Source organism: Vibrio sp. 1078-1, assembly GCF_033340475.1.
The window spans coordinates 115,343-230,685 of the sequence record NZ_JAWOWM010000003.1; the positions used below are offsets into that span (position 1 = coordinate 115,343).

General features: G+C 44.2%; 87 protein-coding genes and 1 pseudogene (2 of these 88 running past the window's edge). 25 read left to right on the forward strand and 63 right to left on the reverse strand.

What is annotated here, in order from left to right; all coding sequences use genetic code 11:
- The 3 genes from R7190_RS07600 to R7190_RS07610 all read left to right on the forward strand — a co-directional run.
- Nucleotides 1-756, forward strand: partial view of an acetyl/propionyl/methylcrotonyl-CoA carboxylase subunit alpha gene (locus R7190_RS07600; RefSeq protein WP_186585392.1) — the final stretch only. Its footprint begins 1,293 nt before the window's first position; the window shows 756 of its 2,049 coding nt (coding positions 1,294-2,049); its start codon lies beyond the left edge, outside the window; the stop codon is at nt 754-756.
- Nucleotides 737-1,639, forward strand: a complete 903-nt coding sequence (locus R7190_RS07605) for a hydroxymethylglutaryl-CoA lyase (RefSeq protein ID WP_017633678.1) — start codon at nt 737-739, stop codon at nt 1,637-1,639. Before R7190_RS07600 ends, R7190_RS07605 begins: the two co-directional genes overlap by 20 nt.
- Before the next feature lie 173 nt (nt 1,640-1,812).
- Nucleotides 1,813-2,133 carry a DUF1840 domain-containing protein gene (locus R7190_RS07610; protein WP_005373256.1) on the forward strand — a complete coding sequence of 107 codons (321 nt, stop codon included), beginning with the start codon at nt 1,813-1,815 and terminating at the stop codon, nt 2,131-2,133.
- A gap of 98 nt (nt 2,134-2,231) precedes the next feature.
- Here R7190_RS07610 and R7190_RS07615 read toward each other — a convergent pair whose 3' ends face one another.
- Nucleotides 2,232-3,098: a mechanosensitive ion channel family protein gene (locus R7190_RS07615; protein ID WP_017633679.1), complete on the reverse strand. Its 867-nt coding sequence runs from the start codon at nt 3,096-3,098 to the stop codon at nt 2,232-2,234.
- Between the two features lie 333 nt (nt 3,099-3,431).
- On the opposite strand from R7190_RS07615, the gene R7190_RS07620 reads away from it, so the two are divergent.
- Nucleotides 3,432-3,980, forward strand: a complete 549-nt coding sequence (locus R7190_RS07620; protein WP_025767897.1) for a sugar O-acetyltransferase — start codon at nt 3,432-3,434, stop codon at nt 3,978-3,980.
- Between the two features lie 9 nt (nt 3,981-3,989).
- Here the strand turns inward: R7190_RS07620 and R7190_RS07625 are convergent, their stop codons facing one another.
- Entirely contained in the window at nt 3,990-5,405 is a 1,416-nt protein-coding gene (locus R7190_RS07625; RefSeq protein ID WP_176311490.1) for a PLP-dependent aminotransferase family protein, read from the reverse strand.
- Between the two features lie 154 nt (nt 5,406-5,559).
- Between R7190_RS07625 and R7190_RS07630 the strand changes: the two genes are divergently transcribed.
- From R7190_RS07630 to R7190_RS07640, 3 genes are read left to right on the forward strand one after another with little or no spacing between them, the layout of a single operon-like run.
- A complete protein-coding gene (locus tag R7190_RS07630; RefSeq protein WP_086047473.1) occupies nt 5,560-6,924 on the forward strand; it encodes a cytochrome ubiquinol oxidase subunit I in 1,365 nt (454 codons plus the stop codon).
- A gap of 28 nt (nt 6,925-6,952) precedes the next feature.
- Entirely contained in the window at nt 6,953-7,960 is a 1,008-nt protein-coding gene (cydB, locus tag R7190_RS07635) for a cytochrome d ubiquinol oxidase subunit II (protein ID WP_047101326.1), read from the forward strand.
- A gap of 20 nt (nt 7,961-7,980) precedes the next feature.
- Nucleotides 7,981-8,109: a DUF2474 domain-containing protein gene (locus R7190_RS07640; RefSeq protein WP_005373267.1), complete on the forward strand. Its 129-nt coding sequence runs from the start codon at nt 7,981-7,983 to the stop codon at nt 8,107-8,109.
- A gap of 69 nt (nt 8,110-8,178) precedes the next feature.
- Here the strand turns inward: R7190_RS07640 and R7190_RS07645 are convergent, their stop codons facing one another.
- Entirely contained in the window at nt 8,179-8,934 is a 756-nt protein-coding gene (locus R7190_RS07645; RefSeq protein WP_186585396.1) for a PhzF family phenazine biosynthesis protein, read from the reverse strand.
- A 178-nt stretch (nt 8,935-9,112) separates the two neighbouring features.
- Entirely contained in the window at nt 9,113-9,994 is an 882-nt protein-coding gene (locus R7190_RS07650) for a LysR family transcriptional regulator (protein WP_017820348.1), read from the reverse strand.
- A 97-nt stretch (nt 9,995-10,091) separates the two neighbouring features.
- On the opposite strand from R7190_RS07650, the gene budA reads away from it, so the two are divergent.
- The 3 genes from budA to R7190_RS07665 are packed head-to-tail and all read left to right on the forward strand — an operon-like array spanning nt 10,092 to nt 13,365.
- Entirely contained in the window at nt 10,092-10,877 is a 786-nt protein-coding gene (gene budA, locus R7190_RS07655; protein ID WP_017820349.1) for an acetolactate decarboxylase, read from the forward strand.
- Between the two features lie 29 nt (nt 10,878-10,906).
- On the forward strand, nt 10,907-12,610 hold the full coding sequence (alsS, locus tag R7190_RS07660; protein ID WP_186585397.1) for an acetolactate synthase AlsS: 1,704 nt from the start codon (nt 10,907-10,909) through the stop codon (nt 12,608-12,610).
- A complete protein-coding gene (locus R7190_RS07665) occupies nt 12,607-13,365 on the forward strand; it encodes an SDR family NAD(P)-dependent oxidoreductase (RefSeq protein WP_033906433.1) in 759 nt (252 codons plus the stop codon). The genes alsS and R7190_RS07665 overlap by 4 nt, the downstream gene beginning before the upstream one ends.
- A gap of 288 nt (nt 13,366-13,653) precedes the next feature.
- On the opposite strand, the gene R7190_RS07670 is transcribed toward R7190_RS07665, so the two are convergent.
- The 9 genes from R7190_RS07670 to R7190_RS07710 form a co-directional block, all read right to left on the reverse strand.
- Entirely contained in the window at nt 13,654-14,250 is a 597-nt protein-coding gene (locus R7190_RS07670) for a methyltransferase domain-containing protein (RefSeq protein ID WP_186585398.1), read from the reverse strand.
- 136 nt (nt 14,251-14,386) lie between these two features.
- Nucleotides 14,387-15,589, reverse strand: a complete 1,203-nt coding sequence (locus R7190_RS07675; RefSeq protein ID WP_033906431.1) for a phenylacetate--CoA ligase family protein — start codon at nt 15,587-15,589, stop codon at nt 14,387-14,389.
- A gap of 9 nt (nt 15,590-15,598) precedes the next feature.
- Nucleotides 15,599-16,420, reverse strand: coding sequence for an ABC transporter ATP-binding protein (locus R7190_RS07680; protein WP_017633695.1), 822 nt, complete (start codon nt 16,418-16,420; stop codon nt 15,599-15,601).
- A gap of 80 nt (nt 16,421-16,500) precedes the next feature.
- Nucleotides 16,501-17,745: an ABC transporter substrate-binding protein gene (locus tag R7190_RS07685; RefSeq protein ID WP_005373285.1), complete on the reverse strand. Its 1,245-nt coding sequence runs from the start codon at nt 17,743-17,745 to the stop codon at nt 16,501-16,503.
- 45 nt (nt 17,746-17,790) lie between these two features.
- Nucleotides 17,791-18,858, reverse strand: a complete 1,068-nt coding sequence (locus tag R7190_RS07690; RefSeq protein WP_005382737.1) for a branched-chain amino acid ABC transporter permease — start codon at nt 18,856-18,858, stop codon at nt 17,791-17,793.
- 11 nt (nt 18,859-18,869) lie between these two features.
- Complete coding sequence (locus R7190_RS07695; RefSeq protein WP_005373295.1) at nt 18,870-19,763, reverse strand: branched-chain amino acid ABC transporter permease; 894 nt, start codon at nt 19,761-19,763, stop codon at nt 18,870-18,872.
- Nucleotides 19,763-21,715, reverse strand: a complete 1,953-nt coding sequence (locus R7190_RS07700) for a long-chain fatty acid--CoA ligase (RefSeq protein ID WP_054576076.1) — start codon at nt 21,713-21,715, stop codon at nt 19,763-19,765. The genes R7190_RS07695 and R7190_RS07700 overlap by 1 nt, the downstream gene beginning before the upstream one ends.
- Entirely contained in the window at nt 21,715-22,515 is an 801-nt protein-coding gene (locus R7190_RS07705) for an ABC transporter ATP-binding protein (RefSeq protein WP_005373297.1), read from the reverse strand. Before R7190_RS07705 ends, R7190_RS07700 begins: the two co-directional genes overlap by 1 nt.
- A 242-nt stretch (nt 22,516-22,757) precedes the next feature.
- Nucleotides 22,758-24,395 carry an electron transfer flavoprotein-ubiquinone oxidoreductase gene (locus R7190_RS07710; protein WP_186585399.1) on the reverse strand — a complete coding sequence of 546 codons (1,638 nt, stop codon included), beginning with the start codon at nt 24,393-24,395 and terminating at the stop codon, nt 22,758-22,760.
- A 155-nt stretch (nt 24,396-24,550) separates the two neighbouring features.
- Here R7190_RS07710 and R7190_RS07715 point away from each other — a divergent pair, with 155 nt between their 5' ends.
- The 3 genes from R7190_RS07715 (at nt 24,551) to R7190_RS07725 (ending at nt 28,344) form a co-directional block, all read left to right on the forward strand.
- Nucleotides 24,551-25,303 (forward strand): electron transfer flavoprotein subunit beta/FixA family protein, encoded by a 753-nt coding sequence (locus R7190_RS07715; RefSeq protein WP_186585400.1) that lies wholly within the window; start codon nt 24,551-24,553, stop codon nt 25,301-25,303.
- Nucleotides 25,300-26,226: an electron transfer flavoprotein subunit alpha/FixB family protein gene (locus R7190_RS07720; protein WP_186585401.1), complete on the forward strand. Its 927-nt coding sequence runs from the start codon at nt 25,300-25,302 to the stop codon at nt 26,224-26,226. Before R7190_RS07715 ends, R7190_RS07720 begins: the two co-directional genes overlap by 4 nt.
- An 87-nt stretch (nt 26,227-26,313) precedes the next feature.
- Entirely contained in the window at nt 26,314-28,344 is a 2,031-nt protein-coding gene (locus R7190_RS07725; protein ID WP_186585402.1) for an acetoacetate--CoA ligase, read from the forward strand.
- Nucleotides 28,345-28,521: 177 nt separating this feature from the next.
- Here the strand turns inward: R7190_RS07725 and R7190_RS07730 are convergent, their stop codons facing one another.
- Nucleotides 28,522-30,072: an alpha-glucoside-specific PTS transporter subunit IIBC gene (locus R7190_RS07730; protein ID WP_017633701.1), complete on the reverse strand. Its 1,551-nt coding sequence runs from the start codon at nt 30,070-30,072 to the stop codon at nt 28,522-28,524.
- A gap of 55 nt (nt 30,073-30,127) precedes the next feature.
- A complete protein-coding gene (locus tag R7190_RS07735; protein ID WP_005373308.1) occupies nt 30,128-31,456 on the reverse strand; it encodes a 6-phospho-alpha-glucosidase in 1,329 nt (442 codons plus the stop codon).
- 180 nt (nt 31,457-31,636) lie between these two features.
- On the opposite strand from R7190_RS07735, the gene R7190_RS07740 reads away from it, so the two are divergent.
- Nucleotides 31,637-32,344 (forward strand): GntR family transcriptional regulator, encoded by a 708-nt coding sequence (locus R7190_RS07740; protein WP_054730587.1) that lies wholly within the window; start codon nt 31,637-31,639, stop codon nt 32,342-32,344.
- A gap of 19 nt (nt 32,345-32,363) precedes the next feature.
- Here the strand turns inward: R7190_RS07740 and mnhG are convergent, their stop codons facing one another.
- From mnhG to R7190_RS07785, 9 genes are all read right to left on the reverse strand, one after another.
- A complete protein-coding gene (mnhG, locus tag R7190_RS07745; protein WP_005373314.1) occupies nt 32,364-32,657 on the reverse strand; it encodes a monovalent cation/H(+) antiporter subunit G in 294 nt (97 codons plus the stop codon).
- Complete coding sequence (locus R7190_RS07750; RefSeq protein WP_005373317.1) at nt 32,657-32,935, reverse strand: cation:proton antiporter; 279 nt, start codon at nt 32,933-32,935, stop codon at nt 32,657-32,659. Before R7190_RS07750 ends, mnhG begins: the two co-directional genes overlap by 1 nt.
- The gene (locus R7190_RS07755) at nt 32,928-33,404 is read right to left on the reverse strand and encodes a Na+/H+ antiporter subunit E (RefSeq protein WP_005373320.1); all 477 of its coding nucleotides are present in this window, start codon (nt 33,402-33,404) and stop codon (nt 32,928-32,930) included. Before R7190_RS07755 ends, R7190_RS07750 begins: the two co-directional genes overlap by 8 nt.
- Nucleotides 33,401-34,897: a Na+/H+ antiporter subunit D gene (locus R7190_RS07760; protein WP_186585403.1), complete on the reverse strand. Its 1,497-nt coding sequence runs from the start codon at nt 34,895-34,897 to the stop codon at nt 33,401-33,403. Before R7190_RS07760 ends, R7190_RS07755 begins: the two co-directional genes overlap by 4 nt.
- Nucleotides 34,894-35,247 carry a Na+/H+ antiporter subunit C gene (locus R7190_RS07765; RefSeq protein WP_017633704.1) on the reverse strand — a complete coding sequence of 118 codons (354 nt, stop codon included), beginning with the start codon at nt 35,245-35,247 and terminating at the stop codon, nt 34,894-34,896. Before R7190_RS07765 ends, R7190_RS07760 begins: the two co-directional genes overlap by 4 nt.
- Nucleotides 35,247-37,916, reverse strand: coding sequence for a hydrogen gas-evolving membrane-bound hydrogenase subunit E (gene mbhE / locus R7190_RS07770; protein ID WP_186585404.1), 2,670 nt, complete (start codon nt 37,914-37,916; stop codon nt 35,247-35,249). Before mbhE ends, R7190_RS07765 begins: the two co-directional genes overlap by 1 nt.
- Before the next feature lie 164 nt (nt 37,917-38,080).
- Nucleotides 38,081-38,272, reverse strand: a complete 192-nt coding sequence (locus tag R7190_RS07775; RefSeq protein WP_005373328.1) for a hypothetical protein — start codon at nt 38,270-38,272, stop codon at nt 38,081-38,083.
- Nucleotides 38,273-38,381: 109 nt separating this feature from the next.
- Complete coding sequence (locus R7190_RS07780; protein WP_054574676.1) at nt 38,382-39,317, reverse strand: universal stress protein; 936 nt, start codon at nt 39,315-39,317, stop codon at nt 38,382-38,384.
- 394 nt (nt 39,318-39,711) lie between these two features.
- A complete protein-coding gene (locus R7190_RS07785; RefSeq protein WP_186585406.1) occupies nt 39,712-40,431 on the reverse strand; it encodes an SDR family oxidoreductase in 720 nt (239 codons plus the stop codon).
- A 135-nt stretch (nt 40,432-40,566) separates the two neighbouring features.
- Between R7190_RS07785 and R7190_RS07790 the strand changes: the two genes are divergently transcribed.
- Entirely contained in the window at nt 40,567-41,475 is a 909-nt protein-coding gene (locus tag R7190_RS07790; protein ID WP_005373334.1) for a LysR family transcriptional regulator, read from the forward strand.
- Between the two features lie 90 nt (nt 41,476-41,565).
- Here the strand turns inward: R7190_RS07790 and R7190_RS07795 are convergent, their stop codons facing one another.
- Nucleotides 41,566-42,339: an AraC family transcriptional regulator gene (locus R7190_RS07795; protein ID WP_186585408.1), complete on the reverse strand. Its 774-nt coding sequence runs from the start codon at nt 42,337-42,339 to the stop codon at nt 41,566-41,568.
- A gap of 99 nt (nt 42,340-42,438) precedes the next feature.
- Here R7190_RS07795 and R7190_RS07800 point away from each other — a divergent pair, with 99 nt between their 5' ends.
- The gene (locus R7190_RS07800; protein WP_053307573.1) at nt 42,439-43,575 is read left to right on the forward strand and encodes a multidrug effflux MFS transporter; all 1,137 of its coding nucleotides are present in this window, start codon (nt 42,439-42,441) and stop codon (nt 43,573-43,575) included.
- 114 nt (nt 43,576-43,689) lie between these two features.
- Here the strand turns inward: R7190_RS07800 and R7190_RS07805 are convergent, their stop codons facing one another.
- The 10 genes and pseudogenes from R7190_RS07805 to R7190_RS07850 all read right to left on the reverse strand — a co-directional run bounded on the left by R7190_RS07805 (nt 43,690) and on the right by R7190_RS07850 (nt 53,995).
- Nucleotides 43,690-44,100: a hypothetical protein gene (locus tag R7190_RS07805; RefSeq protein WP_104980545.1), complete on the reverse strand. Its 411-nt coding sequence runs from the start codon at nt 44,098-44,100 to the stop codon at nt 43,690-43,692.
- A gap of 203 nt (nt 44,101-44,303) precedes the next feature.
- On the reverse strand, nt 44,304-44,792 hold the full coding sequence (locus R7190_RS07810; protein WP_258489478.1) for a hypothetical protein: 489 nt from the start codon (nt 44,790-44,792) through the stop codon (nt 44,304-44,306).
- Between the two features lie 405 nt (nt 44,793-45,197).
- Complete coding sequence (locus tag R7190_RS07815) at nt 45,198-45,599, reverse strand: hypothetical protein (RefSeq protein ID WP_104980543.1); 402 nt, start codon at nt 45,597-45,599, stop codon at nt 45,198-45,200.
- A complete protein-coding gene (locus R7190_RS07820; protein WP_104980542.1) occupies nt 45,599-47,656 on the reverse strand; it encodes a vgrG protein in 2,058 nt (685 codons plus the stop codon). Before R7190_RS07820 ends, R7190_RS07815 begins: the two co-directional genes overlap by 1 nt.
- A gap of 902 nt (nt 47,657-48,558) precedes the next feature.
- Nucleotides 48,559-49,126, reverse strand: a pseudogene (locus tag R7190_RS31350) (DUF4150 domain-containing protein); the annotation flags it as partial.
- Nucleotides 49,127-49,274: 148 nt separating this feature from the next.
- Entirely contained in the window at nt 49,275-50,066 is a 792-nt protein-coding gene (icmH, locus tag R7190_RS07830) for a type IVB secretion system protein IcmH/DotU (protein ID WP_025767903.1), read from the reverse strand.
- Nucleotides 50,063-51,388, reverse strand: a complete 1,326-nt coding sequence (gene tssK, locus R7190_RS07835; RefSeq protein WP_005373357.1) for a type VI secretion system baseplate subunit TssK — start codon at nt 51,386-51,388, stop codon at nt 50,063-50,065. Before tssK ends, icmH begins: the two co-directional genes overlap by 4 nt.
- A gap of 11 nt (nt 51,389-51,399) precedes the next feature.
- The gene (gene tssJ, locus R7190_RS07840; protein WP_005386118.1) at nt 51,400-51,900 is read right to left on the reverse strand and encodes a type VI secretion system lipoprotein TssJ; all 501 of its coding nucleotides are present in this window, start codon (nt 51,898-51,900) and stop codon (nt 51,400-51,402) included.
- Nucleotides 51,893-53,386 (reverse strand): type VI secretion system-associated FHA domain protein, encoded by a 1,494-nt coding sequence (locus tag R7190_RS07845; protein WP_047101282.1) that lies wholly within the window; start codon nt 53,384-53,386, stop codon nt 51,893-51,895. Before R7190_RS07845 ends, tssJ begins: the two co-directional genes overlap by 8 nt.
- 9 nt (nt 53,387-53,395) lie before the next feature.
- Complete coding sequence (locus tag R7190_RS07850; protein WP_017633753.1) at nt 53,396-53,995, reverse strand: hypothetical protein; 600 nt, start codon at nt 53,993-53,995, stop codon at nt 53,396-53,398.
- 503 nt (nt 53,996-54,498) lie between these two features.
- Between R7190_RS07850 and R7190_RS07855 the strand changes: the two genes are divergently transcribed.
- The 3 genes from R7190_RS07855 to R7190_RS07865 are packed head-to-tail and all read left to right on the forward strand — an operon-like array spanning nt 54,499 to nt 59,713.
- The gene (locus R7190_RS07855; protein WP_186585412.1) at nt 54,499-55,812 is read left to right on the forward strand and encodes a type VI secretion system ImpA family N-terminal domain-containing protein; all 1,314 of its coding nucleotides are present in this window, start codon (nt 54,499-54,501) and stop codon (nt 55,810-55,812) included.
- 27 nt (nt 55,813-55,839) lie between these two features.
- On the forward strand, nt 55,840-59,229 hold the full coding sequence (gene tssM / locus R7190_RS07860; RefSeq protein WP_186585414.1) for a type VI secretion system membrane subunit TssM: 3,390 nt from the start codon (nt 55,840-55,842) through the stop codon (nt 59,227-59,229).
- Nucleotides 59,230-59,260: 31 nt separating this feature from the next.
- Nucleotides 59,261-59,713: an Lrp/AsnC family transcriptional regulator gene (locus R7190_RS07865; protein ID WP_005373369.1), complete on the forward strand. Its 453-nt coding sequence runs from the start codon at nt 59,261-59,263 to the stop codon at nt 59,711-59,713.
- A 54-nt stretch (nt 59,714-59,767) separates the two neighbouring features.
- Here the strand turns inward: R7190_RS07865 and tssG are convergent, their stop codons facing one another.
- The 13 genes from tssG to R7190_RS07930 form a co-directional block, all read right to left on the reverse strand.
- On the reverse strand, nt 59,768-60,766 hold the full coding sequence (gene tssG / locus R7190_RS07870; protein ID WP_005373373.1) for a type VI secretion system baseplate subunit TssG: 999 nt from the start codon (nt 60,764-60,766) through the stop codon (nt 59,768-59,770).
- The gene (gene tssF / locus R7190_RS07875; RefSeq protein ID WP_186585416.1) at nt 60,763-62,511 is read right to left on the reverse strand and encodes a type VI secretion system baseplate subunit TssF; all 1,749 of its coding nucleotides are present in this window, start codon (nt 62,509-62,511) and stop codon (nt 60,763-60,765) included. The genes tssG and tssF overlap by 4 nt, the downstream gene beginning before the upstream one ends.
- 10 nt (nt 62,512-62,521) lie before the next feature.
- A complete protein-coding gene (tssE, locus tag R7190_RS07880; protein ID WP_033906409.1) occupies nt 62,522-62,932 on the reverse strand; it encodes a type VI secretion system baseplate subunit TssE in 411 nt (136 codons plus the stop codon).
- Between the two features lie 61 nt (nt 62,933-62,993).
- Nucleotides 62,994-64,469, reverse strand: a complete 1,476-nt coding sequence (tssC, locus tag R7190_RS07885; protein WP_005373378.1) for a type VI secretion system contractile sheath large subunit — start codon at nt 64,467-64,469, stop codon at nt 62,994-62,996.
- Nucleotides 64,470-64,477: 8 nt separating this feature from the next.
- Nucleotides 64,478-64,984: a type VI secretion system contractile sheath small subunit gene (tssB, locus tag R7190_RS07890; protein ID WP_005373381.1), complete on the reverse strand. Its 507-nt coding sequence runs from the start codon at nt 64,982-64,984 to the stop codon at nt 64,478-64,480.
- A gap of 26 nt (nt 64,985-65,010) precedes the next feature.
- Complete coding sequence (tssA, locus tag R7190_RS07895) at nt 65,011-66,585, reverse strand: type VI secretion system protein TssA (RefSeq protein WP_104980537.1); 1,575 nt, start codon at nt 66,583-66,585, stop codon at nt 65,011-65,013.
- On the reverse strand, nt 66,572-68,572 hold the full coding sequence (locus R7190_RS07900; protein WP_104980535.1) for a serine/threonine protein kinase: 2,001 nt from the start codon (nt 68,570-68,572) through the stop codon (nt 66,572-66,574). Before R7190_RS07900 ends, tssA begins: the two co-directional genes overlap by 14 nt.
- Before the next feature lie 237 nt (nt 68,573-68,809).
- Entirely contained in the window at nt 68,810-69,754 is a 945-nt protein-coding gene (locus R7190_RS07905) for a hypothetical protein (RefSeq protein ID WP_005386097.1), read from the reverse strand.
- Nucleotides 69,747-70,739 carry a DUF2169 domain-containing protein gene (locus R7190_RS07910; protein WP_085569124.1) on the reverse strand — a complete coding sequence of 331 codons (993 nt, stop codon included), beginning with the start codon at nt 70,737-70,739 and terminating at the stop codon, nt 69,747-69,749. The genes R7190_RS07905 and R7190_RS07910 overlap by 8 nt, the downstream gene beginning before the upstream one ends.
- Nucleotides 70,720-72,039, reverse strand: coding sequence for a hypothetical protein (locus R7190_RS07915; RefSeq protein ID WP_104980534.1), 1,320 nt, complete (start codon nt 72,037-72,039; stop codon nt 70,720-70,722). Before R7190_RS07915 ends, R7190_RS07910 begins: the two co-directional genes overlap by 20 nt.
- A 111-nt stretch (nt 72,040-72,150) precedes the next feature.
- Nucleotides 72,151-72,633, reverse strand: coding sequence for a hypothetical protein (locus tag R7190_RS07920; protein ID WP_025767908.1), 483 nt, complete (start codon nt 72,631-72,633; stop codon nt 72,151-72,153).
- Nucleotides 72,634-72,635: 2 nt separating this feature from the next.
- Nucleotides 72,636-74,714 carry a type VI secretion system tip protein VgrG gene (tssI, locus tag R7190_RS07925; RefSeq protein WP_042523523.1) on the reverse strand — a complete coding sequence of 693 codons (2,079 nt, stop codon included), beginning with the start codon at nt 74,712-74,714 and terminating at the stop codon, nt 72,636-72,638.
- Between the two features lie 72 nt (nt 74,715-74,786).
- The gene (locus tag R7190_RS07930; RefSeq protein WP_005373415.1) at nt 74,787-75,305 is read right to left on the reverse strand and encodes an Hcp family type VI secretion system effector; all 519 of its coding nucleotides are present in this window, start codon (nt 75,303-75,305) and stop codon (nt 74,787-74,789) included.
- A gap of 456 nt (nt 75,306-75,761) precedes the next feature.
- Here R7190_RS07930 and tssH point away from each other — a divergent pair, with 456 nt between their 5' ends.
- Both tssH and R7190_RS07940 read left to right on the forward strand, forming a co-directional pair.
- A complete protein-coding gene (tssH, locus tag R7190_RS07935; RefSeq protein WP_186585418.1) occupies nt 75,762-78,440 on the forward strand; it encodes a type VI secretion system ATPase TssH in 2,679 nt (892 codons plus the stop codon).
- Nucleotides 78,427-80,058 (forward strand): sigma-54-dependent Fis family transcriptional regulator, encoded by a 1,632-nt coding sequence (locus tag R7190_RS07940; protein ID WP_186585420.1) that lies wholly within the window; start codon nt 78,427-78,429, stop codon nt 80,056-80,058. The genes tssH and R7190_RS07940 overlap by 14 nt, the downstream gene beginning before the upstream one ends.
- A gap of 79 nt (nt 80,059-80,137) precedes the next feature.
- On the opposite strand, the gene R7190_RS07945 is transcribed toward R7190_RS07940, so the two are convergent.
- The 4 genes from R7190_RS07945 to R7190_RS07960 form a co-directional block, all read right to left on the reverse strand.
- Nucleotides 80,138-84,883, reverse strand: coding sequence for an OmpA family protein (locus R7190_RS07945; RefSeq protein ID WP_186585422.1), 4,746 nt, complete (start codon nt 84,881-84,883; stop codon nt 80,138-80,140).
- Nucleotides 84,880-86,007, reverse strand: a complete 1,128-nt coding sequence (locus R7190_RS07950; protein ID WP_186585424.1) for a Tricorn protease domain-containing protein — start codon at nt 86,005-86,007, stop codon at nt 84,880-84,882. The genes R7190_RS07945 and R7190_RS07950 overlap by 4 nt, the downstream gene beginning before the upstream one ends.
- 72 nt (nt 86,008-86,079) lie before the next feature.
- A complete protein-coding gene (locus tag R7190_RS07955) occupies nt 86,080-87,831 on the reverse strand; it encodes a hypothetical protein (RefSeq protein ID WP_186585605.1) in 1,752 nt (583 codons plus the stop codon).
- 767 nt (nt 87,832-88,598) lie between these two features.
- Nucleotides 88,599-98,561, reverse strand: a complete 9,963-nt coding sequence (locus R7190_RS07960; protein ID WP_318137536.1) for a tandem large repeat — start codon at nt 98,559-98,561, stop codon at nt 88,599-88,601.
- A gap of 253 nt (nt 98,562-98,814) precedes the next feature.
- Between R7190_RS07960 and R7190_RS07965 the strand changes: the two genes are divergently transcribed.
- Entirely contained in the window at nt 98,815-99,789 is a 975-nt protein-coding gene (locus R7190_RS07965; protein WP_054865523.1) for a M23 family metallopeptidase, read from the forward strand.
- Nucleotides 99,790-99,942: 153 nt separating this feature from the next.
- Here the strand turns inward: R7190_RS07965 and R7190_RS07970 are convergent, their stop codons facing one another.
- The 5 genes from R7190_RS07970 to R7190_RS07990 are packed head-to-tail and all read right to left on the reverse strand — an operon-like array spanning nt 99,943 to nt 104,494.
- Nucleotides 99,943-100,803 carry a (2Fe-2S)-binding protein gene (locus tag R7190_RS07970; RefSeq protein ID WP_186585426.1) on the reverse strand — a complete coding sequence of 287 codons (861 nt, stop codon included), beginning with the start codon at nt 100,801-100,803 and terminating at the stop codon, nt 99,943-99,945.
- Nucleotides 100,803-101,606, reverse strand: coding sequence for an ABC transporter ATP-binding protein (locus tag R7190_RS07975; protein WP_186585428.1), 804 nt, complete (start codon nt 101,604-101,606; stop codon nt 100,803-100,805). Before R7190_RS07975 ends, R7190_RS07970 begins: the two co-directional genes overlap by 1 nt.
- Nucleotides 101,606-102,568 carry a FecCD family ABC transporter permease gene (locus R7190_RS07980; RefSeq protein ID WP_186585430.1) on the reverse strand — a complete coding sequence of 321 codons (963 nt, stop codon included), beginning with the start codon at nt 102,566-102,568 and terminating at the stop codon, nt 101,606-101,608. The genes R7190_RS07975 and R7190_RS07980 overlap by 1 nt, the downstream gene beginning before the upstream one ends.
- Nucleotides 102,568-103,551, reverse strand: a complete 984-nt coding sequence (locus tag R7190_RS07985; RefSeq protein WP_186585432.1) for a FecCD family ABC transporter permease — start codon at nt 103,549-103,551, stop codon at nt 102,568-102,570. Before R7190_RS07985 ends, R7190_RS07980 begins: the two co-directional genes overlap by 1 nt.
- Nucleotides 103,535-104,494 (reverse strand): ABC transporter substrate-binding protein, encoded by a 960-nt coding sequence (locus R7190_RS07990; protein ID WP_047101249.1) that lies wholly within the window; start codon nt 104,492-104,494, stop codon nt 103,535-103,537. The genes R7190_RS07985 and R7190_RS07990 overlap by 17 nt, the downstream gene beginning before the upstream one ends.
- Nucleotides 104,495-104,636: 142 nt before the next feature.
- On the opposite strand from R7190_RS07990, the gene R7190_RS07995 reads away from it, so the two are divergent.
- Nucleotides 104,637-106,781, forward strand: coding sequence for a TonB-dependent receptor (locus tag R7190_RS07995; protein ID WP_186585434.1), 2,145 nt, complete (start codon nt 104,637-104,639; stop codon nt 106,779-106,781).
- Between the two features lie 618 nt (nt 106,782-107,399).
- Here R7190_RS07995 and R7190_RS08000 read toward each other — a convergent pair.
- From R7190_RS08000 to R7190_RS08020, 5 genes are all read right to left on the reverse strand, one after another.
- Nucleotides 107,400-108,443 carry a GMP reductase gene (locus R7190_RS08000; protein WP_005373458.1) on the reverse strand — a complete coding sequence of 348 codons (1,044 nt, stop codon included), beginning with the start codon at nt 108,441-108,443 and terminating at the stop codon, nt 107,400-107,402.
- A gap of 436 nt (nt 108,444-108,879) precedes the next feature.
- Complete coding sequence (locus R7190_RS08005; protein WP_186585436.1) at nt 108,880-110,421, reverse strand: NAD(P)H-hydrate dehydratase; 1,542 nt, start codon at nt 110,419-110,421, stop codon at nt 108,880-108,882.
- An 86-nt stretch (nt 110,422-110,507) separates the two neighbouring features.
- Nucleotides 110,508-110,945 carry a PAS domain-containing protein gene (locus R7190_RS08010; protein ID WP_005373463.1) on the reverse strand — a complete coding sequence of 146 codons (438 nt, stop codon included), beginning with the start codon at nt 110,943-110,945 and terminating at the stop codon, nt 110,508-110,510.
- Nucleotides 110,945-111,949, reverse strand: coding sequence for a response regulator (locus R7190_RS08015; RefSeq protein WP_005373466.1), 1,005 nt, complete (start codon nt 111,947-111,949; stop codon nt 110,945-110,947). The genes R7190_RS08010 and R7190_RS08015 overlap by 1 nt, the downstream gene beginning before the upstream one ends.
- 367 nt (nt 111,950-112,316) lie before the next feature.
- On the reverse strand, nt 112,317-113,225 hold the full coding sequence (locus tag R7190_RS08020; protein WP_005387688.1) for an aldo/keto reductase: 909 nt from the start codon (nt 113,223-113,225) through the stop codon (nt 112,317-112,319).
- A gap of 95 nt (nt 113,226-113,320) precedes the next feature.
- Between R7190_RS08020 and R7190_RS08025 the strand changes: the two genes are divergently transcribed.
- Complete coding sequence (locus R7190_RS08025) at nt 113,321-113,734, forward strand: helix-turn-helix domain-containing protein (RefSeq protein ID WP_005387686.1); 414 nt, start codon at nt 113,321-113,323, stop codon at nt 113,732-113,734.
- Here the strand turns inward: R7190_RS08025 and R7190_RS08030 are convergent.
- Complete coding sequence (locus R7190_RS08030; RefSeq protein WP_250157666.1) at nt 113,715-114,329, reverse strand: hypothetical protein; 615 nt, start codon at nt 114,327-114,329, stop codon at nt 113,715-113,717. The two genes, R7190_RS08025 and R7190_RS08030, sit on opposite strands and share 20 nt — an antisense overlap.
- A 472-nt stretch (nt 114,330-114,801) precedes the next feature.
- On the opposite strand from R7190_RS08030, the gene clcA reads away from it, so the two are divergent.
- A protein-coding gene (gene clcA / locus R7190_RS08035) for a H(+)/Cl(-) exchange transporter ClcA (protein ID WP_186585438.1) crosses the window boundary here: on the forward strand, nt 114,802-115,343 show its beginning. The gene runs 862 nt beyond the window's last position; the window shows 542 of its 1,404 coding nt (coding positions 1-542); it begins with the start codon at nt 114,802-114,804; its stop codon lies beyond the right edge, outside the window.

Consider the following 115,343-nt stretch of genomic DNA (forward strand, 5'->3'; position numbering starts at 1 on the left):
ATTTCGCAGCCAGCCTTTGCCGAGATTGAGCTCGATACAGGTTTCCTCGTCACACATCAACAAGGCATAAATGAGCAGCAAGACGTGTCGGATTCAATCTGGCTTACATTGGCGGCGGTTGCTCGCTGGAATGATCTCATTTCAAAATCAGACAGCTCAACGTTACCCGCGCCAACCAAACGAGGTTTTAGACTGTCGGTTGACAACGTTTACCGATTTAACTTCACGGATGCCAATGCCAACCATCAGGTACGTTTGCAACAATCATCGCAAGATACAGGATCTCACTTCACTGTCCGATGTGGTGAGGAGCTGCATCAGGTCATCCTGCTTGAAAGTGACAACCAGTTTATCGTCGATATTGATAATGTGCGTTACACCTTTAATGCACTTAGCGATGAACAAAGAACAACACTATTTTATCTTGGTCAGCAGCGCACGTTCGCTCATCAACCTAACTTTGACTCTGCAAAAGATGTAGATGATGAACTAAGTCCAACCGCACCACTCAACGGCATAATTTCAGCAGTTATGGTGGCTAAAGGTGACGAAGTGGCGGCGGGCGATCCGCTTTTGGTACTCGAAGCAATGAAAATGGAATACACCATCACGGCTCCGGTAGCAGCAAAAGTCGACGAATTGTTTTATCAGCACGGGGACCAAGTACAGCACGGTTCCATCCTGCTGAATTTGTCTTTGATATCGGATAACGTCAGTGAAGATAAGGAGCGCGAGTATGCTACCAGCGAAAGTTAATATCGTCGAAGTCGGCGCTCGTGATGGTTTACAAAATGAAACGTCAGTGACGCTGGTTGATAAAATCCGTTTGATTAACCAACTAAGCAGCAGTGGCTTAAAGCATATTGAGGCGGGATCTTTCGTCTCTCCAAGGTGGGTGCCTCAAATGGCCGATTCCGATCAGGTGTTTGCTGGTATCTCAAAAAAGCCTGACGTGGTTTATAGCGCGCTCACACCAAATCTCGCAGGGTTAGAACGTGCGCTGGAAAGCGGTGTAAAGCGAATTGCGGTGTTTGGCTCCGCTTCAGAAACGTTCAGCCAGAAGAACATCAACTGCAGCATTGCGGAGAGCCTTGCCCGTTTTGAACCCGTTATCGAATTGGCGAACCAGCACAACATACCTGTGCGCGGGTACTTGTCTTGTACCATGGTGTGTCCATATGAGGGAGTAATCAAGCCAGAGCAAACTACCAAGGTCGCCAATACGTTGTTTGATATGGGATGTTATGAGATTTCGCTCGGTGATACTGTCGGTAAAGCAACACCTAATCGCGTTATCGCCATGCTGGATTCGTTGTTAACGCTACTGCCAAAAGACGCGCTCGCAGTACATTTTCATGACACTTATGGACAAGCATTAGCCAATATCTACCAAGCCTTGTTAATGGGCATCAACACCATTGATAGCGCAGTAGCGGGGCTCGGCGGCTGCCCTTACGCGAAAGGAGCCAGTGGCAATGTTGCAACGGAAGATGTACTTTATCTGTGTGAGCAACTTGGGATTGAAACGGGCGTTGACCTTAGCGTCATCAATGAAGCGGGTTGGCAAATTTGCCGTGCGTTAGGAAAGTCTCCTGCTTCTAGGGTCGCATTAGCTCTGGGCGATCCGTATAGCTTGTAAATCATCAACAACCAATCAGGTAATGTATTTCAACGGGCATGCAGACGTACGTGCCCGTTTTTTGTTGTTACTCATAAAAACCTTAACGCTCAACGGTCTTCATCACATTAATTAGTATCTGATTTCAGCTACAATTTAGTTTCAAACCGAACATATAAAACAGGATCAGGTAAATGCTCATAACATTTCGTTGTCGAAGCCACTCAAACGTCACAATGTTTGGTGATATTGCATTAGATATGCTCAAAATGATGGGTCACAGCGGCACGGTGCCGGGATCAATTTCCGCTCAAGATGTTCCTGACGCGCTATCAAGATTAACTTCTGCTCTATCTGCGAAAAATGCAGCTGAAGAAAACCTCCCTACTGATGTAGACGAAGAGGAAGAACAAGCAGAGCCCGCGGTAAGCCTAGGACGCAGAGCGTTTCCACTGATTGAGTTGCTAAAATCAGCAATCAAAGAAGAATGCGAAGTCATGTGGGACAACCAATAACGCCTTCAAACTTGTTTCTAGCGAGGTGAATCCGTGTTGTGACCGCCTCGCTATGGTTACTCGACACCAAGATAAGAACACCAATACCGCTTATCGCCCTATCCGTTTCTCTCCCTAGACAACTTGATTTCCCCATCAATGTGCACATCTCGTTGTGGAAACGCGATTTCAATGCCGTGCTTTTCGAAAGCTTCGTAGATTTCAAAACGCATGGCACTTGCGACCGAGCGAATACCGCCCTCAACCGTTGAGTTAATCCAAAAATAAGATTCGAAGATCAAAGCATTGTCACCAAAGTCTTGAAAAAACACATCTGGCGCTGGCGAACTCAGAACTTGCGCTTGCTGCGAAGTCACTTCCGCCATTAAGGCAGCAACCTGTTTGACATCGCTCCCATACGCGACACCGACGACGACAGAGCCACGAACTAATCTGTCGCATAACGTCCAGTTGATCACCACGTTCTCAATCAACTGACTGTTGGGTATGAGCATATGAACACCATCGGTTCGCCTGATTCTCGTTGAGCGTGTATTTATTTGCTCGACAGTGCCTTTGGCGCCCTCAACCTCTAAAAAGTCCCCAATTCGGATTGGCTTTTCACCAATCAAAATCCAGCCACTTATGAAGTTGTTAATGATGTTTTGCGCACCAAAACCGAAGCCGATAGCGATGGCACCAGACAGAAAGGCGAACGCGGTGATTGGCACATTGATCATCGAAAGTGTGGTCATAAAAATAATGGCTAGAGCGATGACAAATAATATCCGTTTAACCAAATGAATCACGTTAGGATCTTTCCCCGATGAGGACATTCTTGACGTAACGGTTTTGATTAAAATTTTGGACAACCATAAAGCGACAATCACCCATGTCGGCACCATCAATATCGCCCACAACGTGATAGGTTGTTCGTTAAAGGTAAACAGTGTTGTTTCTAAAAATGAAATGACCCGTTCGAACATAAAGTGCTCACTCTTGATTCATCGTTGCCAGCAAGCCAGAGCGCATAAGTCATAAATTTTTGGATCAATCGATAGCGCAGCGGCTCAATTAAGTTCTTCTTATTAACTATATTGTAATCTACGTAAAACGCTTCGAGTGGTTTCCCACTTTGGCTTCAACCGATTAAGCCATTTAGGGAATACGTCTTTGTGAACTAAACGAGCCAATCAACCAACTGGATACGCAAGGCAAATCAGTGATAACTTTCTGATTTTTAAGCATCAAATTTTCACTTCGAATCACTCTCACCTATTATGCACCTTATTGCAAATAACATTGATGGAATGATTGTTATGTCAGAACTGACTCGGATGCGCTCTGGAGAAACCTATAATTGTCTGGATGAAGAACTAAAGCTAATGCGCGCCAAAACTGCGCAGCTTGTCTTCCAATTTAACCACGAGCCAAACCCAGATATCCGTAGACAACTATTGGCGGAAATGGGCGTCCAATTAAAAAACAGCGCCTGTATAGAGCCACCGCTACAACTTACCTACGGTTGTCACTTGTCCATCGGAGAAAACACCTACATCAACTGGGATGCCATTATTCTGGACAATGGGCAGGTTGAGGTTGGCGCGAACGTCATGATTGGGCCTAGAGTGCAAATTTACACAGCCGCTCATTCACTCGATACACAAAGACGCTTAGCCGGAGATGAGATCGCCAAACCGGTAACAATTGGCAATAACGTTTGGATTGGTGGGGGCGCAATCATACTGCCGGGCGTGACCATTGGCGATGAGGCCGTCGTCGGCGCTGGCTCTGTCGTAACCAAAGACGTTGCGCCGGGCGATCGAGTTGTTGGAAATCCGGCGCGCTCCATTAAACCAAAAAACTGAAGAAAGTCGCTATTTCGCCAAATGCTCGCGAATAATATTAGCGAGCAGATTGAGAGCATGAACATATTTGTCATTGAGCTCAAAAGAAGCGTTAAGACGAATACAGTGATCGTATTGTTCTGTCAGGCTGAACATCTTTCCCGGTGCGATGCTGATATTACCTTTTAGCGCTTCTCGATATATCTGCAAGGCATCAATATGCTTGGGAAGCTCTAACCAAATAAAGTACCCACCGCTTTGGCTTAACACTTTGACTGCTTCAGGTAACAGCTCACTAAGCAGAACCGTCATCTTACTTTTACGTTCAAACAGCTTTTTCCGTAACTGCTTCAAATGAGATTCATAATTGCGGCTTGTTAAATAGTGTACCAATGTCATTTGCACTGGTGCACTCGTCGCTAATGTACTCATTAACTGTAACTTTTGTACCTCTAGCGCCCGCTTTCCCGCCGCAACCCAACCAATACGTAGCCCTGCGATTAATGATTTTGAAAACGAGGAGCACAACATGGTATTGCCCGTGTCATCAAACATTCTTAGTGGATAAACCGAGTCATTCCCTGCATGCAGTTCGCTGTACACGTCATCTTCAATCACTGGCACGTTATATCGCTGTGTCAGTTCAATCAGCTTTTGTTTTTTCTCGTTGGAAAGCGTAAAACCCAGAGGATTCTGGAAGTTCGACATCAGCCAGCACGCTTTCACATCGTGTGTTTGCAGCGCTCGTTCCAATGAGTCTAGGTCAATGCCCGTGACTGGGTCTGTTCTTACTGAGAGCGCTTTCAAACCTAACCGCTCTAAGGATTGCAATGCACCATAAAATGCAGGCGACTCCACAACCACCCAATCTCCCGGTCTTGTGCTGGCTTGCAAACTGAGCGTTAACGCCTCCAGCGCGCCTGCCGTAATGACAATTTCATCGGGTGAAATTTCAATGCCTTTCGCAGCATAACGCTTCGCGATGATGGTGCGTAATTGTTCGTTTCCCGGCGGTAAGTTATCAAAGGTGGTGGAAATCGGCATATTGCGAGCGGCTGCGCTCATCGCCCGATTCACGTGATAGCGTGGATACAAACTTGGGTCTGGATAGGCAAAGCCAAAATTGATCATGGATGGATTTTTACTCGCCTGCAGAACATCAAAGATAAACTCATTGATGTCTACCTGCTCTGTCCACGAAACCGCGGCTGGCGCTTGGGGTTCATTTGAACTCTTAATATTGGGAGCGACTCGATAACCAGAGCGCGGCTGTGACGTTACCCAGCCTTGAGATTCCAGAATTTGATAGGCATGCAACACCGTCATCAAGCTTAAACCCGAGTGTTCAGATTGGCGACGCAGAGAAGGCAGCTTGTCACCCGGATGCCATATCCCCGATTTTATCTGCCTTTTAAGCTGTTCCACTAACTCTTGATACTTCGCCAAACGCAAATCCCCTTCCCTAAAGCCGAATTCAAAATAATAACACTTCAATATTTAATCTGTTATAGGTTTATAGTCACTGTCTGTACCTACTTCCCTCATTCCGCTCCTCTTAAAATAGCTCTCTCATAAAACTTAAAAGATCAAAGGAAGTTTAATGTTTGGCCTCGACGCATTTATGCTTGCACGGATACAGTTCGCCTTTACGGTATCCTTTCATATTATTTTCCCCGCTATCACCATAGGTTTGGCCACCTATCTCGCCGTGCTGGAAGGCTTATGGCTAAAAACACGCAATCCCGATTACCAAAAGCTCTATCATTTCTGGTCGAAAATTTTTGCGGTTAACTTTGGGATGGGCGTTGTATCTGGCCTTGTCATGGCCTATCAATTCGGCACCAACTGGAGTGGTTTCTCCGACTTCGCTGGTTCTATCACTGGCCCATTACTGACTTATGAAGTGTTAACGGCATTCTTTCTCGAAGCCGGATTTCTTGGCGTAATGCTGTTTGGTTGGCGTCGCGTCGGCGAAAAGCTGCACTTTTTTGCAACCTCGATGGTGGCGTTAGGAACGATCATTTCGACGTTCTGGATTCTCGCCTCCAACAGTTGGATGCAAACGCCACAAGGCTATGAAATTGTCGACGGACGTGTGGTGCCAACCGACTGGTTTGCTATCGTTTTCAATCCTTCATTTCCTTATCGTTTGGCGCACATGAGCGTCGCGGCTTTCGTCAGTTCAGCACTCTTTGTAGGCGCGTCAGCCGCTTGGCATTTATTGAGAGGCAATCAATCGACTGCGGTAAAAACCATGTTTTCGATGTCGCTCGGGATCTTAGTGTTCCTTGCGCCACTCCAAACCGTGATTGGCGATGTGCACGGGCTAAACACTCTGGAACACCAGCCCGCCAAAATCGCTGCCATCGAAGGACATTGGGATAACAGTGATGGCAAACCAACCCCATTGATATTGTTCGGCATGCCAAACATGGAACAAGAACGCACAGACTATGCCTTAGAAATTCCTGTTTTAGGAAGTTTGATCCTACGCCACAGTTTAACTGAGCCAATCCCGGCACTGAAAGACTTCCCGAAAGAGGAACGACCGAACTCACCTATCGTCTTTTGGTCATTTCGAATCATGGTCGGGCTAGGACTTCTGATGATTTTACAGAGCTTCTACAGCATATGGTTACGAAAAAAGAACACGCTTTATACCTCGCGTTGGTTCCTCAAGTTTTCATTATTTATGGGGCCATCTGGTCTTATCGCAATACTCGCTGGCTGGTTTACGACAGAGGTTGGTCGGCAACCTTGGGTCGTTTATGGCGTACAAAAAACGCGTGATGCGGTTTCTGCACACGGAGACCTACAAATGAGCATCAGCCTGCTGTGTTTCCTTGTTGTGTACAGCTTGGTGTTTGGTTTTGGGTATTACTACATGATCCACCAAATCAAGAAAGGCCCCGATGCAATCGAACACGATGAGCACGACATGACGACCGTTTCAGGCCGCATCTAGAATTTGTCACAAAGTTAAGGTAGAGAATATGCATTTTGATTTATCCGTGATTTGGTTCGCGATCATCGTTTTTGCCACTTTGATGTACATCATCATGGATGGCTTCGATTTGGGTATTGGAATACTGATGCCCTTCATCAAGGATGAAAAACAAAAAGACGTCATGGTCAACAGTGTCGCGCCAGTTTGGGACGGCAACGAAACTTGGATTGTGCTTGGAGGCGCATCTCTATTTGGCGCTTTTCCGATGGCTTACGCGGTAATTATTGAAGCGCTAACCATCCCTTTAACGTTGATGTTGATTGCTTTGATCTTTCGTGGCGTCGCGTTTGAGTTTCGCTTTAAAGCATTGGAAAATCACTTAAAGTTCTGGGATCGCTCTTTTATGGTCGGCTCGATTTTAACCACGTTTTTCCAAGGCATCGTTGTTGGCGCGGTAATTCAAGGCTTTGCGGTGGAAAACCGCGTCTTCGTAGGTAGCCAACTCGACTGGCTCAGCCCTTTTCCCATCTTTTGTGGTTTGGGTTTAGTCGCAACGTACGCGCTGCTTGGTAGCACATGGCTCATCATGAAGACGGAAGGTGAACTGCAAAACACGATGCACCGCTTCACTAACAAAACACTACTGGCGATGATCTCCGCATTAGTCATTGTGAGCGCTTGGACTCCACTTGCTTACCCTGCCATTGCGGAAAGATGGTTTTCTCTGCCTAATTTGTTCTACTTACTGCCCGTACCTGTCATTACTGGGCTGGTATGTTTGAAGATTGCCGACTCCGTTAAAAAGCGTAAAGAGCGCAGCCCTTTCGTGATGGCGTTAGTGATCGTGATTCTCGGGTTCGCTGGGCTTGGCATCAGTATCTGGCCAAATATCATTCCTCCTAGCATATCAATATGGGAAGCAGCGGCTCCTGCAAGCAGTCAGCGCTTTATGCTCGTTGGAGCAGTGATCATCATCCCGATTATTCTGGCTTACACCTTTTGGAGTTACTACGTCTTCTCCGGAAAAGTAAAAGAAGGCGAAGCGTACCATTAACGAGTTGATAAGGAGTGAGTATGAAAATCAAAAATTGGTGCCGCCAATGGGCTTGGATGGTTGGAATATGGGTCGTTAGCGTCGCTGCATTAGGGTTAGTGTCTATGTTATTTCGCGTCATGATGACCGCTGCAGGGTTAAAATCTTAGCTCGGCACGTTTAAGTCAATAAAAAATGGATGCCTCTAGATCTTGTGTAAGAGCTAGAGGCGTTTGCATTCAAGTCCGACTTTTCACGTGTGCAGACAATACGATCGTAGATTCTAAACCGCGAGCCACTTCAAAATAACCACCAGCACGAGATAGCTGACGAGCCGTCAATTTTTCTTTGCCTAGCTTTTCAAACCAATAAGGCGCCAATGAGCACTGAGCCGAACCTGTGGCAAGATCTTCTGAAATACCGATTTTAGGTGCAAAGTAACGCAGCACATAGCCACTATCAGAACTTTGAGCCGTCACGATGACAGCATGAAACTCATCAATTTTAATCAGCTCATCAAAGTTAGGTTGATAGCGAACAACATCATCTTCTGATTCGAGAACAACAACCAAATCACGCGTTGTAAAAGCATCTACGGGGTGATTGGAAAAGCCTGAAATACCCAAGGGGATGGCATGAGGCTTGGCTAGCCAACTTGGCATCACTATCCGATACATTCCATCCAGTCCAGTAACGGTAACATGACCATACTGACTTTGTAGAATGACCTCGTTCTTATGATAGTTGGAAATGATTGCAGCGCCTGCGCCCAAACTTCCGTGTCCGCATAGGTTGATCTCTCCTTCTAGGCTAAACCAGCGAATGTGGTAGTCACTGCCAGACTGAACCACAAATGATGTGACAGGTTGAGCGACCTGATGAGTGATTTGAAGTAATTCAGAATCACTCAGCCAGTGATTTAGTTCGACAACGCCACATGGATTACCTTGAGCTAACTCATCACAAAATACATCAAATATTTGCGCTTTAATCATCCATCACCCTTGCGGTTTAACCATGCATTAAATCAAGGTCCTCGTCATTATCATCTCGATAAAAACGAGAGTTCAGCTATCAAGTCAACTTGATGTAGGTAATATATACGACAACAGAGTCGCAATCTTCAGTAAGTTTTGTTCGTTGGGTACAATCGACAGGTTATATGACAAAGCTTTAAGCCTCAACATGACCGATGTGCATGGCTACTTTTAGCGCTTGTTTATTGAGATTAGACGCCTCCCAAGCAACAACAACACGACTAGTGAGAGGGATATCCTCAATCTCGGCGACTGTCGCGGAATCATCGAGATGTTCAGCCAGTGAGCGCGGAACGAGAGCGATACCTAACCCAGCCTGCGCCATGGCAATCGTCGTACGAAGTTGCGGTGCTGCGAACTGTGGTTCGAGCCTTACTCCTGCGTCGGCAAAAAGTGTGCTCATGCCATCAAACAATGCGGGTCCAGTCTCTCGTGGAAACAGTAAAATTTTATGGCCTCTCAACTGTTTCATCTGGATACAGGGATATTTTGCCAGTTCGTGGCCCGCCGGAATCACCGCGACAAACGGGTCGTTAAACAACACCTTGTGCTCAAAAGGCTCACTGGCGTAACAGGGTAGCCGCATGATTGCGAGATCAAGTTGTTTGCTTTTTAACTGAGTGGCAAGCTCTGGCATTGACAGTTCCGCCGTCTGTAAATGAACCCCATTCTCTTGAATACGCCCAATCCTCTCCAATACCTTAATGCAGGTTGATGTTGACGTCGCGAACCCAATTTTAACCTGCGTATTTTCACCACGGGCAATCTGTCGGGCTTTTGCTTTAGCGCGTTCCACATCAGCAAGAATATTTACCGCATCCGTATAAAAGACTTGCCCTGCATGGGTCAGTTCTACTCCTCTAGACAAGCGCTTAAATAAGTCCACGCCAAGCTCGTGCTCTAGCTTTTTGATTTGTTGACTCAAAGGAGGTTGCGCAATCCCTAACCGTTCAGCTGCTCGGGTAAAGTGACGAGTCTCGGCGACCGCGACAAAATACTTCAGGTAGCGAAATTCCATATATTTTCCATATCAAAATAAATCTTTTTTATATTGGATTTAGCACCGTGTAGAAGTCAATCTAAATATACTCTTCATTGCATAACTGGTCTTACTCATGCGTGGATTTTATAACCCTCTATGCGCTTGTTCGCTTGAAGTAGCGAAAGAATTTTCTGAATACCATCACGTTACCGGAGATGGTGAGATTTATCAGACTTCGTTAATGAGTGCTTTGATCGCTGGTGTTTACGAAGGCTCGACAACCATAGAAGAACTGCTGAAACATGGGGATTTTGGTTTAGGTACGTTCAATGAATTGGATGGTGAGTTGATTGCTTTTGATAAGGAAGTTTTTCAACTCAAGTCGGATGGCTCCGCAAACCCGGCAGACCTAGAGCAAAAAACGCCCTTTGCTGTCATGACTTTTTTTAAGCCTGATATCGAGCTGCCATTGACATCGCGCATGTCACGTCATGAAGTCCATAGCCTCATAGACGACCTGGTTCCAAGCGATAACCTATTTTGCGCAGTGCGCATTGATGGTGTTTTCGATTCAGTTCGTACTCGTACCGTACCTAAACAAACACGCCCTTATCGACCAATGCTTGAAGTGGTCAAAGAACAACCAACATTCCGCTTCACGCATAAGCAAGGCGTGGTCGCCGGCTTTCGCAGTCCTAAATATACGACTGGCATCAATGTACCCGGCTATCACGAACATTTTATTACCGATGACCGCCAAGGAGGTGGTCATATCCAGGATTACAGCATTTCGTCAGGATTTCTCCAGATTGGCAAAGTCTCACGGCTAGTGATTGATACCCCAGTATCGACAGACTTCCTCAACGCCAATTTGGCTCCGGAAGATATAAATACCGCCATAGAAAAGGCGGAAAAGTAACAAAGTCAGGCAAATAATAAGGACAACAAATGCAATCCAAACCTTCAAATAAAAATGGAGCTCAGTTGATCGCTCAACAGCTAGAGTCTCTCGGCATTAAGTACATTTTCGGTATTCCCGGTGCAAAAATCGATCGACTGTTCGATGCGATTGAAGACACTAACATCCAAATGATTCCGGTACGCCACGAGGCTAACGGCGCATTTATGGCGGGCGTTATGGGAAGACTAACCGGCAAAGCAGGCGTCACAATGGTTACGTCAGGCCCTGGCTGTGGAAATCTAGTTACGGGGGTTGCAACAGCAAACTCCGAAGGCGATCCGCTGATTGCTATCGGTGGTGCGGTGAAACGAACTGACCAGCAAAAACAAACACACCAGAGCATGGATACCGTCAGTATTTTTCGCTCTATAACTAAGTTCAGTGCTGAAGTGCAGCATGTGGACGCCGCAAGCGAGATCATGGCGAACGCATTTCGTATCGCAGAGTCAGGTCGTCCTGGGGCTTGCTTTTTGAGTCTCCCCCAAGATGTTTTATCCGAGCAAACCCAAACGGACATTATTGTCCCCTCGCCTTACACACAGCCTGGTTGCGCAGACATCGCAGCAATCGAAGAAGCGGTCAGTCGAATCAGTAAAGCAAAGCGCTGTGTGGTTTTACTTGGCCTTCACGCGAGCCGCAGTCAAAACGCTGCTGCTATCGCTCGGTTTCTTCAAAATACGCAGCTACCCGTTGTCGGCACTTACCAGGCCGCCGGCACGGTAGACATCAATTACTATCATCACTTTGCTGGGCGTGTCGGTTTGTTTAATAACCAACCTGGCGATGTTTTACTGCGGGACGCCGATTTAATTCTCACCATCGGCTTTAGCCCAATAGAGTATGACCCTGAGCTTTGGAACAGCCGCCGCAACCCAGTGATTCACCTCGATATTGAACCAGCAGAATACCAACTTAATTATCAGCCTTGTGTTGAAATCGTCGGAAACATTGCGCAGTCATTAGACAAGATGGGCAGCTATATCTCTGAATATGCTCGCCTTTCCCCAACGGCACTTTCAGTACTGGAAGAGGTAGCACTGCAACGGCAAGTGATCAAAACCTATCCCAATGTCTATAACAAGCAAGGATTTCATCCACTGGCGCTAATAAAAGCTATGCAATCTATCATCACACCGGATACCACGCTATGCCTTGATATGGGGAGCTTCCACATCTGGATCGCTCGTTACTTGAGCTGTTTTCGAGCTCGCCAAATGCTGGTGTCTAACGGCCAACAAACAATGGGCGTTGCACTCCCATGGGCCATTGGTGCCAGCCTACTAAAACCTGGTAGCAAAGTGGTATCGATATCAGGAGACGGCGGTTTTATGCAATCGAGCATGGAGTTAGAAACCGCGGTTAGACTGAACTGCAATATCGTCCATATTGTGTGGGTTGATAACGCCTACAACATGGTAGAAATGCAAGAGGTCAACAAATATCAGCGCTGCTCTAGTGTGAAATTTGGACCAATTGATTTCAAGGTCTACGCCGAATCATTTGGCGCGAAAGGCTTCGCAGTGACTAGTCAACACGAATTACTACCGACATTGAATAAAGCCATGGATGTTGAAGGACCAGCAGTGGTGGCTATCCCCGTAGATTACAGCGACAACGACAAACTGATGTTGCCGCGCACAGAGAAAAATCAAGATCCCGTTTTTGTAAGTTTCGAAGGAGAAATCGCATGAGAGGATTAAAAAATAAAGTCGCACTCGTGACTGGCTCTGCCAATGGCATTGGTTTGGCCATCGCAAAACGTTTGTATGAAGAAGGCGCAAACGTCGCTCTTGCCGATTGGAATGAAGAGCAGTTGGCAAACGCCGTTGAGGGCTTTGATAAACAGCGTGTGTCGGCACATTCCATTGATGTTTCTGATCCAGACAAAGTCGCAGCACTGATTTCTGATGTTGTTACCCGTTTCGGTAAACTGGATATTTTAGTAAACAATGCAGGCGTACATGTCCCTGGTACCGTGATTGAAGGTAGTGTGGAAGACTGGAAGAAGATCTCTGGTGTAAACATTGACGGCGTCGTTTATTGCGCGAAGTTTGCGTTACCTGAACTCTTAAAAACGAAAGGTTGTATGGTAAATACCGCGTCCGTTTCCGGTTTGGGTGGTGACTGGGGTGCCGCATTCTATTGCGCGAGTAAAGGCGCAGTGGTGAACCTTACCCGAGCGATGGCATTGGACCATGGTGCGGATGGGGTAAGAATTAACGCCGTATGCCCAAGCTTAGTAAAAACCAACATGACGAACGGCTGGCCGCAGGACATCCGCGATAAATTCAATGAGCGCATTGCGCTTGGCCGAGCAGCCGAACCTGAAGAAATTGCGTCTGTCGTGACTTTCTTGGCAAGTGATGACGCATCTTTCATTAATGGCGCAAACCTACCTGTAGACGGCGGTGCCACCGCATCAGATGGTCAACCTAAAATAGTATAAGCATGAAATAGACAGATCAGTAAGAGACGTTCTACTACCTTTCGGATCGATGCTGATCTGTCGCTTTACGCTCTGAGCACATAACCCGTGCCAGCAATAAACTCAACCACTCAACCGCTGTTAGAGATATCTCAACAACTTAAAACCAGCAACGAGAAATTAATTTTTCACACAAACCGACAAACTATGTGAGCATTCCATCAGGCATAGAGTGAAGACTTATATATCAGCGATTCACAAAGAACCAGAAAGTTTCCGCGAATACTTCTTCAAAAAGATTAAAAGCGACTAACACTTCTGCCACACCATCCATTGCTCTCTGCCTTTAAAAACCTCAACACTGTTTGCCACCACTGAGGACTTCACAAGTTCAAACGTGGGCTCTAGAAAAGCTGCCAACTCCCCACTTCGCAAACAAAATGGAGGGAAGCGTGATAGGTAATTATCATCAATGACGAAAAAACCAATTAGAAAACCTCCGCTTGGCAATAATTTATCCACCATCGAAAAGTATTCTGACCACATATCTCTCGGTAGTGCTGCGAGAAAGGCCCGCTCGTAAATGACATCAAACGAGTGAGAAAAATCGGCATTAAATACATCACCCAATACGACTTTATCTTTGTAGTTACCTAACGCTGATTGCGCCATTTTTACCGCTTCTTGGCTGTAATCCATCGCGATCACGTCATGCCCATATTGAATAAAAGTGCTCAGTTCATAAGCGGCACCACACCCAGGAATAAACACTGACTGGCCTACATGAAGTGAATTGTCAAGATAGTCCTTGAGTTCTTGAGGTGTCGATTGGGCATCCCAAGGCATAGTGCCTCGGATAAACAAATCATCCCAGAATTGTGTGTTAATCATTGGTGCCTGTTTCATTTACCCGCTCCCTGATTGCGGTAGTAAAAAATAAAGGGATACGCAGCGCAATGTGATATCCCTTTTCTAGCCTTTTGTCTGACGTTGTTAGTTTTTTATGACAACCACTTTCTACTGCACTTATGCCACCAATGAGTTAACTGCGAAGATCATTGATTAACGGCTGCTCCGCTTGGTTCGGTACAAACTGGACATTGCCTTTCAGTTTAGTGACAGACTGGAGTGTTGCTTGAATGTCCTCTGCTGATACATGCACATCATGACAACAGAAAGTAATGGCATCGTTGAAGCCATCGCGCTCAATTTTCAAGGAGCCTTTAATATCGTGGCGACGACAGACTTCTTGGATCTGATGCGGATAAACAAACAGCCCTTTTACTTTCACCGCGGAGTCTGCTCGTCCCATCCAGCCCTTAATTCGTGCATTCGTGCGTGAAGAATCAGAACTTGTCTCTAGATATGCCGATAAATCTCCCGTTGCGTAGCGAATCAGCGGGAACTTCTCATCAAGCGAGGTTACAACGACTTCACCGACTTCTCCCGGTTGTACAGGAACACCATCAGGATCAACGATTTCAACAATAATATCTTCGGCAATCACTAATCCTTGTTCACCAGACACTTGATAAGCAATCAAACCAAGCTCTGCACTTGCGTAGGCTTGAAAGACTGCAATGCCTTTTTCCTCAAACATCTGTTCCATGTCTGCTGTAACCGCTTCACCAGAGACCAGAGCTTTCTCAAAGCTAGGCAGCTCATTGTATTTCTCTTGGTACTTTTGTAGCAACGTCAGCAAATACGAAGGTGTACCAGTGTAACCATTAGGTTGAAGCTGTTTAATTGCCTCTATTTGCGCTTCGGTATTGCCTACTCCAGCCGGAAATACCGCACAGCCACAAGCCCTTGCGCCACCATCCATAATAAATCCGCCAGGAGAGAAATGGTAAGAGAGCGTGTTATGCACTAAATCACCCGCACAGAACCCAGCAGCGTGAAACGCGCGCCCCATACGCCAGAAATCGGCCTCATCCGTTTGAGCCTCATACAACGGCCCAGGAGATTGGAATACGCGCGCCATTTGACCAATGGCAACGCTATTTAAGCCACCAAACGGCGGTTTAAGTTGCTGCTGATTAGGTACATTGAACTTACGTGTAATCGGGAACTGAGCAAGCCCTTCACGATTGTTTGCCAATGTAGGATCTAACTCAGAAAAATGCGCTGCGTAATGTTCGCTATTGGCTTTCGAATTCTCAATCAGTGCTGGCAAACGTTGAAACAGCGACTCTTCTCGCGCCTGTAGAGACAACGATTCTTTCGCATCAAATAGTTCGTTCATCCTTGCTCCTTACAACCAACGCTTACGACGTTTGTAAGATTTCAGATTCTTAAAGCTCTTGCGATCTTCATCGCCGCCGCCAAGGTAGAATTCTTTTACGTCTTCATTGTTTAGCAATTCGTGCTTGCTGCCATCTAGTACGATTTTGCCTGATTCCATGATGTAACCGTAATCGGCCGCTTGAAGAGCGAAGTTGGCATTCTGTTCAACCAAAAGCATGGTAATACCTTGCTCTTTGTTGATCTTGTTAATAATGCTGAATACTTCTTTAACTAGCAGTGGAGAAAGCCCCATAGACGGTTCGTCCAACAAAATCATCTTCGGTCGAGCCATTAACGCTCGGCCAATCGCTAACATTTGTTGCTCACCGCCAGACAAATAGCCCGCCAGGCCAGTGCGCTCTTTGAGTCGCGGGAAATAGTCAAACACCATTTCGATGTCTTGTTCAACTTCGTTGTCAGAGCGTGTATAAGCGCCTAAGCGAAGATTTTCTATTACCGTCATATCTTCAACAATTCGGCGCCCTTCCATAACTTGGAAGATGCCCGAACGGACGATCTCTTCCGGGCTTTTGTTGTCTATGCGTTCGCCCATGAAGTTGATTTCGCCGCGCGTCACTTCACCATCTTCGGTTTTCAATAAACCAGAAATGGCTTTCAACGTTGTGGATTTACCCGCACCGTTGGCGCCCAGTAAGGTCACAATCTGCCCTTTTGGAACTTCTAAACTCACACCGCGAAGTACTAGTATTACTTCGTCGTAGACGACTTCAATGTTGTTCACTGAAAGCAGTATTTCTGCCGGTTCGATATTCGTTGCTAATTCAGCCATCAAACTACTCCTTGCTAGGGTGAGAGTGTTCTCTCACCCATCCTTATTTTCAGTAGGCTTTGTTATTAATAAGTCGTAAATTAGTAACCTAGCCAATCGTCACGACGTGACAATGTCACCTGTGATACTTTCTTAATATCAACTGCACCGCCATCGTTGTTACCCATAAAGACGTTCACGGTTGTTGTGCCTCGGTGATCTTCCGGTTTCCAGTTCGCAGGGACACAGACACCTTCTAAGCCTTGTGGTACCCAGTTGTCATGGACATACATGCCCTTCTTGATGTTTTCACCTGTGATGCCACCATTATCTTTCGCCCACTCCATCGCTTCTTTCATATAGAACGCAGAACAAATACCGCGAATGTAATGGTGAGTTCTGAATTCGCCCGGCTCTGATTCAGACTGCTTAGAAATCTCACGAACCAGCTTCATGCCTTCGTTATCGTCTCCCCAAAACGCCGTCATACCTGGGAAAACGTAATCTTTAAGGCCATCGCCTGCTGCTTCAAGCACTGGCTTGTCGCCGCCCCAAATGTTTGCCATGTACTGGAACTCTGTCCCAACCGTGTTACAAGACTTCACTAGTGAGATAACCGAGCTACCGATATTGGCAATGTAACCGTAGTTGGTGCCTGACTCTTTCAGCGACAAACATTGCGCTTTGAAGTCCCCTGGTTTTAGTGACACAACGACTGGGTTTTGCACATCAAAACCAAGCTCTTTGGCGTACTCTGCACACGCTTCTTTTGGCGCATTCGGGAATGGATGGTTATCGCCAATGTGCGTAAATTTCGGCGCACCTTGATTGCCCTTAGATTCCCAATCTTCTTTCGCCCACTTAACTAGCGCACGGCACGCATCTGAGTACGACGCACCATAAAAGAAATTATAAGGCGCTGGTTTCGCGGTTTTTGGGTTTTTGCCAGTTGGGTCAGTTAAGTGACCAGAGTAAGAAGCAGAGAACACCGGCACTTTGTCTTTGGTAACAAACGAAATAAGCGCTTCGGTATCCGCCGTACCCCAACCTTGCAGCGCAACCATGTCTTTACGCGCAACCCAACGTTTATAGTTAGAAATCGCCACTGGTACTTTGTACGCCATGTCTACTGTTTCAAATTCGAGCTCGGTACCGTTAATGCCACCGTTTTGGTTAATCCAACGCAATGCGTCTCGCACGCCAGAACCATAAGGCTTGCTCACATAGGCAGTTGGTCCAGAAAAGTCGACTAATTGCCCGACAAACACAGAATCTTTTGCCCAAGTTGCGGTAGTAAACAGTGCAGATGACAGCACCAACGTTGTCGCTAAATGTCCTTTGTTCATAACTCGTTGTCCTTGTTATTGAGGTATATTCCACTTAATTCCACGTTAATATGAGAACGGATAGTGTTTCCAATATGCTCGAATCTGTTGCCAGCGATGCGATAATCCTTGAGGTTCGAAAATGAGGAACAGCATGATGACTAGACCAATCGCCATTTCTTTGAAGTAAGCCAGACCATCAGTGAAAGCGGTGGTATCACCAAACGCTGAAAGCCCCGTTACGCCAAACTCCAAAACTTCAGGCAGCAATACGATAAATATCGTCCCCATCAATGTGCCTTTGACTGAACCCAAGCCACCAATGATGATCATTGCCAAGAACTGGATAGACATCATGATGGTGAAGCCTTCTGCTGATACAAACCCTAGATAATGTCCGTAGAGTGCACCCCCGATGCCCGCATAGAATGCACACACTCCAAATGAGAGCAGACGATACTTGGTTAGGTTGATGCCCATGATCTCTGCTGACAGATAGTGATCTCGTACTGAGACAAACGCGCGACCGTCACGAGAACGGATTAAGTTTGATGCCCACATATACATGAAGATCAGCGCAAACAGAGCGATGTAGAAGAAGCTTTCGTCAGTCGTAAACTCAAAGCCAAACAAATTAATTGGGTTCGCGCTTGCACCGTATGAGCCGCCACTGAACCAATCTGCGCGAGCAAAGAAGTCCTCTAGAATAAACTGCGCCGCCAACGTTGCGATAGCTAGATATAAACCTTTAATTCGAGCCGCTGGCAGACCAAACAGCATCCCCACAATCATGGTTAAGTAACCCGCAAGCGGAATCGCAAACACGACTGGAATGTTAAACTGGTTATTTAGCCAAGCCGATGCAAAGGCGCCAAAGCCAAAGAACGCACCGTGACCTAGCGAGATTTGTCCGGTAAAACCAACCAAAATGTTTAAGCCCAATGCCGCGATACCGAGGTATGCAATCTGAATAAACAGGTTTAGGAAGTAAATATCCAAGACCAGCGGTGCTGCCAGCATGGCGATGACACCTGCAATCGCAAGGCTTCTGATGGTTTTGGTTTCAAAAATTGGCGTATCGCTTTTGTATGTGGTTCGAAAGTCCCCACATGGGCGCATGCTAAGTTGAGCCATGTTATTTCTCCTTAAATACGCTCAATATCTTTGGTACCAAACAGGCCATATGGCTTGAAGGCAAGAATGATTAACAGCACATAGAATGGTGCGATGTTGTATAAGTTACCCACTTGCAGGTATTGGCTATCAAAAAACTCAGCCAAGTTTTCTAGCACCCCGATGGTGATACCACCGACAATTGCGCCGACTACCGAATCTAAGCCACCTAAAATAACGGCTGGGAAAACTTTGATACCAATAATGGATAGCGCGTCAGATACGCCGTTAACGATACCGATAACAATCCCTGCTGTTGCAGATACCATTGCCGAAATGGCCCAACTGATGGCGAACACTTTCTTGATGGAAATGCCAAGACTCTGGGCTACTTGCTGGTTGAATGCCGTTGCGCGCATTGCCAGACCCATTTTGCTGAATTTGAAGAACCAGTAGAACGCGCCCATGATGAGCATTGAGAAGATCAAGCTCAGAATGTAAGCAAACTCAACATTCAAACCTCCGATATTCACCACGTTGGTTTCGAACACTTGCGGGTACGAAACAGCCGAGACGCCGAATATCCACTTCATCAGCGCTTGGAAGAACATAGATAGACCGATGGTCACCATGATCACAGAGATAATCGGTTCACCAATCAACGGTCTGAGCACAATGGTTTGCACGGCGATACCAAAAATCATCATGAACGCGAGCGTGAGTAAAAAACCGATAAAAAATGGTAACTGTAGGTGTACCAATGCCGCCCAACATACCCACGCGCCAATCAACAAAAACTCACCCTGAGCAAAGTTGACCACCTGGGTCGATTTGTAAATCAATACAAAGCACATGGCGACAACGCCATACAACATGCCAACGATCACGCCATTAATGACGAGTTGCAGTAATAAATCCGTATTCACTATGCGATCCTCCGTTGTTCGCTATCCACTAGTGTTGGCTCATGCTCAATAAGCGTTTCAATAACTAGCGACGTTTGAATGCGTGTTTTGGTGCCATCTTGATAAGTGATCACTGTATCGACATCGACTTTTGGATCGTCGCTGTAGATGGTTTCGATGATGTCTCCGTATTTCTCTGCAACCACACCACGGCGTACTTTACGTGTGCGAGTTAGCTCTCCATCGTCGGCATCCAGCTCTTTGTAAAGTAGAATGAATTTGCTGATCTTCTGTGCATCCGGTAGGGATTCGTTCACTTTTTGAACTTCTTCACGAATCGCTTGGTACACTTCTGGTTGAGCAGATAAGTTGGTGTAGTTGGTAAATGCCAAGCCGCGTTGCTCTGCCCACTTCGCGACAATCGCATAGCGAATACAGATGATGGCAGACAGCCAAGGTCGACCTTTACCTACCACCACGGCTTCTGCAATAAACGGCGAGAACTTGAGTTTGTTTTCGATAAACTGTGGCGAATAACGGTCGCCATGGCTGGTTTCCGACATATCTTTCAGACGATCAATCACCACCAAGTGACCGGAATCTTTAAAATAGCCCGCATCGCCTGTGTGCATCCAACCATCTTGAACATCTTCATCATATGCTGCTTGGTTGTTTAAGTAGCCAGTAAACATGCCTGTACTTTTCGCGATGATTTCACCAACGCCATTGCTGTCCGGGTTGATGACTTTCACATCTGCATTATCAAACGCAACACCAACGGAATCGTAATCCACATCATCCGCTTGGTGCACGGTGTATGCGCCACACATTTCGGTCTGACCATAAAGCTGCTTAAGTGGCACACCAATAGCTTGTAGGTAACGGAAAGTATCCGGTCCCATCGCCGCACCGCCGGTTGCCGCAGATGTCAGGTTCGAAAACCCTAAACGGTCACGCAGAGCACGCAGAAGAATCCATTCAGCCAACTTAGAGCGTTTACCCTGCTCCAGCGCTTTGTTGGCTAAGCTCATGCCCAGTTTGTACATCTTTTGCTTAAACGGTGTCGAATCCATCATTCGTGCAGACACGTCTGCCACAATGTTTTCCCACACACGTGGCGCTAACAGCACAAAGTTTGGACCGATTTCACGCAAGTCGGACATCATGGTTTCTTGTTCTTCCACAAAGTTAACGATTTGACGAGAAATCAACGCCTGACCAACCACGTAAACCTGCTCCATAATCCAAGGCAAAGGCAGAACAGAAACGTAGTTGTCGCCTGGGGAACGAGGGTCTGCACGCAAGTAAGCCGCACAGTGATCCAAGAACGTGCCACTGTGTAGCTGAGCCAATTTTGGTTTAGAAGTCGTACCCGACGTAGTACAAAGAATTGAAAGATCGCTGCCTTTGGTTTCAACAACCATATTGAGATATTTGTCTGGGTCCGCTTTATCAATCAGCTGACCTTTTTTGTAGACCTGTTCAACATCAATTAATCTTGGATCATCGTATTTACGCATTCCACGAGGATCGCAGTAAATAATGTATTCAACGCTAGGAATTTCATCACCAAGCTCAAGCAGCTTGTCGCATTGCTCTTCATCTTCGGCAATCACGACTTTTGCTTTGGCATAGTTGATAAGGTACGCCACCTCTTCGTGCATAGAATCTTGATAGATGCCCAGCGAGAAACCTTTGATCGCATGTGCCGCTAACTCGCCCCATACCCATTCAGGACGGTTATCACCTAGCAAACCAACGACATCTTGCTCACCAATACCTAAATCTTGTAGTGCCAGTGCCATCCACTTGACGCGGTTTTCATAATCCTTCCAAGTGAACTCTCGCCATATACCAAACTCCTTTTCACGCATTGCGACTTGCTCGGGCCAGTTCTTGGCATTGTGTTGCAACACTTTTGGAAAGGTATCTAAGCGGGTTATATCTGCCCAATCATTATGTTGCTGTGCCATTATGCACTCTCCTCTAATGTCGGTAGCTCTTCGCCTAAGTACGCTTGTTTCACATGTGGGTTGGCCATCACTTCTTCAGGCTCACCTGTAGCAATGTGTTTCCCGAAATCCAAAACCAAAACGCGATTAGAGATGTCCATGACCACGCCCATGTCGTGCTCAATCATGATGATCGTGATATCTAATTCTTCATTCAGATCCATGATGTAACGTGCCATGTCTTCCTTTTCTTCCAAGTTCATACCTGCCATTGGTTCATCAAGCAGCAGTAACTTAGGTTTTAAGGCAATGGCACGAGCAAGCTCTACACGCTTACGTAAGCCGTAAGATAGGGTGCCTGCAGTCGCTTTTCGGATGTGCTGGATTTCTAGAAAATCGATCACGTCTTCCACATATTTGCGGTGCGCCATCTCTTCTTTCTGCGCATTAGAGAACCAATAGAGTGGCCCCGTGACGAAGTTGTTTTTTAGTAGGTGGTGTCGGCCAACCATGATGTTGTCCAGTACCGACATGTGAGAAAAGAGCGCTAAGTTTTGGAAGGTTCTTCCCAACCCTAACTCAGCTCGTTGGCTAGGTGTCCGTTTAGTTACATCATCTCCAGCGAAGATTACAGAGCCTTTGTTTGGTGTGTATCGACCAGAGATGCAATTGAGCATTGAGGTTTTACCTGCACCGTTTGGGCCAATGATTGAAAAAATTTCCTTTTCATTCACATGGAAGCTCACGTCAGTTAAAGCTTTCACCCCACCAAAAGCCAATGAAATATCGTTTACCTGCAACAGAGGCGATTCCGATACCATAGTTGATCTCCCTTTCGTTATTTTAAGTGCGTTCCATTGAGCACTATTTGATCAAACCTAACTTTGATACTGGTAACCGCTTTTACACCTATGCATCAACTTTGTATTCAGTTTACGTAAACGTCAATTTAAAATCAGAATAGTGCCTGAAAGATTAAGTTGCAATCGAGTTCATCGAGAAAGATTTGAACTAACGCAAACTTTAAGTAAATAAATTGTTAATAAAAATTATTCTCAAACGCTTACATATTTGGATAGTTCGGACCACCACCACCTTCTGGCGGAGTCCAAGTAATATTTTGACTTGGATCTTTGATGTCGCAGGTCTTACAGTGGATACAGTTGGCCGCATTTATTTGCAGCTCTGGCTGCTGCTCCCCCTGTACGATTTCATACACGCCAGCCGGACAATAGCGCTGTGCTGGCTCTGCATATAATTCAAGGTTCTGCTCAATAGGGATCCGCTGGTTCTCCAGTCGTAAGTGGCATGGTTGATCTTCCTCATGGAAGATATTGGATAGATAAACGGAAGAGAGGCGATCGAAACTTAACACGCCATCAGGCTTCGGATAGACAATTTCATTGCTGTTTTCCGCCAATAACAGAGACTGATGATCAGGCTTATCACAGCGGATATGCCACTTAGCTTTACCTTTTAACACGTTATGTTCCAGCAGCGCTAAACCACCGCCCAGCCACGATCCAAAGCGGTGGATTCCACTTGAGAAGTTACGTGCTTGATAAAGCTCTTCATACAGCCAAGACTGTTTGAAATGCTTTTGATAATCAGCAGTAACTGACTGACTCTCAAGGGCTTCACATACTGCTTCAGCGGCAAGCATTCCAGATTTTATTGCGGTGTGTGTGCCTTTGATTTTAGCGCCGTTAAGTGTTCCTGCATCACAGCCAATTAACAAGCCACCAGCAAACTGCTGCGTGGGAAGCGAATGAAAGCCGCCCTTGGTAATCGCTCTCGCGCCATAGCTAATAGGCTTCCCATTTTTGAGGTATTGCTCAATCAACGGGTGGTGTTTAAAACGTTGAAACTCATCAAATGGACTCAAGTGCGGATTCTTATAATTCAAGTCAACAATCAACCCGACGGCAACTTGGTTTCCCTCTAAATGGTAGAGATAACTGCCACCTGTAGCTTCATTTGATAACGGCCAACCTAATCCGTGCACTACTAAACCTTGCTGATGCTGCTCTGATGGGATTTCCCACAGCTCTTTAAAACCGATAGCGTAGTGTTGAGGCGTTTTCTCTTCAGCAAGATTAAATCGGTTAATCAACTGCTTACCAATATGCCCCCGTGCGCCTTCAGCAAATAAAGTAAACTTCGCTCGCAGTTCAATACCAGGTTCGAAATTTCCTTTTTGTTCACCATTTTTATCTAATCCCATATCGCCCGTGATCACGCCACAAACACGACTATCTTCATCGATGATCGCTTGACTGGCGGTAAAACCTGGGTAGACCTCCACCCCTAAGTTCTCAGCCTGCAACGCCATCCATCGGCATAGACTGCCCAAACTTATGATGTAATTACCTTTGTTATGTAACGTATTAGGCACCGCCCAAGAAGGCAGTTCATGACCATTGATGTCATTGCCTAGATAGTAGGTTTTATCTTGGTTTACTTTGGTATTGAGCGGCGCGCCTTTCTCTTCCCAGTCGGGAAAAAGCTCATCCAAACTCCGCGTTTCAAACACCGCACCCGATAAAATATGCGCTCCAACTTCAGAACCTTTTTCTACCACGCAAACAGAGAGGTCTTGTTTTTTTTCTGCTGCTAATTGTTTGATTCGGCATGCCGCAGACAAACCTGCGGGACCAGCGCCTACAATCAGAACATCAAATTCCATGCAGTCTCTTTCCATGATTGCATTCCTTTTTCTTTGCATGTTGCCAACTTGTTAATCAACAATATATTTAAAGTTGACGCAAACGTAAAGGTAAATTAACATCATTTTAAAGACGTCATCACATCGTCTTCACTGTAAACACATAGTCTTCACTGTAAAAGGAATCTAACGTGAAAATACTAGTGCCAATCAAAAGGGTCATTGATCCCTACGTTAAAGTTCGCGTGAAAGCGGACCATAGCGATGTTGAAACCAATAACGTCAAGATGACGATTAATCCATTTTGCGAAATAGCCGTTGAAGAAGCCGTACGACTAAAGGAGCAAGGTATTGCAGATGAAGTCATCGTTGTCAGTGCCGGCGGTAGCCAGTGTCAGGAGCAACTACGTACTGCGCTTGCGTTAGGTGCCGATCGCGCTATTCATATCGATACTGAAGACAAAATAGAGCCATTGGTCGTCGCTAAGCTGCTCAAAGCTCTGGTTGAGCAAGAACAAGCACAGCTTGTGATTACGGGTAAACAATCCATTGATACTGACAACAACCAAGTGGCTCAGATGCTGGCCGCCCTACTTGACTGGCCTCAAGCAACTTTCGCTTCCGACGTGAAGATTGAAGATCAAAAAGTTCAGGTCGTGAGAGAAGTGGACGGCGGCTTGATGACGGTCACGATGAACTTACCTGCGGTGATCAGTACTGACTTACGCCTGAATGAACCGCGTTTTGCCTCTTTGCCTAATATCATGAAAGCTAAGCGCAAGCCGTTAGATACCATCACACCTGACAGTCTGGGTGTTGAAGTGGTATTTAGCCAAACCATTCAAGAAATCACACCGCCAGCGCAAAGAAAAGGTGGCATCAAGGTTGAATCTGTCTCAGAGCTTCTCGATAAGCTGCGTAACGAAGCGAAGGTGATTTCATGAAGAACTTAATCATAGCAGAGCATGACAATAACCAATTGCATGCGGACACACTCAAAGTGGTTAATGCAGCAAAACAAGTCAGCCAAGACAATGTTTTGATCGTAGTGGGCCACCAGTGTGAAGAAGTCGCTCAGCAAGCTTGTCGCGTTGATGGTATATCAAACGTAATTTGTGTCGATGATGAGCAACTTAAGCATCAATTTGCCGAGAGTATCGCACCTACTGTAGTGAGTATTGCTGAAGGTTTTGACGCAATCTGGGCTAGCTCATCATCAAAAGGGAAAGATCTTGCACCGCGAGTAGCAGCGAAGTTCGGCGTTGGGCAAATTTCCGATATTGTCCAAGTTATCGATGAAAACACTTTTGTCCGCCCTATTTACGCAGGAAACGCATTTGCCAAAGTGACCACCAGCGACAAGGTTCGCGTCATCACCGTGCGCGCGTCTGCGTTTGAGCCGGTTACTTGTCACAACCAAGCTGATATTAAGCATCAGCAGGTAACTATCTCAGCTCCAATGGTTGAATTGGTTTCTGTCGATAAAACCGTGTCAGAGCGCCCTGAATTAAGCGCGGCAGAGGTGGTTGTGTCAGGTGGACGCGGGGTCGGTAGCAAAGAGAACTTCGCGTTGATCGAACAAGTGGCCGATAAACTAGGTGCTGCCATTGGCGCTTCTCGCGCGGCGGTTGATGCCGGGTTTGTTGCCAACGACTTACAAGTGGGTCAAACCGGTAAAATCGTTGCACCTAAGCTTTATATAGCGGTTGGGATTTCCGGTGCCATCCAGCATCTTGCAGGAATGAAGGAATCCAAAGTGATTGTCGCGATCAACAAAGATCCAGAATCTCCTATCTTTGAAGTTGCCGACTATGGATTGGTTGGTGATTTATTTGAGGTACTACCTCAGCTTGCCGAACAACTTTAAACGATCAGTTAAGGGGCGAACACTGCTATGTTCGCCCCTTTATTTTGTTTTTGGTCATATTCAAAAGAATTGAAATTAGAGGGACCTATGCCAAATTCTGCACCTATTTGGTCACCATCTGCTGAGCGCGTCAGCAATAGCAACTTATTACGGTTCATCGAAAAGGTTAATAAAGACAAAGCCGAAGGTACCGTAATCAACAATTACACGTCTCTACACCAGTGGTCCATTGAGCACAATGATGAATTTTGGCGACATACTTGGCAGTTTTGCAACGTAATCGGAGATATAGGTTCGCAAATCAAGAGCCTTGGCAGTCCCAAATGGACACAAACAGGTTCTAATCATCACCATGTAAATAGAGACACAGTATGGTTTGCTGACGCCACGCTGAACTACGCAGAGAACCTCCTATCTCAGGCTGAGCAATCACCAGAGCGTGAGTTTATTGTTTTTAGCAATGAAAGCGGTGAACACAGACAACTCACCGGTAAACAGTTGCTTGAACAAGTTTCTGCCATTCAACAATGGCTACTCAATTGTGGTGTCGGTAAAGGCGATGTCGTTGCGGGTTATTTGCCCTACCTTCCTGAAACCGTTATTGCCATGCTGGCCACCACCAGTCTTGGTGCCATTTGGACTTCAACCTCTCCTGATTTTGGTATCGATAGCGTCGTAGAGCGTTTTGGTCAGGTCAAACCGAAAGTTCTTTTTTGCTGTGATGGCTACCAGTTCGGAGGCAAAGCTTTCGATATGACGAACAAGAACACCACTCTTAGTAGTAAGTTAAGCAGTGCCTCCGAAGAGACTACTATTAGCGTATGCCAAATCGAATATTTACAAAACGCTGAGAGTGCTAGCACTTCTGAGTTTGTTTCTTGGTCCGATATTACTCACCACTTTTCTCCACAATCAATTCAATATCAACCAACGCTGTTTAATGACCCGTTATTCATTTTGTATTCTTCTGGTACAACAGGTCAACCTAAGTGTATTGTCCATTCCGCAGGCGGTACCTTGCTCAATCACCTCAAAGAACATCAACTGCATTGCGACATCAAATCGCAAGACAAGGTTTTCTACTACACAACATGTGGTTGGATGATGTGGAACTGGCATGTTTCCGCTCTTGCGAGTGGTGCTGCCTTAGTGATTTACGACGGTAGTCCGGTTTACCCTGATCACTCCGTCTTATGGCAATTAGCAGAAGAACATAGCGTGTCGCTGTTTGGTACTTCAGCGAAATACTTAGAAGCACTGGAACAGGCAAACTGCTCTCCAAAACTAGAACATAACCTGAAGTCACTCAAAACTCTTTGCTCAACTGGTTCGGTGCTTTACCCAGAACAATTTAGTTATGTCTATCAGCACATCAAGCAGGACTTACATCTCGCTTCTATCGCTGGCGGCACGGATATTTGCGGATGCTTTGTACTGGGAAACCCTATCTCACCAGTTTACAAAGGTGAATGCCAAGGCGCAGGGCTGGGAATCGACGTGCGTGTTTTGGACGACGAGGGAAAAACCATTACACAGCAACGCGGCGAACTAACTTGCAATAACTCACTACCTAACTTCCCTATTGGCTTCTGGCACGACAACGGCGAACGCTATCACAACGCTTATTGGAGCAAGTTTACCGATATCTGGCACCATGGCGACGATGTGATGCAAACCGAACATGGCGGTTTTATTTTTTATGGCCGTAGCGATGCGACATTGAATCCAGGCGGCGTACGAATCGGCACCGCTGAGATCTATCAGCAAGTGAACGCGTTACCCGAGGTCGAGGACTCCATCGCCGTCGGCAAGTTAAACCAGCAGTCTGAAGAAATCTGGTTACTAGTAAAACTCGCTCACAACGTCGAGTTAACCCAACAACTCACCGATTCAATTCGCCAAACATTGAAAACAAAATGTTCACCGCGCCATGTCCCACGACAAATTTTTGCTATCAGTGATATTCCTAAAACGCGCTCAGGCAAATTGGTTGAGCTAGCAGTGAAACAATTGGTAAACGGACAAGCTGTAAAAAACATTGGTGCTATTGCTAACCCAGAAGTGCTGGAAGAAATTAAAACGCTTTTCAACATAGAAAGTGGCGCCACTGTCAATTAGAGACCCAACAAGTCTTCCCACAATACAGACGGGTATAACCTAACTATATTTTAGCTCGCTCGATAACTCCTCCCCACTTTCGTGGAAACTGAGCGAAATATGCTTCATGTACACAAAAAAGGTGAGATAATTCTATCTCACCTTTGAGCCATATGAGCTGGAGCATTAGTTTGGGGGTTAAGCTTTTATCAGTTGGCTCATATCTTCGCGAACTTGTGGCACCGTTAAACCAACGATGATTTGAAGGCTCTCTTGATTTCTAACAATATTCACCGCTCCGTGCTGTGTGAAAAATGCGTTCTCCTTTACCAGAGAGACATCTTTAACTTTAACACGCAGACGCGTCGCGCAATTAGTTAACAATTCAATGTTTTCTTTTCCACCCAAACCTTCAATAAAGGCACTAGCTTGTGACGGACTTGCGCTACTGTTATGGACCGCTTTCGCTTCTTTGTAGTCAGCTTTGGAATACAACTTACTATCTGCACCTTCACGTCCCGGAGTAAGTATGTTGTATTTTAAAATAAGCGCGCGAAACGTAACAAAGTAGACACCAGTAAACATGAGACCAATAATAATCTGAATCACGTATGTTCCTGCATGGTTACCAGCCAAAGGCAACCAGTTTTGGAAAATGAAGTCTATCAAGCCAGTCTGAAAGTTACCGGAAACACCAAACATAAAGGCGATCGTTGCCATTGTCGCAGATAACAACGCATGCAAAGCAAACAGCGCAGGTGCGATAAATAAGAATGTAAACTCTATTGGTTCGGTGATCCCTGTAAGAATTGCTGTGATTGCGGCTCCGAGCACTAACCCCATCACCATCTTTTTATTTTCTTTTTTCGCAACTGAATAGAGTGCTAGTGCGATACCCGTACAACCAAACACTTTACCCATTCCCGTCAACATCAAACCACCCTGAGGAAATTGTGTCGTTAAACTTTCCGAGCTCTGGGCGAATGTCTGTATATTTTGAATCCAATAGGCAACCGTTCCGCCATCGACTGCAACTGGCCCATAAAAAACGGGACCATATACGAAATGATGCAACCCCGTTGGTATCATGATTCGCTCTAAAAACGTAAATAGCCATACCCCTAACGATCCAGCAGAAACCAAAAATGATTGCAGATTGTTAATACCATGCTGAATACTTGGCCAAGTCAAACAAGTTAGAATTGCCATCACGACCATAATGGGGAAACTAATGATCACAACCAATGGCGTTCCGCCAAATACAGCCGCCCAATCCGGTAGCTTTTTATCAAAGAATCGGTTGTGAACCCAAACAGAGAGACTTGCAATTAAAATGGCACCTAGCAAGTTGGTATCAAGCGTTAGAATGCCACCAACTTCAGTCAAACCTCGCTCACCTTCCGTATAGTTCACGCCCAGTTCTGGTCCCCAAAATTGAAGGATTCCACCAATAACGTAGTTAAACGTAATGTAGGAAACGAGTGTTGCAAGTACAGCGCGACCAGATGCTTTTTTAGCTAAAGCGATAGGTAACCCAACGGCAAAAATAAGTGCCATATTTTTAAATACAGCGAGAGATGCCTGTAAAATGATCGTCGAGACTTTAACCCAAGCACTCCCCTCTAGTGCCCAAGGAAACACTTCTTGATTTAACAGCACAACAGAGAAACCCAATAACATGCCCGCTGCTGGAAATAATAGAACGGGAACAAACATCGCGGCTCCGAACCTTTGAATAATGTCTTTCATATAAACCTCTTGTTTCATTCACGGAGCCTACAAGTAGGCCCCGAACGTCCAGTTGTTATTGAAAAAATTGAGGAAGGTAGGCTTTATTTTCTTCTAGTAATTGTTTTGTTATTTCTTTAGCTTTTGGCACATTAACCACGGTACGGTTAAGTGTGAGTGCATTAATCAGCTTTTGCTGACTTCCTTCGTACCAAGCATCCACGACTAATTTCTCGTAACCAAGTTGGCTTTCAATCATGGCTTTTTGGAAGGTTGGGATTTTTCCTACAGTAAAAGCTTTCGGTCCATCACTAGTTAGCGCAGCTGGAACTTCTACCATGGCGTCATTTTGTAAATTTGTAATAGCACCATTATTCGGTACGATGACGAGATACACATCGCTCAAGTTGTAGGCAAGCGAAGCCGCAACTCTCACCATGTATCGACCATGGATATCGGCATGCAGTGTTTCGTGCTTCGTGGTGCCCGCTTCAATTATTCTTGCGTTCAATTCGAACACTCGTTTCTCACGGCCGTTAATTACCTGCCTTGCGCGAGTATTATTGATATCCTCTTTCGCCACCATTTTTTCAGGGTACAAATAGTATTGAAGATACGTATTCGGCAAAAACTCTGGATTATCAGCAAGCATTGTTCTCATGTTTTTGAATGTGGCTTGCCACGATGGGTCATCCGCTATTTCCGCATCAACCGCACTGATCCCTTCTTTTAGGATGATATTTTTAATTTTATCCGTTAAGTCTTCACCCTGTTTGTTACGAATTTTGGTAAACCAGCCATAGTGATTAAGCCCAAAATATTCAGGAACAAAGTCCCAAATTTCACACCCTAACAATTGCGCATAGCTGACCATAATCGCTGCTGGCATATCACAAATATTTAGAATTCGCTTATCATGCGGAAATTCACGATTTAAAGCTTCAGCGACAATTGCCGCTGGGTTGGTGTAATTAAGAATCCACGCATCTGGACACGTTTGTCGGATCTCGTTCACTAGCTGGATCATATCGCCGATAGAGCGAAGTCCATATGCCATTCCTCCCGCGCCACATGTCTCTTGCCCAACACAAGAGTTGGATAGCGGGATTTGTTCATCGCGCTCGCGCATGGCCAACCCACCAGTGCGGATCTGTATAAAGAAAAAGTCCGAATCTGCGAATGCGACAGATTTATCCGTTGTATAAACAAACTCTTCAACTTCTGGATAGTGTTCTCGCAATAGAATTTCAGTAGCTAATGCATTCGACTCTTGGCGTTTCTCATCTATGTCGTAAAACACGACTTTTGCGAGTGGAAAGTTATCTTTTTCGGCAATAAGGCTGTTCATCATACCAAGTGTGTATGTACTGCCAGCACCAACAATCGTTAATTTTTGACGTTTCATTTCGCTACCTCAAATGTTTATCCTGAAAATGTATAAAGTAAGTATTAATACTTTTATGATACATTTAAAGTATAAGCACAAAGATACGAGATAAAAATCACACAAAGATCCTAAGGAAAAGTATTAACTACATCTCAGATCACATTCTTGCTATCATGGTCCAAGACTTAGCGAGGTATTATGAAACCCAAATACATAGACATTGCGGAACGATTAGAAAAAAAGATCAAAGATGGGGAACTACAACCGAAATCGATGCTTCCAAAAGAGAGTGATTTGCAAGAAGAGTTTTCCGTAAGCCGCGTAACCATCAGAAAAAGCTTACAAATTCTGGTCGACAATAATTTAATTAGTCGGACAAGAGGTAGTGGAACTTATGTAAACGATCTAAAAGCCCAACATGATGCCTTACATTTGCTGGGTTTTATCGAGGAAGTCAGTAAACAGGGGAAAACGCCTAGCTCTCAAGTCATAAAGTTCGAACTTAAAAAGCCGAATGAGCAGGTTGCTAAGCAGTTAAATCTCTCGCCCAATGATGATACATATGAAATACATAGACTCAGATGTATTAATGATGAGCCTGAAATTTACGAAGTCACTCATATGCCAGCAATGTTATTTCCAGACTTGAGCATAGCCATAATGAATGGTTCTAAATATGAGTACATTGAAAATAGCAAAGGATTGAAAATTGCGAAAAGCAGTCAGTCTGTCAAACCGTACTTGTTAGATGCAGAGACGGCCTCATACCTGAATGAATCAGAAGCTTCCCCTATTCTAAAAGTTGAGTCCACTGGTTACCTAGAAGATGGTCGTGCATTTGAATATACCGTCAATTACTTCCGACTTCATCAATACAGCTTCGAGTTTATTTCAACTAGGGCGTAGTACTATTCGACGCTAATGGTTAATCATTACGCCAAATCTTATATCCGACCTCTCGCATTGCTCTGCCGAGCAGGTGGGAGGCGACTGGCGCAGTGAGAACGATAAACAACATCGTACCGATAACCCGAGAGATCACGGTAACTTCAGGGAGTGAGAAAGCGACCGCTAATAACAAGCAGCTCACTCCGACAGTTCCAGCTTTGGTCGCTGCATGCATTCGGGTATACAAATCAGGAAGCCTCAGGACACCTAGACTTGCAACCAAGGTCAACAATGTTCCTAAGCATAAAAATAGTCCAATCAACACGTCCATTATTCTTTCTCCTTTCTTTTAACGATCAAACGTGCAAATGCGATCGTGCCGAGAAATGCGACCAAACCTAATGTAATGGCGATGTCTAACAGAGCGTCCTCACCGCTGTCTAAGGTGTAAACCGTAATAAATCCGATAGTGATAAATGAAATCAGATCTAACGCCACAACTCGATCAGCTAGCGTTGGTCCTAGAATTAAACGAGCAAAAGCCATAACAAAGCTGAGTAGTAGCCCAGAATAGGCAAAAGTGACCGTTATTTGCAGCCAACTATCCACGCGTCACCTCCAAAATTCGATGCTCTAACCCATCTTTAATTCCGCGAATAACCTCTTCATGTTCAGGTGCAAACATGGCATGAACGATAAGATACTTTTTATCAGCCGTAACATCCAAACTAAGCGTACCCGGTGTTAAAGAAACCATGTTCGCCAGTAATGTGATTTCTAGGTCAGAATCGACCTCCAGAGGGACATAAACGATATCAGGCTGACTCAAATGAGTAGGTGTCACGACGTCCCACACCACTTTCGCAACCGATATAACCATTTCATAAGCGAAGTACACCAATAACTTCAATGCAGATGCAAAACGTTGAAAATAGCTCGTTTTCAATCCAAATGGTTGACTCAACCTTAAAGCAAAAAAGCCGACCGTAAATCCGACAACAAAATTCAGACTCGAATAGCTGCCATTAAGCATCATCCACGCTAACGCTAAGAAAAAATTGAGGAATAGATAGATCATGCATTTCCTCCTAACACCACTCTGATGTATTCAGTCGGATTTAACAGTTGTTCTGCAGCTTGAACGGAAAATTGATAAAAAGGCTCCGCCACTAAGCCAATGATTAGCGTCAACGTTGTCAATACAATAATTGGAACGCAGTACAACCAATGTACTTTGGCCTGCAGAGTCTGTTCTGGCTTCTCTCTAAATGGCTTTTTCCAAAATGCCTCACTCCAAATTTTCGTCATCGAGTAGACAGTAAGCAACCCCACCAATAACGCGGTACCTGCTAACCAGTAATACTCAGCCTGTATGCTCGACTTGATGACCAATAGCTTTCCCCAGAAACCCGATAGCGGTGGGAAACCGGCCAGAGAAAACGCAGGGACAAGAAACAAGAACGCTAACCAAGGCATAGCTTTGTATACCCCACCCAAATGTTCAAGTTGACTAGAGCCATATTTGCGCTCGATGAATCCACCTATTAAGAACAAATTCGCTTTTACAATGATGTGATGAACAATGTAGAAAATGGCACCGGCTAAAGCTAAGGGAGTGTAAATAGCCAACCCCATGATCATATAGCCTATTTGGCTAATAATATGAAAAGAAAGAATTTTCTTAATGTCGAATTGGCTAGCCGCTCCTAAAACGCCCGTTAACATGGTTAGCCCTGCGACCCAAATTAACGTCGGTTGCCAGCCACTCTCGGAGAGCGGAAATACTAAGGTGAAGACTCTTATCAACGCGTATACACCGACTTTAGTAAGCAACGCGGCAAACAGTGCAACCACACCGCTTGGTAACGTGTGATAAGAAGCTGGCAACCAAGCAAATAAAGGAAAGAGTGCCGCTTTAATAGAGAAGGCAAACAAAAACAGCGCGGACAGCATCATGTTGATGCTCAATTCATTTTCCCCTACTTTGGTGTAGAGATCGGCCAGGTTCAAGGTGCCCGTTGCGCCATACAACAAGCCGATAGCAAGCAAAAATACCAGCGTCGAAATCAGGTTCAACATGACGTACTTTACTGCACCATCAACTTGAGTTTTCGTTGCATCTAACACCATTAAACCAAATGATGAAATGAGCATGACCTCAAACCAAACATACAGATTAAAAATATCTCCAGTCAGGAAAGCGCCATAAACGCCAGCAAGCAACATGTGCATTAACGCATGGTAATTGCTATAGGAGGGCTTTCGGTGAAGGTCCGCCATCGCGTAGAAAACACATATCGCACCAATCACCGCCGTTATCATCACCATAGCAACGCTGAGGTAATCTGCGACAAACACGATACCAAATGGCGCACTCCACTGACCAAAAGCAACGGCTTGAATACCATTATTTATGATGTTTTCTGTGAGAAAGCCAGCTACGAAAAGGTTCGAAATCGCACTTACTCCGCTCAACCACTCAACACTTTTTGTTGAGCGACGGACGAAGAAGATAGTCAACGCCGTACTCAGCGAGAGAACAACCGGTAACGTAAGCAAAATCGAACTCATTGACCCTCCTCAGAACGTTGCATTTCATCGACGTTTGCAGTTCCAGTGTCTTTATAAGCTCGATAGAACAGCATTAAAGCAAAAATAAGCAGTCCAAAACCGATGACTATCGCAGTTAAGATAAGCGCTTGAGGTAAAGGATTTGCCGCGCTATCTGGTGGTAAAAGAGCATTATCGCCAATCAATGGCGGTTCTCCGGGCGTCAGCCTCCCAGCGGTAAAAATAGCAAGGTTAACCGCACTACTGAGTAACATGATGCCGAACAAAAGACGCAAGATATGCTTTTCAAGCATTAAATAAACACCTGCTGCGACAAATACTCCAACGACAACACTCCAGACTATTTCCATCACTCTAGCTCCTCATTAATACGAAGCAGCATACCCATCACGCCACCTATAACGGCAAGGTAAACACCAACATCAAAAACCAATGGCGTCCCTAGTGGTATCACATCTTTCCACCACAGTCCGGTCAAAAACGGTTTATCAAACACAAAGCTCAAAGCACCAGAAACTAAGCTCAATGCGATGCCAGATAACGCAATGAGAAACGGCTTGAAATACAACCTAGAACGAACGTATTTCGGTGATTCCGCGAACATGAGAAGTGATAAACCAATAACGGCAATCAACGCACCAATAAAGCCACCACCCGGTTCATTATGACCACGTAACAACAGATACACTGAAAATACGAGCATGAGTGCCGAAACAATGTGTGCCGTGGTTGCAAAAATTAATGATTGGATACGATTTTGCTTTTTCGCTCTTGTCTTAAGCAAACTCACTGCCGCAATCCCTGCAATAACAACGACAACAACTTCTCCCAATGTATCAAATGCGCGAAAGTCGACCAGAATAACGTTAACAATGTTTCGCCCATGTCCACCCGGGACACTGTTTTCTGCAAAGAAATCTGACACCGAAGAGTCCATCGGCTGAGACGTGATTCCTAACAAAAGTAAAGTAACCGAAACACCTATCACACCTGCTATGCAAATATTCGCTACTTTACGTTTTATTGAATGCTTGGGCACGGTGGTTAGACGTGGCATATGACGCATTAACAATGCAAGAAAGACCACCATTAATGTTTCCACTAACAGTAAAGTCTTCGCAACGTCCGGGGCGCTATAAATCATAAAAACAAGCGTGGTCATGAAGCCAATCATACCAAGCGCAGAAATCGCAAGAAGTCTTGCGTGGGACAACGTACATACGAGCGCAGCACCAATCAACAATAAGGCAATACCAATCTCATAGAAAGTGACACTTGAAAGTTCGCCAACCAAAGGCAGAGGAATAAGCGCTACCTGACTCAGTAACGCAACGGCAAGTACCGTGAAAAATAATAGGACATAGCGACTCAATTTCTTTTGCTGTAACCGCGCCGTTTGCCACTTCGCCACTGTCATCATGCCATCTAATAGTCGTTCAAAAATATTCTCCGCTTTGGGGACGAATAGATGTAACCGCTGAAAAAATGCAAACACAGCTGGATAAACACGGTACACCACATACCCCAACGCTAGCGTAATAACGCTTAACACTAACGGTACATTCACGCCATGCCATAGTGATGTTTCTTTAAGAGTTGCTGTGGGCAGAATGTCAGCAGAGCCCGGAAAAATAATATTGCGATCTAACCAATTCAAACCGAATAACGGAACTAGGAGGCTGCCAACTGCCAAGAGCAAAGGCGAGATCCACATGGCTTTTTTTGTCTCAACTGGCTTAGTTTCAATCGGCACGAGATCACGGCGAGCAAAGAATGGTCTCGCAATAAGCATAATGGTTAGCGCGACCATCAGTATATTCACGATTAAAAGTACAAAGGCGATCCAGTTATTGAGCTCTACTGCGGACTTGTACATGTATTCTTTGCTCAAAAAGCCTAACAACGGCGGGAACCCCGCTTTAGACAATGCAGCCAAACTCCCCGCAACCATGCTGATGACGAGAACTGACTTCAGACCGTACAATTGATCAATATCTCGTGTTCCTGTCGCTTTGTCGATATTACCCACCACCATAAACAGCGCAGCTTTATAGAAAGAGTGAGCGAGAATAAACATCAATACCGCACTAACGGCCAAATCTGTGCCCATACCTAGTAATAATGTTAATTTACCCAAAGCAACATTCGTGCTGTAGGCTAGCATCAGCTTCAAGTCAGTTTGTTTTAATGCGACAAATGTGCACCAAATGGCCGTGATACTCCCAGTGATGACTAAAGCATAAAACCAGATCTCGCTGTGGGCATAAACTGGCGATAAACGTGCTAATAGGTAAATGCCTGCCTTTACCATTGTTGCCGAGTGTAAATACGCACTGACCGGAGTGGGAGCTGCCATCGCGTTAGGTAGCCAAAAATGAAACGGGAATTGCGCAGATTTAGTAAATGCACCGAGTAGTATGAGCACTAGAGATGGGATAAACCATTCATGCTGCGCAATAGTGTCTGCCTGCTCGATAATGGTATTTAGCTCATAACTCCCAGCCATTGCTCCCAGCAAGATAAGACCAGCTAGCAACGCTAGTCCACCAGCACCGGTAACAATCAGCGACTGCAAGGCGTTTTTCCGAGACGTTTTATTTTCGTGATTAAACCCGATCAGTAAGTAAGAAGTGATGGTGGTGAGTTCCCAGAAAACAAATAACAACAGAATGTTATCGCTCATCACAATCCCTAGCATGGCAAGCATGAATAGGGTTAGATACAAATGAAAGGAAAACCGGCTATCACTTTCTCGTAAATAAGCCAAAGCGTAGATTTGAATCAGTGCGCCAATCCCACTGATCAGTCCCGCAAAAAGAAATGAAAGACCATCTAATCTAAAGCTAAGGTTGATATCGAGGCTTGGTATCCATTCCGCATTCCAGCTCACGCCTGCAGGAGTATAGATGTAGAAGAGAAAAGAGAAGATTAAAACTGGCAGCGCAGGGAAAATCAGTAAGACCAACTGATTATCTAGGTTTTTCGGCAGGTTTTCTTTACCCGTTATGTTATTCAACATCGCAGCCCATTCGTTATTATAAGAAGGTACGCCCTATTCGGCGCAAATGACAAACTCCACTGTATTGTTTTAGCCCAAGCGCTTCAAAAACGATCATGAAACCAAGGGAAAAGTAGCAAACAGTAATCACTGAGTGCTACTTAGAGGAACGCCGATACAAACCGCTATTTGCTGTCTGCTACGGCATAAGAACGTAGGTCACTACTTACGTGTTCTTGGCTGAATGTATATGGATTATCGTCATCAGCTAACTCGAATGCATCGTAGGTGCAGTCACCGATATCATTTCTCGGACAAACATAAACATTCGAACGTTCTATCATTTCTGTGTGGCATTTCGGGCATAGGTTTTTCATGTCACTCTCCTCTGATAACTTATTGATACATTGATAATTCCATGTTCTAGAGATCCATCTCCCTCCTTTACCTAAAACATCACTTAAACCCAACTTTGTTACACCCCAATTACTGAATCGGTGAGACAAAACCATCGGGCTTAAGAGCGACCAAACTACAGTTAATCGATTGCAAAATATTTTCAGCCGTATTACCAATGACATAACCAGATATACCAGTCCTCGCTAAGGTACCCATGACCAACACGTCTACCTCAATACTTTCTACGTAATCTGGAATCTTTTCGTCGGGTTTTCCATGCAGGTGGTGAATCACAATTTCACCTGTAATCCCAGACTCCTCCAACAGCTGTTGCAGAGCTTGTTTATGATCGGCTTTTGCTTTGTCGAGTTCATGTTTCAACTCAGCATCATCGACTTGAATCCAAGCGTTACCATTAAGGTAGTTTTCTAAGTAATACTCCCAGCAAGAAATCACGTGTAAACGACTATCGCAGGTGTCGGCTATCGAACGCGATAATTCGAGTAAACGCACGGCTAATGAGTGCTGTTCATCGCTTGCCGTTAATGGGTCGATAGCCACAGCAACACGGCGCTTATCTCTTGGCTTATCAATTGGTCGGTGCAACCAAAGCGGACAAGGGCATTTTCGTAACAGAGTCATATCAATAGCTTTGAAACCCTCAGCACCTTCACCGAGCGGTTCAGCTTCTTTGATGATGAGATCTTTGTTATCAGCTAATGCTTCTTGAATAATACAGACAGCGGGCTTTTCACTGCTTTTCACAGTAAGAGGAAATGCGAGATCCTCTTCAGTGAGTCCCAGCTTCTGTCTGTATTCGTGAATACTTTGTTTGAGGGAGTCTTGCAGCGATTGCTCATAACTTTGCTGATACTGGATCATGTCTGTTGGGAAATCAGGACACGCTATTAGCCCTGAGACAGGCACTTTGTTGCTAGATGCAATCCTCATCGCTTGTTCGAGGGCGTCACTATGGCCTGGCAATCCTTGTGTTGCAAAAAGTATGTTTGCGAATCGTTTCATACACACCTCCTTGTTTGGTTAAATATTAACCACCCACAAAGTATAATACCTAACGGATAATTGTAACGGCTTGTGACGTTGATGAAATCAATTCTCATTAAGAGACGGGTATTGCTTCACTTGGTTTTACGTCACACTCTCCTTTCATCACAACTGCCGCCTTCTGACCTAAATAAATTCCGCTACCTAAAATTGAGACCAAATAAAAACCCAAATTACTCAAAGTTTTTTCTCACCTTGAGTAACTTGGGTATAAGCAATAACACACTTAGTGTCCGGATTTAAATGGATGGCCTAAATTTTCACGCAACTTAGTTTAAAGATGCCATCTCAATCACGAATCGATATGCAAAGTTTTACGGCTTTAGTGACCTAAAATCGCCGTAACTCAATGTTAAGGTTGTTGTTTTGTCGGTGCCAAAGCAATTTCACGAACACATACACCTTGCGGTTGCTGATAAGCAAACAGCACTGCTCGTGCAATGTCGTCTGCTGCCAACACGCCGCCCATATCCACCTTCCAAGCGTCATAGCCATCTTTAATATCTTGAGACGTTGTATGTGAAAGTAATTCCGTTTCCACTGCACCAGGTGCAATCGTCGTAACGCGAACATTCGATGATGCAACTTCTTCACGTACGTTTTCAGAAACCGCATGAACCGCAAATTTGGTACCGCAGTAAGCGGCATGATCAGGGAATGTTTTCTTGCCCGCAATAGAGCTGATGTTAATGATCGTACCACTGTTACGTGCTTTCATCGGTGCTAGGACGGACTGCATGCCATTGAGTAAGCCAATTACGTTCACATCAAACATGCGCTTCCACTCCGATGGTTCCTGAGTATCTATCTGACCGAGAAGCATAACTCCTGCGTTATTTACAAGTGCATCTACCGGACCATACAACGCTTCAGCTTTCTCAATTGCAGCCTCAAAAGAAGCTTTGTCGGTCACATCTACCTTTTCACAAAGCGTATTTGGTAAGTTTAATGCTTCCAAACGTTCTACACGTCTTGCTAACAAAAGAAGAGCATGGCCCTGCTCACTGAAGTGACGTGCAATCGCTTCACCAATGCCTGAACTAGCGCCTGTAATAACAATTAACTTTTTCATTTTGAATCCTTAATCGAACGGTTTACATCAGTGGCGGTAAGTTTAAGAAAACTTTGTTTGTTGATATATACCGACCTAGTTGAAACACTGTTGTTATACTGCAACAATACTTTTTTGAATTATGAAGAAGTCATCATGCAAACACACATCAACCTTGCGGATATTCGCTCCTTCGTCCTAATCGCTCAACTAGGAAACTTCACGAAAGCAGCAGAGCAACTTGGCGTTTCTCGCTCACACGTTTCACGTCAAATAACAAATCTGGAGCAACAGATTGGTGTCACTTTGCTACAAAGGACCACTCGAACACTGAACCTCACCGAAGCAGGCAAGGTTCTGTATAAACAGTGTGAAACTGCCCTTCACAATATTGATCAAGCTGTTATGGCAGTGGTTGATGATGTAGAAGACTTAAGAGGTGACATTCGTATCAACTGTGTGGGGGGCTATTTAGGAGAAGACGTTGTCGCAGATATCGTTGCTCAGTTTCTAATCCAACACCCACAAGTGAGCATTAACTTAGATTTTAGTAGCCATCGTGTCGATTTAATCGCGGATGAATTCGATATCGCTTTTCGAATGGGAAAGTTAGACGACTCCAACTTTATCGCTCGCAAACTGATCGATGTGGAAATGGGGACATACGCAAGCCCAAACTATTTAGAAACATATGGCTATCCTTCGCATCCAAAGGACTTAGAAAAACACGTTTGTTTGACAGGTAGTGTGACACGGTGGGCATTTGAGAACACGAATACAAAGCAGTCAACGGAACACCAGATACGTGGACAGTTACGATGTAAGAGTGGCAGAGTAATGATAAAGGCAGCCTTGGCGGGAAATGGCATCATCCGTGTGCCAGCACTTTATTGCCAACAAGAACTCCAGACAGGCAAGCTAAAAGAAGTGTTTACCAATTGGAGCATTCCGAGTGTGGAATTTTCACTCCTTTATCATCACGACCGACATCAACCAAAACGCATCCGAGCCTTTGTTGATTTTACCACGCAATACTTTCGCAAACTGCAGAGTAAAGACAAGTAACCTGCACGTTGGTACCTGTCTATGTATGCTTTATAGGCTGAGCCTGTGAACCTGGGGGTTGTTCTAGAAAGAGTGTGAGCATTTTGACGCTTAAGGCTTGGTTTTCATAAACGTCAGAGGTGTTTGTCCAGTTTGCTTTTTGAAAAATGCAATAAAAGCACTGTCTGACGAAAACTCCAGCCAATCGGCAACTGCGCTGACTGGCATGCCCGTTGATAACAATTCAACGGCTTTTAAAAGCCTCCACTGTTGCCGCCAATCTTGATAATTCATACCCGTTTCCGACTTAAATAATCGTGTTACCGTCTTGGTGCTTGCCCCAACTTTGCTTGCAAGAGTAGTAAGCGAAGGAGCTAGAAATGAAGGTTCAACCAACTCTCGACGAAACGTTGTTAAGCGCCGATGCGATGGCAAAGGCAACTGAAACGAATAACGTTTCGCAGCATAAAACTCCTCCCAAAAAAGCGCCGTCGTATTTACCATCTCGCTGCTAGGCTTATCCCACTCCCAAAATGACATTTTATCAATAAGAGCTTGGAGTAAATTATTCACTTCTATCATCGTGATCTTACTCGGACAGGCAAACTCCTCACAATCAAAATACAAAGATCGATACGCCACCACATTCGTCATTAGTGCACGATGCGGCGTATTAGGTGGGATCCAAACCGCCTTTGTCGGTGGCAAAATACAAATCGAGTCTTCCAGAGCAAAACTCATACAACCTTGAGGTGCGTACAATAACTGCCCTTTCTTGTGCATATGCATACCTGAGTCGTGCTTGCCAATATCCGCAGCAATTCCCACTACATAATTAGTAATCTTGTCTGCATCAAATTGTGTTTTTTCGTTAATAAGCGCCATTTTGTCCGAATATTGATGTATTTGGTTTTTATGTTGTTATTAGATCAATCATAGCCTCATTTATACTGCCCGCCAACTTCATTAACGATGGGTAACAATATGAATACTAAGCCCTCTTTATGGCTCATGCTGGTTATGTTGATGTTTCCGCAAATTGTAGAAACCATCTATAGCCCAGCGTTGAGCTCAATCGCTCTATCATTTGATGTAAACCACGCACAAGCAGCCCAAACATTGTCGATCTACTTCCTAGCTTTTGCCATTGGCGTTGTAGTTTGGGGAGTTCTCGCAGATAAACTGGGAAGAAGGCCCACCATGCTTATTGGGCTCTTTATCTATGGTTGCGCATCTTTACTCGCAACTCAAACCGAAAGCTTTGCTGTTGTCATGGCCGCGCGAGCCCTAAGCGCATTTGGTATCGCGGTAGGATCCGTTGTCACACAGACCATGCTTCGTGACGCGTTTGACGGTCAAGAACTGAGTAAAGTCTTTAGCTTAATGGGGATGGGTATATCAATCAGCCCGGTAGTTGGCATGCTATTAGGCGGGCAGCTTACAGCGCTTGGTGGATACCGTTATGTGTTTTTTGCCTTGTTTTTAATCGCGTTAGTATTGCTCGCTTATAACGTTATTAAGCTTCCTGAAACACAGAAGGAACAGACACCAGTACGGTTGCATCAACTTAGCTGGGAAATGGTAAGAGACGCGCGAATTTGGCGCTCAGGATTATTGGTTGCTTTGTATAACATTGCTCTATTTTCTTATTACCAGCTTGGCGCATTTACTTTCTCAGCACTTGGGTATAACTCCGAACAATTTGGATACAGTGGCATGGTACTGGGGTTAGGCACTCTGCTTGGGAGTTATTTAAACAAATCCCTAGTGTCTAAAAATGTTCGAAAAAGCCAACTACTTTGGCTCTCAGCAGTATTGCTTAGTTTGGGATCAGTCGGTGTGTTGATTCTGAGCCAATCAATCTGGTTTGTTGCTCCAATGGTGTTAGTCGTCATGTCTTATGGGATTGCGATACCCAATATACTCAGTGACGCACTTGTTGATTATAAACAACAGGTAGGTAGCGCAGGCGCTTTATTTGGGCTCATGTACTACATCATGATCGGGACGGGATTAGCGATGGCTGGAACAGCACAAAACTTAGGTGTCGTTCTATTAGCATGTAGCTGTTTAGCGATTTTATTAGCGTTTTCTAAAAGGCAAGTTCATACCAACTTGTGACCAGATACTACGCATTGCTTGCCTAATCTTCCGAAGATTGGTCTACATCTTTTCTAACGGTTAACTAAAACGTAAATAAAAAGCGCCTGTCGGCGCTTTAATTATCCATAGATCTTATTGCCATGTTGGCTCACCGTACTCTTCACAACGTTGCTTGTCGTAATTTTCAATGCGCCCGCGTTTACCTACAAACTGAACCTGAACAACCATTCCAGCTTCAACATATTCACTGAAATAATCGCAAGAAACACGAAAACTAGTATCGCGTATCACAATTGGTACCCATTCATAGCCGCCGCTGCGTGGTAAGTAAGACTTGAAGGTAATGACCCCGTCATCTGAAACGTTGATTTCTTCATCATATTCATTCAACTTATAAAAACGTTGTCCATCAAACTCTGCCTTTGCTTTTTCAATTATTTCCTTCGTTGCTGTCGATTGCATCGGCGTATTTGACACCAGTTGACACCCAACAATAGATGTCAATACGGACAAAGCCAAAGCGAGTTTAGTTATTTTATTCATTTACCTAACCACTGTATAATTATTCAACACTTACCATTTTAAAAGGAGGGAGACCATACTTTATTTTAAAGAAAATAAAAAGCGCCTTTCGGCGCTTTTTATCTGAACATTTCTTATCCAAACATCTCGAGTAAATTTTATAGAAAAGCTAACTCTTTATTACAATGAATTTTATTTAAGCTCTCACTGGAATCTATTGCTATTTAATCCCAAGCTTCAAACTCATTAGGCTTTACGTGTTTTATTTTTAATCTAACGTTGGGATCCAGAGCTGTTTCAGTTCCCAATTCACTGTAGTACTCAACAGCATTTTCATCTTCAATCATGTCAACGAAGCTAGCAACGACACTCAACCGTCCACCACCTCTAGTCAATGAAAAGTACGCATTCTTGTTTTCATTTACTTCAAATTTCAAAGGAATGAATTCAGGTTCTTCAAGAGAAATATCTATCCATTTATAGTTATCTAAACTCTTCCCTTTTCGTTGGGCATAAACTGTTTTCAACCCATTTTCGTCAACAACGAAGTACATCGAATTCTCGGCTTGATTAAAACAAGCTTTCAAGCCACCGCCTTTATTTTCCAAATTACATGTAAATACAAAAGGGTCTTGTTCGCAGCCTGAGTTTACAAAAAATGGGAAGCGTAAAAATCCAAAACACTTATTATGATTAACAAGCAAGGATATCACCTTTAAATTTTAACTCTTAATTTTTTGCATGCGTATAAAAATAACTTTTAATTCTATTATAATAATGAATTAACGCACTCCACTGATTTTATAAACATGCAAACATTAAATTATCATCCCTTACATGTTAACTTAAATATTCACCCTTATTCGTTCAGCTCCTATATTCGCCGTCTTACCACTCATATAGTTTTCAGAGCTCTCACTATGATTTCAGTTCTCAAACCAACAAAAGAAGCGAACTATTTATCTAATTTAGCATTAAAACAAACATCTTCATCATTCTTAAAAAGTTTTTACATTACTAAATATATATTTGGCAGTGTCAACATTGATATTATACAAAAAGTTAGTAGAAAAATTATCATATACTATCTAATCTCAATTATGACTTTGAAATAGATTTCACTCATCATAATTAAAACTAGTCAACTCTTCAGCATCAAGTACAAACTTTCTAATGTCAATAATTCGGTCAAGATAACACTGGCGTTGTAATAGTTGTCCCGCTTGACCACCTTGATAAATTTCAGCATAAATTGCACATGACTCAGAAGCGACTCTATACTCTTTTTCTACATTATTAGAAATAATCTTTAAAATTCTACCAATATCTGAATTGGTTTTATTAGTGTCAAAAACCTTATTGATCAATGACTGATTAAATTCAATTTCCTTGTCAATACAACTAAAAGCCTTATCAATAGAGCCTGTGGAGTTATTCGTACACTGCTTGTAGCTATCAGTATAATCGCTAGCTATCGATGAAAATGAAAAAAGTAATACTAGTAAGCCAAGTAATTTCATTAATTTTCCTCTATAATTGCATTTTGGTCTAAAAGCGCCAAAAGTTTAATCTTCTCACTAAGAGCACGTTGTCTTAAACCACCCCACCATGTAGGGGAGCTCTTAAAAAGTAAGTGTGTTTTATCATGTTTATAGTTTTGAACAAGCTCGATAATCTCTCTGCTAGAAAGCTCAGTACTTTTACCAACAGCTCTTGATATTAAAGATGTTCTTGCACCAAACTGGACGCTAGTTGACCATATCATGTCAAGTATTGCAGCTTCGTTAGTATTTTTGATAATACCTTCTGAGATAAGCTTATTATAAAGTGGGTCAAAATGTGTTTCTTTTATAAACTTGTGCTGTGCATTTCTAAAGCCAACCGCATCACTATTTGCTATACGCTTCCAAGTTTCATCAAACGCATCACTACCTACGGTCAACTCACAAAAATGGTCTCTATATTTAGAATTTTTTACAAAACGATGCACAACTTTAAGATTAGACGACAACTGGTAAACACCATATGATTTACCACCATGATCCCCTCTACCTGACGAAATAACCCCCGGGCCTCTTCCACCTGATTCATAAATTTCAGATGTTTTACCCAGTTGCACGACGAGTTTTGGAGACAGATTGAATAAGGAGAACGGCCAATAATGCCAAAGACTCTTATCACCGCTTAGTTGCAAATCACCTTGTAAATCTTGCATCCATGAGAACTTATCTGCTCTTTCCAGTTCGAATTGCGAGAAAAGATCAAAGCTATCCATCACTTGATCGCGCCATGGGGAGTTACGGTAGTCCTCTATAGTCACAAAACCAGCGGAGCACTTAATATCTAGAGCTTCCTTTGCGGTCTGATGGATTGATTCATAAAGACTTTGTGACGACTCTGTATGCCAATCTGTAGGATGTTTCACAATAAATCGCTCAAAGTGTTTACGCTTACCGTCTAAGTATACTTTGGCATCGCGAGCAGTGAACGAGGAGAAGTCCGTTACTTGATCTTCTGTCACAGATTCAAGTAATTGCTGAATAAACGAATTACTCATATCAACGGCACCGCTACTATCGGCCCCATCGAGAACAACAAGTGGATTTTCTTCCGCATTTTTGGGAGAAATCTGTTTTTTTAAAAATTCGGGCGGCTCCTCAAAAGAGAACATCTCGATATGCACACGATTATCTTCTTTCTTAGTTCCAATTGCATCGTTACTGTACTCATGCAGTCCCATGTAACCGATATCTTCCCCAGCTGAAACCTTTATCCCCTCTCTAAATAGGAGTGGGAGTAAAGAAACCACACTACCGTCCCTAATCATTGCCGCCTTGTCCGACATCCATTTAGGTTCTGAAACTGGTTCTGATAGGACAGCAGAGGAATCTTCTAAAATGTCAAAGTCACTATTGAGACCCGAAGCAAACCAAACAATCTTGTTTAACAGTGCTTTTTCGCTACCACTTGCCGATTTACCATTCTCTACCACACGGCACTTTATCATTTTGTAGGTATTTTTGTCGATCTGGTATGGATGGGTCTCCTTCTCTTCTGCATACAGGTATTCAAGTAATGTTCCTTTAGACATCGACTGTTTTTTTTCACCAGAATTAGTAGGCACATCACTATGTTTGAAAGTGCGTACATTTCTCGCTTCTTGTAAACGGTAACGCGTGGTTATAGATGAATTGGCGCCAATATCTGAAGGTGGCGCAAGGTGCATATAAAGTGTATAGAACTTAAATACATCTTCATTATCTTCGGGGTTTACAGCCTCATGCTCGATAAGCACAAAGTTATTACTATACTTAAACTCTTGCTCTTGGTACGTTGATGTTAGGTAATCAGGATTTATGCGAAATGCCACTATTTTTCCATCAAGCATCGCTTGAATAGGTCTGAGCCCTTTCCCCCACGGTAACATTTTTGATGTTAAGTGAATGCCACTATGCCAACCGTACCCTTGTCCTATTAAATAACGACCGCTCTTAGCTTGATCAAACAATTTCGTAAAATCACTGAGCGTGTAGTAAGCGTCACCTTCTCGTTGCGCTATCGGAAAAACTGCATCCATGATTTAAATGTCCTAGTCAGAAAAGTTATCGTCAAAAGTGACAAATGATGGGCGGTTCAAGTTGTTTGACTTCGTGTACACCACCGCATTAACCCTACCTAAATTAGTAGCAAAGCTAGATTGGCTCGCTATGTTAACGGTACTCCCAAGGGCCATTGCCGATATAGAAATTAGGGTGTCATTTTTGGTTTCGAAAATTTGGCTAATGACGTCAGGAAGTGCTTGTTTGAAGTGGTTAAGTGCTTTTTTATAACCGTTTATACCCTCTTCAACAGAACTCAACGATCTTGCAGAAGCTTGGCTTTGTATGAAATCTAAACGACCGATGATTTCACTGTTTAGCTCATCGATGTATGAACAGATTTGATTGTTTATCAACGTCCATAAAACAAACTGCAAATACTTCACAGTATTTCCAGTCCCTAAAAAGCGAAGCTTCGCTAATAATTCATAGGGAGGCTCAAACACATCAGCCTGATATAAGACTCTCAATATATCGCCATTTTCGTGCACTTGCTCCAAGAGCAGTTCAACTAAAGGTTCATATTTCTCTAGCGCAGTAGTATCAGTTTGGATGTGATAAAGTGCCGAAACATAAGCATCAGAAAAATCTTTAGAGTGATTTTGACTAATCGCATAAGGAGACGATATACGGCTTTGCTCTAACACAATATCTTTAAAGTCATCATCACTGAAGGATGGGGACATCAATATCCCCCAGTCATTAGCAACCCCAACACGATCTTCCCAAAATGGCGAGCGGCGACCTGCGACAAACGTACAAAAATCATTCGGATCAGGGTAAGTTTCCGTCACAATATTTTCAGCTAAAGATTGGTTCGGCGTATAAGAGTCTTGAGTTTCGCTGAGCACTAACTTGCATTCTTTTAGAGCGAGACCATTAACAGTTGCTTTTCCGCTAGAATCCAGCACTCCACTCCCAATGACAGCACCTGAAGGTTCGACTAAAGAAAATTGTGCATTAGAGTAAGGGAGCCCATTTGGATATTTGCATTCTATATCCAGCGTATACGTCCCTTCCTGCTCTTCCGTCACAGAAACCGATGGGTTTTGTGCGCCACCCAAACACATAGTGTTAGCTTTGTTCATGGTCATTTGATCGGACAGGCGACATACGCCCTTACCTTCAAACTTAACTGTTGGTGAAGCTGAAATGAATTTTGCTTCGGCTTCTATCGTGCCTGAGGAAACGCCTTTTCTGTCACCGCCCGCATCGCCGGTACTTTTTGAGAACGTACTGCCCTTGATAGCGACACTGTTACCGCCATCCATAGAGACTGTCGTAGTCCCACCAGCAAGGTCTGCTGATTTAGCATTGTTGCCATAAGGGATAGGAACGACTGGCTTGCCGACCTTAGTTAAACAAACATCTGGGAGCGTTGCATTCGCTTCACCACCTGAGCCTTTATGAACTATCGAAAGTCCATTCGCACCAACTGTTACGCCCATAACCAATCCATTTGAATTTTATTGATTGAATGATAAAAGAGATCGCACATTGCAATCTCTCTAAATGACTAGTGAATTTCACTAAAAGACCAGTGATATTCACAATAAGCCCTAAAACTGGCAGAAGATCTCATTTTTAGATTTCTGGTTATCTATACACTTCAAGCAGTTGCTGAAATTTTAAGTCTATGACGATGTAGGTTGCCGCATACATAAGCGCAAACGTCATCGCACTAAGACTCAAGATCAGCTTGGGTGAAATTACCCTTTTTAACGGCTTCTTTAGGTATTTAGCTTTAAGGTTGATTAAAGAAACTTTTTCTTGTTCTGCTAGGCGGTCATCTCGCACTAATCGATAAATGGTGCTGCCAATTTCCGCTAACTTTTCGTTACCACGCTCTTCACGGCCGTACTTGCCTTGGAAACCAAGTTGAAGCAATAAATAGAGAAACTCTATAACGTGACGGTATTTGCGAGGGTCGGCTTTTAAGCGGTCGAGAATAACGAAGAACTTATCACCACCAGACGTTTCATTATGGAATTCAGACAGTAAGCTGTTCTGGCTCCAGTGACTATTTGCCCCCCATTCTTGCCGACAAACAGATTCATCAATCGCCGCACACAAGCAGTAACGAATTACAAGAACCGAAGCACGATCGAGCTCCATTTCATTAAGTTTTCGTTCGCCTTTTCGAATCTCACGTGCCACTTGTTCACGAAATGGCATCGGGTCATCAAGCCAAGGGATCGAAGACATACAAGACAGACTGGCGATCAACCATGAGAACTGGTCCACTAGCGGGTTAATACCCATGTTATCGATAGATAGATCTTGTACTGCGATGTTTCTCGACAAGTCAGGCGCTGGCATTACCTCCATTGGTTTGCCAGGCTCTGGTTGGAATAAGACTACGGTGACGTCGGTTTCTGCGTAACTCATAGACGAACGGCCCAAAGTTGCAATGATAAGTTAGCGAAATCGCCCGCAACGTGAATCGCAATCGCAGCAGTGTTCTTCAATGCCATCCACTCTTCGCCCGTTTTATCGAGCTCGAAATAGGTGTAGCCAGCGTGATACGGCAGCGCACGTGGCACTACTGGCATTGGTTTGATCTCAATCCCAGGCAGTTGAAGGTTAATCAAGTCACGTATGTTATCGATAGAACCGATCTTCGTTTGGCTGACAAACTGGGTATGCAGGACATCCAAGGTCACGTCAGCTTTAACTGCGAGGATAAAGGTCGTCGTATCGATGATCTTATTGTCAGGGATTGCTGCCGTTCTGATGCCATAGTTCTGATCTTTTAAGGTCAGTGGAATTGCTCTTTGCTCAGACATCACGCTCAATGTCATTTTCGCACTGTCTAGGACGCGAGAAAGACAGCTAGTAAGATCACCATGATTGTACTTCGTAAACTCAATAGGTCGGCGTGTCGTTGAGCACAGCGTCGAAAGCTCACCTTCTGCCTGAAGAAGAATTCGATACAAAGACTCAGGATGCACAGCTTCTGTGCTGGCGAAATGCCAAAACAAGGGTTCGTATCGGTTGAGCGCTTGCAATAGCATAAAGTCAGAAACCGATGATACACCTTGTTGATCCACCACCCCTAATCGCTGAACTATCGATTCCGCGCGATGCTTCAACATAGAAGCAAACTCGGTCGCAAATTTACTCAGTACTGTCGACGCATGAATATCGATACAGGTAGGAATGAAACTATCATCTAAGATCACGCTGCCATCAGGCTTCACTTCTGAGATCTTTAAGATCGGAATAGACGTGTAAGCACTCTTATCTTCATGATCGTACATTAAGCAAAAGTTAAGCTTACCGACGACGATATTTGCCATGTCTTCCGAATCATAACAAGCGTCAACCGCTTCTTGAGATTCCATCGTATAGCGCGCACCGTCTTTTTTGGTACCAAACAACTCAGAACGTTCCGATGGTAACGGACAGCACAAATAAACGACTTTATCGGCAATAGAAGGATCTACATCTTTCACTTCAGGCAGCTCGGCAAGCAACGGAAGCTCAAATGGTGTCCGGTCTTGTAAAATACCTTCAGCACGAGTAATACCGATTTTACCCAGTGCTAGTAACTGAGAGTTGATTTCTAAACGTTTAATTCCCCAATGCAAAGGCGATGCATTGGCACTCAGTAGGCTCGATAGTTTACTTTGCGAACGATCGAGTTGTTGAAAATGCTGCGGCTTCATGAACATTCCATCTTGCCAAACAACTGGATTGTATAAAGACATGTTTCTATCCCTTAAAAGTAAACCTGTTCAATGCCGCGAGTGTTATCAGAAATTAACTCACTGCCCTCTAACTTGAGCTTGATGTAGTACTCGCTCTTCTCTTCAATAACTTCCACTTTTCGCCATGACGAACCATCAATATCACGAAAAGCCACTGAAAAACCGACGGCACGAGTGTCAGGGTCTAGCGTTAGCATTTCATGAACTTTTCCACCTGGCTGTATTTGATATTCGTAACGTTTGATGTACTCATCACCCAACGACGCTTTATCGCTCTCAAACAAGGCAAAGAAATCTAAGCTTCGGAACAATACTGGCGAACTTAATTCGTGAAGACGGAGAATAACTGGAGATGACTGGCCCCCATTTCTCACATTGAGTACAGGTGATGCCTCAATAACCAATTCAATCGACGAAGTTTCTGGTGTGATACCTGTGGACTCTTTAAATTGATCCCACATGGAACAACCGGACAACATGGCAAATCCGAGTAATACGGCGATACTACGCATGGTTTCCCTTAATCACTTTGTTATAGTTTTTCTTAATCAGCCCTTTTAAGGATGTTTCATTAAGCAGGCGACGATTATTAGTGTAGAAATCTAGGTATTCGGCCCACAGCTTTGACTTAGTTGAGAACAAAGACTGGCTAGCGACCCTGTTAGCAAATGCTACGGGATCGTTCGTTTCAGACTGTTCTAAAACGAGCTCATTCAGTGCTTTGTTAAACATAACTTGGTGGTCGTTCAGCTCATCGAGCATTTGTTCAACCAGTTCATTTGGAGCCAGTAATTGCTGACTATTCAAAGTGAGCATTAGCTCTGCAATGTTCGAGTTAGCCTCACTCGCACTCTGCTCATCCTTTAACGATTCCACTTCGTGCAACTCTTTCTGTAGGTTATCAATACATAAACGCAAGCAAGTGCCCATTTGCTTGAATAACTGCGCCTCGTTTGTCATCAACTCTGGATTTCGAATACCCAAACCATCAAAAAACGCTTGCGCTATATCTTGAGAGCAAACGGCCGCATCAGTATCGACTTGTGCTTTCGTCGTACTGTTTATCGCGTGCTCTGCCGTAGGTATTTGAAGTTGCTGATTAGTGTTAGGAGAAGGCGTAAAAGATTGGGTCATCTCTTCCCATTTTGACCCTGTGTTAGCCTGCTCTACGACCATCTCAGTAACATTAGGCGTACGATGTTGTCTTTGAATAGTGCTATCTGGGGCTACCGTGCCAGGTTGCATCACCTCAGCTGAGGCAATATCGGCTCTATGTGCCTTACCGCTTTCTGGCGCTAATGCATCATTGACTGATGCGTTACTCTTGGTTTCCGCAGCCATCCAGTCTTCAGGGATTAGGCTTGGCTGATCGAATTCGGAATATATACTGAAACTGTCATCGACCACCTGACGCGTGCTTTCCACGGTTCTAGGTTGTTCAGATTCTGTACGCTCATTATCACGAATTAAGTAATCGTCATCTCGCTGCATCGAAAAGTTAAGGTGAGCAACAGGATCATGACAATCAATGTCATCCTGTTTAGTCTCCATAAACAAATCTTCTAAGGCACCGACTTTTTCTTCCTCTTCGACAACCGCATCTCCTAGACTAACCAGAGGATCGCTAGATACTCGCTCAGGAGCAATATCAGCGGCGATGTCTAGTGTTGAGGTAACGTGCTCAAGAGAAACACCAATCTCATATTGCCCTAAAGAAATGATGTCGCCATCAACTATCGCAACGGGTTGATTTTTTAGTATTTTATTCCCATTTACCATTGTGCCATTAGTTGATACGTCACTTATATAGTAGGTATCTCCATACACGCTGAGCAAACAATGAGTGCCCGATATAAAGCGGTTGTGATCGGCTAAAGACACGCTACAGCTTGGGGAACGACCTATCGAACCACCACTTTCAGGCATTTCAATATGCTTTGCACCGGTGTATTCCTCTGGACACTTTGAGATAAATAAAACTAGCTGATTTGAGTACATTTACGAACCTCAAAAGAGCAAAGAAACTGATAGTTCAAGCCCACCAATTCCATCATTTACAACCGGAAGGATATAAGAGGCCTGCGGGATAATTTGTATATGGGCGTCAGGATTACTGCCTAACTTTATAGCAGTACCAAGGGTCACAACCGCACCTAACTCAAACTGGTCGATATCTTCAACACTCTCATAACGATAGCCCTCTTGGTCTACTTGCCAACGATTAGAATATTGCGAGTAACCGACAGACAAGCCCGCACCAACATATGGCGTGAAAACACTCCAAGAAGTCAACGCATATTGAGGAACAACACGAAGTTCATAGTTCGTCGCTTCTTGATATAAGCCGTTTGCTGGCGCTTCAATATCTTCTGCTAGATAGTTTAGCCCTAACCACCAACGCCAACGGTTATTGTTTTCATCAATAGGACGAGTATGAACCAAGCCGAACCTAAGCGTATCCTGCTCACCACTTTTACCTTCATCGTATTTAATGCTATCGATAGTCAACATACTGGTAGAGAGTCCATATCGCTCCCCTTTTGCCATTGCAACAGAAGAAAATAGACACATGGCTGAAATCAGCCCAATTTGACTTGGTTTTAGCATTTCGTCCCTCTAGGAAAACCGATATTCTACTTAGAGGCGAAAGATATCAATTATATTCTCTTTTTCAATAAGCCTAAAAAAACACCTATAATTTAATACATTTCAACTATCAGGTTGGTTGTTTTACCTACAAACAAAAACTAAAGAACCGACTACAGATTAAGTGACGAGACAGTAAATCTTTCTATTTAAATAGAAGTAACAGAATTTGATTGCTAATTGAACAAAACGTAATCTCCGATAACAATTTAGTTACTTTTTAATCAACGTTCTCATCTTCATATATAAGTTTCTTCTTATAAATAGACTTAACTATTGATATTAATATTATGAACAAAGATCACACTAAAAGTAATTTAATTTCTTTTAATGAATTTTTATTATCTAATCCGCTTATTTTGTCTATAGAATTGCGGCAGATGTGCACTGCTTATAATTTAATATAACAGTAGTGAAATCCTATATAACTTAATACTTCTATATGATCAGTTGGAACTTTCCTTATGTTTTTTACCGACTTCGCTCGAAGACCAATCGATGAAAATAACCCAAGCGGCTCTAATCCTAATGGTTCTGAGGATTTTGACGAAATTAAACGTCAAATAAACAACCTGAATAAAGTCACAGGGAGAGTCTCGTGGAAAACGGTTCAAACACTCTCAAAAAAGATCTTGAGTACCCAAGCGAAAGACCTACGTTGTTGCTGTTACTTTACCGTTGCATCAACCTATAACGACGGCTTAAGAGGCCTTGTTGAAGGGTTAAACTCAATACTTGATGTGTGTGTCGTATATTGGTTCAACGCGTATCCAGAGCATTCAAAGTCAAAGGCACGAATGAGCGCTATTGAATGGATGGTAGAGCATACTGAAAAACGAATTAATAAGCATCGGGCGTTACCAGAAGAGCTTCCATTGATAGAGGCAGCACATCAATTATGCTTGAGGATTGAGGAAGAGCTTCGTCTTCATTACGGTATTGAAGCGCCGTCATTAGGTCGCATTCGCCGTATTTTGAATCAATGGATTGAGCAGATAAAAGAACAACAGATTGCGGCTGAGTTACGCGAGAAAAAACAAGCCAACACTAGCGCTCCTGCAGCAACGCAGAAGGCACCTGAAATTAAAGTGAATGTGTCTCCCTCTCCGGCACCGGTGTCATTACCCAACCTAAATAGCCAAGAGAAAGCATCACCGGCAAAGTCTGGTCGATTTATGATCTACTTCGTTATTGGTTTGATTGTTACTGCGATATGTTCACATTTCATGTACGAGCAACAACGTTATCGAACATTGGAACAAAAAATTAATCAAGCTTCACTTAATGAACTTGTAAATTTGGTCGCCTCGTTAGATTACGAAAATAAAAAATATGCTCAGTCATTGAAAACGCAGGCCATTAATCGTGTCGATATTATGATGAATAACTGGTTTTTAGACTCGGCAAAAGTAAGTAACGTCAGCGAGCTCGATAGCTTGACCAATGAATTAATCGCAATCTATCCGGATTCGTCTTCTGCACAGCAACTACGTCAGAACTTTTTGACACAGAGCGCCCATTTAGAAGACCAGTTTATGGATGTTTATAAGCGATTCTCAGACGCAAGAACGGTGTTTGCCAACGTAGCTAGACAGAATGTAGATAAGAACTCTGAAAAGGCGTACGAATACAGTAACTCGTTATTCCCGCTTTTAGGTCGTATTGAATACGCTGAAAAGTATTCACAGCAAAAGGAAATTGACCGCGCAACCCTTTTACTGAACATCTACCTATATAAATTGAGTCAGCTACAAGCTGAAAAAACTGACAATAAATAACAATACAATTAACGAAGTTTTAGGCTTATGTTCAAACAAAAACTGTTTAGAAATCCAGTGGTGATTTCTACCATATTGATGTTTTTAGTGGCTGCAATTATCACCACTATTTATCTGCTTTTTCTTGACGAAATCGATCAAATTTATCTTTGGCTGACCCTTGGTGCTATCGCCATTGTTTACGTCATTTTTCAATTCACATTATGGTTGAAGAAAAAGAACAACGCTAAAGCTCAACATTTGGAAACCGAGGAAGAAGCTCTTTCTATGGTTATCCAGCCTCTTCTTGCTAACTCAGGCAAGAAACCAATTTACCTGATGCTTGGTAATAAAGGGTCAGGGCGACGTCAATTTTTATTTAATTCTAGTGCAATTAAACCGATGGATCGCACTAGAACCGCTAAGAATGACTTTTTTGAATGGTACGAATCTGACAGCGCTGTATACATCAAACCAGACCAACGCTTAGTGTTCCAGGAAGTATCAAGCAGTGATGCTTCTTTATGGAATACGTTCATTGAAGAAGTTATTCATCATCGACCTAGAAAGCCATTTTCTGGGTGTCTATTCTTCATCGATTTCGAGTTCATGATCGTCTCTGAGCCAGAACAAAAAGAGTACACCATTTCGTCGTTACTGGCGCGCTTGAGTACCATCAACTCTAAAACGTCTTCAGCATTGCCAATCTATTTGATTATGTCAAAGCTAGACAAGTTAGATGGCTTTAAAGAATACATGCACTTTAGCTCTCTCAAGACACGTGTTGAGTTCCTCTCTATCCCACTAAAAGAAGCCAAGGGTGTATTTGCAGAGTACTACCGCGATAGCTATCTAAATCTAGTGAGAGTGCTTGAAAGTAATGCGCTAGATGCATCCGCTAATTCAACGGACATTGATGAGAAACAAGCAATACTCGCTTTCCCTAAGCAGTTTGAGCTATGTCAGTCTGAAGTCAGCTATGTGCTTGAGCGTCTATGTGATGTTAACAACGGTGTCTATTCACTAGACATCCGTGAGATTTTCTTTAGTTCGAGTCTGCAAGGCGGTCGCAAGTACAATTTGCTTGCAAAAAGTTGTAGTAATTACTTCAACTTACCTATTATCGCGTCAGAGCATACACAGTTAACAGAAACGCCTTATTTCTCTCGCTTTCTGATTGATTCACAAATATTGCCGGAAAGCGACTTTGCGGGCGAAAACAAGACGTATCTTCGTCTAATTCAGAGACAAAGCCGTTTGGCAATACTCGGCTCTATTATCCTGCTTACTGGGGGCAGTTACTTCTTTTTCACGACATTAGACAGTAACTTACACGTGATGAATCAACTCTTGAGTATCGATGACAAATCGCAAGTGGAGCAAGATGCAAGATTCAATGAGCTTTTAGCGAAGGCGACGAAAGCAATAGAGCCTTCTTATGGGGCGTGGCTTAAAGGTTCTAAGGCTTTGGATGAAGAGATATTACCACTCAACATTAGCCGTTTGGATCAAAGCACTCGCATCGCTTACGAAGCATTACTTAAGGACGTTGCTCAACAGTTGATACCTCTCATTGAGAAAGGTTACCGTCTACAACTGACACAAAATCAAAACACTTTTACACGCGCTTTACCTCTATTGAAGGGGTATCTAATGCTAAACGATCCAACAAAGCGTGATATCCGTTTTTTGCGTCATCAAACTCTCCAAATGATGAACGATTTGAGCAACCAAAGTGACGTCGTCAATCAGGCGATGCGCTATTTGGACGCTTACTTTCGCACACAGTTTGATCCAATTGATATCAATATGGATCTTGTTCGCGCAACACGTCGCTCACTGCTAGCAAATTCGAATGTTGATCTCGTTTATGCAGGCATTTTAAACGAAGCAAATTCGATTGATTTAGGAACCCTAGATCTGCAACGAGCTGTGGGTTTTGAGTTTAGCAATGTATTCAACACACCAATCGATAGTGAACGCTTGATCGTAGATAAGATCTATACCTCCACTGGTTTTAGTACTTTTTATCGACCACGCGTGGACCTAATGTCACAACAAGTCATCAGTGACAACTGGGTTTTAGGTCTGTCACAACACGTTATTCCTACTAGTGAAGAACAAGAAGCCTTCAAAGAGGAAGTACGTAAAAAATATACTGACGACTACATCAGTAATTGGCGCAATGCGCTGAGTGAACTAAAAGTCCAAAACTATGACAATGTCGGCGATCTAACGAACGCGATAGACTTAATCTCGGGCCCTTCTTCACCAATGACAACCGTACTGAAGCAGGTCTATGCCAACACACAATTTTCACCCGTTGGTGAAAAAAATGCTCTGATTTCAAAACTAGACCCGAAACTCGTGGCAGCGGCAGACTCCGCATCAGACGCAGTAGAGGAAGTAGTTAAGCCTGATTACTTGTTGATGAAACGTGTTGAACAAGCTTTTCACTTATTAAACCAACTTCAGGTCAGTGAAACACCAAACTCCCCTACTCCTTGGGATGAGACCGTAACAGCGTTAAGCCGTGTTCGCACTTATATGAAAGACATCGCTGATGCACCTGACCCGCAAATGGCGGCGCTAGCGGCAGCTCAGCATCGAATGAACAGCAGTGAAGCTGACCCATTAATCAAACTTAAACAGATTGCCCAAAAATCACCGGAACCCGTTCGTAGCTGGTTGTTAGATGTGGTTCAACAAAGCTGGTCAGTCATGATTAAAGAGTCCGCTAAAGGCATTCAAACCCAATGGTACAGCGAGATTTACACCAAGTTTAAAGAGATAGGGCTAGGACGATACCCATTTGATCTAACAGCGACTGAGGAAATCTCAATTGAAGATTTTGAATTACTGTTTGCTTCAGGTGGCTTGTTAGACACATTTATTCAGAAAAATTTTGCACCGTTCTACGATACCAATTTGTGGACGCCAAAACAGGTGGATGGCGAGACGATGCCAATCTCTCCGGCTCTGTTAGTGCAACTGCGTAACTATAACGTTATTCGAGACACATTAATTAATAAAAGCACTAACCGCGTTCATATTCCGTTTAGTGCAAGAGTACTCGATCTTGATTCTAGTGCGATTAGAGCGAGCTTAAAAATTGCAGATACCAATATAAGTTACTACCACGGTCCAAGCCGCATTCGTGAAATGGCATGGCCACCGCAAAATGGTGACTTCAATATTAGTATCACACTCCAGGATGTAACCGATGAAGGCAGACAGCACGTTTTAAATAAGAGTGGTCAATGGGCGATATACAGATTGCTAGGTGACTCGACCTTGACAAACACTCATAACGGCAGCTTTGTCAGTGACATAAAAGTGTCAGGGAGGGACTTGAGCTTACGCATCACTCCGTTGACACAGAAAAACCCATTCACTCTTGCTGAGCTGTATAACTTTACGCTCCCTGAGTCGATTTAATAACAATATAAAAACAAAATAGGCAGAACACATGATTTCAAACATGACTTTACAAGGTTTAGATAAATTAGATCGAAAAATACTTTCAAGTCTATTGTCGAATGGGCGAGAGTCGATTGCGAATCTATCCCGAAACATTGGTTTGTCTCGAACAGCAGTAGCAGAAAGAATTAATCGTTTAGAAAAGACCGGTATTATCAAAGGCTATACCGCACAGATTCGTGTAGAAAATGAAGGGCGAAAAGCCGCTAGTTATCTACTGATCTCTTGTGAAAAGGGTAAGAAGAATGATGTAACGAATGCACTTAAAGAAATCCCTGAGGTTCGCTTAACGAGCGTTGTTGGTGGCAACTTTGATATTATTGCCCTAATTGAAGCGCCCGACCTGCAGTCTATTCATCATCTTTGTAATGAAATTGAATCATTTAACGGCATTCAAAGGCTTGATACTACCGTTGTACTGCATCAGCCGATCAGTCGTTAAGCTTTTCTGACCTCTTTGAGGAAAACATAAAGGGCCGCTCGTTGAGCGGCTTTCTTATATGCTTCCGATAAGTCGAATTTTGGCGTCTTTATCACCTGGGTTTCCTAGCCAGAACGTTTGACCTAGTTGGTTCCCTTCTCCATTACCCAGTTTGTTTTCTGGAATACTGTCTAGGTTAACTGTCAACTTTAGGTCCCACGACATTGGGTCACGCAGAATAAAGCGCATCAAGCCCACCAGCGTCTTATGTAACTCACCATCGTAGGAAAACTGCTTAAACGTTTCAAAATCAATGTTGTCGATACACAAGTTAAACTTGCCGTTCAAATCCGCAATGCTTTGTCCCAAGTGTAAGCTTTGCCCCAATACACAATTGGAACGATTGAGTTTGTTACGCTGGCTTTCAGCGATTTCTACGCGTCTATAAACCCATTCTTCGATTCGCACATTCGGCAGTGAAAAGTAGTGCGAAACAATACCGGAAATAAGCTTGGGTGAGCGTGTACGCGTAGATAACTGGTTCACGTAAGACAGAACTTTCGCTCGATCTAACTCCGCTACTTCACAATCTTGCATAACGCTAGAAAGACCAGCCAAATGCAGTATGCGCCCAGAAAACGCATCGCTTGCCCCGCTTTTGTACTGCACGTGATATCGGTATTTCTTCCAAACACGATACAGTAAGCTTGTATAGCGGTTGTGGAAAAAGTCGAAGAAATCCTTCACTGGGTTATCATCGGGATCACGACCGACGAGTTTCTCAGTGTAAGACGCAGGCAGGGGCGAGCTTGAACCATGCAAGCCAAGAAAGTTCGTCTCAATACGTGAATATTGCTGTCCGTTTCTTTCCATATGAGTAATAAAGTCCATATCACTCTTTGGAAAGCACAGGTTTGGCGACACGCTGAACTCAATTCGCTCTTGGTGAAAGTATTTGTTCTCGCCCACGGCAACAAAATTTGAGTTTGGCTCCAACTGGTAGTGTTTCTCTAACAGCAACACCGCTTGGTAGAAACTAAACTCATTCGACTTATCAGAAAGTGTGTTAATCATAGTATCGTCTGCTGCCCGATTAGGCTTGCCCAGTTGTAAACCTCGCCCGTCGCTTCATCGAACACCTCTAGTTCGGTAAAGGAGTTCACACTCGAATACAAACGGATAAATTCATTCAATACCGTGGCCATTAGGAACATATCGCCTTCATTTACGAAGAACTTAGAGTCCGTCACGAGCTTGAATTGGTTACCACGCACAGATACACCACGAAATACGCGATCGATTGGTTTCATCTCTGAAGAAATAATGCCATCAAGTCGATGAATCGACGCGCGGTGGGCTTGTCTATCGACTCGAGAGTGGAAGTCGTAAGTCGAGAGCAACACTTTCAACACATCGATATTGGCCAAAGACAAGTAGTTGAGCGACATGTTGGCAATCAACTGCCATTGAAGTTCACCATTAACCTGAGGACTTACTGACTGTGTTGGCTTAGTAATGTTTTTAAACGTCGCATACGTTGGCGACTTGTGCGTCGCGTACGTGATATCTCCTACTGACAGGCGCTCCGCTAAGTCCGCGTTACTGCATTGCAGTTTCATCAATACTGTTTCAGTCCCTAAATCCGCGATGTCGCCATTGTGAGTATGGAATGAGATATAGCGCTCTAACCCTCTTCCGCTTACTCGCTCGCCCACTTTGCATTTGTAGAACTCTCGCTTATCACGCTGGTTGATTTGGTGCTCAAACGATTCAAATTCAATCAGTGGTTTTCGGCGACGCTCGTCTTTACTCCAGCTCTCCACTTGCTCAATGGAATAAACCTCGTAATGCTCTTGAGTGTTACTTTGTGGACGCACCTTGTACTCGTTTCGTCGATGCTCTAAACGGATTGGATCGCCGTCTTTTTCAAACAAGTTAACGGCAGGTGTGCAGTGCAACCTTAAGTGTTTATCTTTAAGCACCACCTCTGAAGGCAAAGCACGCTTAAAGTGAAATTTGATTTTGACCGTGTTGCGCTGTGGAATGCCTTTTAGCCACTCTAAGCCTTTAATGTCGAAGAACATGAACTTATCTGGCAAAGAGAAGAATTCTTGCAGCAAACGGTAGCCTGCAAAGGAATTTTTGCTGTAAGGCAACAGCGCCTCGTCCTCTTCATGCCCGACTGGCTTAACGTATTCTGGCCCTAAACGATGTTTGTAGCCGCCACCAACATCCAACTCGACGTAATCTAGATAACGGAACAGCCATAAGAAGACAGTGCGAGTAATATGAATCTCACCATGCAGGTGCAAACGCAACGTATCTAAGCCGATCCGAGACAGCTCAAGGCCATGCTCCGTCGATAACGTCACATCAATCATCGAGCTGGTGCGGCTGTTAGTTTGTTCGATGTTAGTAATCGTAATTGGGTATAGATTGACGTCATAACAAGTACGGAACAAACACTGCGTGCCTTCTACCTGCTCGCTGGCCATTTCCGCACCACGTTTCACCACGGTTTTCTCAGTAACACTTCCGGTATGCGGTTTTAGTTCGCTAATACACAAAGACGGGATCGAACGCATGTAATGTGGCCACAGCAAAGTCATCAGAGATTGCGTTAGCTCAGGAAGTTCATCGTCAATCTTTTCGCGGATGCGTCCGGTCAAAAAAGCAAAACCCTCCAGCAGTCGTTCGACATCTGGATCAAAAGTTCCTTCAGAGAGAAAATGAGTTAACTTCGGATGATATTTGGCAAACTCACTACCCGACTCGCGTAAATACGTGAGTTCATCTTGAAAGTATTTACTGTTACTCAAGTGGCACCTACTAAACGTTAAATTGGCCGTCGGTTCCCATGTAGACATCGATCGACATTGGGACTTTACCGCCGTTATGGGAAACTTCGCCGCGAATACCAAAGCCGAGTTGTAATGGATTATGGTGGTCTTCACGGTAATGAACCTCGACATTAAACAGTCGGGGCTCAAAGCGTTCTATGGTTGACGTGATGTTTTTTTGAATATGGCGAACGAGGTTTGTGTTGTTAGAAAGTACGTCGTTAAAATCTGGCAGACCATACTCATTGTCGATCATTGCGTTGCCGGAGTGCGTATTCAACAAGTCAGCGAGATGCGAGTGAATGGATTCAATCAAATGCTTATGAGACACCACTTTCTCGTAGCAGTTTTTTGGTTCTCCTAGCTCGATCCGCTCTAAAAGACGGTAACCTTTTTCCATATGCGGTCCTACGAAAAAAGCAGCCAGTCTTCACTGGCTGCTTGATGGTTTCAGTAATGGGTTATTGGTCTAGCTTACCAACTAGAGACAAGTCGAAGCTTGCGCCCATGTACTTGAAGTGAGGACGTACAGACATCGATACTTTGTACCAGCCTGGATCGCCTTCTACGTCTGATACTTCAACCTTCGCAGCACGAAGCGGACGGCGACCACGAACTTCCGCTGGCGGGTTCTCTTGGTCAGAAACGTATTGACGAATCCACTTGTTCAGTTCGATTTCTAGGTCAGAACGCTCTTTCCAAGAACCGATTTGCTCACGCTGTAGCACTTTGATGTAGTGCGCTAAACGGTTGATAATGAACATGTAAGGAAGCTGAGTACCTAGCTTGTAGTTCATCTCGGCTTGTTTGCCTTCAGGCGTGTTCGCAAACACTTTTGGTTTTTGAACAGAGTTTGCAGAGAAGAACGCCGCGTTGTCAGAACCTTTACGCATGGTTAGCGCAATGAAACCTTCTTCTGCTAGCTCATACTCACGACGGTCAGAAACCAGGATCTCGGTTGGGATCTTAGTCTCGATTTGACCCATAGCTTCAAAGTTGTAAACCGGTAGATCTTGTACAGTACCACCGCTTTGAGGACCAATAATGTTCGGACACCAACGGTACTTAGCAAATGATTCACTGATCTTGGACGCCATCGCGTACGCTGAGTTGCCCCATAGGTAGTTATCATGGCTGTCTGTCACTTGCTCATCGTAGTCAAACGCCTTGATTGGGTTATCTTCAACAGAGTAAGGCGTACGTAACATAAAGCGAGACGTACATAGACCTAAATAACGTGCATCTTCGTGCTCACGCAGACCACGCCATTTCGCGTACTGTGGACCTTCGAATACAGACTTAAGATCTTTTAGGTTTGGCAGCTCTTCGTAGCTGTCTAGACCAAAGAATTTAGCCGATGCCGACGTGATGAATGGTGCGTGAGACATTGCGCCTACGTTCGCCATGTATTCCATCAGTTTGATGTCAGGCGAAGAGGCAGACATAGCGTAATCACAAATGACGGCGCCAACAGGTTTACCACCGAACTGGCCGTATTCACGTGTGTAGATTTGCTTGTACAGGCCAGACTTCACCACCTCTGGAGCGTCTTCGAAGTCATCAAGAACTTCGTCTTTCTTCGCAGAGATCAGTTCAATTTGAATGTTCTCGCGGAAGTCAGTGTGATCAACCAGGTACTTAAGGCCACGCCACGTTGATTCAATCGCTTGAACTTCTTCGTTGTGAAGAATTGCATCAACTTGCTTAGACAATTTTTGGTCGATTTCAGAGATCATCAGATCAACCAGAGATTGGTCGACTTTCTCTGTGTTCGAACTGCTTAGTAGCTCACTGATGAATGCTTCTACGCCGCGTTTTGCAACGTCAAAACCTTCATCACTTGGCTTTAAACGTGTTTCGTTAAGAATGCTATCCAGAAGTGAGCCTGATTCAACTAAGGCTGCTTCTTGTTCTGGCGCTTGTGCTTCTGCAGACATGATATCCCTTACTCTTCTTTCGCGTCTTGGTCGTTGCCAATGCTTAGTTCATCCAACAGTTTCTTTCTCGCTTCTTCATCTTGAAGAACCGATGCGATCTTCTTACGGAACGCAGGAACATTTCCTAGAGGACCTTTCAGTGCAACCAAGGCTTCGCGAAGCTCAAGTAGGCTGTTTAGTTCAGGTACACTTTTCGCGATCGCTTCAGGTGAGAAGTCCTTCATGTTTTGGAACGTCAGATCAACACCAATCTGGCCGCCTTCTTCATCAGAAAGACGGTTTTCAACGTTGACTTTAACGTTTGGAGACATGCCCTCTAGCACTTCGTTAAAGTTGTCTTTGTCGATGTTAATTGGAGTACGTTCTTCAATTGGTGTCTCATCTGCACGCGCAGTAAAGTCGCCAACTACCATCATGCTTAGCGGCAGCTCTACGTCTTCTTGCGTATCGCCAGTTGCTGGAACATAACGGATATTAATTCGCTCTTTAGGAGCCACCGAGCCGTCACGTGACATAATTCGTTCCTTATCTAACTCTTTAATTAGTCGTAAATTGCTTTCCACTCTTCATACTTCTCAGGTAGAAGATCCTTGCTTCCAAATAACCGATGGAGTGTTTTTCGAATTAGGTCTTCTAACTGTGACGATAAGTGGGGTTCCCAGCTCGCGAGATTAAACGCTTTTTGTACTTCCCACCCCTTCTCAAGATACGGCAAACACAACGGGTATAATCCAACAGACTGGTAAGCTGCTATCAATTGTAAATACAGCATGAACTGCCCACGTCCCGAGCTATCCAGCCCAAGTTTGTGGGCAAGCTCTGCGGCACATTCCCCTAGATTTTCTAGAGTGATATCCTCCATTGGCAGCGAGTCTTCCTGCGAAATCACAACCGTTTGAACAACAGGTTGAGAAGTCGAAGAAGTAGTATCTTGAGTCGATAACCAGCTCAAGGTCGCTTCATCTGCAAATGGTATAGAATTCTTAAATGAGAGGTGCTCGATGCCCTCTAGCGATTCAACAAAACGCGTCACTTCTTGTTTCACAGCAAGCGCTGCATCATCAAAGCCCAAGTTATTAAGCATCGAATACACGAAGTAATGGCCCGTCAGCCAAAACGGCGCATCCGTTAATGTGCGCTCCAAACGCTTAATGGTGTCGATGTCGCTTTCTTGGTCAGCTTTATCTCGGTATTCCGCTTGTTGATCGGACGACACTGCCAAGCTCAAAGGCGTTTGATTATTTTGGTGGCCGGGTAGACCATCAATGTCATCCCAAGTCAGATGACGATAAATCCGGTAAGCCAGCGGATCACTTGGGTTCGCATGAAGCATGACTTCCGCAACCTTCTTCAAGGTGCGCTTAGAAGCCGTAGGCGAAGAGAAGTCCGTATCGACATCGACTTCTTTTGCTACCGCTTTCTTAACTGGCGCAGGTTTAGGAGCCGGTGGAACCGTCTTCACCGGTGCGGTTTGCTCTTCACTCTGCGCTGGCGTTTCTGCGGCGGCAGGCTGCGTAGCTGGTGCAGGCGCCGCTTGTTCGATGTTAACGACTGCTTCATCGCTCTGCTCATCAGCCGCCGCTTGTTGAGATAAAACATTGAGTTGAGTGCGAATCTCAAAGAAATCCGCTTCTGAGTCTTGGTAAACCTCGTCGTACTGGCGCTGCACTTCTTCAATAGTCGAAATGCAGTTTGATACCAAATCCCATGACTGAGCGCTTTCCGCTAACTTGCTGCTGACCAGTTTAAACTGATGGTTCAACCATTCGACCGCGCCATCTCGACCCCGCTTTCGGGAAGGATACAATTCAACGCCAAAGCGACTTAACGCCTCACTAAGCAGCTTTAGCCCTTGTTCAAAGCCTTGCAGACCAAACTCTTCTGTTAGCGCGCGAACAAGGTAACAAATGGCTTTTAAGTCTTTACTGTGGTGCTCTAGAACTTCAGTCGCGTGCGTTTTTACTACGCTCCAATCTACTGTTTCGCCAAACAATGAACCGAATTTCTTCACTTCGGATTCCATCATTTCATAGCAAAACTCGTAACGGGCATCGTTACCCACTGGAGATTCATCAGAAATAGGATTAAGCAGACGATCGATATCAATGTTGGACAAAATTCACGTCTCCTTCAGTCAAGTAATCTCTCAACGCACGCGCTACCGCAATTGCGCCATTTGCTGGCTTAGATAATCGATGGCTCTGCTCAATCGCATCCGACGCCATGCTATCTAGAATTTTCGTGATTTCTGTAAATTTACTTGGTGCATTCCGTTCTAAATCGGCAAGGGATTCATGTAGCTTTTGTTTGTCGTAAACGGATTGCTCCATCACGGTGCTAAACAAAATAAATTCGCTTCTTGCGACGATTAAATCCTTTATTTTTTTGTCTAGTTCTGGCGTATTACCGAAGTAGGCTTTGGCTAATTCAGCTTCTTCAATTGCTTTGGTGTAAAAGTGCGCCTCTGCATGTTTATCGATGGAGTCATTAATATTTTCCATCACAGCCTTTGGTAAGATTTGGTTGTAGAAATAGGCTTGTGACTGGTTTAATAACCATGCCTCTTTCATTTCATTTTCTGCGAGCTTAGCTTCACCATCTAAAATTAAGCGAGCAATCTGCTTATCTCGACTGCCAGCTATGGCAGATACTTTCATGGAATCGATAGACGCGACATTTAATCCAGACATCACTTTAGTCAACGCCTCATCCGCATATGGAAACAGGGCACCGTCACGAACAAGGGTTTCTCGCAAGGTGACAAGCTCCTTACGTAATTCGACTAATGCCATTGGTAAGCCATCCGCTAACGATTGATACGACGTTAACTGAGCCTGTTTTTCTTCATATAAATTCGAGAGGCTTAACTGCTGAGCTTGATATGCTGTTCGATAAGCTTCTGTCATATCAATACTCTGTTTAGCTTGAGACAATTCTTCTTTGATTTTCCATGGAGGCTGAGCCAAAAAAGAAGCCGTTTCAGAGGGCGTAATAACGTGAGTTACAGGAGCGACTCCTCGGGGAAAAATGGCATCCAATTGATCTTTATTCTGTTGATATAAATAGCTTCCTGCTGTTGCCAGCACACTCAACACTAAGCTCGCCTCTAATATTTTAAAGCGACCATACGCCGTTTTATCATTTGGCTTACAGTGTGTAAGCAGCAAGTCCGCGTTACGCAAGCTACTGAAAATTGGTGCGTTAGAATTTGAGCTAATTGATTGCGTATCGATTCGCGCTAACTGTTGAGCAAAAGAAATAGCGGTATAGCCATGCCCTCTTGGTTTGTTGATGACTTCTTTCAGCAATTTCCAAATATGAGCCGGGATCAAAGCCGGACGCTTTCGGTCTTTTAACTGCTTATTCCAAGCATCACCAAATATTGAGCCTAAAAATAGATGTCCAGCGAGCAAAGCGAGAGAGTAAACATCATCTTGCGGTTCCGCGATGCCAGTTTCTATATAAAGAGGGGAGGCGTAGCTCAAGCTTGCCTCAGCGTAAGGTTCTGTCTCTCCAATGTAACGAGCAGCGCCGAAATCAATGAGCTTAACGTAATCGCCTTCACTCACTAATACGTTAGATGGTTTAATATCAAGATGGCAGATACCTCTTGTATGCATAAACTCTAGAGCGCCAGCGAGTTGATACACCAACCAAGCGATGTGGTCGTGGCGGAAGCCTTTAGAAGAATGACGCTCCATTTTTTCTGCCAGTGATTCACCTTGGATCCACTCGTACATCAAATATGGGCGTTCAAATTCATTGCCGATTTTTACAAAGTTAGCCACGCTAGGGTGTTGAGAAAGCTCCAGCCTGCTCGCTTCGTTAATCAACATTTTGCTCGCAAATTCTGGCGAGTCATCATTGATAACTTTGCAACAGATTTGCTTCTCTGGCTGCCCTTTTTTTGCAAGATGGTAAACCGTTGTCTTACCATTTCTAGAAGGAAGCTTGTCTAATACATCAAACTGTGAAAAAAGCACGTACTCAAGCTTCGGCTTATTTTTTTCTGCTAGCCTTTGCTCATTCAGTTTCTTTTTCTCAATAGCTTTAACAACCAACTGATCGATATATCCTTTGGCTGTACTCTGATTATTAGACACTTAGTACTCTTTCATAGAATAAATATTATTAGAGTTGAATAATATTTTCTTGAACGTACTTGTATCAAGGTTGGTATTTAAAACAAACAGTAAGCCTATTATTTTAGTTATTATTACTAACTTATTAGACCTTTTTACTTACGCTTTCACTGCATGAGTTATACGCTTTTTCGTGTTACAAACTTCAACCTAATAATATGAGTATACTTTCATTGCCATTTGATCGATGAGTGCTCACTAACATTGCAGTAATTGGAGAACTCCTTTGTCACCATGAAAGTCGAACATTAACAACGTAGTTGGTTGCTTAAAGTGGTGCTCTCTGACCGCAAAAGCAATTAAAGCGAGAGAAGAACAACTGCCCATCGTGCCCCACAACTCATTGATAAGCTGCGGTTGTTCTGGGTTCGTGAATCGTTCTGCTTTAGCTCCCAGAGCAAAACCGTAATCTTCCGAGTGCATGCGAAGGTTCGTCATATCGGAATACACTTCACCAAATGAATCGAGCTTTTTACTCGCACGTTGAACAAGTCGAAACATGCCTCTTCGGTCTGAAGTGTTTAATTCCGTATCAATGTAGCCAAGCTGCGCTTGAGGCTTAAGTTTCAATGTTTCTACGGTATTTCTTCGACAAAGAATTAAACCCGCCCCACCCTCACTCGGAATAACGCCCCATGGATTATTGGTACTCATTACCATCGCATCGTCGATGAGTGTTTGCATCGAACTCACCAAGGTATCGACACTGATACACATCATAGCATCGTATTTATCCAATGATTTCATGGCCTGGAGAACGAAACTGGGCCCACTGGCATGAACAGCATTCACCACAGAGAGAAATTCAGCATAGTTACTTTCACCAAGCCATTCTTGCACCTTTACTAGTGAAACAGACGCAGGCACCGCTATAAGCAAAGGTATTGGTCTCAATGAACGTGGTAACTGCGCTAACAATGAATCAAGCAAGTGGGTGATTAACTCGCACGTTTTCTCAAACTGCTCACTTTCTTTGGTGTATTCGATTTTGGCGTAAGTAAAACGCTCGATACCATCATCCCCTACACATTGGTCGAATCTTCCTAAGTCAGCATACGAAACTGCACTAGCAATATCTAAATTCATACCGGTTGGCGTCATCACTTCCATCCCTAGCACGTAACGGCCTGTTGAATTATGCATGCTCGCTTACCTCTTCCAACTTAGTGATCGATGTCGACACCAACAAATGCTCCTTGCCCTGACAAGGAAACACAGCGGTGTAACTGATTGATATAGTTTTCTTTTCCGCATCAACGAATAAGGTGTACATCGCCATATCAGCTTGATAACTTTGATCTTTGAACGTCGCGATCGCACGGTATTTTTCTTTAGGAATTCGAAATGAAAGCGTGTCATCATGACAAAAGCCACTCATCATCAAACGCTCCCCCCCACGAAGGAAGCCTTTGCACTGTTGATCAATAGGCGCGCTTTGGAAGAACCGCTTATCAAAATCGAGTGGCAACATTGGCTTGCGATTCTCAATCCAATCGTCATCGAACGTGCCGGCTAGCTTCTGGCGCGACTCAAAGAACGGAGGGACTGGCCCGAACCCCGCAACGCGTAGTTTTTTCGCGGCGGCACTCCAGTCCTCTCGGGGATAAAAAATCGAGGGTACTTTCTGTTCAAGCAATTCTTTGTTGGAGTCGGCAACCCCACCACCTATTCGGTTACGTAAATCACCGCCTACCGCGCAAGTGTAATCAATGTCTTTTTCAATAAATGGGACTGGATTGCTCAGCGTGATACCGCCAGCATGCTCAACCCATACGCGTTCCCCGTGAATAGCGAGAGTCTTATCGATATGACCATCAATCAGCACACGACACTCTTGGTATGTCACTGGCTTTTTCGCGTAGCTGCGCGCTTTGCCGTAAACAAGTACATCTGTGTTGTCTTTGGTATACGCGAACTCGTGGTCAACTTTCATCGCAGAGAAACCTTCTTCGCCCAAATATTGGGGATCATCGAAGATTTCACTTTCACCTAATTCGTGCCAAACCACACCATCGAATTGCCAAGTACGTTTAGCGACCACAACCCACACTTCATCGCCGTTTTCGTCACGTTGAAAACGACCTTTAAGTGATAGCTCAGGGTGCGCATCAATATCCCATAACTGCATTGCTATTCCTTAAGTTGAATCGTTCGCTCGCAGAAGGTGCGGCCTTTAAATTGTTAAAGTTCCAGTCTTGTTGATGAATCGGCATTGCCATATCCCAAGGCACGTAGGCTCTGGATTGAATACAGATTTGGCGCCATAGCCAGTCGCGGAACAGCACATCAACGTTAGAATCTTGCATCGCAGCTAACGTAGACTCGAAGCTCAATGCGTAACCCAAGCGGCTTGGTAGATTTTGGATATATTTTTCATCTTCCACCCACTCATTGAGCAGATCGACGATCTCTTCCCATTCATACTCGACACCAACATCTTGCGGAGTCAGAGGAAGAAGCTTTCCGTAGACGACATACAAGGCATGAAGCCAAATTTCACCTTCAGCTTCCTCCAGACTTTCCAAGTGCTCGATGATTTGGGGCACCAGTTTCCAATCACCACTCAGCGCAAAATCAACAGGTGCTAATGAAGAAGAGATATCAAACGCCTCAAACTCTTTTAACTCAAGCAACTTGGCATAAGTGAGCACTTGCGCTGATGGTAATCCATTTGGTTCGATGCCAAAGCACTGACGGAGCCAAGTGCCTCTGTCACGTTTGGTAATCAAACGTTCAAATAGATATTGTTCGCTGCCTGCATTGTCATTGAGCCAATCAATCCCCTCTTTCACGTCTTGTAAAGCGAGCAGTGGCAAAGCAACATGAGAGCTAATGATGCTGGCTTTGTGCCAGCGCTTGATGAGAGAAACACTTAATGTTTGACGTACACGTAAGCATTCAAAGTAAAACGCACTGGATGTCGCATTACCCTCAATAAGCTCCGAAAGCGTGCTATCCATAGATTCAACCGGAGATTGTACGGCAATGACCATTGCGGTTTTAGCGTCAATATCTTCGAGTAAACTCAAGCCGCACAAAAGGTTATCCAACGCTGAGCCCAACTCGCCTTGTAGCATCAGCCAGCTGTAGATTTCTGGCTCCTGGCCTCTTAACTGATGAATCAACCCCGGTGCTAACCGATAAAACGACAAGTACACCTGCTTCAGTTCTTCAATTTGGCGTTCAATCAGCTTGAGATACGCCAACTCACGACTTGGATAACCCCTTTTGTGAATTTGAACTCGCTGCCTGATTAAAAAACCGATACTTTCAGAAGCAATGGACAGCTTTTCATTACAGAAATCCAGCCATGTTACTGGCAACTGGGAAAGGTCATTCACAGCGCGCTCAGCTTTTGCTAACGCGCCTTCGACTTCTTGATTGGTTATGGGTGCCTTTAGGTGCTCGACACCGATTCTTTGTCGCATCTGGTTATCCGTTATTAGCGTGCCATAACGCGATTGCAATTAGTTAACTCGAAGTAATTAGCTCACTTGGCGTGACTTGTTAACACAAAACCATTAGCTAACGCGAGGTAGTTAGTTAATTGCGATCGTTCCGCCTTGAATTTTTTGTGCTTTTTCTGCTTGAGAAGTGACGTACTTCGCTTTAGTGGTAATTCGTCCATCGCGCCCGCTATAGCGAGTTTCTGTCTCACCACTTTTGACTACCAACTCTTGTTCTGTCTCGATAACCATCTTCTTTGCTCGCAATACAAACTCGTCAGAGTCATCCAGAATGGAGAAGAAAATGTCCGTCACAAGAGGCAAGCTTAAGTCGTCGTTCAAAAACTCAACTCGACAACTTAATCGATTATCGATAGCCATTTGCAGCTCAGAACGACGAAAGCCACGTCCTAGTCTCGCAGTGAGTGGCTGCTTAAATGGGTTACCATCAAAATCAACTCGCACACTGCCCGTAGACTCATTGATAGCCACTATTCTTCCAAAACGCGAAAAGCAAGCCGTTGATTCGGCTTGCTGCTCTGATATTACTTCTGTTGTAAGAGGTTGTTTTTCCATTGTTAGTTAACCACTACGTTGCCACCTTTCACGACGACTTTGTCACTGCCTTCGATCGTAATAGCCGAGCCTGATAACTTTATTGAACCATCACTGTTCATCACTAAAGAGGAACCACCCGTTTTCAATACAATCTTGTCGCCACTGATAATTTGCGTTGCACCATCGGCTTTATAAGCGGTGTTCCCTTTCACTGATACCGTTAAGTTGCCACCAATCGTCTGGTTATCATCCGCACCAATATCTGAACTCTTAGACGCACCGATAGTAAGGTTACTGTTTTCGCCAATATCTAAGTCATCATTTTTACCGATCTTAGTCGTACGGTTATCACCAATTTCTAAGTCAGAATTGTTTTTCACATACTGGGCTTCGTTCGCGTTGTATGTGACGGTAACGTCTTGCTCGACTGTCTCGGTAAACGTACTGTTTACTTGTGTCGTTTTATGTCCATGAATGGTTTCTTTATGGTCACCATGAACTTCATTCGTTTGGTGACGTGCAACCTTCAAGAATTCATCTTGACCGATATCACGGTAACGGTTGTTGAGCACCTTGGTCGACATGTCTTTTTGAGCGTGAATATAGACTTCTTCTTGGTTCGCTTCGTCTTCAAAACTCAACTCGTTGTAACCTGTTCCTTTGTGCGTTTGCGTGCGGAACGTGGTACGAGTTTTGTTTTCTGGCAAAGAGTACGGTGGGAAATGCAAACCGTTGTAAACTGCGCCCGTAACTAACGGACGATCTGGATCCCCCTCAAGGAAAGTCACTACGACTTCATGGCCAATACGCGGCAAATAAACTGCGCCCCATGTTGGCGCCGCCATGGATTGGCTTACACGAATCCAACAGCTTGAATGTTCGTTGTTATCACCGTAGCGATCCCAATGGAACTGTACTTTCACTCGACCAAGCTTGTCGGTGTAAATCTCTTCACCTTCTGGTCCTACAACAACCGCCGTTTGAGGGCCATCAACCACTGGTGCTGCTAGTTTAGGCGCTTTAAACACCACATCACGTGGAATACACGAGAACTGGTTGTAGTAAGTGGTTGGCATACCACTCGCTTCATCTTCATGCACTTGCGGATCTTGACCTGTGTGCATTACAGACAACATAAGGTAATCGCGGTTAATCTCAGAACGCGGGTGGTCACTGACGTTAAAGCTGTAACCAGATGCTAAGCGCATTACGTCACTCGTTGCTTCCACTTGTTGATTATCGACTATGTGTTCCGACATCCACTCCGTGGTTCTCACCTGACCCATCAGCGGGTCAACGTATCGTCCAGGATAATCAAACTGCTTGAGATCTTGGTCTAGCTCGCCAGCCTGTGTCATCTCTTGTGGAATTTTAGGGTGTTCGTAGTTGTAATCTGTGTACGTAACCTGTCCTGTTCTAACGCGGTTAACTAACTCGAGATCAGAGATATGTTCGCGATCGGCAACACCGCCACCATCGGCATGATAAACAATCGGCCCAATGTAAGAAGCATTTAGTGGCGAGCTTATCAAAGGTGCAATCGCGTCATTACTGTCGACAATGACCATCGTATGATTTGAATCGCTATGGTCAAAGTAATACCACATACCGTGTTCAGCCATCATACGCTGCACGAAGTGCAAGTCAGACTCACGGTATTGCAGAACGTATTCTTTTGGAGGATAAGTACCCGACACTTCAAATCGGTAATCGGTGACTGCCCCATCATCGAGTACTTCTGTGATGATGTCTTGCGCTGACTTTTGCTGGAAAATACGACAATCTTGGCGCTGAGATAAGAACCAAGCTTGAGGAACCAAGACTAATTGATAACGAGAAAAACGACGTCCAGTTCCTAAGTAACGCACTTCATTCACCACGCCGTTGAACACACGCGCAGCCCCAACACCTTGTCCGTAAAGTGTCAATGTTCCTGCTTTACGTATTAACTCATCGAACGAGATATCTGGATCAAGTGAAAGTAATGAGAGATTGATGTGGAAAGGCTTAGATAACTCTTCATGAACATGAAAGCTCTCGACCCGAAATTCATGCCCACATCCAGGCACTTCAAATTTAAATTCTACGTCATTCACCATATCTTTTACCTGATACAAATAATCGAATTAGGGCCAACAATCGTTGGCCCTGAATCTTTACGCGACGAGCAATTAAGCTTCGCGTGGAGCACGCCAGTCGTCGTTACCCGCAGTACCACAGTTTTCGTGAGTTACTTCGATCGCACGGTAAGTGAACTTAAGCACTTCTTCTGTCACGCGGTCAGCTGTTGCTGCGTCTTGACAGTGGTTCATACGAGTTTGGATATCGACAAGTAGCGCATCAATCAATTTGATTGAGTAGTAGTGCTCTTGTTTACCTTGAACTGAAGTGCGGTAGAAGCGGATCACACACTCAGGAAGTTTTTCGCCAGATACTAGTGCGTTGAATAGTAGTGGAGATGAGCGATCTTGAACTTTAGTTACAACAAGTGGACGGTGTACACGTTGACCAGTTGGCTGACCACTTTGTGGATCACGTGGAACTGTTAGCACGTGATCAAGTTCTTGTACTAGGAACTCATCAACGTGAGCTTCTTGCCATGTGTTACCTACTGAATCTGCAGAGTAAGTATCTTTAGTAATATGGCCTTGAGTCTCACCTTGGATAGACATATATGCTGGAGTTGGCATCGCTATTTCCTTTTCTAAAATCTGTTTTGTTTAAATCACCAAATCGCTTATCACCGCGACTAGTTGGTATAATCAAAGTCCGTGCCAACTTTAAAAATCAAACAAAAACAACAATTTAAGTAATACCAGGCATTGTTCACTAATATATTGAGTACAATTTATTGGATAAAAAACCAAAAAGTTGGATTAAGATAATAATAAATTGTTCTAACTTTAAAAAGTGAAAATAACCATATAAAACCGTGTAAATAAAGTCATTAAAACTAATAAATCCGACACTTTTACTATCAATTAATTTAGAATAACAACGCCATTAAAATAACCACAAACATTAATGTCACAATAATCATTAAAAATAACCAACAAACGATAGTCAAAATATCTTGATAAAAAAAGAGCGCAATTACTTTTAGTATAATAGCCGCTACCTCTTTTCCTCTAAAGAATAAAATGGCTATGATAAATATAAACCTTTCTTCATTAATTCAGCGTCTACACCCGATTGCAAAAGTAGCATTAGAAGACGCCGCTGCACTTGCAGTCTCTGAAAAAGCAAACGAAGTTCAAATTGAGCATTATTTACTGAGTCTATTAGAAAGGCCAAATAGTGATTTTGACGTCTTATTGAGTCATTTTGATTGTTCTGAGAACTTATTAAGACAATCGGTTCGATCCACACTCGACACCAACGCCAAAGGAAATGGCAGCAAACCTGTTTTTTCTGCTTTATTAATCGAATGGTTGCAAGAAAGTTGGCTGGTTTCTTCTTTAGATCTATCCGAAACACAAATCCGCTCTGGTGCCCTGCTCCTTACTCTTGTTAGCAACCCTCTCCGTTACGGCCAACATGGTTACGCCTCTATCCTTGAAGCGGTAAACCCTGACAGCCTTAATCGTAACTTTGCAGAGCTAACAAGCCACTCTATTGAGGCGCAAGTTGCTACTTCAGAAAAAACACAAGCTCGTGAAGATGGTTCAGCACTGAGCAAGTTCACAACCGACTTCACTGGTAAAGCACGCAAAGGCGAAATCGACCCTGTTTTCTGCCGCGACCAAGAAATCCGCCAAATCGTGGACATTCTTGCTCGTCGCCGTAAAAACAACCCTATTGCTGTTGGTGAACCGGGCGTTGGTAAAACCGCAGTAGTAGAAGGCTTGGCACTTAAGATTGTACAAGGTGACGTACCAGACAACCTCAAAGGTGTTGAGCTTTACGGCCTGGACATGGGTCTTCTGCAAGCTGGTGCAAGCGTAAAAGGCGAATTCGAAAAACGCCTAAACGCAGTATTGGATGAAGTGAAAAACTCGCCAACCCCTATCATTCTTTTCATCGATGAAGCACACACCCTTGTTGGCGGTGGTAACCAAGCGGGCGGCAGCGACGCGGCAAACTTGCTAAAACCAGCCCTAGCGCGTGGTGAAGTGAAAACCATCGCTGCGACAACATGGTCGGAATACAAGAAGTACTTCGAGAAAGATCCTGCTCTTGCGCGTCGTTTCCAATTGGTGAAACTCGACGAACCGTCTCCTGAGCAAGCAGCATTGATCATTCGTGGTCTGCGCCCAGCATACGAGAAGTCACATAACGTTTACGTGCGTGACGATGCTATCACTGCTGCGGCAGCACTTTCTGCTCGTTACATCTCTGGCCGTCAACTGCCAGACAAAGCGATCGATGTACTAGATACGGCGTGTGCACGAGTGAACATCAGCCTTAATGCCATTCCTGCTTCTGTTGAGACTCTGCAGCAAGAACTTGCAGCTCAACAGCGCGAGCTTGAAGCACTTGAGCGTGATGCTCTGCAGCAAACTGGCGACAAGCACAGCCTTGCTAACATTCCAGACCTAAAACTGGCAATGGAAACAACGAAAGAAGAGCTAGCAGAACAAGAAGCGCAATGGCACAAAGAAAAAGAGCAGATCCAAGAGATGATTGCTCTACGCTCTCGCTTACATGAACTGGTCTTTGGAGAAACAAATGAAGAAGAGCTTGTTGCAGACGAAGATTCAGAACAAGAGCAAGACGTTTCTCCATATGCAGAAATGGATGAAGAAGCCGTTCGCATTGCCATTTCGGCCTGCCAAGAACAGCTAGATGTAATCCGCAATGGCAACCCACTGGTTCACTTTGAAGTGGGCCCAGATGAAGTTAGCCACGTCATCTCGGACTGGACTGGTATTCCAATGGGTAAGATGCTTCAAGACGAAGCAGAAACCACGCTAAAACTGAAAGAAAGCCTAACACAAAGCATCAAAGGCCAAGAATACGCTATCGATGCACTGTCTGAAGGCATTCAAACTGCGAAAGCTGGTCTAGGTAACCCAGACGCACCAACAGGCGTATTCCTGCTGGTTGGCCCAAGTGGCGTGGGTAAAACCGAAACGGCTCGTGCGATCGCTGATCAAATGTTTGGTGGTGAGCGCTTTATGACGACCATTAACATGTCTGAGTTCCAAGAGAAGCACACGGTATCTCGCCTAATCGGTTCACCTCCGGGTTACGTAGGTTACGGTGAAGGCGGCATGCTGACAGAAGCGGTTCGTCAACGTCCATATTCTGTTGTTCTTCTTGATGAAGTGGAAAAAGCCGACCCTGAAGTGTTGAACCTGTTCTACCAAGTGTTCGACAAAGGCACGCTGAACGACGGCGAAGGCCGCACAATCGACTTCAAGAACACGCTGATCATCATGACCAGTAACCTTGCGACGCATGAGATCGAATCTTTGGTTCATCAATCCAAAGACATCGATGCAAACATCATCGCAGAAGCTATTCGCCCTACTTTGAACCAACACTTCAAGCCGGCGCTGTTGGCACGTATGTCAGTACTACCATTTGTTCCGCTGTCTGATGAAGCAATGACAGAAATTATTCACCACAAGCTGAACAAAGTTTCTCAGCGTCTACAGAGCCATCACAAGTTGTCTCTGAGCTACGAAGAAAGCTTGGTTGAGTTCGTACTAGGTAACTGTCGCCTTGCTGAAACGGGCGCGCGTAACATCGACGCGGTCATCAACCGTCAGTTACTGCCGCAACTATCGACTCAGCTATTAGTGCATGACAAGGATGATTCACATACGCAAATCGAAGTGTCTGTCGATGAGCAAGGAACACTAACCTATGCGTTCAGCTAACCATAGCGAACTTAGTAACGCCCTACTTGCGATCAGTCAGTCTTTGGCTGATCGCAGCCAGCTTACCCAAACCTTGGATGCCGTGTTGACCGCTGCGAGACAAATGACCCTCGCAAAGCACGGCATCATTTACGTTTTGGACCAGACTGGGCAGGCGTTGATTCCAAGTACCGCTCACCATAACGATAAAACTATCGTTTCCCACCCTTGGGAAGCATTACAGTTAGACTCAGCCAGTGAGAACGATCCATTCAACTTTGCCATTCGTAATGGTGAAGTGGTGTTGATTAACGAGTTGTATAAGTACAACGGCTATGACTGCGAAAGCATCTATCAAACAGAACAGACACTGGGATTAAAAAGCGAGAACTTACTGGCTTGGCCTTTGATTGATAGCGAAAGCAAAACCATTGGGCTGTTAGTCTTACTCGATTTAAGTGTTATCGACAATGAAACTGCATTGACTGAGTTTTGTCGTATGGCCGCGAGTAATATTCGCCAAGCTGTGTGGTTAGAGCAATACGGGCAAGTGATTAAAAATCTCAATGCAGACAATCACGCCCTAATGCGTGAGAACACTCAACTCAAAAAGCGTACCCAAAAAACCTATCAGGGTCCTATTGCAGAGAGCGAAGAAATGCTCAATGTTTTGAATCGTCTTGATAAGGTGTTATCTCTCCCTGTCGACGTTCTATTGCGTGGTGAAACGGGAGCCGGTAAAGAAGTGATCGCGAAATACATTCACGAAAACTCTAACCGTTCAGAAAAGCCTTTGATCGTACAGAACTGTGCCGCAATCCCAGAGCAGTTATTAGAGTCAGAACTCTTTGGCCATAAGAAAGGCTCGTTCACTGGCGCGGACAAAGACAAAGTCGGTTTGTTTGAAGCAGCCAACGGTGGCACGCTTTTCCTAGATGAAATTGGCGATATGCCAATGCTACTACAAGCCAAGTTACTGCGTGTACTGCAAGAGCGTAAAGTTCGCCCAATCGGCACTAGCAAAGAGATTGAAGTGGACGTTCGCGTTATCGCCGCAACCCACTGTAATCTTATGCAGCAAATCAAAGATGGCGGATTCCGTGCCGATTTGTTCTATCGTTTGAATGTGTTCCCTATTACATTACCACCATTGAGAGCTCGCAAGTCAGACATTATTCCCCTTGCTGAGCATTTCGTGCAACACACAACCAACACGCTAGGTTTGCCGCAAGCGCCAGGGTTAAGTGCCAATGTACGTAAACAGCTGCTTGCCTACCAATACCCAGGGAACGTGCGTGAGCTTAAGAACATCATTGAGCGCTCGGTGCTACTGTCCGATTTTGAAACCATTACTCACATTGAGTTTGGCGAACAAATCCCAGAAGATGTACCAAGTATTGACATGAAAGCAGCTTCACCTACCCCAGAGCAACCTGCTTACGAGCAGCAAGCACAAGCGGATTTAGAAGACGTTTCAAAGAGCCTTAAGGACGTTGTCAGCCAATACGAGCGTACAATAATCATCGATTGCTTAAATGCCTGCAATTGGCACACCAAGAAGGCCGCCGAGCAATTGGCACTTCCAATGAGCACTCTCAACCATAAGATGAAGAAATACGACATTTCTGCAGCGGGTTGATGGGGCTTAAAAAGAAAATTCTAAATTCAGTATGAAGTCATAAGAAAAGAAAAACCGCCCGAAGGCGGTTTTTTTGCATCTAGGAAGGGTTATCAAGTGACTTTTCCAAGGGCTTGGGTGCTTGAGTTACCGCAGGTTGTTTCTCAATCCAATCTTTCAACCATTTCTTGCGTTGAGATTCGTTATACTGCTTCCAAGTTTCAGCCGCAGACTTGTCTACGCCTTCCTCTGTCGACTCTTTCTCAATTAACCAAGGCATATCACTAAAGAAATTACCAGCCAAAGCACTATCCGCATTTAAAGAAGGAATAGAAATTACAGCATCACGACCAATATCATAGTCATCAGCTCCATTTAATCCGACTTGTTTTAGATGAGCAACCGAAAGCTCCAAGTTCGCTTTACCACCAATTACACCACCAAACGGTCTTAGACCTTTTAACCTAACTCCCGTTGGTGCAACATATTCCAAGTTAAACCTCATGCAGTACATCGTATAGTTTTTGCTCTTAGATAGTTCATTCTCTTCAGTGAGACTACCTACAGCTTCACCTATAAACTCACTCATGGCATCAACTTGTTCTCGATGGTTTTCTGAAATAGATTCAGTAAACATCCATTCTTCGTTTTTATAGGCAAACTCACCAATATGATACATATCGGTGAAGTAAAGAGGACCTTTAACTGGCTTGCCATCATTTCCGTCGAGCGCCAGTTGAATACACATATTCACTGCTTCCCACGGCATACCCAAACGTTCATAAAGTGCTTTTTCATGACTCTCACCCAAAATCAGTACATAAATACTGGCAGGATCGTCTTTCTTTTTGTTTCCCCATGAGAAACCATCACGCCAGATATTATCAGCCGATTGGTACCACTTTCTTTCACTGAAAAAGTTCAAACCAGACGCTTTGGTGTCTATAGCCACCAATTGCTGTTTAATGCCATGAAGTATAGGGATGGTATTTTTGTCTCCCTCACCTGCCATTAAGGTAAAGCTCTCTACCATAAGGTCCTGTTCACGTAGACGCAGTTGCTGCTCTCCCAAGTAGGTATCAAGCAAAACCAGTCTAGTTTCTGTACTTAAAGCGCCAATTTGCAACTCATCTTCAGCATCATCAAACTTCTGCCCCAGACTGTACTCTTGTGGTAAATAAAAACTATGTTGCCCTTGATTTGTTCTAATTCCCAAGCAGTAACGCATATTTTGGAAGCCTCCGCCTTTTACATAGCGCTTAAAGGAATCCGCTTCTGCAAAATAGTCGCTTGGCTGACCCGATATCGCTGCTCCGGAAACTGCCATACTGAACATTGCATCAGAGAACATTAGCTTTGCTTTAGAGGTCATTGGTTTCATACCGTCGATCATCACATCACCGAAGCGGAATGAGGGAATATGCTCAATAGCAATCAACGTAGCGCCGTCATCAATCCCCTGTTGCTTGTAAAAAGCACTTATTCGCCCATCAGGATCAGTTTTGAAGTCACTAACCTTCATTGGCAGCATCCAGTCACTGAAAGCTGGGCCTTTAATATTTTCGAGCCCGTCAACGCGATCGTAGCCAATCGTAACTGGCTTCGCATACTTGTGTTCTTTTTTAAGTATCAACTGCACTTTCACTTTATCGTATGGACCTAGGCGACTGTTGCTAGATTGCTGAATCCAACTATCATATGACATCCATTCTGGTTCATCACTTTCAGTATAACGAGCTGACTGAACAAGTATTCGACAATAACCGATTTCATCTTTCTTTAACTCACTTCCCTGCGGGTTAAATGACTCGGTAAAGTTATCAAACATCGTTTCATTTGGGTGTTCAAACAACATGGTTTGTATCGGGAAGATTTGATTAAATGCACCTGACGCTTTAAAGCTATCCCTGTTTTCGGTTATAGAGAGATGAGAAACTTTGCTATTAGTTGTTATTGGAGCAGGCCAATGCTGCGCACCTTGTGGCATCTTTGTCGATAATTCGGTGTAGTACTCGTTATCACAACGGTTCTTCCAGTTAGCCGCTAAGGTGTTTCCTTTGATCGTATGTACAGACCAATCATCGCTCAAAATGTAGTTCTCAATGTATTCCTTCACCTTGTAACGCTCAACCAAAAACCTAAACGAGATATTAGAATTCCGTTTGGTTTGAGATCCTAGGTCAGCGAGTAATAACACTAAGCCATTAATAGCAAGCGCTCGTAGTTGGTAGCGTTTTAACACCTCCTTACGAACTTCTTCGCTCTCAAGGTGAGTAATGAGTTCCTGATAAGACCTACATTCAATACCTACATCTACCTTACTGCGTCGCAAATCGTTAAGTAACTCGATATGTATTTTTGCCAGCCTTTCAAGCTCACTGACAACCTCATGGCTTTGCTTTAACTCTTCTAGGAAGGAGTCCAACATTAAACTATCAATCACTTTCACCGCAGATATTGCTGTCTTTGAACCCTCTATGGCAAGCATAAACCCTCTTGCCGCAGGAGCTATAGCAGGAATATAGGAAGCGACGTCAACGACACTGTCAAAAATCGCCATTCGCAGTGCGACTTCTGCTTTATCTTGCGCAACCATCTCAGCTTCTAGAGCAAGCCTAGAGCGTTCCATTGCATGCGAGCCATAGCGACTGGGGTGAAAGAATATGTTCAGGGATTGCAGGTAAATACGGATTACAACCCGACGGTTTTGTCTTAGATTAGGGTTGTTGCGGTCGACTTTTTCACCTTGTTTGGGAACATAGACAGGTTTACTTTCACCAAAAGCGGCTACCGAAACACGACCTTCAAAAACAGGGAACTCCTTCATGAGCAGCTTTTTCGCATATTCTGCGCGCTCTGCCGAGACCTGCATATTTGCTTTCTCGGTACCGACTTGGCAAGCATGCCCTTCTATCTCTACTCTAAGGTTTGGCTCATTCTCTAAAACGTTGGCAAGAGAAGCAGCAAGCTGTTTAAATATAGGTGCATGATCCTTTAACTCTTTTTCACGCGAGTTAAAGGCAAATTCTATTTTTATTCCTGCGCCTCTAGAGCTATTTACGAGAATGGCGTCAATCTGATTGCCAGATTGATCACGCGCATCTTTTAAAGCCTGTTCTAGTTTTTCTTCCTGGATATGGTTAGCTGTCTTCCAAACTGGAATTTGAGCAAGGTAGTCTTTTGTAACTTCTTCTGTTCCTTGCTCTGCTTTATCAACCTTTTTATTTTGATTAACCAGCTGTTTAGCTTTTTTATACAAACTAAGTGCTGTCAATCCCGTTCCGAAGCCATTAAAACCAACGGTTTTACCACCAGAAAGCCAAGCTTCCGCAACTCGCCCGGCAACCACACGTCGGTTACCCAGACGTGATTCTAAAGAAAGTGCAAGTGCGCTTGACCGAGCTTCATTGGTGTTAAAAACCTTATCGTGAAATAGCGCCTTCCAACCAACACCCGCGATAGTTGGAGTGTGGAGTTCCTGCAACTTATCAAGCGCTTCTTTCGTACTGTAAATACCGTAATACAATTCGCCCGCCGCTTTCATCGCAGGCGGCATCTCGGACTTAACTGCATCCCAATACAGTTTCGAGACGTTATTAAACACCGCTTGGCGGCCATCACGGTCTAAAGTGTCTTGCAAGCTACCGCTCAGCAGCCCTGCTCCTAGCTGAGCAGACACATCTCGGATATTCTTGAGTAACGCAATACTCCTTGAAGCTGGCGTATTGGCTGTTACACCTTGTACATTACCGTGAAGGTAATGTTTCATATTTCCAAAGTACTGAGGGTATTGATAAATCAAGGATTCCTCAAGGGAGATCATATCGCCACTGACAATGGCAAATTTCCCTAACGGAGTGCTTGAAGAAAAGGTAATCTGTTCACGTAGCTCGTAAGTATAGACTGTATCTAAGCCTTCAGAAAATTGCTGAATATGAGCGTCTTTAATGAACTGTGGAACACCATTTTTCATCTGGCTTGGAATAAATTCGACACGGATACTGTATAAGCCTTCTTTAAAATCAGCAGGATCAACGTGAAACATCGCGCATGGATATTGCTTAGCATTTTCTTCTGAAAGCTCATCTTCAGGTAATGCCGCTTGTACTGAAGAGCCTATCGTTTTGTATTCCCCACCTTCTTTGGTTGAGTCAAACTTTTGCAAAGTAACCGTCGCACTTTCATAGCCTTGATCAGAAAAAACCACCGCGCAACTCGCCACAACAGGTAAAACGAAGCCTTTTAGTGTCTCTCCCGATTCACTTACATCTTCATACCACTTATTATATTCTGCCTGTTCTTCGCTGAGCCCCCCGTTCGCAGCTGGTTCGTAAGGCTTAGCCAATTGTTCAATGCTGACCTCTGTCAAGGTGAGTTTTGCTTCGCTGTTTTCCAACTGGCTACTCAACTCTGCAACTTTTGTAGCTAACTCTTTGGGGTTTAACTCAGAAAGTGAAGCTATTAAAGGCAAGGGCGGAAAGCGGAAAGTGAAGGTCTGCTCACCCTCTTTGGGTAGATCCCTACCTAACGCATGAATTGTGTGCTCTGGTGTCAGGACCTCAAAAGCCCCATATTGATCGGGCTTTCCGTTACCCAGTGAACATAACTTAAATTTATGGTCGGTAGCCCAAAGCTTAGGGCTATCGCTATCAGTGACGTTAAGCATCGGCACTTTCGCTAAAGGGCGAATATTAGCGATTTGTTTTCTTACCAAGCTTTCCTCTGAATGCCAAGATGGGAATTCAGTTGTTTTAGTTTGAGAGTTAAATTCCCCCTCATAATAAACACCAAACAAATAGTAATTTGCACACAAAGGTATCGCGTTACTGGTATCATGAGTGCTCACAGTTCATCCCCTTTAACAAAATCACCATTGTTGGCAAAGGCGTTGTAAAGAGAAGAGTTACTGGCACTATGGCCCGTCCCTATTTGCTCCCATTTTAAATAAGAACCAAATTCTTTATTTTCTTTTAGTTTACTGAGGATGGCCCGCGCCGCTCCATCCCGAGCATAATTCGCATCTTTACTCAAAATTTCAAAATAGCGCAGTTTACCTACCGCTCGCGGTACAATTTCTTCTTGTTGAAATGAACCCTGCTCGATATCAATTAGATAACGAAACTTCCTACTTTCACCCCAAGCGTACTTACCGTCTGGACTAATACTACGTTTGTTAAACTTATAATCACCCAGATTTTGTTCATCAGGATTAATTCCCGTGCTAAAGAGAAATTCGTCTTTTGCCTCATCATAAACTGCAACGCCAAAGTCGTTTAGTACGTATCTTTTTCCTTTTTGAATCACGGAATACTCATTAAACTCTGTGTCTACTTGCTGTTTTTCGCCTGTCGCTAAGGTGTACTTCCAGTCTTTAAACTTGTCTACGTAGTAAAGGTAGCTGCTGTCTTCTGCCCATAGAAACTCTGGGTAGCCACGTGAACGACCTAGTTCAATATACTCACCCGTCTTAAGATCTTTAATTACTTTAAACATCCCTTCTGAGGCCGAATAGGCCAAAGCCAAGTAGCGATTATTTGGAGAGACACGCATTAGACGAACTTTGCCAACAAACTCATCTGCGACCAGACGCAAGTCCGTCCCATCCGTTTTGATACTCCACACTTTATCCCTTTGATCATAATGGTCTTTCGCTTCATTTCGGGCGTTATCCCAACGAAACACTACACGTGGTAAATCATAAGAGCTTTCATTGGTGAGATCTTCACGTGGCCATTCTTTAGCTTTAAAAATAAAGTGTTTAGGTTTACCCGTCTCTTTGTCATAAATAACGTAATTGTTTTCTGTAATATAAACACGACCATCTTCCCACTGTTGAGCATTTTTTTCTGCGATTCGGTCTTGAACCGTCTGAGGTTTTGGCGCGTGTTGTTCTGGTTCCTTGGCCGATTCTTGATTACAGCCAGATAAGACCGCTAAAGTAATCAAGCATAATGTATGACGTAGATTCATCTTATATTCTCTTCGTTATCTTTCTCGATCGCGTTTAATAGTGTGACAACGCAACCCGAATAAGTTGTTTTGTTAACTTGTCTGATCTTTTTTCTTATAAGCCAGTAAATCCGCAATGGGTGTTTGAGCAAAAATGACCGTTTTATTATCTCTTCCGTGATGACTATTGCCCTGATAACCACGGAGAAGGTCCACTTCTTTAACCTCTGCAGGCCAACCAGTAAAACGAATCAACCTAGAACCATTCTCTTTTTTTATACATTGGCGCAAGCACACTCGCTGCGACCAATCACCATCGCTTTGCCTTAACTCAAAGTAATCATCTGACTCGTCCAGCGTCGTATAGCCCGGATATTCGAAAACTATCTCGACAGATTTAAGTAAATACACGACCGCTACATTTTTATTTACCTGGCTTCGTAACATTGCGTATTTTTCAGGTTTTGAGGTCGCAGCACTTGGTAATACTGAGAGCAGACGAACAGAACCGTCTCCAATTTTAAAGCTTTTCTCACTGCTATAATGGTTAAGATCAGTGACTTTTATGGCCTTGGTTCCAGGATCACTTTCTAGTTGAGATAGTTCACTCTCGCTCAATCGTTTACTGTTATAAGCCAAATATACTTCTTGAGGCTCACCTTTAATCTTGTAAGGAAGCCATATATGCGGGAGAGGGTAACCTTGCGCGCTCCGCTCCACTGGGCTAGAAGCATTAATAGGGCTCAAATTTGTTTCAATCTTTTCTTTGATTTGTGGCTCATAGCCTGTCATGACTATCTCAACTTCTTCCTCAACTAAGTTGAACACTCGAGCCTCTCCAGAGCCATTCAAAGAGCCTTCACTTACCACCTTGCCGTTCTGCACGATTTGGAAAGGCTCATAAGCGAAAACACCGCCTGTTTCAGGGTTGGTCATATAGATATCGGCGTGCCTTTTGGGTCTAGAGCCTTCACGAACACTATTAATATCCGTATCTGAAAAGTAACCATTTTCCGTAATTGCCACTTCGCGCCAAATTTTATTGTTCCAAACAACATACACGTAGCCTGATTTAAACACTTCTGCAGCTTCATCTGATTTATCGCTACCAGGGAAGTGCAGCGGAACCACAGGCACCAACACGTTATCCCACTCATCCATTTGAGTTTCTTTATCAACGGGTTGCAGGTCTTCGGCGAGTTTAAGCAAAATTGGCTGAGGCTGGTCAGTGCAAGGGATCTTGATATAGAGCGTTTTGCCCTCAGCTTCGAGATCTTTAAATATCGCGAGGCTGCGGTGTTTGTTTTCTGTATCAGCCTTGCCTACAGTCACTTTTTCTTTTTGAGCTTCGGTTTTTCCCAACATCAAACATGCCGCGTTGCTAGACCACTGCCCTGCAAACTCGACAACGATTTTTTGATCTGGACTTGGCTCAGAGGGGACATGCGTGTAACTACGAACTAAAGCAACATCGTCAGTAACCTGCTTATAACCCGCTTTAAAAGCTTTGCTTTCATTCGAAGCAGATACAGAGTCAACGAGTGATTTAAGTCTCGGGAAGCTTTGCAGCTGAGAGTCCGTCAATGGCGACCGACGTGCAACGGTAGATAATGACACCCAATTGCCTTTTCCCAATTCGATTCTTATAGCAGCTAGCAATGCGCTGGTCGTTTTTTTGGTAGAGATGGAAATCTTTTGCGCCAATTCTTTAGGGAGGTTTCTAAGGATGTCATCTGAATTTCGCAAACGCGAAAGCTGTCCTATACACTCGTCCGGTGTAAGAACATGAGATAGCTCGTTGGAGGATAGCTTCGAGCTAGGTATAAATTTGCAAACTAAATGCATTTGAATTCTCCACAACCAACATCGTAAATATGGCTGCGGTGACAATTAAGCTGATAAGGCTTACAAGTACGATTTGGTCTGCGTATCCTACTTACTTAGCCATTTATTTTCAACGAGATAGAAAAATCGCCCGAAATCAAAAACACCAAAAAAATGGTGACTTTTGCTATCAAAACATGCGATTTGACCACAACAAAAGCCAGTAACATCACCCACTCTGTCAAAATGGTAAAATCTTACTATCTAAAAAAATTTAATTTATGGACTGAAGTTAACAAAAATCGTAGTAACGTGCGCTTCAGGTAAGCACGAGGAAATTCAGAAGTTTATGAGGTGCCCTCCTCAGCAACAAACAACAAATTGACTGTTACTGAGGAAGTTTAAATAAAAAGGTGAGCGCATTACGCACTCACAAAAGTAACTGCTCTGAAGCTTGCTAGGATTAAATTTGCTTCATCGCGAGTTAAAGAGGCGAGGTATTACCCATCGACCTCATGCAGAACACTATACTCAGAGTACAGAAACGAGCGTAAATATATAATATTTAAAAAGATTTTCAACGCGACACATTCACCACAGCACCTGCCGAGCAACCATCACAATCACTTCATACACACCTAAAAGCAACATTGGCCTAGTTATTATAGTTATTCAGCCTTGTATTAAGACGATTCATTAATTCGAGTAACTTATCAATAAAGGCAATTATTTTGATAAATATCACAAAAAGTCCCAAAGAAATAAAGCGAGCTAAACGCTCGCTTTATTTATGCCGCATTTTTTAAAGTTTTGTTATCACTAAAATATCGGTTGTAAACAGCACCTAAGGAGGCTGTACTTGCGAAACGATCATAGTTAAATGTTGCTAGAGCCTCTTCGGCAGAGGCGGAAAGCTTGTTGGTACCATTTACATAAATCGTCACTACCCCCTCCTTCAGTCCTGAAAGATCTAAATCAGTTGTCCATGAGTCTGAAAGCACGGTAGCCATGCCTGTGGCTTCTGTACCATCAGCGTCGACTGCTTTAATATCTATGAACTCACCATCTTCAAACCGTTCACTGCTACCACTTACTGTCATGCTTTCCACTCCAGTAACATCGTTGATAACGTCTAGGTGTATTGTCGGTGTAATTGGCATGGAGTAAGCCGTGTTCTGACTACCGGTATTCCCTGATAAGTCTTGGTAGTCACGAACAACCAACCCCACATTGAGCTCCGACGTGCTTGGTACCACCACATCACCAGTCCAAACACTTGGGTCCGCGGTTGCCACTAATGAAGTGATCGTGGTACCACCTAACTCCGCCACAGCACCTTGCAATGCTTTATCGAATTCCAGCGTTACCGTCACGCTTTGGCCGATGGCTTGGTGCTCAGGCGTAAACGTCACGTTAGTCAGCGTTGGCAGAGACTGCGCCAGTGTAAAGCTCTGACTTTCACTTACTTCAATGCCCGCTGAGTTCGTCCCCGTCACCATCACAGTATAAGTGCCATTGGTTTGGTGACTCATATCCATCGCGTCACTGGTCCAAGTGCCACCGGCTTGTACCGTTGCACTGCCGCTTTTTAGTACCGTCACGCTGCCTTGAGCTTTTACTTCAAGACGCAGGGACTGACCGTCAAAACGTGTCGACGTGCCTTCGAATTGTAGCGTGGCGGCATGCGTTTCATCCACATTGCCCACTGGCGTGATGGCTAAGGTCGGCGTGATCGGCATGGAGTAAGCCGTGCTCTGGCCACCGGTATTTCCTGATAAGTCTTGGTAGTCACGAACAAGCAACGCCACATTGAGCTCTGACGTGCTCGGTACCACCACATCACCAGTCCAAACACTTGGGTCCGCGGTTGCCACTAACGAGGTGATCGTCGTACCACCTAACTCCGCTGCGGCGGATTGCAGATCTTTATCGAATTCCAGCGTCACCGTCACGCTTTGGCCGATGGCTTGGTGCTCAGGCGTAAACGTCACGTTAGTCAGCGTTGGCAAAGACTGCGCCAATGTAAAACTCTGGCTTTCACTCACTTCAATGCCCGCTGAGTTCGTCCCCGTCACCATCACAGTATAAGTGCCATTGATTTGGTGACTCATGTCCATTGCGTCACTGATCCAAGTGCCACCGGCTTGTACCGTTGCGCTGCTGCTTTTCAATACCGTCGCGCCGCCTTGGGCTTTCACTTCAAGACGCAAGGACTGACCGTCAAAACGTGTCGACGTACCTTCGAATTGTAGCGTGGCGGCTTGCGTTTCATCCACATTACCCACTGGCGTAATAGCTAAAGTTGGCGTGATCGGCATGGAGTAAGCCGTGTTCTGGCTACCGGTATTTCCTGATAAGTCTTGGTAGTCACGAACAAGCAACGCCACATTCAGCTCTGACGTGCTTGGTACCACCACATCACCAGTCCAAACACTTGGGTCCGCGGTTGCCACTAATGAAGTGATCGTCGTACCACCTAACTCTGCTGCGGCGGATTGCAGATCTTTATCGAATTCCAGCGTCACCGTCACGCTTTGGCCGATGGCTTGGTGCTCAGGCGTAAACGTCACGTTAGTCAGCGTTGGCAGAGACTGCGCCAGTGTAAAGCTCTGGCTTTCACTCACTTCAATGCCCGCAGAGTTCGTCCCTGTCACAATCACGGTATAAGTGCCGTTGGTTTGGTGACTCATATCAATCGCGTCACTGGTCCAATTGCCACCGGCTTGTACCGTCGCACTGCTGCTTTTCAATACCGTCGCGCTGCCTTGGGCTTTTACTTCAAGACGCAGGGACTGACCGTCAAAACGTGTCGACGTGCCTTCGAATTGTAGCGTGGCGGCATGCGTTTCATCCACACTGCCCACTGGCGCAATAGCTAAGGTTGGCGTGATCGGTAATTCGTGAGCGGTGTTATCCTCACCTATGTTGCCAGTCAAATCTTTAAATTGACTAACAACCAAGTCGACACTTAACAGCGCGGTGCTCGGAACTTGTACATCACCAACCCAGACCTTTTTATCTGCCGTTGCTGACAGAGAACTAATGCGATTTCCGCCAAGCGTAGCGGTCGCCTCTTGGAGCTCTTTATCAAACTCAAGCGAGATACTCACGCTTTGCCCCACGCTCTGATGCTCAGGGTTAAATGTCACATTGGTCAGTTTTGGTAAGGTTCCTTCAACCGCGATATTTAAACTGCTTCCTTTTCCAGGAATGGTGTTGGTACTTTGGTAGCTATCATCCTCTACCTGTATTGTTATGTTTTTATCTTGCTTTTCTGGACTGATGTAATTAACCGTCCACGTAACGTTGTCTGACGTGGACCACGTATCTTGCTTTAACGTTCCTGTTGCGCCGTTATCACTAGCGACAAGGTGGACATCTGAGATATCAAAGTTAGTAACTTCTTCTGTAAAGTTAAACGTAAGTGTAATCTCTTCACCTCCAAAAAGAGGGGCGCTTGAAGCAGTAGATATACTTAGCCCGGGAACGGTTGCCGCTTCCACATGCGCGTCAATAGAACTTTCACTCTTGTTATCCACCTTGTCTGTTGCTGCCACCGTGATCGTATGATCGCCTTTAGGTAACAAATAGCTTATGACATAAGGCCCCGCTTCGGTTGTCGGCTCAGTAATCGCTTGAGGAGCCACAGTGCTGCCACCACTCACCGCTTTTGACGTGACGAGATTTAAATTTTTATCTGTAATGTATGCGCTAATTTCTAGCTGATACTTATCGTTTGTCGGTACCTTAGAAATTTGATTAGCACTTAAGCCCGAAATACTTGGAGCGTCATAATCAACAATAGATTCGATAACCTTTCCATCATAACTTTTGCCCAGTAATTCAAAGCTTGTATTCTCTCTTCCAACTGAGTCCGTCACCGTCACCTTAAGGGTGTATGACCCTTGGTTATCGACGGCAAAGTTCATCATTCCATTACCACTAGATGAGATAACATCACCTGAGTAACGCAAGGAATCACCGAGGCTTGGAATAAGCTCCACAGAATATTGTGAAGCTTTCACTCTTTCTCCTTCCACAGTAGATACCGTAAACGGCTGGCTCGCCTTGGTAAAAAACAGTTTGCCCCCCTGCAAACTCGTAATTCCATCGAAATCAACCGTGACTTTAGGAACACTAATATCAATGACTTTTCTGATGTCTGAATATAGCCCAACACTATCTGTCGCTTTGATATCAACCGTGATTGAACCACGCCCCTCTAACTGAGATTTCGGTAGTTCAAAGTACGTAGATGAACCGTTCCCATCCTCTACTCTTTCTTCTTGATAGCTTGGGTTTAAAATTGAATAGTTTACTTTTGCCAGGCTGCTACCAGTGTCTGTTATGTCGAAACGAAAACGAACATTATCTGGATTTGTTGGCGATTCAGTTACGATAATCTCATCGCCAACACTTGGAGATGTATTGTCAACTTTAATATCAACGGTCGCTTCACCGACTCTCGACCAAACATCCGTTGCTGTAATCGTCGTCCTGATCGTTTTTCCATCCGCATCGCTAGGAAGTTCACTTGTAAATGTTGAACACTTGTAGGTTGGATCATCTGCACACACCTCTAATTGTGCAAACTTCTCCGGATTATCTTTATAGTTGTAGGATTCCGTTCCAAACCTGGCCATCACATTGTCTAGCCTAGAGTTTTCATACAGCTTAATTCTGAACTTGGCGACAAGCTGCTGACCATTAATGGTTGTGTTTCCAACCGGATCAGTAATTTCAACGACTACCGAACCTTTAGGTAATTCAAGCAATAGATCGTGCTCTGGCGTCAAGTTTCCTGCTAAATCAGATAAGTTCTTGATTTTGTATTCTTGAGTTGTACTCAGGCCATCAATAATATCGGCATAGGATTCAGAATACGTACACTTGATATTTCCAACACCTTTGGCACAAGTCGTTGGTGTATAAGCTTTGTTGCCAAGATTACGAACCAACTTTGGATATTCATCTGAACTTTCGGTATTCACGCCTGATAAAGCATCATTGAAAGAGAGCTCAAATGTGAGCATCTTCTTCTTCAAAGCTTCATCAAACCAAACATCACTTCCTTTAAAACTGTATGAGTTACCATCTACGACTGTCGGTGCATCAATATCCACCATCGAGAAATTGAACTTGTTGATCGTTTCACGCCCATTTGTACCCAAGGTTTTAGTGATCAAAGTAACAGGTGCTTTGGTCATGTTTTGCCCAACATTGACACTACAACTGTAAGGTTCTTGCGATACGTTGATAACACCAGAAGTTGGTTGCTCATTAGTTGGTGGCGCATCCAGAGAGTTGTATTCTTCACGAACCCAACACTCTAACGTTTTGGCTTTGACCGCACTCAATGTAGTAAAGGTGACATCAAGAACACCATCAGATAAGTAATTTTGGAAGTCCAGCGGGCTTTCAACTGTTAGAACCACGCCTTCACGCTGTACGCTAAAGGTTTGGTTTACTTTTCCAACCTTTCGGTCTTTTTCATCAAGGTAACGAACTTTGTTATAAACTTTGATATCAAGTTCATAATTACCATCTTTGGCAATTTGTGTAGAAAGCAACTTTGCAATCCAAGTGCCATCTGCGGTTTCTGAGAACGTAAAGTTAGTCCCGTTTTGCTCTCCAGAGAATCTATAAGTTGAGTCAATTCGATCAACGCCACTATCATCAACAATATCAAGCGTAAGTACGATATTCCCATCTTGATAGATGGTGTTGTTTGTAATTGGCGTTCCATCCGTGTAACTCATCGCCAGCGTCACCTGCGGGATTGAGTTGTACACTTTGACGGTAAAATCTTGCTCATCACTGGTTAAGGTTGTGTTGCCACGAACATCAGACCCTTTTAAACGAACCTTGTGTGTACCCGTACCTAAATCACCAAGGCTCACTTTGAGATCCTCATTGATTTTTGTACCGGGAGAGCCAGGTAATGGTTCCAGATCGCTAAACGTCCAATACTCTAGGCTTTCTCGATTTACGCCATTAATTGAAACATCACCGTTTGCATTTAGGTCTAGCGCCGTTAGGTCAAAGACATAGTTACCTAAGTAGTAGTCATTCGCATTGAAACCACTTAATCCTAATGTTGGTCCATCACGATCAAGAATAACCTTGTGCGTGTTAGAACTAGACTCAAAACCATAAATATCGGTTGCTTTTACATACAATGACGTTGTTTTTTCATCTTCAGAAATGTCTATTTTATCTGTGTCACTCTTGATAAGAGACATGACAAACTCTTTAGATGAATCCGTTGGCACAATTGTCTTAATTGGCGAATCTTTACCACTTTGATACAGCGAGACTTGCTCAAGGTCTGAATCGTCTATTACGGATTTAAATCGCACGTTGAACTCACGCCCTATGACATAGTTCTCTTTGGACAATGTGTCTTCAACCCAAGGTGTATTTAGGATGATTTCAGGGCCTTTGTTATCGACTTGGAATGTGAATTTCCCTGTTGTACTGACATTGGCAGGGTAAGCGTTGTCCGTCGCAGTGACGTAAAATTCATTCCATTCATCGTAATCAAATGCTTTTGAAACCAGTTGGACTTTGACGTCAGGCTGTTCACCAACTAGGTATGGTACGTCACACGCCTCTGTTAGAGGGTCACAGCTTTCTAATGTCAGAGCCTGACCAGATCCGCGGCGCAAATCTATTTTTACGTTATTGCCAGAGCTTAACGTCCCCCAATCAATGACAGGTGCCCATTGGTTATTACCACCTAAACGGCTTTGAACCTGCTCACTTTTTACAATAGGGGCTTCAGAGTCGATACGAATATTGAATCTCGGAGCGGTGCTAGTTAACTCTGAAACGGAGTTACCTAAGTTGTCCTCTGCTGCTGCAACAACTAACCAATCTCCATCACCAGGATAAATCGTAGAGCCTTGATTTGAACAAATCTCGCCCGTACATAGTTTGACTTTAAACGCGTCTTTCGAGTTACTTGCAAAGTTTTCTGGTGTGTATGTTACTTTTTCACCGGTTTGCTGGTAGAAAACAAGGCCCCTCGAGGCAAGCTTATCACCAACAATATCCTCAACCTTGAAGGTTAATTCATGAGTATTGTTCGCATTTAAATAAATACCGTTTTCTACAGGTTTACCATCGACATCATTGGGTGGAAGGTAACTGGCCTTAGGGAAATCGTTATCAATAAACACCGATTCTATAAACGGAGATTTACCATTATAACCATACGCATTGCCATGTGGGTCCATAGCACTGGTCTCCACGGCAAACTCTATAATATCTTTTAGTTCACTAGACTGGGAGTTAAGGATGAAGAAGTACTCTTTTCGATAAGCATTGCTGCTGTCTGAGTTTTCTACGATGTTGATGTCCAGTGGTATTTCAATATTTGGCTCATTGGCTTGATACCACATCGTGCTAAACTTCGGGCCGTGAGCGTCGGTTCCTACAATACCAGAAGGATCGTCTAGGACAATTTTAGAAACAACCTCGCCAGCGATATAAAGCCTATTACCAACCATCGTCTCTCTACCGCTTTCAATGGTTAATTTTGGCTGCGGCGGCAAGGTATCGATACTGCTACCCTCTGTATCAAAAATGTTCTTACCATTTAAGTCAGGATTAGCCATCGAAATATCATCAGCATAGAGCTGCGCGATATTGGTCTCAATACCGTATTTGCTCGCCATGATTTCATAATAGGATTGCGCCAGATCTTTTCGGTAAGTTTCAGCGCCAAACGTGTAAGAATCGAGCGTAACTTGACTTCCTCCGGCCCCTATACCATTTGCTTTTCCATCGTAGCTAAAATCATCGTAAATAGCAGATGCAAAATCTAATGAGTTATTTCTTGGCATTCTCTCGGCAATACTATCAATTGCTTCAACAAGGAATCGGTGTAGATAGTCATTTGATGGCTTGTCTGGAATCGCTTTAGTCGTAAGCATTTCATTGGTTGCATAAGACACAACCGTTGGATCAAACCCAAAGAATGAGTTGTTATTCGTACCTGATAACGCGTAGCGCACCTCATCAAGAATTTGAATCGCACGTTCTGAAGTTTTCTCTCCCGCTGTCACTTGATCCCACTGGAAATCAAACAAACCAGTCTGATATGTCGATAGTTCAGTAATATAGTAAGTTTGAGAACCTTTGAGCTTAAAATACACACCAATATTGGCCTTGTTTAAGTCAACCGTTACTTTCTTGGTCCCTGGATCTCTTTTCCATTGGTAATAGTATGGCTCACTACCTTCGATACCAATTAAACGAACACGCATGAAATCATAATTCACTACGTCAGTTGTGGTTTCACAGCTCGCTACGTCAAGAGCCATAGACTGGTCACTTTCCAGTTGCTGGATAGTGGTACAACTTGCAAGTGAAGTGAATTCACCACTTGGGCTCAACCCTTCAAGTTGAGCTCGCGCACCAATAAATGGTGTCACCACTTTTATGGTTGGTAGGTCAAAGCTACTTCTAAAATATACTTCTCTTGGAGTACTTTCGTTATCAGACTCATCGATGGTTTGAATGACTAACTTTTGACTACTGTTTTCTGATACCGATTTAAAGCTGTCACCCAAAATATCTCTTACAAAAGGAATGTAATAGATGACATCCTCTACTCGCCCATTGCTATCTAACAGCGTTTCGTGCGGAATTTTTGCGATGTAATCGTCATCTGATGCCGTTGTATCAATAACTTGCTGAAGTGAGTAGTTGTTATCGTTGTTTTGGCTTACGTAGTACTTGACGACGAGCTTAAGCTTATTAGCGTTGGAGCCTAAAACCGTATCGGTGTTTACGTCTGAAACTTTCACACGAACATAAGGGATTTTATTCTCTTTCAATAAATTAGCGTTGAAGTTACTAAAATCTATCCCTTTTAATGAGTTCTTAATCCCTAAACTTGCGTACGCATAATCAATCTTCAGGAAATCGCGGCTTGCTTGAACATTGTCTGGGGTGTACGTATCTTGAGAGTAGATACCATCGTAAGTGGTTCGTTCACCATCTAAACCCACATTTACGTACGTCATTGACGTACCTTCAGGATAGGTTATCGTCTGTGCTGGCGCTTGATCGTCACGACTTACTGCATGCTGCGCAGAGCCCGTATTGCCTTTGCTATCCCTCGCTCGAACCTCAAAGACCGTCGTAGATAGGAATTCATCAGTTGGGTAAGCCTTACTAAACTCACAAGCATTTCCAGACTCTACAGTGACAGGAGAACATGTGACGCCCTCATGTAAGCCATCTTTAAATGAAATACTGACCGAACTAATCTCTTGCGAGCTTTCTTTTACAACCCCTTTCAGAACGTATTCTTTAAGTTGGTTATTAATTGCACTCGCCGATGTAATATCGATAACAGGCGCATCGTTATCCCATTCAAAGTTGATATGAAGACCCGAATGGCTGCCTGGAATTAACTCATTACCCAGTACATCCGCTGTATATAAGACTAACCGTGCTGCTGTTACGTTTGAGAGCCCTGTGGCAGGGTTCATATCTACACTATCGATCTCTTTGGTATTAATGTTAACTTTAACGTTGGTCTCTCGAAGGCCAACTTCAAAATCATCAAATTCAACCGAACAGAATGTGCTTCCAAAATCTTGTATGTCGTTACATTGAAATTCACCAGACCAAGAGCCATTAATCTGATACTGAATAAAGGCGGATACGTCTTCTACACCGATATCATCAACAATTTTTAGATCAACTTTATCGGTGCCAGCAAGTACATCACGGTCAATGCGTGTCACGATAGGCGCTGTGGTATCGATCTCCGTCCCATCTCGCGGTGGAATGACGCCATCTGTACTGCCATATGTACCTAAGTCATTAAGCTTCTTACTAAAGTCGACATAGTCGGCAGCATCAGTACCAGAAATATTGATACTTGGGTCGTTTACCACGATCAAAACATGTTGAGATAAGTCACGTGTATAAACGTCGCTGTTTATCTTTTTCTGTCCAAAGCTGAGGGGAGTCACTGCTCCGGAAGTCTGGCTCACTTCAAGACCATCAAGAACACCATCTGCAATAACATCCCGATATTGGATGTCAGCGAAGTGCATCGAAGTGTAGACGTTATCGCTGTTGCCGTATTTTTTAATAAGATCGTAAGAGTAAGACGAGTATGCTGTTAATAAAGCGCCGTATTGATGCCCTACACTAGCAAAGCTGCTTTGCCCACCTTTGGTAATATCAATAGGTTTGGTCTCATTTACGTCAAAGCCATACATGCTATTGATACTATCCAAAGCAGTTGAAAAGGCACTTTCATCTGTGGCCCCCTGAGAAATTTTGTACTTTGCCAAGCCTGCTGCCAAGTTCGACAGCGGAGTAAGCATTAACTTTTGCTCACTCCCCTCTTTAAAGTTCACAACACCTTCAAATTTAAGTGTCTTCGCATTACTCACAGATACCGTTTCATTTGTAAACGGATCGGTATAACTCCCCTCTTTTGCAACAACAAAAAGAGGCATTGACGAAGATTCAAACTCTAGCAGATAGTTTCCGAAGGCATCAGACGTTGTGTTAGCCAACTTCCGACCTAAGTTTCCATTTTTGAACTCGAAAACCTCAATCTTGGCGCCATTGACTGGGGCGTCAAACACCATACCGGAAATGCTTCCTTTGCTTCTAGCTGGCGGTGTGTTGTCTCCTCCATCACCACCACCACATGCACTCAATAAAAGAGATGTAAGCGTAAGACCTAATGTTAATTTCAGCGTATTTTTAGCGAACATAGTAATTTGGCAAAATATATTTTCCCGAGATTATATTATTGAAAAATATTTTCTCAACGTGACATTAACACCAACAAAATAGGCATAAACACCAAGCCAACCGTCACTTTGACTGAATTATTAAAATTATTCTTACATCCTATAATTATTAACTTAGTTAAAACAGAGGAATTACTCATGCTTTAATGCTAGTTTTTATTTAAAATATTATACTCTACGCACAACTGTCAGTATTGATAAATCAACAAAACTAATGACTATTTTAATAATAAAAAGGAGTGTGCAAGCTCCTACCGTAGCCTTTATCACTACTGCGTTAATCATATTGATTAGCGTATCGCTTTCTCACTACTTCCTCACTCCTGTGGATAGGCTACCTACCATCAAGCCTTTAGAATTCGAAAGTAAGAATGTGCAGCCACCAATTAATAAGAATACTCGTAGGCAAAAAATCACTATCGGTGTTGTTGAATACTCTTTTGTCGCTTCATTATTAAAATCAGGAGTGAGTCAAAAAGAGATCAACTTGCTATTAGCACTTATCAAAAGCAAGTTTAATATTATTGACTCTATTAAAAGAGGTGATAACTTTATCTTAAGAACTAAATTAAATAGTAAAAATGAAACTTACATTAGTTCTTTTTACTATTTAGGCAGTAAAACTGATTTATTTATTATCAATGATGGTCACGGTAACGTATTTGATGAGCATGGTGTGTCGATAAATAATCAGTTCATGTTTTCTTCACCCTTTGATAAAAACTACAGAGTGAGCTCTGACTATGACTTAAAGCGAACACATCCAGTGACCAATATAACGACTCCGCACTTAGGCACTGATTATGCCACACCTGTAGGTACACCGATTCGTAGTATTGCTGATGGCGTCGTTTTAAAGTCCCGCTACAACCGTTTTGCCGGCAACTACATTAATATCCGCCACACAAATGGCTCTGTATCACGCTACCTACACTTATCTCAGCGCAACGTCCATGTTGGTGAGAAGATCAGCCGAGGACAAGTGATAGGGAAAACGGGTAACACAGGAAGAACAACAGGGCCGCATTTACATCTTGAACTGCACATCAATGGTGTTCCGGTTGATTACGAACGATACATTCAAAGGCACCCAAACACTGACGTAAATATAGAAATGCTGATTGCAGCGAGAAAAGAAAAAGCAGAGTTAACAGCGGAATGGCAACGGTATGAGCAGTCAAATAGGTAACAACAGCCACTTCGATTCGTGTATTCTTCCTACTGTCATTTATCCGCAACTACAGTAGACCATAACTTTGCTCTAAATCACATAAAACCTTTTCAAATAAGCGACTTTTACTGAAATTACATGTGGTCAATAAAAAATGATAATTTATCGATTTTACTGAAATAACCCAAGCATGTTCATACGCATGATGTTTTCTTGGATTTCTGAATCGTGCAAGTTACAGGTTGAGCACTTCTCTTTGCCTTCAATTTTGTATTTCAGACAGCACGTTTCTCGTCTCACGTAGAGCTTTTGAAAGCCATTAAAGGTCACCTTTTTTACCGTGTTTAACTCACCGCCTTTTGGTGTTACCGCGTTAAATAGGTTTTGCTGCCACTTTGATGCCGCTTGCACGTCTAGATCTAACCTGTCATTGGCTAATGGTTGATGCGCAAGTTTAGAAAACGCCAAATCACACGCGTACAAGGCATTCCCCCAAAACACTTTCGGGCTAACTTTCTGCTTTTTGTACAGCGGCACCAATGGCTCAGAGAGCGTCGTAATGAATTGCGCAAGTTTCTCATCTAAAGCCAGTTCTGACTCCACTTGCATCGCGTTTTCGTTACCAGCCTCAAGAGCAAAGAAAGGCGTTGCACTCAACACTTCAATGCTTGCGATACGATGGTCTTCACCAATGGTCAGATACAGATCATCGAGTGTTAACTGCAACACGCGATCAAACACCACACGGTGACCGACCAGCGACGTCAACAAAATCGCGTTGAACACTTTCTGCCAGATAGGCACGGCAAAAGGCAGCTTTGCCTCAATAGAGTTTGCGTAATCTTGCACAACAGCAGGAAAATCACGCTCAAACCATTCACTGGCTTTAATGCCTTTCGGCTGTTCAACAAAACGTAAGCGGAAGAAAGGTTCGTGTCGATTCAAGATGGCTTGCTGCTCGGTGATGCTCAGCGTTTTAACATTCTCAGGCAAAGCCACCAAAGTACGAAACTGATTAAACAGGTTTTCCATTAACGCGCTTCCTCACGAACATAAGCTTTTGGTAAACAGTAAACGTAGCCATCAATGACTTCCATTTTTCCTTCCACTTTAAACACCGATTCAAGGGTCGATTCAGTGAGCACATCCAAAGGCGATCCCTGTTTTAAAATCTGACCTTTTTTCATTAGTACCAGTTCATCGCAGAACTGCGCAGCTTGGCTCAGTTCATGCAGAACATAAACAATGGTTAAGTTGCGTTCCTTGTTCAACTTATCGAGTACTTCGAGTAACTCGAGTTGGTGACCTAAATCGAGATAACTGGTTGGTTCATCTAGCAATAACCACTGTGCTTCTTGCGCCAAACACATCGCCAGCCAAACGCGCTGACGCTCACCACCCGACAACGTACTCACTACACGCTTTTCGTAACCAGACAACCCGACAGAAGCAAGCGACTCAGTCATCACTTCTTGGTCACGCTCACTATTGCCCTGATACCACTTGCGATGAGCAACACGACCAAGCGCAACAAGCTGCTCAACCAATACACCTTCTGGTGCCGTAGGATGTTGAGGCAGAATCGCAATGTGTTTAGCGAGATCTTTAAGCTTCCATTGGTTAAGCGCTTTGCCTTTAAAAGTCACGTCGCCTTTTTTCGCTTTTATCGCACCGGTTAAGGTCTTCATCAGCGTACTTTTACCGCACCCATTTGGACCAATGAACGCCGTTACCTTACCTTCTTGAAGACGGATGTTCACATCGTTCAAGATCATCGTATCGTTGTAGCCTGAGGTGAGCGATTGCCCTTCAAGCCCTTTTGAAGATAGGGTCATTATGAGTGTTTCCTTAACAAGAAGAGGAAAAATGGCACACCAAGCAGTGCGGTAATCACGCCCGCTGGAATTTCGGTTGGGAACAGTAAGTGTTTGGCTAAAACATCTGAAAGTGCGAGGAAGCCAGCGCCGAAAGTCAAAGTCATAAACATGGTTCGCAAAGGATCATTCGCACTGAGCAAACGTGCAATGTGCGGAATCACCAATCCCACAAAACCAATTGGCCCAACGGCTGAGACGGCGGGCGCGGTAATAAATACTGTGCCTAACAAAATCCCCAAACGCAGCAAAGCACCGTTGATACCAATGCCACGCAAAATCGCGTCATCGTAGCGTACCCATTTCAATGGCAAATACACCAAAATAATGAACGCTAAACAGGCCAAGAACCAAGGCAAAAGATAACTCACTTGTTCCCAACCTCGGCCGTACATACCACCCGCCATCCATTGCAATGCGATATCGGTTTTACCCTGACCAATAGTGAAGATTAGCGCCGAACTCAACGCGCCAAGAATCGCCGTGATCGCTACACCTGTGAGTAGAGTGAGACTGGTATTTCCGATTCGGCTAACGATCAAAACAGGAATCGCACTGAGCAAACCACCCGCCATTGAAAACAGCAGCAACGCGCTTTCTGTGGTGATATTCCAATTAAACCAAGCGGGCAACAAAATCGCACAAACAGCACCAAGAGAAGCACCAGCGTTCACCCCTAAAATACCGCTGTCTGCCAACGGGTTTTTGAGGGTGGTTTGCAGCAATAAGCCTGATACTGCCAGCATCATACCCGCCATAATCGCCAGCAAAAATCTTGGTAACGTTAGCGACCAAAATGGGTGGTAAGTACCGCGAGTAATAAACAGTTCACCTGCTTGTCTAAGCTCTGGGTTAGAAGCGATAAACAGTGCAGGAGCGAACACCAGCAAAGCCAAGCAAGGGAATAAGAAACGCGTTTTCATTATTTCCCTCTCAGCTCACGAACAATCAACATAAGAAACCAAGGCGCACCTAAAGTCGCGGTAATGACGCCAATCGGAATTTCCAACGGCATAAGCAGGGTTCGAGAAAGGAGATCTGCTGCGGTAACGAGTGCCGCACCAATCAAAGCTGCACCGCCAAGTCCCAACCCCATCATGCGAGCGAGATGAGGGGCAACAAGGCCAACAAAACCGACAGGACCAAATGCACCAACCGCAACCGCAGTAAGCACGACAGAGACAAAACCAAACGCCAATCTATAACGGTTAATCGCGATACCTAAACCACGAGCAACCGTGTCATCCAGCAGTAAGTAACCACGCTGTCGATGTGTCACCGCAAGCAATATAAACGCAGGAATGACGGTATAAACAAGCGGCGTAAACACCGACCAATTCGCGCCTGCGTTACTGCCCGTTAACCAGAAAAACAGTGACTCACTGTCTACGCGATCCGACAGAAGAATGTAGGTCACCGCTGCTTGGCAAAACGCACTCACGGAAATGCCAGCTAACGCCAAACGCGCTGGTGTGACGCCCTGTTTCCAACTAATGGATAAGGTAATGGCACCGCCAAGCAAACCACCTACAATCCCCCAAAACAACGTTGGCAATGGCAGCAAAAACATGGTCGCCGTCAACACGCTAAGCGCTGCGCCAGACATCACACCGGTCAGGTTTGGAGACGCTAACGGGTTGCGAACGATGTCTTGCATGAGCGAGCCGGATACCGCCAACGCCGCCCCACCAAAGAGTGCGATCAAGGTACGAGGTAAACGTAGTTCCCAAAACACTAAAGATGCTTGGCTGCTTGAATCAGGAATCAAAAACGCCATGATCTGCTGGGCATCAAAATGGTAAATGCCACTCGACAAAGACACATAAACCACAGCTAGTAACAAAGCCGTCGCCAAACTGCGAACCATCACCGCACTTGGTTTGGTTATCCTAAGAACATGAGCCATTGATCACCTCATAAACTCGTTCAACAGAAGGCGCAGGGAAAAGATCGGGATACACTTTGTGGGCGATATCCATCGCGACCCAAATTCGTGAAAGTGGCCCTTCTGGCTCTCGCCATGTCATATCAACCAAGTAAACTCGATTGTTCTTCACCGCTTTTAGGCTTTGCCAAATTTTCGATTCGGTAAATTGTGGCTCGGCGTTCTGGTACATAAAAATCACATCGGGATCGAGTTTTACCAACCACTCAAGACCCACTTGCCCAGAAAAAGGCGTTTTCGTCGCGTACGGCGAGTCACCATTCGCACTTCGGATATTCAATTTTTCCATAAGAGCAACGGACATAAAGTGTGAGTAGTATGCTCGCGGAGTGACGCCTGCACTTGTCAGAAATAAACCAGAAAACTGTCTATTACCGAGCTTTGATTGCATTTCATCAAGAAAAGTCTGAAAACACATATTTAGTGATTTCCCTTGCTCTTCTCGCCCCATTGCCATGCTTGCACGCTCTACCGCAGAAAAACTGTCTTCTAAAGTAATCAAATCAAAACCGAGAGGCGGTGCGATTTCGACGAAGCGCTGATAGTAAGGCTCTAACATTCGCCCCAAACCAACAACCAAATCTGGCTTCGCATCGTACAAAGCTTCAAAGCTGGTTCTTGAACGATTACCAAGACTTGGCACGTCATTTAAAGCAGAAAGATAAGGAGGAAATCCACCAGGATAATCGGATACACCAACAGGCTTCTCACCCATTGCTATTACTAGCTCTGCACCAAAAGTAGACACGCTTGCAACACGCGGGAAATGGGTCACATTCGACGTCGAAATAGTATGGTCTAGATCATCGACAACTGATGCGTTTAATCCACTTGCATAAGCAAGCTGAATAGACAGCATTTGGCTAATTATTGAAATGATAACGACTGCTGTAAAACTGCCCATTAAATTACAAATGATAATTATTGATATTTACATTACTTCTTTGCGTGCTAGACTACCACGTAATTACAAAGTGCTCAATAATCGCTAGCTAAATCAATTTATTAACAAGTTTATAAAAGACAACTTTTAGTTGCAGGAAGCTATGAAACTCAAACTATCTAAGCTAAATATTGCAGTGGTAAGTGCAATTACTCTTTCACCTTTCGGCGTTTCAGCGGAAAGTAACGACCAAGTCCAAGCAATGGAAACAATGGTTGTTACCGCAAGCCGTTCTCAACAGCTGCTTAACGACGTTCCTCGCTCTGTGACCGTTATCGACCAAGCACAACTTCAATCTCAATTGAACCAAAGCCGCAGCATCAACGATGTGCTTTCAACCTTGGTTCCAGGTATGGGGACTTCTGTTCACGGTAACCTGAGCAGCAAAGGTCAAAACCAAATCCGTGGTCGTCGCGTTCTGCTATTGATTGACGGTGTTGCACAAAACAACAGCTTCCTAGATTTTGGCCAAGAGTTGTCGGCGATTGATCCGCAAAACGTTGAGCGTATCGAAGTTATCCGCGGTGGTTCTGCGGTATACGGCCTTGGCGCACAGGGCGGTATCATCAACGTGATCACCAAAATGCCAGAAGAAGGCGCAGTAGAATATCGCACTAAAGTTGGCACAAGCTTCCAAGAGTTTGGTAGCGATGCGTTCACTTGGAACGTTTACCAAGAAGCGACTGGCGGTGATAAGAAAGATCAATGGCGTTTAGGTCTGGGTTACGAGCAACGTGGCGGCAGCTACGATGCTAACGGTGACCGCCTACCTTCGGTAAACAACGAAGATGACATGGACAACCTAAACGTAAACGGCGTTTGGAACCGTAACATCGACGAAGATCGTTCACTGACTTTGACTGTTGGCGTTCGTAACATTACTGACAACGACGGCTGGTGTGCAGCGAATGGCGATGCAGCTAACGGCAAACCTGCCGAAGCGGTTCACTGTGGCCCAGGTTACAACAACGGCGTTGCAGGCAAAGATGGCGCGAAACCAAACGATGTGACACGTACGTTCGCTAACTACCAAGCGCGTTACCAAGATCTGGGCTTTAGCTTAGGTATGCTCGATGTAACGGGTTACTGGATGGCTCAAGATACTGAGACGTTCACGCTTGCGATGAAAGATAAGAACCCAAATTCTCCAACCTTTGGTCAAACGCTATATGGCCACAACGAGACAGATTTTGATCGTTTCGGCGTGAAAGCCAACATCTCTAGCCAAATTGATTGGGCATTCGTGACTTGGGGTATGGACGTTGAACAACAGTCGTTCAAACAGCCAAACAGCGTCGGTTTCTACAACAACACACCGGATGTAGAGCAATTTGCTATCGCACCATTCGCACAGTTCATTACTGATGTAAGCGATAACACAGTTCTTTCTTACGGTATCCGTTACGAGTACGTTCGCCTAAGCGTGGATGATTTCACGGTAGGTAACACGCACAACAATGCAGGTGATCAAGTTCAAGGCGGTGATCCGTACTTTGACGAGTTCCTATTCAACATTGGTGTGACACACGATCTGACCGACAACCACCAGCTGTTTGCATCTTTCGCGCAAGGTATGTCAACGAACGAAGCACTACGTGACATTCGTTCTGGCAACAGCTCAACAGTTGAAGGTGCTATCAAGCCAATTACTACTGACAACTACGAAGTGGGTGTGCGTGGTTTCCTTGGTGAAGCGGACTACTCTCTTGCAGCGTTCTACAGCGAATCTGACCTAGGTTCGACACTGAACGTAAACGAAGCCGGCGATGCGCTAGAAAGTACTCGTGCACCAGAAAAAGTTTGGGGTGCGGAAGCAACGCTTGGTTACAGCATTCTTGCTAACCTTCGTACAGACAGCACGATCTCTTGGCAAGAAGGTGAGCGTAAACTTAACGAAGACAGCGGCTGGGAACCACTAGACGGCACGCGTATCGCACCATTGAAAGTAACGTCTGTTATCAGTTACGACGCTTACGAATTCGGTCGCTACAACATGACGCTGGTTTACTCAGGCAACCGTGATAAAGAAGATGAAATCACTTCTGGCGCGAAATACGCAGTAGACAGCTACTTCGTTGCAAACGCTGGTGTGGACTACGATCTTCCGTTCGGTACGTTAAGCTTCGCTGTTGAAAACCTATTCAACGAAGACTACATGACGGCGTACGCGCAATCAGAGCGTAACAACTCACGTTACTACAACGCACCGGGTCGTCGCTTCCACTTGAACTACGAAGTGAAATACTAAACTTAAAACACAGAAAATGCGCTTAATCAGATTAAGCGCATGTCTTTCACTTCTACTGTTATATTCGTGATTTATTACCTTAAAATTCAAATTAGTGCCGGGTACTAGCTTTGTTTCCTAAATCAGGCAACTAAATCTTCAACCCATGAGCTGAGCAGCTAAGTTCACTCATATACTTAGGCTAATAGCCAGCCTCGCTACAGAACAACCAATTGGAAACACAACAACCAAGCTTTAATCACCCACTGTTAACGGACATTTTTAATTAAGAGACGGTTCAGCTATGGAAGCAAATCAAGCAAGGGAACCAACCTGGAAGACCTCGCCTATTTAATGACTTAGCGATTACGATGGCTCCTATGGTTAAGCATGTATTTTCATTGCCGCTTAGTTAAGTTTGAGAAATTACAATGCTCAAGTTGGAAAAACCTACGCCATGATAGAAGTGTTAAACAAACTCACTTAGCTAGGTATTTCATCCTAAAGCAGATATAAAATAGCCCCTTCAAAAATGTCATAAACATAAAAAGCAATAGACTTATGAAGAGGCAATATTAAATTATGGTTGCACCAAATATCAATATATGGTTGCTTTTACACTTTTTACATTCAGTCGATTTACTCTTTACCGAACACGTTGTTCTCTTGTTCTTGAACACGGATGAATGTAGTACGCTTGGTTAGCTCTTTAAGCTTTGCTGCACCTACGTATGTACATGTTGAGCGAACGCCGCCAAGGATGTCTTGAATAGTGCCGTGAACACTACCACGGTATGGCAATAATACGGTTTTACCTTCGGCCGCACGGTAGCCAGCGACACCACCTGAGTGCTTGTCCATCGCGCTCTTCGACGACATGCCATAGAATTTCATGAACTTCTCGCCGTCTTTCTCGATCACTTCGCCGCCTGACTCTTCGTGACCCGCTAGCATCCCACCTAGCATTACGAAATCCGCGCCACCACCGAATGCTTTCGCTACGTCACCCGCACAAGAACAGCCACCGTCACCGACGATCATGCCACCAAGGCCGTGCGCTGCATCACCACACTCGATGATTGCAGAAAGCTGCGGGTAACCAACACCCGTTTTTACACGAGTTGTACATACAGAGCCTGGGCCGATACCCACTTTAACGATGTCTGCACCAGCTAGGATTAGCTCTTCACACATATCACCAGTAACCACGTTGCCTGCAGAAATGACCTTGTCTGGGAACTCTGCTCGCACGCGTTCAACATACTCGACCAAATGCTCTGAGTAACCATTTGCAATGTCGATACAAATGAAAATAAATTCATCTGAAAGTGCCATGATGTCTTTGGTTTTTTGGAAGTCTGCGTCAGATGTCCCAGTAGACACCATAACGTTATTCATGGTTACTTTATCTGCTGATTTAGCAAACTCAGCCCAATCTTCTACCGTGTAATGTTTGTGAACAGCGGTCATTACACCATGCTCAGCCAGCGCTTTAGCCATTGCAAAGCTACCAACCGAATCCATGTTTGCTGCGATTACCGGCACACCAGACCATTGACGACCACTATGCTTGAATGTAAAATCGCGGGTTAAATTTACTTGAGAACGGCTCTTAAGGGTAGAACGTTTCGGGCGAAACAGTACATCTTTAAAACCTAACTTAAGTTCTTGTTCGATACGCATTGTGTAATTCCTTGATTCATATGTATATGTGTCATTTCAGAGTGCGTAGTGATTTCGTTGGCAGACGAGTTCACTGTTCTTCGGACACAAAAAAACCGGAGCGTTGGCAGACGCTCCGGTTTTCAGCATTATAGGCTGTGATTTATTTCCTACAAGTCTGATATTTGAATTTTTTTTGTGATACCATCTTGAAAATCGCATATCAAAAACGCTCCCCAAGTCACCAAAACCTCTTATTATTTATAACTATCAACAACTTGAGAAAGCACTTAAGTTAACCCATTGCGCAAACCTTTGCGTCATATCTTAAAAATTAAAACGCATCACCTCTCAAATCTGCCTAAAACTCAATCACCTAATACTAAGATGCCCTGCTAATTCGTAAAAAAGTACTCAAAAAAATCGACCAATTTTCTCTGCAATGCATGAAATCTAATTAATTTCGATAGAGCTCTTGGGTGATAGCGGTACGAAGAGTGCTAACGACATCACTTGCCAAAAGACCAATTTGACCATGCTGACTAACGTTTATATCAGCAGCATGACTGTGAAGTACCACACCTAAACGTGCGGCAACAGAAATTGGTAAACCTTTGGCTAGTAATGCACCAATGACTCCAGATAACACATCTCCCATTCCCCCCGTCGCCATTCCGGCGTTACCCGCTAGACAGACGTACATTCTCGTTCCATCGTAAATAAGCGTCCCCGCGCCTTTTAAAACCACTACACCGCCATAACGCTCTTGCAGTTGTCTTGCAGCAGAGTATCGGTCACTTTCTATTTGTTGAATGGTTACATTTAGTAGTCGAGCAGCCTCTCTAGGATGCGGCGTGATCACTCGATGGTTGTCGTACACCAGAGTGCCATCGCATCGCTGGCTCAGCATCGCTAGAATATTGAGGCCATCAGCATCAACAACTTTAGGTTTCTGCTCTTGAGCCAGATATTGATAGGCTTGATAAGCCCACTCATCATCTCCAAAGCCAGGACCAAACACTAATACGTCAGCCCAGCGAATGCGTTTAGTTAAGTCGTTCTCAGTATCCCTGAGTAAGTCAGCGGTGATGCTCTGGCTCATTACTTCTGGGCAACCAACCTGCAGTGGAATAAGGCTACTCGTGTGAGTAATTGCGGCAGTTAAACCCGCTCCGGCTCTAATCGCAGCGGAGGAACATAAACGAATCGCTCCAGACATCCCTTGATTGCCACCAACACAAAGCAACTTCCCGTTGTCACCTTTATGGACCGTTGGATTTGGCTTGGGCATTAATCTTGAAACAACCTGATGATCAATACCTAATGCACTTTCTACTTCGATAGTATCAAACTTAGTATTGACGCCTAAACCACAAAAGTAGAGCTCGCCAACTCGATCTCTCGCTTGTCCAGTGCATAAGCCTTGTTTAACCCCAATGAAGGTTACAGTATGCTCGGCACGAATAGCATCACCTAAAACTGCACCTGTATTAGCACACAGACCAGAAGGAACGTCGACTGCAATCACAGGGGTATGAATTTGATTAATTTGGTCAATATAGCGACGATACTCCGAACGAACCTCACCGCTTAAACCAGTGCCTAACATGGCATCGATGATCACATCTGCTTCTAGCAATGCGGTATTCCATTCATCCCAATCATTGTTAACACCGTCGATTGACTGCCAGTCTTCGTATGCGCGCAAAGCATCACCTTTTAGCACAGATACATCACCAATTTGGAAAACATGTACATTGAGTTGAGCTTGTTTCGCAAGAGATGCAAATACGTAACCATCGCCACCGTTATTCCCTTTACCGCAAATCACTAAGATATTTTTTGATTTAGGATACAGATGTAAAAAGCGCTCATACACGGCCATACCAGCGCGTTGCATTAAGCTATACATAGAAACACCAGCCATTTGCGCAGCCAGCGTTTCACCGTTTTTTACTTGCTCTGCGGTGTAGAGTTTTAGGGCGAGATTAAAGTCCATATTCACGTTCTACGCATTGGGAAACACAATTATAAGTATACAAAAAAGCCAAGGCGGACCTTGGCTTTTGAGAAAGTTTTTTATCGCTATTGATTCTGAGACATCAGAGCTTCAGCCGTCGCGTCTTGTATAGACAAAAACAACGAGTTGATTTTTCCAGTCGGTGTGCGCATTGGGTTCAACGTAACATTCTGGTACATAAACTCCGCTTGCTGCGTAACTGGTCGAACATTGCGACAGCAGAATAAGTAAGGTCGTTGTCGCCATGTGATGAAGCTGCGACAGCCTAGGTCATACACTGGTTTTGTTTTTAATTTAAACCACTCCTGTGGGATTTCAGGGAAGATATCAAATATAGAACGACCTATCGCATCATGAGACTGCAAACCACTGTGATGAGTCATAAACCCATTCCAGACCTGTACATTGTAATCTCGATCAATGACCACTAAGCCCATGTCAACGTTTTGTACCATATCCACCATCCAATGGAATTGTTCAAACTCTGCTGGCATATTCAACATTAGAACTCCTCCATTAGATAAGACAGTTTGTTATCAAGCAGCGGCAAGGATTCGTCCACAAACATAAACAACAAGTCACAACGAATCGACGTTCCTTCAATGTTGTAGCTCACTTCGAATGTCATCGTGCGGCTGAATGCTCCAGTTGTAGATTCAATGATCGAGTCAATTGAGATATGCTGACCAAGGAGTACTGGTGGACTTTGGAAGAATCGGACTTCAGACTGCTCGCCTAAACCATTTAAGAACGACCCCACCAAAATATTAGAAATATCCATTAGCAGCTCAAGCTCTTCTAGCTCTTCGCTGTCTGCTGGTACTTTCATCAACTTTTTGAGATCAGATACGCTTGAATCACTCAAAATCACTAGCGCTTCGCCAGCAATACCTTCGCCACAAAATCCCTGACAAACACCCGATACGTTGTCATGCGACGCCAAGTCGCGTAGGGCCATGTGAAGTTCGCTCACTTCAAAGATATTGACGTTCGGCAGAGGTAGTTGCACAAACACATCAAAGTGACGCGCCAATGCATCGGCTGCTCGACCAATTGAAACGTTAGCCACTTCCATGTAAATATCGCGACGACGTAAAATCGGTAACTCAATAGAGACAGGCGTGATAATTTGAGGACGAGGTTCTGGCTCGACCAACTCTTTAAGCGCCTTCTTGAGTTCATCTTTGGCGATCGGTTTTTGAATAAACGCTTTTGCACCCAGTGCGAACACGCGCTCTTTCGCTTTAGGTTGGATATCCCCCGACACAACAACCACCGGAGTTTTATCCCCCAACCGTTGCATGTGCTCTAGTGTTTCAAAGCCATCCATTTCTGGCATGGTCAAATCAAGAAACATCAATTTAAACTCGTTTTTTTCGAGTTCTTCTAGCGCGTTTTTTCCGTGGATAGCAAACGTAATATCGGCATTCAATGTGGCTGGTAGTGATCTCGCCATCTGTTTGCGTGCTAACGCTGAATCATCACAGATGAGTACGGGAAAAGACATTCAATCACCTTTTTATATTCCACAATCTGCGCCGGAGTCTAACAGATTGTTACAGCATGTAATACGAGAAAACTGACGAGTTTTTTATTTCTTTATTATTCAATAAGCATACGCAATATGAATGAATGAGTGAACAAAATGACTAAAAAGCAAGCATCACATTCGCTGTTTAGTGACATAAAACAAACATGGGTAAAACTCCTCCACCCAAAGTAAGCAAAAAGTTGCAGCTAACATCCAAAGCCCATTTTTGCTCGAATTTCATTCTTTCCATTTCCATAATGGGTAAACAGTAACGCGCTAAAACTAAAAAGGCACCCTGCTAGAGGATGCCTTTAATAACAATTTCATCGATAAGATATCAATTCTATGGCACACCATGACCTTTAGAAGCCACCCATACGCGATACCATTGCTCTCGAGTAAGTTCGATGTTCAATGCATTAACTGCAGTTTGCACACGCTCGATTTTACCAGAGCCAATGATTGGAATAGGGTTAGATGGCAAACGACGTACCCAGGCATAAATTACTTGGTCAATACTCGCTGCGCCCACTTCTTCACGAATTGCTTCTAATTCGTTACGGACACGAACAGCTTGCTCACTGTCACCACTAAAAATTGAACCTCCACCGAGGCAAGACCAAGCCATTGGTCGCGTACGCAACATTTGCATTTGGTCAAGCGTTCCATCGTGAGCAACCTCAAAGTTAAGTGGGTTGATTTCCACTTGGTTAGTAACCAACGGCTTACCTAAGCGAGATTGCAGCAGTTCAAACTGGCGTGGAGTGAAGTTAGACACGCCAAAGTGCTTCACTTTGCCGACTTTGTGAAGCTCAGAAAATGCTTCTGCAACCTCGTCCGCATCCATTAACACGTCAGGACGATGAATTAAAAGTACGTCGATTTCATCCACATTCAAACGTTCTAGCGAATTATTCACCGATTGGTAGATATGTGCTGAGCTCGTGTCGTAGTGATTGATCTTACGCTCTGGCGTTTTATCGCCACACAAATTGATGTCGCATTTCGTCACGATCTGAATTTGCTCACGAACACTCTTGTCTAAAGCTAACGCTTCACCAAACAACGCCTCACACTCGTAATTACCGTAGATGTCGGCGTGATCGACTGTCGTAATGCCTAACTCAATGTGTTGCTTAAGAAATGACAAACGCTCTTGAGCCGTCATTCCCCACTCAACTGCACGCCAATATCCTTGAACCAGCTCTGAGAACTCTGGGCCTTTTGGTGCAGTTACTACTTTTGCAACCATGGGTTTTCTCCTTCAATTGATCTGCATTCATCGTAGTCTTGTTTTCGTACCAGCTCAACGGGTAAACTTTCGCAATTCGAACTGGAGTACGAAATATGTCTTTTGCCCAACGCCTAGCCACCCTGATCGGAGAAGAAAGCATCAGCGGGTTCGCTCGACGCGTCGATGTGTCTGAAGCTTTAATACGCAAATACCTTAAAGGCAGTGAACCTAGCCTAACCAAAGCAAATCAAATTGCAATGCGCGCCAATTGCTCTCTCGAATGGTTAGCAACGGGATGTGGTTATTTATATCGCCGTGCTGAAGTCGTGGATATGGATGCGTACAAACTTGCCTTTCAACACGTTATGAATCAGCCGTTGTCAGACGATGCAGAAGAGCTACACCGCAAGCTAATCGCAGGCTATCAATACCTGCGCGCTCACAAAAAATCGGATGGTTTTTTGGATGAGTCTGCAATGGCGACCTTCCTATCTCTCCATAAAGAATCTAAAAACGAGTCACTTTGACCTCGATAATTTCGCCATCACTGCGCAATTGCACATTTAAGGACGGTGATGGCGTCAGAAACTCGTCCGGTTTTACCCAAAGCAAACTTCGAATCGTTTCTTGTGGATAGCGGTTCATCAACAAAATAACTTCTTTATCGACAAGCTCGGAAGATTTCTTTTCCAGAGCTTCAACGACATCATAGTGTTCTTGTCCGATAGTAACTCTGCGTAAAACTAACCCATCCTTTCTTAAGTTGAGAAGTAAGTCATTCAGACGCTGCCACTCGTATTCAGTGAGAAACGAGAACTGAGCACTTTCTCTTCTCAAAACCACTTCACCATACAAGTGCTGCTGGTAGTACGAAAAATCATCCAAACAAAATGCGCTGATAAACGTTGAATTGTCTAGCAGCTGCACTTCGCAACTATACCAGCTCCCACTTTTTTCTATACGTTCTTTTAGATTGGAATATGGCATAGCTGACAACGTGTCTTGCCACCAGCTCGGCGTTGAAAGTGCCGGAAACGTTACCGAACAAAAACATAAAGAAAGTAAGAGTCGAAGATAAAAGCGCATGCACTGCTCTAGTTGGTTGACATCGAACCAAGACATTACTAACTGCAAGAAAATGTTCAAGAGAAAAATAGTGGCAGGTGGCGATGAAAGTTATGGTGATGAAAGTTATAACGCAGAAATTAAGAAGGCGCACATGTGCGTGCGCCTCTACCTCGTTACTCAATCGTGAGTGTGCGAATCGGCGATGTCTATTGATGCATCCCGAACATAAAACGAGGACTTACCGTAGGGTTTGAATCCATCCAAATTGTGTGTAAAACCTCACATCCCTCCTTCTGAAGCAGTCATGTTGCTTTACATTTAAAGAATGGTTCATTTTTCTCAAAAAACAAGTTTTTTATCCTAAATTATGAGAGCAATAGCACAATCTGAGTGAATGAATAATATCGCGACACTTCAAACACTCAATAGTGAAAAGCTAAATTGCATCTTTATTGATTAGGTCTAGACTCTGCGAAGCGTATACTTTCTTTCGTCCCTTCCCCCCCGGCAACAGGAGAGCTTGTTAATGACCAAACGCGAGAGAATTGTGAAATCTGTGTTGGCGCACGTACCGAAAGATGCGATTAACCAGTTTGTCTCTCGAGGGTCAACACCATTTTCTGTTCTCATTATGGCCGCCATTGTGGGTACGTTGGCTGGTTTTGTCGGTACGTATTTCGAGCTTGCCGTTCATTTCGTTTCTGAAACACGAACAGAATGGTTAAGAAGCGAAATTGGTAATGTTCTACCGTTGTGGCTGGCAGCGGTTCTCATTAGCGCACTTTTAGCTTTTATTGGCTATTTTCTTGTGCACCGCTTTGCGCCAGAAGCGGCAGGTTCTGGTATTCCTGAAATCGAAGGGGCAATGGATAGTATTCGTCCAGTGCGCTGGTGGCGAGTTCTACCAGTAAAATTCTTCGGCGGCATGGGCGCACTTGGCTCAGGTATGGTGCTGGGTCGTGAAGGCCCAACCGTTCAAATGGGGGGCGCTGTTGGTCGAATGGTGACCGATATATTCCGCGTAAAGGATGACGATACCCGCCACTCCCTGCTCGCTTCTGGTGCTGC

Bases quoted from the DNA above. Each gene is read 5' to 3' on its own strand.
- R7190_RS07905 (WP_005386097.1), bottom strand. From the start codon at position 69,754: ATGCATAATTCAACAGGCCGTTACGTGCTAGGGATGGAAGTGATGACG.
- R7190_RS07725 (WP_186585402.1), top strand. From the start codon at position 26,314: ATGCCAAATTCTGCACCTATTTGGTCACCATCTGCTGAGCGCGTCAGC.
- R7190_RS07765 (WP_017633704.1), bottom strand. From the start codon at position 35,247: ATGGAAATAGTCTGGAGTGTTGTCGTTGGAGTATTTGTCGCAGCAGGT.
- tssC (WP_005373378.1), bottom strand. From the start codon at position 64,469: ATGTCTGCAGAAGCACAAGCGCCAGAACAAGAAGCAGCCTTAGTTGAA.
- R7190_RS08030 (WP_250157666.1), bottom strand. From the start codon at position 114,329: ATGTCTTGGTTCGATGTCAACCAACTAGAGCAGTGCATGCGCTTTTAT.
- R7190_RS07760 (WP_186585403.1), bottom strand. From the start codon at position 34,897: ATGAGTTCGATTTTGCTTACGTTACCGGTTGTTCTCTCGCTGAGTACG.
- R7190_RS07795 (WP_186585408.1), bottom strand. From the start codon at position 42,339: ATGGCGCTTATTAACGAAAAAACACAATTTGATGCAGACAAGATTACT.
- R7190_RS07865 (WP_005373369.1), top strand. From the start codon at position 59,261: ATGATTTCAAACATGACTTTACAAGGTTTAGATAAATTAGATCGAAAA.
- R7190_RS07630 (WP_086047473.1), top strand. From the start codon at position 5,560: ATGTTTGGCCTCGACGCATTTATGCTTGCACGGATACAGTTCGCCTTT.
- R7190_RS08010 (WP_005373463.1), bottom strand. From the start codon at position 110,945: ATGTTGAATATGCCAGCAGAGTTTGAACAATTCCATTGGATGGTGGAT.
- R7190_RS07855 (WP_186585412.1), top strand. From the start codon at position 54,499: ATGTTTTTTACCGACTTCGCTCGAAGACCAATCGATGAAAATAACCCA.
- R7190_RS07640 (WP_005373267.1), top strand. From the start codon at position 7,981: ATGAAAATCAAAAATTGGTGCCGCCAATGGGCTTGGATGGTTGGAATA.
- R7190_RS07680 (WP_017633695.1), bottom strand. From the start codon at position 16,420: ATGGCTGAATTAGCAACGAATATCGAACCGGCAGAAATACTGCTTTCA.
- R7190_RS07970 (WP_186585426.1), bottom strand. From the start codon at position 100,803: ATGGAAAACCTGTTTAATCAGTTTCGTACTTTGGTGGCTTTGCCTGAG.
- R7190_RS07670 (WP_186585398.1), bottom strand. From the start codon at position 14,250: ATGAAACAGGCACCAATGATTAACACACAATTCTGGGATGATTTGTTT.
- mbhE (WP_186585404.1), bottom strand. From the start codon at position 37,916: ATGTTGAATAACATAACGGGTAAAGAAAACCTGCCGAAAAACCTAGAT.
- tssK (WP_005373357.1), bottom strand. From the start codon at position 51,388: ATGTCTTTATACAATCCAGTTGTTTGGCAAGATGGAATGTTCATGAAG.
- R7190_RS07820 (WP_104980542.1), bottom strand. From the start codon at position 47,656: ATGGATGCAGTTTTTCCGATAGCGCAACGAGAAGGTGACGCTTACTAC.
- mnhG (WP_005373314.1), bottom strand. From the start codon at position 32,657: ATGGACGTGTTGATTGGACTATTTTTATGCTTAGGAACATTGTTGACC.
- R7190_RS07990 (WP_047101249.1), bottom strand. From the start codon at position 104,494: ATGGGCAGTTTTACAGCAGTCGTTATCATTTCAATAATTAGCCAAATG.
- R7190_RS07800 (WP_053307573.1), top strand. From the start codon at position 42,439: ATGAATACTAAGCCCTCTTTATGGCTCATGCTGGTTATGTTGATGTTT.
- R7190_RS07615 (WP_017633679.1), bottom strand. From the start codon at position 3,098: ATGTTCGAACGGGTCATTTCATTTTTAGAAACAACACTGTTTACCTTT.
- R7190_RS07650 (WP_017820348.1), bottom strand. From the start codon at position 9,994: ATGGAATTTCGCTACCTGAAGTATTTTGTCGCGGTCGCCGAGACTCGT.
- tssJ (WP_005386118.1), bottom strand. From the start codon at position 51,900: ATGCGTAGTATCGCCGTATTACTCGGATTTGCCATGTTGTCCGGTTGT.
- R7190_RS07975 (WP_186585428.1), bottom strand. From the start codon at position 101,606: ATGACCCTATCTTCAAAAGGGCTTGAAGGGCAATCGCTCACCTCAGGC.
- R7190_RS07915 (WP_104980534.1), bottom strand. From the start codon at position 72,039: ATGCGACAAAGAATCGGTGTCGAGCACCTAAAGGCACCCATAACCAAT.
- R7190_RS07735 (WP_005373308.1), bottom strand. From the start codon at position 31,456: ATGAAACGTCAAAAATTAACGATTGTTGGTGCTGGCAGTACATACACA.
- R7190_RS08020 (WP_005387688.1), bottom strand. From the start codon at position 113,225: ATGGTTGCAAAAGTAGTAACTGCACCAAAAGGCCCAGAGTTCTCAGAG.
- R7190_RS07960 (WP_318137536.1), bottom strand. From the start codon at position 98,561: ATGTTCGCTAAAAATACGCTGAAATTAACATTAGGTCTTACGCTTACA.
- R7190_RS07700 (WP_054576076.1), bottom strand. From the start codon at position 21,715: ATGGCACAGCAACATAATGATTGGGCAGATATAACCCGCTTAGATACC.
- tssI (WP_042523523.1), bottom strand. From the start codon at position 74,714: ATGGTGAATGACGTAGAATTTAAATTTGAAGTGCCTGGATGTGGGCAT.
- tssE (WP_033906409.1), bottom strand. From the start codon at position 62,932: ATGGAAAAAGGTTACCGTCTTTTAGAGCGGATCGAGCTAGGAGAACCA.
- R7190_RS07710 (WP_186585399.1), bottom strand. From the start codon at position 24,395: ATGGAAAGAGACTGCATGGAATTTGATGTTCTGATTGTAGGCGCTGGT.
- R7190_RS07790 (WP_005373334.1), top strand. From the start codon at position 40,567: ATGCAAACACACATCAACCTTGCGGATATTCGCTCCTTCGTCCTAATC.
- R7190_RS07605 (WP_017633678.1), top strand. From the start codon at position 737: ATGCTACCAGCGAAAGTTAATATCGTCGAAGTCGGCGCTCGTGATGGT.
- icmH (WP_025767903.1), bottom strand. From the start codon at position 50,066: ATGAGTTACGCAGAAACCGACGTCACCGTAGTCTTATTCCAACCAGAG.
- cydB (WP_047101326.1), top strand. From the start codon at position 6,953: ATGCATTTTGATTTATCCGTGATTTGGTTCGCGATCATCGTTTTTGCC.
- R7190_RS07755 (WP_005373320.1), bottom strand. From the start codon at position 33,404: ATGATCTATCTATTCCTCAATTTTTTCTTAGCGTTAGCGTGGATGATG.
- R7190_RS07815 (WP_104980543.1), bottom strand. From the start codon at position 45,599: ATGAAATTACTTGGCTTACTAGTATTACTTTTTTCATTTTCATCGATA.
- R7190_RS07845 (WP_047101282.1), bottom strand. From the start codon at position 53,386: ATGTACTCAAATCAGCTAGTTTTATTTATCTCAAAGTGTCCAGAGGAA.
- R7190_RS07720 (WP_186585401.1), top strand. From the start codon at position 25,300: ATGAAGAACTTAATCATAGCAGAGCATGACAATAACCAATTGCATGCG.
- alsS (WP_186585397.1), top strand. From the start codon at position 10,907: ATGCAATCCAAACCTTCAAATAAAAATGGAGCTCAGTTGATCGCTCAA.
- R7190_RS07780 (WP_054574676.1), bottom strand. From the start codon at position 39,317: ATGAAACGATTCGCAAACATACTTTTTGCAACACAAGGATTGCCAGGC.
- R7190_RS07985 (WP_186585432.1), bottom strand. From the start codon at position 103,551: ATGGCTCATGTTCTTAGGATAACCAAACCAAGTGCGGTGATGGTTCGC.
- R7190_RS07730 (WP_017633701.1), bottom strand. From the start codon at position 30,072: ATGAAAGACATTATTCAAAGGTTCGGAGCCGCGATGTTTGTTCCCGTT.
- budA (WP_017820349.1), top strand. From the start codon at position 10,092: ATGCGTGGATTTTATAACCCTCTATGCGCTTGTTCGCTTGAAGTAGCG.
- R7190_RS07675 (WP_033906431.1), bottom strand. From the start codon at position 15,589: ATGAACGAACTATTTGATGCGAAAGAATCGTTGTCTCTACAGGCGCGA.
- R7190_RS07805 (WP_104980545.1), bottom strand. From the start codon at position 44,100: ATGAATAAAATAACTAAACTCGCTTTGGCTTTGTCCGTATTGACATCT.
- R7190_RS07995 (WP_186585434.1), top strand. From the start codon at position 104,637: ATGAAACTCAAACTATCTAAGCTAAATATTGCAGTGGTAAGTGCAATT.
- R7190_RS07645 (WP_186585396.1), bottom strand. From the start codon at position 8,934: ATGATTAAAGCGCAAATATTTGATGTATTTTGTGATGAGTTAGCTCAA.
- R7190_RS07775 (WP_005373328.1), bottom strand. From the start codon at position 38,272: ATGAAAAACCTATGCCCGAAATGCCACACAGAAATGATAGAACGTTCG.
- R7190_RS07620 (WP_025767897.1), top strand. From the start codon at position 3,432: ATGTCAGAACTGACTCGGATGCGCTCTGGAGAAACCTATAATTGTCTG.
- R7190_RS07785 (WP_186585406.1), bottom strand. From the start codon at position 40,431: ATGAAAAAGTTAATTGTTATTACAGGCGCTAGTTCAGGCATTGGTGAA.
- R7190_RS07980 (WP_186585430.1), bottom strand. From the start codon at position 102,568: ATGAAAACGCGTTTCTTATTCCCTTGCTTGGCTTTGCTGGTGTTCGCT.
- R7190_RS07740 (WP_054730587.1), top strand. From the start codon at position 31,637: ATGAAACCCAAATACATAGACATTGCGGAACGATTAGAAAAAAAGATC.
- R7190_RS08025 (WP_005387686.1), top strand. From the start codon at position 113,321: ATGTCTTTTGCCCAACGCCTAGCCACCCTGATCGGAGAAGAAAGCATC.
- tssH (WP_186585418.1), top strand. From the start codon at position 75,762: ATGATAAATATAAACCTTTCTTCATTAATTCAGCGTCTACACCCGATT.
- R7190_RS07930 (WP_005373415.1), bottom strand. From the start codon at position 75,305: ATGCCAACTCCAGCATATATGTCTATCCAAGGTGAGACTCAAGGCCAT.
- R7190_RS07940 (WP_186585420.1), top strand. From the start codon at position 78,427: ATGCGTTCAGCTAACCATAGCGAACTTAGTAACGCCCTACTTGCGATC.
- R7190_RS07850 (WP_017633753.1), bottom strand. From the start codon at position 53,995: ATGCTAAAACCAAGTCAAATTGGGCTGATTTCAGCCATGTGTCTATTT.
- R7190_RS08005 (WP_186585436.1), bottom strand. From the start codon at position 110,421: ATGGACTTTAATCTCGCCCTAAAACTCTACACCGCAGAGCAAGTAAAA.
- tssB (WP_005373381.1), bottom strand. From the start codon at position 64,984: ATGTCACGTGACGGCTCGGTGGCTCCTAAAGAGCGAATTAATATCCGT.
- R7190_RS07950 (WP_186585424.1), bottom strand. From the start codon at position 86,007: ATGAATCTACGTCATACATTATGCTTGATTACTTTAGCGGTCTTATCT.
- R7190_RS07685 (WP_005373285.1), bottom strand. From the start codon at position 17,745: ATGAACAAAGGACATTTAGCGACAACGTTGGTGCTGTCATCTGCACTG.
- R7190_RS07955 (WP_186585605.1), bottom strand. From the start codon at position 87,831: ATGCATTTAGTTTGCAAATTTATACCTAGCTCGAAGCTATCCTCCAAC.
- R7190_RS07705 (WP_005373297.1), bottom strand. From the start codon at position 22,515: ATGGTATCGGAATCGCCTCTGTTGCAGGTAAACGATATTTCATTGGCT.
- R7190_RS07665 (WP_033906433.1), top strand. From the start codon at position 12,607: ATGAGAGGATTAAAAAATAAAGTCGCACTCGTGACTGGCTCTGCCAAT.
- R7190_RS07965 (WP_054865523.1), top strand. From the start codon at position 98,815: ATGACTATTTTAATAATAAAAAGGAGTGTGCAAGCTCCTACCGTAGCC.
- R7190_RS07610 (WP_005373256.1), top strand. From the start codon at position 1,813: ATGCTCATAACATTTCGTTGTCGAAGCCACTCAAACGTCACAATGTTT.
- R7190_RS08015 (WP_005373466.1), bottom strand. From the start codon at position 111,949: ATGTCTTTTCCCGTACTCATCTGTGATGATTCAGCGTTAGCACGCAAA.
- tssM (WP_186585414.1), top strand. From the start codon at position 55,840: ATGTTCAAACAAAAACTGTTTAGAAATCCAGTGGTGATTTCTACCATA.
- R7190_RS08000 (WP_005373458.1), bottom strand. From the start codon at position 108,443: ATGCGTATCGAACAAGAACTTAAGTTAGGTTTTAAAGATGTACTGTTT.
- R7190_RS07920 (WP_025767908.1), bottom strand. From the start codon at position 72,633: ATGGAAAAACAACCTCTTACAACAGAAGTAATATCAGAGCAGCAAGCC.
- R7190_RS07690 (WP_005382737.1), bottom strand. From the start codon at position 18,858: ATGGCTCAACTTAGCATGCGCCCATGTGGGGACTTTCGAACCACATAC.
- tssG (WP_005373373.1), bottom strand. From the start codon at position 60,766: ATGATTAACACACTTTCTGATAAGTCGAATGAGTTTAGTTTCTACCAA.
- R7190_RS07910 (WP_085569124.1), bottom strand. From the start codon at position 70,739: ATGCAGTTATGGGATATTGATGCGCACCCTGAGCTATCACTTAAAGGT.